The sequence below is a fragment of the Streptomyces griseoaurantiacus genome, from assembly GCF_036189845.1.
Lineage (GTDB): Bacteria > Actinomycetota > Actinomycetes > Streptomycetales > Streptomycetaceae > Streptomyces > Streptomyces griseoaurantiacus.
Genome location: NZ_CP108326.1, coordinates 6614040 through 6726976 on the forward strand (window position 1 = coordinate 6614040; position 112937 = coordinate 6726976).

General features: G+C 71.9%; 102 protein-coding genes and 4 pseudogenes (2 of these 106 cut by a window edge). 66 read left to right on the plus strand and 40 right to left on the minus strand.

Annotated elements, in window-relative coordinates:
* A protein-coding gene (locus OHB09_RS29180; RefSeq protein WP_191851663.1) for a hypothetical protein crosses the window boundary here: on the minus strand, positions 1–557 show its 5' portion. The gene continues 28 nt to the left of window position 1, outside the view; the window shows 557 of its 585 coding nt (coding positions 1–557); the start codon lies at positions 555–557; its stop codon lies beyond the left edge, outside the window.
* Between the two features lie 212 nt (positions 558–769).
* Between OHB09_RS29180 and OHB09_RS29185 the strand changes: the two genes are divergently transcribed.
* The 4 genes from OHB09_RS29185 to OHB09_RS29200 all read left to right on the plus strand — a co-directional run bounded on the left by OHB09_RS29185 (position 770) and on the right by OHB09_RS29200 (position 4537).
* Positions 770–1411 carry a DoxX family membrane protein gene (locus tag OHB09_RS29185; protein WP_234524912.1) on the plus strand — a complete coding sequence of 214 codons (642 nt, stop codon included), beginning with the start codon at positions 770–772 and terminating at the stop codon, positions 1409–1411.
* 236 nt (positions 1412–1647) lie between these two features.
* On the plus strand, positions 1648–2553 hold the full coding sequence (locus tag OHB09_RS29190) for a universal stress protein (RefSeq protein ID WP_319118703.1): 906 nt from the start codon (positions 1648–1650) through the stop codon (positions 2551–2553).
* A gap of 89 nt (positions 2554–2642) precedes the next feature.
* Positions 2643–3665, plus strand: a complete 1023-nt coding sequence (locus tag OHB09_RS29195; RefSeq protein WP_328727940.1) for a zinc-dependent alcohol dehydrogenase — start codon at positions 2643–2645, stop codon at positions 3663–3665.
* A 5-nt stretch (positions 3666–3670) separates the two neighbouring features.
* A complete protein-coding gene (locus tag OHB09_RS29200; protein WP_328922791.1) occupies positions 3671–4537 on the plus strand; it encodes a universal stress protein in 867 nt (288 codons plus the stop codon).
* Positions 4538–4946: 409 nt separating this feature from the next.
* Here the strand turns inward: OHB09_RS29200 and adhE are convergent, their stop codons facing one another.
* From adhE to ppdK, 4 genes are all read right to left on the minus strand, one after another.
* The gene (gene adhE, locus OHB09_RS29205) at positions 4947–7604 is read right to left on the minus strand and encodes a bifunctional acetaldehyde-CoA/alcohol dehydrogenase (protein ID WP_328922792.1); all 2658 of its coding nucleotides are present in this window, start codon (positions 7602–7604) and stop codon (positions 4947–4949) included.
* A gap of 94 nt (positions 7605–7698) precedes the next feature.
* Positions 7699–8460, minus strand: coding sequence for a CBS domain-containing protein (locus OHB09_RS29210; protein ID WP_191890021.1), 762 nt, complete (start codon positions 8458–8460; stop codon positions 7699–7701).
* An 81-nt stretch (positions 8461–8541) separates the two neighbouring features.
* A complete protein-coding gene (locus OHB09_RS29215) occupies positions 8542–8925 on the minus strand; it encodes a hypothetical protein (RefSeq protein ID WP_191890022.1) in 384 nt (127 codons plus the stop codon).
* A gap of 101 nt (positions 8926–9026) precedes the next feature.
* Positions 9027–11723 (minus strand): pyruvate, phosphate dikinase, encoded by a 2697-nt coding sequence (gene ppdK / locus OHB09_RS29220; protein WP_328922793.1) that lies wholly within the window; start codon positions 11721–11723, stop codon positions 9027–9029.
* Positions 11724–11983: 260 nt separating this feature from the next.
* Between ppdK and OHB09_RS29225 the strand changes: the two genes are divergently transcribed.
* The 8 genes and pseudogenes from OHB09_RS29225 to OHB09_RS29260 all read left to right on the plus strand — a co-directional run bounded on the left by OHB09_RS29225 (position 11984) and on the right by OHB09_RS29260 (position 21755).
* A complete protein-coding gene (locus OHB09_RS29225; protein WP_328922794.1) occupies positions 11984–12952 on the plus strand; it encodes a universal stress protein in 969 nt (322 codons plus the stop codon).
* 210 nt (positions 12953–13162) lie between these two features.
* Positions 13163–15421 carry a formate C-acetyltransferase gene (pflB, locus tag OHB09_RS29230; protein WP_328922795.1) on the plus strand — a complete coding sequence of 753 codons (2259 nt, stop codon included), beginning with the start codon at positions 13163–13165 and terminating at the stop codon, positions 15419–15421.
* Positions 15418–16167 carry a pyruvate formate-lyase-activating protein gene (gene pflA, locus OHB09_RS29235; RefSeq protein ID WP_328922796.1) on the plus strand — a complete coding sequence of 250 codons (750 nt, stop codon included), beginning with the start codon at positions 15418–15420 and terminating at the stop codon, positions 16165–16167. The genes pflB and pflA overlap by 4 nt, the downstream gene beginning before the upstream one ends.
* A 70-nt stretch (positions 16168–16237) precedes the next feature.
* A pseudogene (locus OHB09_RS29240) lies at positions 16238–16609 on the plus strand (amino acid permease); the annotation flags it as partial.
* A gap of 251 nt (positions 16610–16860) precedes the next feature.
* Entirely contained in the window at positions 16861–19563 is a 2703-nt protein-coding gene (locus OHB09_RS29245; RefSeq protein ID WP_328922797.1) for a bifunctional acetate--CoA ligase family protein/GNAT family N-acetyltransferase, read from the plus strand.
* 12 nt (positions 19564–19575) lie between these two features.
* The gene (locus OHB09_RS29250) at positions 19576–20307 is read left to right on the plus strand and encodes a CBS domain-containing protein (RefSeq protein WP_328922798.1); all 732 of its coding nucleotides are present in this window, start codon (positions 19576–19578) and stop codon (positions 20305–20307) included.
* A 15-nt stretch (positions 20308–20322) separates the two neighbouring features.
* Positions 20323–20829 carry a flavodoxin domain-containing protein gene (locus OHB09_RS29255; RefSeq protein ID WP_006141247.1) on the plus strand — a complete coding sequence of 169 codons (507 nt, stop codon included), beginning with the start codon at positions 20323–20325 and terminating at the stop codon, positions 20827–20829.
* Positions 20830–20915: 86 nt separating this feature from the next.
* Complete coding sequence (locus tag OHB09_RS29260; RefSeq protein ID WP_328727930.1) at positions 20916–21755, plus strand: universal stress protein; 840 nt, start codon at positions 20916–20918, stop codon at positions 21753–21755.
* 129 nt (positions 21756–21884) lie between these two features.
* Here OHB09_RS29260 and OHB09_RS29265 read toward each other — a convergent pair whose 3' ends face one another.
* The gene (locus OHB09_RS29265) at positions 21885–22355 is read right to left on the minus strand and encodes a nuclear transport factor 2 family protein (protein ID WP_006141249.1); all 471 of its coding nucleotides are present in this window, start codon (positions 22353–22355) and stop codon (positions 21885–21887) included.
* Between the two features lie 164 nt (positions 22356–22519).
* On the opposite strand from OHB09_RS29265, the gene OHB09_RS29270 reads away from it, so the two are divergent.
* On the plus strand, positions 22520–22963 hold the full coding sequence (locus OHB09_RS29270; protein ID WP_191851648.1) for an Rrf2 family transcriptional regulator: 444 nt from the start codon (positions 22520–22522) through the stop codon (positions 22961–22963).
* Positions 22964–23488: 525 nt separating this feature from the next.
* Here OHB09_RS29270 and OHB09_RS29275 read toward each other — a convergent pair.
* Complete coding sequence (locus OHB09_RS29275) at positions 23489–24148, minus strand: CBS domain-containing protein (RefSeq protein ID WP_191851647.1); 660 nt, start codon at positions 24146–24148, stop codon at positions 23489–23491.
* A gap of 139 nt (positions 24149–24287) precedes the next feature.
* Positions 24288–24743 (minus strand): cyclic nucleotide-binding domain-containing protein, encoded by a 456-nt coding sequence (locus OHB09_RS29280; protein ID WP_006141252.1) that lies wholly within the window; start codon positions 24741–24743, stop codon positions 24288–24290.
* Between the two features lie 359 nt (positions 24744–25102).
* On the opposite strand from OHB09_RS29280, the gene OHB09_RS29285 reads away from it, so the two are divergent.
* A complete protein-coding gene (locus tag OHB09_RS29285; RefSeq protein WP_191851646.1) occupies positions 25103–25978 on the plus strand; it encodes a universal stress protein in 876 nt (291 codons plus the stop codon).
* 53 nt (positions 25979–26031) lie between these two features.
* Here OHB09_RS29285 and OHB09_RS29290 read toward each other — a convergent pair whose 3' ends face one another.
* The gene (locus OHB09_RS29290; RefSeq protein WP_191851645.1) at positions 26032–27540 is read right to left on the minus strand and encodes a sensor histidine kinase; all 1509 of its coding nucleotides are present in this window, start codon (positions 27538–27540) and stop codon (positions 26032–26034) included.
* Positions 27537–28268, minus strand: a complete 732-nt coding sequence (locus OHB09_RS29295) for a response regulator transcription factor (RefSeq protein ID WP_234524794.1) — start codon at positions 28266–28268, stop codon at positions 27537–27539. Before OHB09_RS29295 ends, OHB09_RS29290 begins: the two co-directional genes overlap by 4 nt.
* A gap of 153 nt (positions 28269–28421) precedes the next feature.
* On the opposite strand from OHB09_RS29295, the gene OHB09_RS29300 reads away from it, so the two are divergent.
* From OHB09_RS29300 to OHB09_RS29315, 4 genes are all read left to right on the plus strand, one after another.
* Positions 28422–29792 (plus strand): ferredoxin reductase family protein, encoded by a 1371-nt coding sequence (locus OHB09_RS29300; RefSeq protein WP_328922799.1) that lies wholly within the window; start codon positions 28422–28424, stop codon positions 29790–29792.
* Between the two features lie 8 nt (positions 29793–29800).
* Positions 29801–30238: an FMN-binding protein gene (locus OHB09_RS29305; RefSeq protein ID WP_328727926.1), complete on the plus strand. Its 438-nt coding sequence runs from the start codon at positions 29801–29803 to the stop codon at positions 30236–30238.
* An 863-nt stretch (positions 30239–31101) separates the two neighbouring features.
* Positions 31102–31440 carry an STAS domain-containing protein gene (locus tag OHB09_RS29310; protein ID WP_328922800.1) on the plus strand — a complete coding sequence of 113 codons (339 nt, stop codon included), beginning with the start codon at positions 31102–31104 and terminating at the stop codon, positions 31438–31440.
* A gap of 363 nt (positions 31441–31803) precedes the next feature.
* Positions 31804–32166 carry an STAS domain-containing protein gene (locus tag OHB09_RS29315; RefSeq protein ID WP_213087782.1) on the plus strand — a complete coding sequence of 121 codons (363 nt, stop codon included), beginning with the start codon at positions 31804–31806 and terminating at the stop codon, positions 32164–32166.
* Positions 32167–32394: 228 nt separating this feature from the next.
* On the opposite strand, the gene OHB09_RS29320 is transcribed toward OHB09_RS29315, so the two are convergent.
* Positions 32395–33342 carry a LysR substrate-binding domain-containing protein gene (locus tag OHB09_RS29320; RefSeq protein ID WP_391033755.1) on the minus strand — a complete coding sequence of 316 codons (948 nt, stop codon included), beginning with the start codon at positions 33340–33342 and terminating at the stop codon, positions 32395–32397.
* 232 nt (positions 33343–33574) lie between these two features.
* Here OHB09_RS29320 and OHB09_RS29325 point away from each other — a divergent pair, with 232 nt between their 5' ends.
* The 4 genes from OHB09_RS29325 to OHB09_RS29340 all read left to right on the plus strand — a co-directional run bounded on the left by OHB09_RS29325 (position 33575) and on the right by OHB09_RS29340 (position 37802).
* Positions 33575–33940 carry a darcynin family protein gene (locus OHB09_RS29325; RefSeq protein WP_006141262.1) on the plus strand — a complete coding sequence of 122 codons (366 nt, stop codon included), beginning with the start codon at positions 33575–33577 and terminating at the stop codon, positions 33938–33940.
* 621 nt (positions 33941–34561) lie between these two features.
* Positions 34562–35158 carry a GNAT family N-acetyltransferase gene (locus OHB09_RS29330; RefSeq protein WP_328922801.1) on the plus strand — a complete coding sequence of 199 codons (597 nt, stop codon included), beginning with the start codon at positions 34562–34564 and terminating at the stop codon, positions 35156–35158.
* Positions 35159–35445: 287 nt separating this feature from the next.
* A complete protein-coding gene (locus tag OHB09_RS29335; protein WP_328922802.1) occupies positions 35446–36453 on the plus strand; it encodes a glycosyltransferase family protein in 1008 nt (335 codons plus the stop codon).
* Entirely contained in the window at positions 36450–37802 is a 1353-nt protein-coding gene (locus tag OHB09_RS29340; RefSeq protein ID WP_328727920.1) for an MFS transporter, read from the plus strand. The genes OHB09_RS29335 and OHB09_RS29340 overlap by 4 nt, the downstream gene beginning before the upstream one ends.
* A gap of 4 nt (positions 37803–37806) precedes the next feature.
* Here the strand turns inward: OHB09_RS29340 and OHB09_RS29345 are convergent.
* Positions 37807–38045: pseudogene (locus OHB09_RS29345) on the minus strand (IS5/IS1182 family transposase); the annotation flags it as partial.
* Between the two features lie 1441 nt (positions 38046–39486).
* On the opposite strand from OHB09_RS29345, the gene OHB09_RS29350 reads away from it, so the two are divergent.
* A complete protein-coding gene (locus tag OHB09_RS29350; RefSeq protein ID WP_328922803.1) occupies positions 39487–40539 on the plus strand; it encodes a DUF4241 domain-containing protein in 1053 nt (350 codons plus the stop codon).
* A gap of 553 nt (positions 40540–41092) precedes the next feature.
* Here OHB09_RS29350 and OHB09_RS29355 read toward each other — a convergent pair.
* The gene (locus OHB09_RS29355; protein WP_328922804.1) at positions 41093–41569 is read right to left on the minus strand and encodes an ATP-binding protein; all 477 of its coding nucleotides are present in this window, start codon (positions 41567–41569) and stop codon (positions 41093–41095) included.
* Positions 41570–42160: 591 nt separating this feature from the next.
* A pseudogene (locus OHB09_RS33380) lies at positions 42161–42347 on the minus strand (tyrosine-type recombinase/integrase); the annotation flags it as partial.
* A 366-nt stretch (positions 42348–42713) separates the two neighbouring features.
* Between OHB09_RS33380 and OHB09_RS29360 the strand changes: the two are divergent.
* Positions 42714–43415 carry an MIP/aquaporin family protein gene (locus OHB09_RS29360; protein ID WP_006137981.1) on the plus strand — a complete coding sequence of 234 codons (702 nt, stop codon included), beginning with the start codon at positions 42714–42716 and terminating at the stop codon, positions 43413–43415.
* A 213-nt stretch (positions 43416–43628) separates the two neighbouring features.
* Here the strand turns inward: OHB09_RS29360 and OHB09_RS29365 are convergent, their stop codons facing one another.
* Both OHB09_RS29365 and OHB09_RS29370 read right to left on the minus strand, forming a co-directional pair.
* On the minus strand, positions 43629–44354 hold the full coding sequence (locus OHB09_RS29365) for a siderophore-interacting protein (protein ID WP_234551731.1): 726 nt from the start codon (positions 44352–44354) through the stop codon (positions 43629–43631).
* Between the two features lie 5 nt (positions 44355–44359).
* Positions 44360–44640, minus strand: a pseudogene (locus tag OHB09_RS29370) (MMPL family transporter); the annotation flags it as partial.
* 108 nt (positions 44641–44748) lie between these two features.
* On the opposite strand from OHB09_RS29370, the gene OHB09_RS29375 reads away from it, so the two are divergent.
* On the plus strand, positions 44749–45540 hold the full coding sequence (locus OHB09_RS29375; RefSeq protein ID WP_328922805.1) for a helix-turn-helix transcriptional regulator: 792 nt from the start codon (positions 44749–44751) through the stop codon (positions 45538–45540).
* Positions 45541–45619: 79 nt separating this feature from the next.
* Here OHB09_RS29375 and OHB09_RS29380 read toward each other — a convergent pair whose 3' ends face one another.
* Complete coding sequence (locus tag OHB09_RS29380) at positions 45620–46360, minus strand: TetR/AcrR family transcriptional regulator (protein ID WP_006137978.1); 741 nt, start codon at positions 46358–46360, stop codon at positions 45620–45622.
* Positions 46361–46614: 254 nt separating this feature from the next.
* On the opposite strand from OHB09_RS29380, the gene OHB09_RS29385 reads away from it, so the two are divergent.
* Both OHB09_RS29385 and OHB09_RS29390 read left to right on the plus strand, forming a co-directional pair.
* Complete coding sequence (locus OHB09_RS29385; RefSeq protein WP_328922806.1) at positions 46615–48855, plus strand: MMPL family transporter; 2241 nt, start codon at positions 46615–46617, stop codon at positions 48853–48855.
* 152 nt (positions 48856–49007) lie between these two features.
* Positions 49008–49571 carry a TIGR03086 family metal-binding protein gene (locus OHB09_RS29390; protein WP_328922807.1) on the plus strand — a complete coding sequence of 188 codons (564 nt, stop codon included), beginning with the start codon at positions 49008–49010 and terminating at the stop codon, positions 49569–49571.
* Positions 49572–49611: 40 nt separating this feature from the next.
* Here the strand turns inward: OHB09_RS29390 and OHB09_RS29395 are convergent, their stop codons facing one another.
* Together OHB09_RS29395 and OHB09_RS29400 are read right to left on the minus strand one after the other, a co-directional pair.
* Positions 49612–50034 carry an ACT domain-containing protein gene (locus tag OHB09_RS29395; protein WP_093599806.1) on the minus strand — a complete coding sequence of 141 codons (423 nt, stop codon included), beginning with the start codon at positions 50032–50034 and terminating at the stop codon, positions 49612–49614.
* Between the two features lie 271 nt (positions 50035–50305).
* Positions 50306–50524, minus strand: coding sequence for a hypothetical protein (locus OHB09_RS29400; protein WP_040893809.1), 219 nt, complete (start codon positions 50522–50524; stop codon positions 50306–50308).
* A 220-nt stretch (positions 50525–50744) separates the two neighbouring features.
* On the opposite strand from OHB09_RS29400, the gene OHB09_RS29405 reads away from it, so the two are divergent.
* Positions 50745–51371, plus strand: a complete 627-nt coding sequence (locus OHB09_RS29405; RefSeq protein ID WP_191851632.1) for a TetR/AcrR family transcriptional regulator — start codon at positions 50745–50747, stop codon at positions 51369–51371.
* A 180-nt stretch (positions 51372–51551) separates the two neighbouring features.
* Positions 51552–52313, plus strand: a complete 762-nt coding sequence (locus OHB09_RS29410; RefSeq protein ID WP_040893807.1) for a 3-hydroxybutyrate dehydrogenase — start codon at positions 51552–51554, stop codon at positions 52311–52313.
* Between the two features lie 100 nt (positions 52314–52413).
* On the opposite strand, the gene OHB09_RS29415 is transcribed toward OHB09_RS29410, so the two are convergent.
* Together OHB09_RS29415 and OHB09_RS29420 are read right to left on the minus strand one after the other, a co-directional pair.
* A complete protein-coding gene (locus OHB09_RS29415; RefSeq protein ID WP_006137971.1) occupies positions 52414–53028 on the minus strand; it encodes a TetR/AcrR family transcriptional regulator in 615 nt (204 codons plus the stop codon).
* Positions 53028–53876 carry an oxidoreductase gene (locus tag OHB09_RS29420; RefSeq protein ID WP_006137970.1) on the minus strand — a complete coding sequence of 283 codons (849 nt, stop codon included), beginning with the start codon at positions 53874–53876 and terminating at the stop codon, positions 53028–53030. The genes OHB09_RS29415 and OHB09_RS29420 overlap by 1 nt, the downstream gene beginning before the upstream one ends.
* 312 nt (positions 53877–54188) lie before the next feature.
* On the opposite strand from OHB09_RS29420, the gene OHB09_RS29425 reads away from it, so the two are divergent.
* From OHB09_RS29425 to OHB09_RS29435, 3 genes are all read left to right on the plus strand, one after another.
* Positions 54189–54848, plus strand: coding sequence for a TetR/AcrR family transcriptional regulator (locus OHB09_RS29425; protein ID WP_006137969.1), 660 nt, complete (start codon positions 54189–54191; stop codon positions 54846–54848).
* A 136-nt stretch (positions 54849–54984) separates the two neighbouring features.
* Positions 54985–55818: an alpha/beta fold hydrolase gene (locus OHB09_RS29430; RefSeq protein WP_191851631.1), complete on the plus strand. Its 834-nt coding sequence runs from the start codon at positions 54985–54987 to the stop codon at positions 55816–55818.
* 29 nt (positions 55819–55847) lie between these two features.
* Positions 55848–56510, plus strand: a complete 663-nt coding sequence (locus OHB09_RS29435; protein WP_328922808.1) for a chorismate mutase — start codon at positions 55848–55850, stop codon at positions 56508–56510.
* Between the two features lie 79 nt (positions 56511–56589).
* Here the strand turns inward: OHB09_RS29435 and dmpG are convergent, their stop codons facing one another.
* The 3 genes from dmpG to mhpD are packed head-to-tail and all read right to left on the minus strand — an operon-like array spanning position 56590 to position 59419.
* Positions 56590–57627: a 4-hydroxy-2-oxovalerate aldolase gene (gene dmpG / locus OHB09_RS29440; RefSeq protein ID WP_191851630.1), complete on the minus strand. Its 1038-nt coding sequence runs from the start codon at positions 57625–57627 to the stop codon at positions 56590–56592.
* Positions 57624–58577, minus strand: coding sequence for an acetaldehyde dehydrogenase (acetylating) (locus OHB09_RS29445; protein ID WP_328922809.1), 954 nt, complete (start codon positions 58575–58577; stop codon positions 57624–57626). The genes dmpG and OHB09_RS29445 overlap by 4 nt, the downstream gene beginning before the upstream one ends.
* Complete coding sequence (gene mhpD / locus OHB09_RS29450; RefSeq protein WP_328922810.1) at positions 58574–59419, minus strand: 2-keto-4-pentenoate hydratase; 846 nt, start codon at positions 59417–59419, stop codon at positions 58574–58576. The genes OHB09_RS29445 and mhpD overlap by 4 nt, the downstream gene beginning before the upstream one ends.
* A gap of 102 nt (positions 59420–59521) precedes the next feature.
* On the opposite strand from mhpD, the gene OHB09_RS29455 reads away from it, so the two are divergent.
* Positions 59522–60274 carry an IclR family transcriptional regulator gene (locus tag OHB09_RS29455; RefSeq protein WP_234524568.1) on the plus strand — a complete coding sequence of 251 codons (753 nt, stop codon included), beginning with the start codon at positions 59522–59524 and terminating at the stop codon, positions 60272–60274.
* Between the two features lie 18 nt (positions 60275–60292).
* Here OHB09_RS29455 and OHB09_RS29460 read toward each other — a convergent pair whose 3' ends face one another.
* A complete protein-coding gene (locus OHB09_RS29460) occupies positions 60293–60892 on the minus strand; it encodes a TetR/AcrR family transcriptional regulator (RefSeq protein ID WP_328922811.1) in 600 nt (199 codons plus the stop codon).
* A 275-nt stretch (positions 60893–61167) separates the two neighbouring features.
* Here OHB09_RS29460 and OHB09_RS29465 point away from each other — a divergent pair, with 275 nt between their 5' ends.
* The 7 genes from OHB09_RS29465 (at position 61168) to OHB09_RS29495 (ending at position 68432) form a co-directional block, all read left to right on the plus strand.
* Positions 61168–61731 (plus strand): hypothetical protein, encoded by a 564-nt coding sequence (locus OHB09_RS29465; protein ID WP_093599781.1) that lies wholly within the window; start codon positions 61168–61170, stop codon positions 61729–61731.
* A 1-nt stretch (position 61732) separates the two neighbouring features.
* The gene (locus tag OHB09_RS29470) at positions 61733–63211 is read left to right on the plus strand and encodes a dihydrolipoyl dehydrogenase family protein (protein ID WP_191851626.1); all 1479 of its coding nucleotides are present in this window, start codon (positions 61733–61735) and stop codon (positions 63209–63211) included.
* Between the two features lie 56 nt (positions 63212–63267).
* Entirely contained in the window at positions 63268–63489 is a 222-nt protein-coding gene (locus OHB09_RS29475) for a hypothetical protein (RefSeq protein WP_093599775.1), read from the plus strand.
* A 126-nt stretch (positions 63490–63615) separates the two neighbouring features.
* On the plus strand, positions 63616–64416 hold the full coding sequence (locus OHB09_RS29480) for an alpha/beta fold hydrolase (protein WP_006137947.1): 801 nt from the start codon (positions 63616–63618) through the stop codon (positions 64414–64416).
* A 114-nt stretch (positions 64417–64530) separates the two neighbouring features.
* Positions 64531–65913 carry an FAD-binding oxidoreductase gene (locus OHB09_RS29485; RefSeq protein ID WP_328922812.1) on the plus strand — a complete coding sequence of 461 codons (1383 nt, stop codon included), beginning with the start codon at positions 64531–64533 and terminating at the stop codon, positions 65911–65913.
* A gap of 225 nt (positions 65914–66138) precedes the next feature.
* On the plus strand, positions 66139–67302 hold the full coding sequence (locus OHB09_RS29490) for an alpha/beta fold hydrolase (protein ID WP_328922813.1): 1164 nt from the start codon (positions 66139–66141) through the stop codon (positions 67300–67302).
* A complete protein-coding gene (locus OHB09_RS29495) occupies positions 67206–68432 on the plus strand; it encodes a cytochrome P450 (RefSeq protein WP_093599754.1) in 1227 nt (408 codons plus the stop codon). Before OHB09_RS29490 ends, OHB09_RS29495 begins: the two co-directional genes overlap by 97 nt.
* Positions 68433–68486: 54 nt before the next feature.
* Here the strand turns inward: OHB09_RS29495 and OHB09_RS29500 are convergent, their stop codons facing one another.
* The 5 genes from OHB09_RS29500 to OHB09_RS29520 form a co-directional block, all read right to left on the minus strand.
* Entirely contained in the window at positions 68487–69752 is a 1266-nt protein-coding gene (locus OHB09_RS29500; protein ID WP_093599751.1) for a cytochrome P450, read from the minus strand.
* Positions 69749–70363, minus strand: a complete 615-nt coding sequence (locus tag OHB09_RS29505; RefSeq protein WP_006137938.1) for a GTP-binding protein — start codon at positions 70361–70363, stop codon at positions 69749–69751. Before OHB09_RS29505 ends, OHB09_RS29500 begins: the two co-directional genes overlap by 4 nt.
* The gene (locus OHB09_RS29510; protein WP_040893799.1) at positions 70344–70700 is read right to left on the minus strand and encodes a DUF742 domain-containing protein; all 357 of its coding nucleotides are present in this window, start codon (positions 70698–70700) and stop codon (positions 70344–70346) included. Before OHB09_RS29510 ends, OHB09_RS29505 begins: the two co-directional genes overlap by 20 nt.
* Positions 70697–71116: a roadblock/LC7 domain-containing protein gene (locus tag OHB09_RS29515; RefSeq protein ID WP_176945221.1), complete on the minus strand. Its 420-nt coding sequence runs from the start codon at positions 71114–71116 to the stop codon at positions 70697–70699. Before OHB09_RS29515 ends, OHB09_RS29510 begins: the two co-directional genes overlap by 4 nt.
* Before the next feature lie 119 nt (positions 71117–71235).
* Positions 71236–73017: a sensor histidine kinase gene (locus tag OHB09_RS29520; protein ID WP_328922814.1), complete on the minus strand. Its 1782-nt coding sequence runs from the start codon at positions 73015–73017 to the stop codon at positions 71236–71238.
* A gap of 815 nt (positions 73018–73832) precedes the next feature.
* On the opposite strand from OHB09_RS29520, the gene OHB09_RS29525 reads away from it, so the two are divergent.
* Positions 73833–74234: a PaaI family thioesterase gene (locus tag OHB09_RS29525; protein WP_006137934.1), complete on the plus strand. Its 402-nt coding sequence runs from the start codon at positions 73833–73835 to the stop codon at positions 74232–74234.
* Positions 74231–74866 (plus strand): TetR/AcrR family transcriptional regulator, encoded by a 636-nt coding sequence (locus tag OHB09_RS29530; RefSeq protein WP_328922815.1) that lies wholly within the window; start codon positions 74231–74233, stop codon positions 74864–74866. Before OHB09_RS29525 ends, OHB09_RS29530 begins: the two co-directional genes overlap by 4 nt.
* An 83-nt stretch (positions 74867–74949) precedes the next feature.
* Here the strand turns inward: OHB09_RS29530 and OHB09_RS29535 are convergent, their stop codons facing one another.
* Positions 74950–75711 carry a TetR/AcrR family transcriptional regulator gene (locus tag OHB09_RS29535; RefSeq protein ID WP_407077354.1) on the minus strand — a complete coding sequence of 254 codons (762 nt, stop codon included), beginning with the start codon at positions 75709–75711 and terminating at the stop codon, positions 74950–74952.
* 93 nt (positions 75712–75804) lie between these two features.
* On the opposite strand from OHB09_RS29535, the gene OHB09_RS29540 reads away from it, so the two are divergent.
* A complete protein-coding gene (locus tag OHB09_RS29540) occupies positions 75805–76611 on the plus strand; it encodes an SDR family NAD(P)-dependent oxidoreductase (protein ID WP_191851616.1) in 807 nt (268 codons plus the stop codon).
* A gap of 111 nt (positions 76612–76722) precedes the next feature.
* On the opposite strand, the gene OHB09_RS29545 is transcribed toward OHB09_RS29540, so the two are convergent.
* Both OHB09_RS29545 and OHB09_RS29550 read right to left on the minus strand, forming a co-directional pair.
* On the minus strand, positions 76723–77499 hold the full coding sequence (locus OHB09_RS29545) for a polysaccharide deacetylase family protein (RefSeq protein ID WP_319118307.1): 777 nt from the start codon (positions 77497–77499) through the stop codon (positions 76723–76725).
* A 124-nt stretch (positions 77500–77623) separates the two neighbouring features.
* On the minus strand, positions 77624–78001 hold the full coding sequence (locus OHB09_RS29550) for a winged helix-turn-helix transcriptional regulator (protein WP_191851615.1): 378 nt from the start codon (positions 77999–78001) through the stop codon (positions 77624–77626).
* Between the two features lie 206 nt (positions 78002–78207).
* On the opposite strand from OHB09_RS29550, the gene OHB09_RS29555 reads away from it, so the two are divergent.
* Together OHB09_RS29555 and OHB09_RS29560 are read left to right on the plus strand one after the other, a co-directional pair.
* On the plus strand, positions 78208–79197 hold the full coding sequence (locus OHB09_RS29555) for a zinc-dependent alcohol dehydrogenase family protein (RefSeq protein ID WP_093600144.1): 990 nt from the start codon (positions 78208–78210) through the stop codon (positions 79195–79197).
* 647 nt (positions 79198–79844) lie between these two features.
* Positions 79845–80255, plus strand: a complete 411-nt coding sequence (locus OHB09_RS29560; RefSeq protein WP_328922816.1) for a TetR/AcrR family transcriptional regulator C-terminal domain-containing protein — start codon at positions 79845–79847, stop codon at positions 80253–80255.
* Between the two features lie 29 nt (positions 80256–80284).
* On the opposite strand, the gene OHB09_RS29565 is transcribed toward OHB09_RS29560, so the two are convergent.
* A complete protein-coding gene (locus OHB09_RS29565; protein WP_328727888.1) occupies positions 80285–80872 on the minus strand; it encodes an NAD(P)H-dependent oxidoreductase in 588 nt (195 codons plus the stop codon).
* Positions 80873–81095: 223 nt separating this feature from the next.
* Here OHB09_RS29565 and OHB09_RS29570 point away from each other — a divergent pair, with 223 nt between their 5' ends.
* Positions 81096–81683 (plus strand): TetR/AcrR family transcriptional regulator, encoded by a 588-nt coding sequence (locus OHB09_RS29570; RefSeq protein ID WP_328922817.1) that lies wholly within the window; start codon positions 81096–81098, stop codon positions 81681–81683.
* Between the two features lie 44 nt (positions 81684–81727).
* On the plus strand, positions 81728–82324 hold the full coding sequence (locus OHB09_RS29575; protein WP_191890068.1) for a DinB family protein: 597 nt from the start codon (positions 81728–81730) through the stop codon (positions 82322–82324).
* A 176-nt stretch (positions 82325–82500) separates the two neighbouring features.
* Here the strand turns inward: OHB09_RS29575 and OHB09_RS29580 are convergent, their stop codons facing one another.
* Positions 82501–83442: a LysR family transcriptional regulator gene (locus OHB09_RS29580; RefSeq protein WP_191890069.1), complete on the minus strand. Its 942-nt coding sequence runs from the start codon at positions 83440–83442 to the stop codon at positions 82501–82503.
* 144 nt (positions 83443–83586) lie between these two features.
* Here OHB09_RS29580 and OHB09_RS29585 point away from each other — a divergent pair, with 144 nt between their 5' ends.
* The 6 genes from OHB09_RS29585 to OHB09_RS29610 all read left to right on the plus strand — a co-directional run bounded on the left by OHB09_RS29585 (position 83587) and on the right by OHB09_RS29610 (position 90608).
* Entirely contained in the window at positions 83587–84669 is a 1083-nt protein-coding gene (locus OHB09_RS29585) for a tartrate dehydrogenase (RefSeq protein ID WP_191890070.1), read from the plus strand.
* A gap of 5 nt (positions 84670–84674) precedes the next feature.
* Positions 84675–86000: an MFS transporter gene (locus OHB09_RS29590; protein ID WP_319350557.1), complete on the plus strand. Its 1326-nt coding sequence runs from the start codon at positions 84675–84677 to the stop codon at positions 85998–86000.
* Between the two features lie 64 nt (positions 86001–86064).
* Positions 86065–87030 carry an NAD(P)-dependent oxidoreductase gene (locus OHB09_RS29595; RefSeq protein WP_328922818.1) on the plus strand — a complete coding sequence of 322 codons (966 nt, stop codon included), beginning with the start codon at positions 86065–86067 and terminating at the stop codon, positions 87028–87030.
* Positions 87031–87161: 131 nt separating this feature from the next.
* Entirely contained in the window at positions 87162–88547 is a 1386-nt protein-coding gene (locus OHB09_RS29600) for an acyclic terpene utilization AtuA family protein (RefSeq protein ID WP_191890071.1), read from the plus strand.
* Positions 88540–88869 carry a DUF4387 domain-containing protein gene (locus tag OHB09_RS29605; protein ID WP_006137917.1) on the plus strand — a complete coding sequence of 110 codons (330 nt, stop codon included), beginning with the start codon at positions 88540–88542 and terminating at the stop codon, positions 88867–88869. Before OHB09_RS29600 ends, OHB09_RS29605 begins: the two co-directional genes overlap by 8 nt.
* A 65-nt stretch (positions 88870–88934) precedes the next feature.
* Positions 88935–90608, plus strand: coding sequence for an FAD-binding dehydrogenase (locus OHB09_RS29610; protein ID WP_191890072.1), 1674 nt, complete (start codon positions 88935–88937; stop codon positions 90606–90608).
* Between the two features lie 52 nt (positions 90609–90660).
* Here the strand turns inward: OHB09_RS29610 and OHB09_RS29615 are convergent, their stop codons facing one another.
* Entirely contained in the window at positions 90661–91287 is a 627-nt protein-coding gene (locus tag OHB09_RS29615) for a TetR/AcrR family transcriptional regulator (RefSeq protein ID WP_191890073.1), read from the minus strand.
* Between the two features lie 100 nt (positions 91288–91387).
* On the opposite strand from OHB09_RS29615, the gene OHB09_RS29620 reads away from it, so the two are divergent.
* From OHB09_RS29620 to OHB09_RS29660, 9 genes are all read left to right on the plus strand, one after another.
* A complete protein-coding gene (locus tag OHB09_RS29620) occupies positions 91388–92419 on the plus strand; it encodes a zinc-binding dehydrogenase (RefSeq protein WP_328922819.1) in 1032 nt (343 codons plus the stop codon).
* Positions 92419–93021: an NADPH-dependent F420 reductase gene (locus OHB09_RS29625; RefSeq protein ID WP_006137913.1), complete on the plus strand. Its 603-nt coding sequence runs from the start codon at positions 92419–92421 to the stop codon at positions 93019–93021. Before OHB09_RS29620 ends, OHB09_RS29625 begins: the two co-directional genes overlap by 1 nt.
* Before the next feature lie 69 nt (positions 93022–93090).
* The gene (locus tag OHB09_RS29630) at positions 93091–94212 is read left to right on the plus strand and encodes an alkene reductase (protein WP_328922820.1); all 1122 of its coding nucleotides are present in this window, start codon (positions 93091–93093) and stop codon (positions 94210–94212) included.
* A 533-nt stretch (positions 94213–94745) separates the two neighbouring features.
* Positions 94746–95735, plus strand: coding sequence for a serine/threonine dehydratase (locus OHB09_RS29635; RefSeq protein ID WP_328922821.1), 990 nt, complete (start codon positions 94746–94748; stop codon positions 95733–95735).
* A 257-nt stretch (positions 95736–95992) separates the two neighbouring features.
* A complete protein-coding gene (locus OHB09_RS29640; RefSeq protein WP_040893819.1) occupies positions 95993–97024 on the plus strand; it encodes a LacI family DNA-binding transcriptional regulator in 1032 nt (343 codons plus the stop codon).
* Between the two features lie 699 nt (positions 97025–97723).
* Positions 97724–98818, plus strand: coding sequence for an ABC transporter substrate-binding protein (locus OHB09_RS29645; protein WP_040893792.1), 1095 nt, complete (start codon positions 97724–97726; stop codon positions 98816–98818).
* A 151-nt stretch (positions 98819–98969) separates the two neighbouring features.
* Positions 98970–100529, plus strand: a complete 1560-nt coding sequence (locus OHB09_RS29650; protein ID WP_006137907.1) for a sugar ABC transporter ATP-binding protein — start codon at positions 98970–98972, stop codon at positions 100527–100529.
* Entirely contained in the window at positions 100522–101487 is a 966-nt protein-coding gene (locus OHB09_RS29655) for an ABC transporter permease (protein ID WP_006137906.1), read from the plus strand. Before OHB09_RS29650 ends, OHB09_RS29655 begins: the two co-directional genes overlap by 8 nt.
* Positions 101484–102521 (plus strand): ABC transporter permease, encoded by a 1038-nt coding sequence (locus OHB09_RS29660; RefSeq protein WP_006137905.1) that lies wholly within the window; start codon positions 101484–101486, stop codon positions 102519–102521. The genes OHB09_RS29655 and OHB09_RS29660 overlap by 4 nt, the downstream gene beginning before the upstream one ends.
* A 111-nt stretch (positions 102522–102632) precedes the next feature.
* Here OHB09_RS29660 and sigJ read toward each other — a convergent pair whose 3' ends face one another.
* From sigJ to OHB09_RS29675, 3 genes are all read right to left on the minus strand, one after another.
* Positions 102633–103565 carry an RNA polymerase sigma factor SigJ gene (gene sigJ / locus OHB09_RS29665; protein ID WP_328727877.1) on the minus strand — a complete coding sequence of 311 codons (933 nt, stop codon included), beginning with the start codon at positions 103563–103565 and terminating at the stop codon, positions 102633–102635.
* Positions 103566–103584: 19 nt separating this feature from the next.
* Positions 103585–104319: an SDR family oxidoreductase gene (locus OHB09_RS29670; protein WP_319350571.1), complete on the minus strand. Its 735-nt coding sequence runs from the start codon at positions 104317–104319 to the stop codon at positions 103585–103587.
* Positions 104320–104456: 137 nt separating this feature from the next.
* Positions 104457–107735 carry a LamG-like jellyroll fold domain-containing protein gene (locus OHB09_RS29675; protein WP_328922822.1) on the minus strand — a complete coding sequence of 1093 codons (3279 nt, stop codon included), beginning with the start codon at positions 107733–107735 and terminating at the stop codon, positions 104457–104459.
* Between the two features lie 375 nt (positions 107736–108110).
* Here OHB09_RS29675 and OHB09_RS29680 point away from each other — a divergent pair, with 375 nt between their 5' ends.
* The 4 genes from OHB09_RS29680 to OHB09_RS29695 all read left to right on the plus strand — a co-directional run bounded on the left by OHB09_RS29680 (position 108111) and on the right by OHB09_RS29695 (position 112075).
* Positions 108111–108803, plus strand: coding sequence for a helix-turn-helix transcriptional regulator (locus OHB09_RS29680; RefSeq protein ID WP_328922823.1), 693 nt, complete (start codon positions 108111–108113; stop codon positions 108801–108803).
* Positions 108800–110020: an alanine racemase gene (locus OHB09_RS29685; protein WP_093600195.1), complete on the plus strand. Its 1221-nt coding sequence runs from the start codon at positions 108800–108802 to the stop codon at positions 110018–110020. The genes OHB09_RS29680 and OHB09_RS29685 overlap by 4 nt, the downstream gene beginning before the upstream one ends.
* 53 nt (positions 110021–110073) lie before the next feature.
* Positions 110074–111042, plus strand: a complete 969-nt coding sequence (locus OHB09_RS29690) for a threo-3-hydroxy-L-aspartate ammonia-lyase (RefSeq protein ID WP_006137899.1) — start codon at positions 110074–110076, stop codon at positions 111040–111042.
* Positions 111043–111142: 100 nt separating this feature from the next.
* The gene (locus OHB09_RS29695; RefSeq protein ID WP_319118268.1) at positions 111143–112075 is read left to right on the plus strand and encodes a glycoside hydrolase family 16 protein; all 933 of its coding nucleotides are present in this window, start codon (positions 111143–111145) and stop codon (positions 112073–112075) included.
* 83 nt (positions 112076–112158) lie between these two features.
* On the opposite strand, the gene OHB09_RS29700 is transcribed toward OHB09_RS29695, so the two are convergent.
* Positions 112159–112937, minus strand: partial view of an RICIN domain-containing protein gene (locus OHB09_RS29700; RefSeq protein WP_328922824.1) — the 3' portion only. 337 nt of this gene lie beyond the right edge of the window; the window shows 779 of its 1116 coding nt (coding positions 338–1116); the start codon falls outside the window, past its right edge; its stop codon occupies positions 112159–112161.

The following is a 112937-nucleotide window of genomic DNA, read 5'->3' on the forward strand; positions in this document are numbered from 1 at the left end:
GCGCCGCGGCGCGGAGAGACGGGTCCCTCGGGGCCGTATCCGAGGCGGATCACCATCTGTGTATGTCCCCGGTAGCCCCCGTCGCACCCGGTCGAGGTCTCCGCGCAGGTCCGTCCACTCCAGCGCCTGGTGCAGCAGCGACGCGCGCACCCCGCCCGCGGTCGCCACCAGCAGCACCCGCTCCAGCGCCTGCCCGGCAGCAGCCAGTCCGCACGCCGGTCGTGCGCGGTGCGGAGCAGCACGAGCGCCGGACGCGTTTCGTAGGGGAGCGCGGACAGTGCCGACGGCCGCCGGTGCGCACCGAAGTCCCGCACGGGCAGCCGGTCCAGGGCGTCCTGCGGCCCCGCCGCCGGACCCGGGCCGAAGCCCGGCGACGAACGCGGGCCGTCCGCCCACCGGCGGCTCTCGGCCGCTCTTCCGCTGCCCGAGCGGTTCCGGGACTCGGCCTCCCACGTGCTGCGCAGCACCCGGTCGGTCGCCCGCTGATCCGGCAGGTGCAGCCGGGCGCCTTCGGCCTGGGCGGCCTCGGCCAGCTCCGCGAGCAGGGCCGCGGGCAACGGCCGTTCGGAGAACGGGAAGAGGAGGGGAGGGACCGGTCGGCCCCGCTCCGCTCCGGAGAGGCCCTGGCGGCCGGCAACGCCGAACGACCCGCTCGCGTAGGGACGTTCGGCTCCTCCCCGCGGACCATCGGCACCCTGCGTGGTCCGGCGGGCGCCGGGAGAGTGAGTGGTGTCAGAAACGAACGGAACGTCCTCAGGGAGTGACCACCATGGCCGTCCATCAGCACATGAACCCGAAGGCCGGCTCGCACCTGCCGTTCCTGCGCAGGAACCGGACCTCCTCCGCCCCCGAGTCCGCCGCCTCGGTCCACACGGGGACGCATACGGGCACGCGCACCGTCCGGGCCTACGCGTTCGCCTCGGCCCGCGTGCTGATGGGCTTCGTGTTCCTGTGGGCCTTTCTCGACAAGACCTTCGGCCTGGGCTACGCCACCCCGTCCGGCAAGGGCTGGATCGACGGTGGCTCGCCCACCGAGGGCTTCCTCGGCTCGGTGGCCGTGGGACCGATGGAGTCCGCCTTCCATGCCTGGGCCGGGGCCGGCTGGGCGGACTGGTTGTTCATGCTCGGCCTGCTCGGTATCGGTCTCGCTCTGATCGCCGGGGTGGCTCTGCGCCTGACGGCGCTGGCGGGCACGGTGATGATGGCGTTGATGTGGATGGCCGAGTGGCCACCCGCCCAGCATCTGTCGGACGGCACGCCGAGCATGTCGACGAACCCCTTCGCCGACTATCACCTGGTCTACGCGGTGGTCCTCATCGTCCTCGCGGCGGTCTCCGCCGGCGACACCCTGGGTCTGGGACGGCTGTGGGCGGGGCTCCCCATCGTCCGCGACCACGCGTGGCTGCGCTGAACCCCCGTCGATGCGGTGGGCCCGCCGAACGGGCCCACCGCATCGCTCCGTTCAGAGGCCCACGGGCCTGTGCCGGGGCCCGGGCCCACCGGGTCCCCGGCCGGGACCATCGGCCCCTGCCCGGGAGGGCCGCCGCCCGAAATGCTGGAGGAGTAGCGAAGGACAGCGAACCGTGGCGAACAGAGACGAAGCGCGTGCCGCGGACCACAGACGACAGTACGCAGGAGGTGGGCTCGATGCCCAGGACGATCGCCGTGGGTCTCGACGGATCGCCCGAGAGCCGTGCCGCGGCCCGGTGGGCCGCCCGTGAGGCGGCGTTGCGGGGGGCGGTGGTGAAGCTGGTCCATGTGTGGCAGCCGGTGCCGGAGCCGATGGCGCAGGCGCCTCTCCTGGGCGCCGAGACGCAGCAGCACTGGACCGAGCGGATCCCCCGTGAGGCCGCCGAGGGGCTGGCGCTGTCGCATCCCGGTGTCGAGGTGAGCACCGAGCAGCGCGGGGGCCGTCCGGCGGAGGTCCTCGCGGAGGTGGCCGAGGAGGCGGAGCTGCTCGTGCTCGGCTCCCGGGCGCTGAGCGGCATCGGCGGCTACCTGGTGGGGTCCGTGGGCCAGGCAGTGGTCGCCCGTACCGAGGTGCCCGTGGTGGTCGTCCGGGCCGGTGAGCAGGCGGTCGACGAGCATCTGAAGGACCCGGTCGGTATCCCGTCCGCGGCCACCGCCTTCCGGCCCGTCGTGCTGGGCCTGGACACCGGCAGTCCCGCCGGGGAGGTGCTCGCCTTCGCCTTCGAGGAGGCACAGCGGCGTGCGGCCAGGCTGACCGTCGTGCAGGGCTGGAACCTGCCGGCCTCCTACGCGTACACCATGGCCGGCGGCTACGACCCCCGCGAGGACCTGGCCCGCGCGCAGGCGGGCGCGCTCACCGAGGTGCTGCTGCCCTGGCGGAAGAAGTACCCGGACGTCGAGGTGGACGAGCTGTCCCGCCTCGGCAGTCCCGCGAGCCACCTGATCGACGCCTCCCACGACGCCTCGCTCGTCGTCGTCGGCCGCCGCGTCCGCCGCACCCTGTTCGGCGTGCACATCGGGGCCGTCACCCACGCGGTCATGCACCACGCCACCGCCCCCGTCGCCGTCGTCGCCCACCACTGAACCGGGCGCCCCGGCAGCCCGATCGGCCCTGTCCGGCCCCCTCCGGCCCGGACGGGCCGGAGGGGGCCGGACAAGAAGGAGAAAGAACCATGAAGGCAGCGGTCGTGAAGGAATTCGGGGCACCTCTGGTCATCGAGGAGCGCCCCGACCCCGAGCCCGGTCCGGGACAGGTCCGCGTCCGCCTCGAGGCCTCGGGGCTGTGCCACACCGACATCCACGCCGCGCACGGAGACTGGCCGGTCAAGCCGACACCGCCGTTCGTGCCCGGCCACGAGGGCGTCGGCCTGGTGGAGAAGCTCGGCGAGGGCGTCACCCACCTGTCGGTGGGACAGCGCGTCGCCGTGCCGTGGCTGGGCAGCGCCTGCGGGCGCTGCGAGCACTGCCTCTCCGGCTGGGAGACGCTGTGCGAGAGCCAGGTCAACACCGGCTACGGCTGCGACGGCGGGTACGCCGAGAAGATGCTCGCCCGCGCCGACTTCGCCCAGCTCGTGCCCGAGGGCGTCAGCGCCCTCGACGCCGCCCCGCTGACCTGCGCGGGCGTCACCACGTACAAGGCGCTCAAGGTCGCGGGCGTCGGCCCCGCGCAGCTCGTCGCCATCTCCGGGGTGGGCGGACTCGGCCACCTGGCGGTGCAGTACGCGAAGATCGCCGGTGCCACCGTGGCCGCCGTCGACGTCACCGACGACAAGCTCGAACTCGCCCGGGAACTGGGCGCGGACCTCGTCATCGACGCCCGCACACAGGACGTCGGCGCCGAACTGAAGCGGCACGGCGGCGCGCACGCCGCGCTCGCCCTGGCGGTGAACCCCGCCGCCTTCTCCGCCGTCAACGCCGGTCTCCGACGCGGCGGCAAGCTCGTCATGGTGGCCCTGCCCGCGCACGGCACCCTTGAGATACCGATCTTCGACACCGTGCTGAACGGCACCTCGGTGATCGGTTCCATCGTCGGCACCCGGCAGGACCTCGCCGAGGTCTTCCGGCTGCACGCCGCCGGCCGTACGCGGGTCATCCGCGAGACCCGCCCGCTCACCGCGGTCAACGAGTCCATCGACGAGGTCCTGCGCGGTCAGGTCAAGGCCCGCATCGTCTTCGACCTCGACACGGAAGGCTGAGACCGGTGCCCCCGCCCCTGGTGGTCGGCGTCGACGGCTCCGGGCCCGGCCTGCGAGCCGTCGACTGGGCGGCCGAGGAGGCGGCCCTGCGGGGAATCCCGCTACGCCTGGTGTACGCCTCCCTGTGGGAACGGTACGAAGGCCCCGCACTCGCCCCCGAGATCGGCGGCCCGGACGGGAAGGCGAGCGGTGAGGACATCCTCCGCGGTGCCGCGCTGCGGGCCCGGCACCACCAGCCCGGGCTCCCCGTCACCACCGCGCTCGTGCCGGAGGAACCCGAATACACCCTGATCCACGAGAGCCGCGGTGCCGCGGCCGTCGTCGTCGGCACCCGCGGCCGGGGCGCGCTCACCGAAGCGCTCCTCGGCTCCGTCGGCATGACCGTGGCCACACACGCCGACTGCGCGGTCGTCGTGGTGCGCGACGGCGGCGACCGCACGCCCGGGGACGACCCGCCGCGCACCGGCATCGTCGTCGGCACGGCCGACACACCGACGCCCGCGATGCGCTTCGCCTACGAGGCGGCGCGCCGACGGCGGGCCCCGCTCACCGCGGTGCGCGCCTGGCGGTGCCCCTCGCACGACACGGCCGACCAGCCGCTGCTCGCGGGTGAGCCCGAACGGCTGCGCGAGGAACGGGCGGCACGCCAACTGGAGGCCGCCCTCGCCGACACCCCGCCGGACGTGGAGCTGCGCCGCCGCACGATCGAGGGACCGGCCGGACGAGTGCTTCCCGAGGTCTCCCGGGGTGCCGCCCTGCTGGTGATCGGCCGCCGGCGCCCGGGACACGGAGGGCCGCGCCTGGGACGGGTGGCACACCGGGTCCTGCACCACTGCGACTGCCCCGTCGCGATCGTGCCCGACGACTCCTGAGCCGGATGCACGCACGGGCGCGACGCCCGGCACGGGCCGGCCACCGCACGAGCGGTGGCCGGCCCGTCCGCGTGGGCCACGACCGCCTCCGGCCCGAACGGCCGCCGCCGACTCCCCGCGCTGCGGGCGGTGCCGTTCGGCTACGACCCGAAACCGTGACGCTCCAGCCTCCGGCCGGCCGGGGCGCTCGCTGAGGAGGACCGGAACCGCACCGTCGCTCTCCGGCCGAACGGCCACCGCGGTCCCGGTGTCGCGGGTCCCTCCGTGAGGGCCGGGTGCCGCGGACTCGGGGGCGCTACCGCCCCGGGTGGGCACGACTCCGCCCCGGACCCTGACGGTCCGGGGCGGAGCGGGCGGGGACGTGTGCCGGTCGGTCCGGCCGGTGCCCCTCGGCCTCCGGGCCCGGTCCTCAGCCGCCGTAGTAGGCGGCGCGCATCAGCTCCTGCATGTCGTCCAGCATCGGCATACGCGGGTTGGCCGGCGCGCACTGGTCCTCGTAGGCGTTGAGGGCCTGCTGGGGGAGGGCGTCCAGGAACGTCCGTTCCTCGATGCCGAGGGCCTGGAAGGTCGGCTCGATGCCCACCGCGCCGCGCAGGCGCTCCACCGCGCGGGCCAGCGACTCCACCCCCTCGGCGGGGGTGGCGGCGGGCAGGCCGAGAGCGTGGGCCATCTCCTGGAAGCGCTCGGGCGCCCGGTACGTCTCGTACTTGGGCCAGGCGGTCAGCTTCGTGGGGACGGTCCCGTTGTACCGGATGACGTGCGGCAGCAGCACCGCGTTGGTACGGCCGTGCGCGAGGTGGAAGGTCGCGCCGAGGGTGTGGGACATGGCGTGGACGATGCCGAGGAAGGCGTTGCCGAAGGCCATGCCGGCGAGGGTTCCCGCGTTGTGCATCTTCTCCCGTGCCTCGGCCGCTCCGCCACGGTCGTTCACCGCTGCCTCGAGGTGGCCGAAGACCAGCCGTATCGCGTGCAGGGCGAGACCGTCGGTGAAGTCGTTGGCGTAGACGGAGACATACGCCTCGATGGCATGGGTGAGGGCGTCGAAGCCGCTGTCGGCGGCGAGCGACGGGGGCAGGGCGGCGGTGAGCAGTGGGTCGACGATCGCCACGCTGGGGGTGAGGGCGTAGTCGGCCAGCGGGTACTTCTTCCCGGTGGCCGGATCGGAGATGACGGCGAACGGCGTGACCTCCGCGCCGGTGCCGGAGGTGGTCGGCACGCAGACCAGGCGGGCGCGCGCGCCCGGGGAGGGGAAGCGGAAGGCGCGTTTGCGGATGTCGGAGAACTTCTGCCGCATGTCGGCGAAGTCGATCTCGTGACCGGCGGCGTGCTGCTCGTACAGCAGCCACATCACCTTGGCGGCGTCCATGGGGGAGCCGCCACCGAGCGCGATGATCGTGTCGGGCCGGAAGTCCCGCATGAGACGGGCGCCGTCCTGCACGGAGTCGATGCTGGGCTCGGGCCGGACGTTGTCGATGATCTGGAGGGTGACCGGCTCACGGCGCCGTTGCAGCACCTGGCTGATCCGGTCCACGAACCCGAGTCGGGTCATGGTCGTGTCGGTGACGACGGTGACGCGGTGGACGTCCGGCATGGAGGTCAGGTAGCGGATGGCCTGCGGCTCGAAGTAGATCTTCGGCGGGACCTTGAACCACTGCAGGTTGTTGCGGCGGGTCCCGACCCGCTTGATGTTGAGCAGCTGGGCGGCGGAGACGTTGTTCGAGACCGACGTGCTTCCCCACGAGCCGCAGCCCAGCGTGAGCGAGGGCAGCAGGCCGTTGTAGATGCCGCCGATGGCACCCTGCGAGGAGGGGGCGTTGACGAGGATCCGCACGGTCTTCATGTGTGCGCCGTACGCCTCCGCCAGGGACCGGTCCTCGGTGTGGATGACGGCGCTGTGCCCCTGTCCGTGGAAGGCGACCATGTCGGCGGCCAGGTCGAAGGCGTGGGTCTCGTCCCCGGCCCGCAGCACGGCCAGCACCGGGCACAGCTTCTCCCGCGTCAACGGCTCCTCCGCGCCGACGCTTTCGACCTCGGCCAGGATGATCGAGGTGTCGGCGGGAACCGTGAAACCGGCCTGCCGGGCGATCCAGGCCGGGCTCTGCCCGACGGCGTCGGCGTTCACCTTGGGCTCGCACCCGGCCCCCGAGCCGCCGGCCGGAGGGAACAGGAACGCCTCCAGCTTCGCCTTCTCCTGAGGGGTGGCGCGGTGGGCGTGCAGGGCGCGGAACTCGGCGAGCGCACTGTCGTAGATGTCCGTGTCCAGGATGACCGCCTGCTCGGACGCGCAGATCATGCCGTTGTCGAACGACTTGGACAGCACGAGGTCGTTGACGGCCCGCCGGAGCTTCGCCTCCTTGTGGACGTAGGCCGGTACGTTGCCGGCCCCCACCCCGAGGGCGGGTTTGCCGGCCGAGTAGGCGGCCTTGACCATGGCGTTGCCGCCGGTGGCGAGGATCAGCGAGACGCCGGGGTGCCGCATCAGCGCATGGGTGGCCTCGACCGACGGCTGCTCGATCCACTGCACGCAGTCCCGCGGCGCTCCCGCGGAGACGGCCGCGTCCCGCACGACGCGTGCGGCTTCGGCACTGCACCGCTGGGCGGACGGGTGGAAGGCGAACACGACCGGGTTGCGGGTCTTCAGAGCCATCAGCGCCTTGAAGATCGTCGTCGAGGTGGGGTTGGTGACGGGCGTGACCGCGCAGACCACCCCCACCGGTTCGGCGATCTCGACCATGTCCTCGATGTCGTCGCGTGCGACCACTCCGACGGTCTTCATCCTTCCCATGCTGTGTGTGACGTGCTCGCACGCGAACATGTTCTTCGCGGCCTTGTCCTCGAAGACCCCGCGCCCCGTCTCCTCGACCGCCAGGCGGGCCAGGGCGGTGTGCTGGTCCAGGGCCGCGACCGACGCCTTCTTGACGATGTGGTCGACCTGTTCCTGCGTCAGGGCCTCGTAGTCGGCGAGGGCCTTCAGTCCGGCCGCGACCAGACGGTCCACGGCGACCGCGGTGTCCGAGGGGGCCTCGCCGCCGGTCGTGGCCCCGGTCCGCGCGTCCTGTCGGGTCATGGTGGTCCGCCTTCGTCGTCAGGGGCCGCCGTGCTGTCACGGTGGCGCCGGGCGGGAGCGGCTCCACGGGCGGACCCTGCTTCCCCGTCCACTCTCACGCGGATTCCGGGGCCGCCGCAGACACCGAAGGGCCCCTCCCGGGCCCATCCGGCCCGGGTCCGGCAGGGACCCCCGGCCCTCCGTCCCGGCCGCCGGCGTCCCGAGCCGCGTCGGGCGCGGAACGGGTACCGGTCGCCGCCGGGGGTGCGCAGTCGTCGACATCGAAGGTCAGACCGTTCACCACCCCGACCACCCCCTCCAGCCGCCACACCGCGTGGACGGCCTCCGGGACACGGCTCCGCAGATCCACCCGGCCGTGGAGGGCGACCACCCCGTCGTGGACGGAGACGGACACGTCCGTGCCCCTCAGTCCCAGGCGGCCGACCAGGATCTCCTCGGTCACCTGGCGCCCGATGTCGTCGTCCGTGCGCAGGAAGACCCGCAACAGGTCCCGGCGGGTCGCGATGCCGATGAGACGGTCCTCCTCGTCGATCACGGGGAGGCGCTCGACACCACGGCGTTCCATCAGCCTCGCCGCGTCCGGGACGCTCTGCTCGGGATGCACGGTGACGGCCGGCGTCGACATCAGGTCCTGCGCGGTGACGGCACCGGCCGGGGCCCGACCCGACCGGCCCGCCTGGGCGCGCACCAGGTCGGTGCCCGAGAGCACACCGACCACCTTGTCGTCCTCGTCGACCACGGGAAGTCCGCCGATGCGGTGGCGGTCGAGCAGCCGCACGAGCTCCTTGAAGGGCGTCGTCCGACGGGCCTGGACGACGTCACCGGTCATCACCTGACCGACGGTGTGCGATGTCATGACGGGCATTCCTTCCTCTGCACGAGCCGGGACGGCGGGAGGGCGGCGGGCACCGCGTCCCGCCGGGCCGAAGCGTCCTCCCTACTGCTCGGGGCCGCCGCGCCACGGCGGGGGCGTGGCGGCCCTGTGGTCCTCCTGGGAGCGGTGCGCGAGGCGTTGAGCGCGGTCCCGCAGGCGGTCGTGGAGCCGGTCGGCGAGTTCCCGGGCGCTCGCCTCGCGCACGTGGACGACGAGAAGGTCGCCACCCACCCGGATGTCGGTGCCGGCCGACCACGGCAGCTCCACGTGGTGCGCCGCGGCCCTGACGATCCGCACCTCACCGCTCACGGGCGGCAGCCCGGGCCGGTCCAGCGCGGTGCCGACCTTCTCGCGGAGGTACGCCAGTTCCTCCTCGCCCACTTCGCCGTCGGCCCGTACCCGCACGGTGCCCGCGCCGTCGCGGATGCCGATGTCCTTGGCAGTCATGTGCCCCACTCCTCGTACTCGTTCCGTGTCACCGCAAGCCTCGCCGTCGGGGCGGCACCGGGCGCGGGCCGGACGGCCCCCGGCCGGTGCCGGAGGTCCCCTCACCTGGTGTCGCCGCCGTCGGTCCCTTCCAGGGCGGCCCGTCCGGCCTCGAGGCGGGCGACCGGCACCCGGAACGGCGAGCAGGAGACGTAGTCCAGCCCGGCGGCGTGGAAGAAGTGCACGGAGTCGGGATCGCCGCCGTGCTCGCCACAGACACCGATCTTCAGGCCGGGACGCGCGGCACGGCCCTCCTCGACCGCGATCCGCACCAACCGCCCCACACCGTCCCGGTCGAGGGTCTCGAACGGCGACGTGGCGAAGATCCCCTTGTCGAGGTAGGCGGAGAAGAACGCCGCCTCGACGTCGTCGCGGGAAAAGCCCCAGGTGGTCTGGGTGAGGTCGTTGGTGCCGAAGGAGAAGAACTCCGCCTCCGCGGCGACCCGCCCGGCCGTCAGGGCCGCCCGCGGCAGCTCGATCATGGTGCCGACCGGGCAGTGCACGGGAACGCCGGACTCCCGGGAGACCTCGGCGAGGACGCGTTCCACCTCCTCGCGCTCGATGCGCAGCTCCTCCACGGCACCGACCAGTGGCACCATGATCTCCGCTCGGGGGGAGCCGCCGGCCCTCGTGCGCTCCACGACGGCTTCGGCGATCGCCCGTACCTGCATGGCGACCAGACCCGGCACGACCAGACCGAGGCGGACACCGCGCAGGCCGAGCATCGGGTTCTCCTCGTGCATGCGGTTGACCGCGTCCAGGAGTTCGGTGTCGTGCGGGCCGGGTTCGACGCCCCGGGCCTCGGCGGCCGCGAGGCGTACGGCGAGCTCGGTGCGGTCGGGCAGGAACTCGTGCAGCGGCGGGTCGATGAGCCGGATGGTGACCGGCAGCCCGTCCATCGCCTCGAGGATGCCGGTGAAGTCCCGCCGCTGGAGCGGCAGCAGCGCGGCCAGCGCCCGTTCACGCGCGGACTCGTCCGGAGCCAGGATCATCGCCTCGACCAGCTTGCGGCGCTCCCCGAGGAACATGTGCTCGGTACGGCACAGCCCGATGCCCTGGGCGCCGAACCGCCGGGCCCGCGCGGCGTCCTCGGGGGTGTCCGCGTTGGCACGCACCTCCAGGCGCCGCACCGCGTCGGCGCGGCCCAGGGCGCGAGCCACCGCGGCGACCACGCCCTCGCCGTCCTCGTCCGCGGAGCCGTCCGCGAGGAAACGGATGACCGCCGAGTCCGTCAACGGCACCGCACCCGCGTACACCACACCTGCGGAACCGTCCACGGAGACGACGGTGCCCTCCTCGACGACCGTGCCGTCCGGGGTGGTGCACCGCCTCGCGGAGGTGTCCACGGCCAGTTCCTCGGCGCCGCACACGCAGACCTTTCCCATGCCGCGGGCCACCACGGCCGCGTGGCTCGTCTTGCCACCGCGGCTGGTGACGACGGCCTGGGCGGCGATCATGCCCGGAAGGTCGTCGGGGGTGGTCTCCTGGCGCACCAGCACCACCTTCTCCCCGGTCGCCGCCCGGCGCACGGCCTCGGCGGAGTCGAAGACGACGGCGCCGACCGCCGCACCGGGCGAGGCGGGGAGGCCGCGGGCGAGCGGAGCACCGGTGCCGGAGGTGTCGAACCGGGGGAACATCAGCCGGGCGAGCTGCTCCCCGGCGACCCGTGAGAGCGCCTCGTCCTCGGTGACGAGCCCCTCGTCCGCGAGCGCGGAGGCGATCGCGAAGGCGGCCTCGGCGGTGCGCTTGCCGACCCGCGTCTGGAGCATCCACAGAGTGCCGCGCTCGATGGTGAACTCGATGTCGCACAGATCGCGGTAATGCCGCTCCAGGGTCTCCATGTGCGCGCGCAGCCGGGCGTAGGAGCCGGGATCCAGACGCTCCAGTTCGGTGAGCGGGACCGTGTTGCGGATGCCCGCGACGACGTCCTCGCCCTGCGCGTCGGGCAGGTAGTCGCCGTACAGGCCGGGGCGTCCCGTGGCCGGGTCGCGGGTGAAGGCGACCCCGCTGCCGGAGTCGGACCCGAGGTTGCCGAAGACCATGCGCTGCACGTTCACGGCCGTCCCCAGGTCGTCCGCGATGTGCTCGCGCCGCCGGTAGAGCCGGGCGCGCGCCCCGTTCCAGGACGTGAAGACGGCCAGCACCGCGCGGTGCAGTTGTTCGGCGGGGGACTGCGGGAAGTGCTCGCCGGTCTCCCGGTGGATCAGCTCCTTGAACGTCCCGACCAGCTCGGCGAGGTCGTCGGCGGACAGGTGCACGTCGTCCGTCACGCCGCGTGCCGTCTTGAGCGCGGCGAGGGAGTCCTCGAAGCGGGCGGAGTCGACCCCCATCACCGTGCTGCCGAACATCTGAACGAGACGACGGTAGGAGTCCCACGCGAAGCGCGCGTTGCCCGAGACCTTGGCGAGACCGAGCACGGACTCGTCGTTCAGGCCGATGTCGAGAACGGTCTCCATCATGCCCGGCATGGAGAACCGGGCGCCGGAGCGGACGGACAGCAGCAGCGGATCCTCCGGCTGCCCCAGAGCCCGGCCCGTGGCGGTCTCGATCGCCGTCAGACGCTCGGCGATCTCCCCCCACATGCCCGCAGGCGCGCCACCGGTGTCCAGGAAGGCCCGGCAGGCCTCGGTGGTGACGGTGAACCCCGGCGGGACGGGCAGGCCCAGCCGGGTCATCTCGGCGAGGTTCGATCCCTTGCCTCCGAGCAGGCCGGCCATGTCCCGGCTCCCCTCGGTGAAGTCGTACACGTAACGGACCATGACGCGCTCCTCGGCCTCTGGCTTGGTCCTTCCAGCCTCGGACCGTCCGGCACCGCGCGCGAGACGCCGGCGGTCCCGGGCGGGGAGGCCGACCGGCCCTGTCCCGACCCCTCCGGCAGGCGCCAGCCGGTGCCGCGACGGGGCCGGACGAACCCCCCGTCGGGGCCGAACAGCCCCGTACCCGCCGCTGTCCCGGGGAGGAGGCTCCAAGTCGTCGGGGAATTCCTCGACACGGAATGCGACACGGGAGGGGACGCGTCATGCCGCACGACATCACCGTGGGGGTCGACGGCTCACCCGCCGGCCTGGCCGCCGCGCACTGGGCGGCCGAGGAGGCCGGGCGGCGGGGGACCGGTCTCGGCGTGGTGCACGCCTGGAACAGCCACCCCCGCCCCGCGCCCTACGTCCCCATGGACCGCACCGAGCACGACTGGGCCGCGGAGATACTCCACGAGGCCGTGCGAAGCATCGAGGCGGCACACCCCGACCTGCGCGTCACCGAGCGGCTGGTGCGCGACTCCACGGTCGCCGCCCTGGTCGCAGCGGCCGCGGACAGCGAGATGCTGGTCCTCGGCTCGCGCGGCCTGGGGGCCTTCTCCGGATTCGTGACCGGAGCAGTCTCCCAGCGCGTCGTGGCACGCTCCCCACGCCCCGTGGTGCTGGTCCGGGCCGGCCGGACGGCCGCCCAGGAGCATCTGCCCGCCGCCGACGGGGTCGCGCCGGAGGAGATCCCGCGCACGCCGTACCGGGAGGTCGTCCTCGGCCTCGACACCGCCCGTCCCTGCGACGAGGTCATCGCCTTCGCCTTCGAGGCCGCCAGGCGGCGCGACACCGGTCTGCGGGTGGTCCATGCCTTCCGTACGCCCCTCCGGCCCGCCTCCGACGCCTCGCTGGTCACCGCCCCGCCCACCGCCGTCCACCCGGTGCCGGACACACGGGCGCCAGGACAGGCGCGGGCGGACGCCGAACGATCGGTGACCGCGGTGCTCCGCGCCTGGCGGGAGAAGTACCCGGACGTCCCGGTCACCGAGTCGGTCACCGAGGAACGCGCGGCGGCCGCCCTGGTGCGCACCGCACGGGACGCGGGTCTCCTGGTGGTGGGCCGCCGCGGGAGCGGCCACGGCGCCGGGGGCCGCACCGGCCCGGTCGCGCACGCCGCCCTGCACCACGCCGGCTGCCCCGTGGCGGTGGTTCCGCACGAATGGTCGCCGCGCGAGGGCGCCAAATAGCGCTTTCACCCCGGGGGGGAGAGGGCCGTCACGACCCCACGGGCCGTGGCGGCCCTCCCGCACGATCCGCTCCCGTCTCGGAGGGGGGCCGAACGTCCCGGCCGGCCGGGACCACAGGGTCCGGGGGATGCCCTGTCCGGCACTGCTCCCCTCCCGTGCGCGGGACGAGTATCGAAACAGAAGGGCAAGACCCCCACGAGAGGACCTGTGATGACCGCGACGGTGACAGCCGGCCCCCGTACGGCCGACGCATGGCGGCGGTTCGGCGGCAAGGGGTGGCGCGAGCGCGTGGACGTGCGCGACTTCGTCCAGGCCAACTACACCCCCTACGAGGGCGACGCCTCCTTCCTCACCGGTCCCACGGACCGCACCCGCGCGGTCTGGGAGAAGGTGAGCGCGCTCTTCCCCGAGGAACGGCGCCGGGGCGTCCTCGACGTGGACGCCGCCACGCCCTCCACGATCACCTCGCACGCCCCCGGATACATCGACCGGGACCGCGAACTGATCGTCGGCCTCCAGACCGACGCCCCGCTCAAGCGGGCGATCATGCCCAACGGCGGCATCCGCATGGTGGAGAACAGCCTGAAGGCGTACGGCTACACGCCCGACCCGTTCGTCACGCGGGTCTTCGGCACCTACCGCAAGACCCACAACGACGGCGTGTTCGACGCCTACACGCCCGCGATGCGCGCCGCCCGCAAGGTCGGCCTCATCACCGGGCTGCCCGACGCCTACGGCCGAGGCCGGATCATCGGCGACTACCGGCGCGTCGCCCTCTACGGCACCGACCGCCTCGTGGCGGCCAAGCGCGCCGAACGCGCCCGCCTGGACACCCTGCCCTCGACCGCGGACGTCATCCGCGACCGCGAGGAACTCGCCGAGCAGATCAAGGCCTTGGGCGAACTGACGGAGATGGCCGCCGGCTACGGCTGCGATGTCGCCCGCCCCGCCGCGACCGCCCACGAAGCCGTGCAGTGGCTCTACCTCGGCTACCTGGCCGCCGTGAAGGAGCAGAACGGCGCCGCCATGTCCCTCGGCCGCACCTCCACCTTCCTCGACGTCTACCTCCAACGGGACCTGGCGGAAGGGCTCCTCGACGAGAGCCGCGCCCAGGAGCTGATCGACGACTTCGTGATCAAGCTGCGCATCGTGCGCTTCCTGCGCACCCCCGAGTACGACGCGCTGTTCTCCGGCGACCCCACCTGGGTGACCGAGTCCCTCGGCGGCATCGGCCTCGACGGCCGCCCCCTGGTCACCCGCACCACCTTCCGCTTCCTGCAGACCCTGTACAACCTCGGACCGGCCCCCGAGCCCAACCTGACCGTGCTCTGGTCGCCCCGGCTGCCGGGCGGCTTCAAGGAGTTCTGCGCACAGGTCTCCATCGACACCAGTGCCGTCCAGTACGAGTCCGACGACCTGATGCGCCCGCGCACCGGCGACGACACCGCGATCGCCTGCTGCGTCTCGGCCATGGCCGTGGGCAGGCAGATGCAGTTCTTCGGCGCCCGCGTCAACCTCGCCAAGGCCCTCCTGTACGCCGTCAACGGCGGACGGGACGAGATGACGGGGGAACAGGTCACTCCCGAGATGCCGCCGCTGACCGGCGAGTACCTCGACCACGAGGAGCTGAGGACCGCCTACGACCGCGTCCTCGACTGGCTGGCCGAGACCTACGTCGACGCGCTCAACGTCATCCACTACATGCACGACAAGTACGCCTACGAGCGCATCGAGATGGCGCTGCACGACCACCCCGTGCACCGCTTCATGGCCTGCGGCATCGCCGGCCTGTCCGTCGCCACCGACAGCCTGTCCGCCGTGAAGCACGCGCGCGTGAAGGTGATCCGCGACGCGACCGGGCTCGCCGTGGACTTCACGACCGAGGGCACGTTCCCGGCGTACGGCAACAACGACGACCGGGCCGACTCCCTCGCCGTCGGCCTGGTGGAGTCGTTCATGGCCAAGGTCCGCCGGCACCCCACCTACCGCGAGGCCGAGCACACCCAGTCCGTGCTGACCATCACCTCCAACGTGGTCTACGGCAAGCACACCGGCAACACCCCCGACGGCCGCCGTGCCGGACAGCCCTTCGCGCCCGGCGCCAACCCGATGAACGGCCGCGACCGGCACGGCGTCGTCGCCTCCGCCCTGTCGGTGGCCAAACTGCCCTACGAGGCGGCCCGCGACGGGATCTCGCTCACGACGACGATCACCCCCGAGGGTCTCGGACACGCCCCCCAGGAACGGGCCGGCCATCTGGTCGGCATCCTCGACGGCTACATGTCCGCGGGCGGCTTCCACATGAACGTCAACGTCCTGGACCGCGCCACCCTGGAGGACGCCATGGAGCACCCGGAGAAGTACCCGGAGCTCACCATCAGGGTCTCCGGATACGCCGTCAACTTCGTCCGCCTGACCCGCGAGCAGCAGCTCGACGTGATCAGCCGTACCTTCCACGGAACGCTGTGAGCACCGTGGCCGCGCCACCGGTCACCGGCCGCGTCCACTCCTGGGACCTGTCCACCGGCGTGGACGGTCCCGGGACCCGCTTCGTCCTCTTCCTCAGCGGCTGCCCGCTGCGCTGCCTGTACTGCGCCAACCCCGACACCTGGCACATGCGTGACGGACGCACGGCCACCGTCGACGAGATCATGGCCGAGATCGAGAAGTACCGGCCCTTCCTCACCGCCTCCGGCGGCGGAGTGACCCTCACCGGCGGGGAGGCACTGCTCCAGCCCGCCTTCACCGGCGCCCTGCTCCGCCGTTGCAAGGAGGCCGGCCTGCACACCGCCCTCGACACCTCCGGCTTCCTCGGCGCCCGCGCGAGCGACGCGCTCCTCGCGGACACCGACCTGGTCCTGCTGGACATCAAGTCCTTCGACATCGGCACCTACCGAAGGCTGACCGGAGGCGACCTCGCCCCGACCCTGGCCTTCGCCACCCGCCTGAACCGGCTCGGTGTGCCCCTGTGGATCCGGTACGTGCTGGTGCCCGGCTGGACCGACGACCTCACGGCCGTGGACGGCCTCGCCGAGTTCGTCGCCGGCCTGGACACGGTCGACCGCGTGGACGTCCTGCCGTTCCACAAGCTCGGCGCGCCCAAGTACGAGGTCCTCGGCATCCCGTTCCCCCTCAAGGACACGCCCACCCCCGACCCCGCCCTCACGGAGCGGGTCCGCGCCCGCTTCCGCGCCCACGGAACGGCGGCCTACTGACCGCGCGGCGCCGCCCCCCAGACCTCCCGGCGTGGTCCGGCGACGGGGTGTACTCCTGCTGCGTACGCGGCGGCCGGGACCGCATGCGGACGCTGCTGGACGCGGTGGTGGCGATCGGCAGCGACCTGGAACTGGAGGTCCGCACCGCGCCGAACTCGCCGTCGGGACCGTCGTCGCCGTCATCGCGGCCACCGCCGACGTGCGCGGAGCGATCGGCTTCTCCTCCTTCGGGGTCCTCGTCTACTACGCCGTCGCCAACGCCTCCGCCTGGACCCTCACACGTGAGGAGGGCCGCCCGCCGAGGATCGTCCCCGTGCTCGGCACGGCCGGCTGTCTCGTCCTGGCCTTCGCACTGCCGAGCGCCTCGGTGCTGTGGGGTGCGGCGGCGCTCGCGATCGGCGCCGCCGCCTACGGTGCTCGCCGGGTGCTCGCCCGCGGCTGAGCGGCCCTCAGGAACGGGGCCCGCCCTTTGCACGTCGAAGGCGGCGCTGCGCCTCAAGGCCACCCGCCGCGAAAACCTGCTCCGTGCGTGGAGGCGCACGAACCGGTCACGCGCTCCGCCACCGCTCCCGCACCAGCGGGACGGGGCCGATCGGCCCCCGTACTGCCCCCCGGTCGGCCCCTGGGCGCGAAGGGGGCCGGGCCGGATGCTCGAAGTGCAGGAAGGACGCCAACGTCTCGGAGGAGACCGCCATGAAGGACGTCATGCCGCCCCGCCCTTTGGTGCACGCGCTGCTCGCGGACGGCACCACCGTCGGCATCCGCGCCGTGGAACCGGGGGACCACGAGCAACTGGCCGGTCTCTACCAGGAGATGTCGCCGGAGAACCGGCGCCGCCGCTTCTTCTGCACCGGTGACCGCTCAGGCCGGCGCGCGGCCGAGGAGGCGTGCACGCCGTCCCGGAAGGGCCACCGTGCCCTGCTGGCCGAGCGGGCGGGACAGGTCGTCGGCCTGGCCGAGTACCACGCCGACGACACGGGGGAGCGGGCCGATCTCGCGGTCGTGGTCGCCGAAGGGTTGCACCACCGGGGCGTGGGCACCCTGCTCGTCGAGCACCTGGTCTCGCAGGCCCGCGCCGAGCGCATCACCGCCTTCACGGCCGACATGCTCAGCGACAACCAGGAGATCCTCCGGCTCTTCACCGACCTCGGTCTCCGCGTGACCCGCCGTTTCGAGGGCCCCGAGGTGCGCTGCGTCGTCGCGCTGGACGAGGACGAGACCTACCTCGCCGCGACCGAGGCCCGGGGCCGGACGGCCGACATCGCCAGCCTGGAATTCCTGCTGAAGCCCCGGACCATCGCCGTGGCCGGGGCGGGACGGCATCCCGGCTCGGTGGGACGGGCGCTGCTGCACCACCTGCGTGAGGACGGCTTCACCGGCCGCCTGTTCGCCGTCAACCCCGGCGCCGAGGCCATCCTGGGCGTGCCGTCCTACCCCACGGTCGGCGCCCTGCCCGTCGCCCCGGACCTCGTGGTCGTCGCCGTTCCGGCGGACGCCGTGCCCGCTCTCGCGGAGGAGTGCGGCAAGGCGGGAGTACGGTCCCTCGTCGTCGTGAGCGCCGGACTGGACGCCGCCCAGGCCGCGGCGCTGCTCACCGCCTGCCGGAGCCACGGCATGCGCATGGTCGGCCCCAACTGCCTCGGCATCGCCAACACCGACCCTTCCTGCCGCGTGGACGCCACCTTCGCCGCCACGCACCCCCGGGCCGGCACGGCAGGGGTCGCCGTGCAGTCCGGAGGCGTGGGCATCGCCCTGCTCGAAGGGCTGTCGCGACTCGGCATCGGCGTCTCGACCTTCGCCTCCCTCGGCGACAAGTACGACGTCAGCGGCAACGACATGCTGCAGTGGTGGGAGAGCGACGGCCGCACCGACCTCGCCCTGTTGCACCTGGAGTCCTTCGGAAACCCCGCCGCGTTCTCCCGCACCGCCAGGCGGGTCACCCGGCGGCTGCCCGTCCTCACCGTCGACGCGGGCCGCACCGACGCCGGCCGACGGGCCGCCGCCTCGCACACCGCCGCCGCGGCCACCGGCACGATGACCCGGCGGGCCCTGTTCACCCAGGCGGGCATCACCGCGACCCGGTCCGTCGGTGAGCTGCTGGAGGCCGCTGCCCTGCTCCACGCGCAGCCCCTCCCCAAGGGCACCCGCGTCCTCATCCTCACCAACGCCGGCGGTGCCGGTGTCCTGGCCGCCGACGCCTGCGCCGAGGCCGGCCTCACACTCTCCCCTCCCGGCCGTGAACTCGCCGAGGACCTGCTGACCCTGCTGCCCGAGGGCGCCTCAGCCGGCAATCCGGTGGACGCCACCGCCGCCGTGACCGAGGACCAGCTCCGCGAGTGTGTGGACCGGGTCGTGGCTCAGCCCGCCGTGGACGCAGTCCTCGTCGCCCTCGTGCCCACCGCCGTCGCCGCCGCGACCGGCGACGACCTCGTGCGGGCCGTCACCGCGGGTCCCGGCCGACGCGCCAAGCCCGTCACGGTCGTACGCCTCGAACAGGACGTACCCGTCACGCTGCTGCCCGCGCCCGACGGTGAAGCGGTCCCCTCGTACGCCGAGGCCCGGGCAGCGGCCGGCGCCCTGGCCCACGCGGCCCGCCGGGCCGCCTGGCTCGCCCGCCCCGCGGGCACCGTGCCGGACATCGAGGGCATCGATCGGGTACGTGCTCAGACGGTGGTCGAGAACTTCCTGGCCGGCCACCCGGACGGCGGCTGGCTCGATCCGCGCGCCTGCGCGGACCTCCTGGCCTGCTACGGCATCCCCCAGCAGCCCTGGGAATGGGCCGAGTCCGAGGACGAGGCCGTGCTCGCCGCCGAACGGCTGCGCGGCACCGACGGCACCGACGGCGCCGTCGTCCTCAAGGCCCACTGGCCGGGACTGGTGCACAAGAGCCTGCAGCACGCCGTCCACCTCGACCTGCGCGACGAGGCCCAGGTGCGTGCGGCTCACCAGGACCTGCGGGCCCGTTTCGAGGGCCTCATGACGGGCGTGGTCGTCCAGCCGCTCGCGACACGCGGCACCGAGCTGTTCACCGGAGTCGTCCAGGACGGCGTCTTCGGCCCGCTCGTCGTCTTCGGACTCGGCGGCACCGCCACCGAGGTACTCGCCGACCACGCGGCCCGTCTCGCCCCGCTCACCGACCACGACGTGCACGATCTGATCACCGCCCCGCGCTGCGCGCCGCTGCTCTTCGGCGCGCTCGGCGGCGGCCCCGTCGACCTGCGGGCCCTGGAACAGGTACTGCACCGGGCCTCCCGCATGGCGACGGACCTGCCCCAGCTCGCCGAGGCCGACTTCAACCCGGTCCTCGCCCGGCCCGGCGGCGTGACCGTGCTCGACGCACGGATACGCCTGCTGCCGCGCCCGCAGCAGGACCCCTATCTGCGCCGACTGCGCTGAGGAGGAACAGACATGAGGCAGCTCAAGGTCGGCTCCGTGATGACCACCGACGTGGTGCACACCGAGCACGACGCCTCCTTCAAGGAGATCGCCGGGACACTCGCCGAACACCGGGTCGGCGGACTGCCCGTGGTGGACGAGGACGGGCACGTCGTCGGTGTCGTCTCCGAGACGGACCTGACGATCCACCAGGCGGAGACCCGCCTCGTCCACGAGCCGCCCCGCGGCCGCCGGTTCGCGTGGCTCACACCCCGCGCCCGCCGCCGGACCGCAAAGGCCCACGCCCGTACCGCCGGCGAGCTCATGACCACTCCCGCGATCACGGTGCACGCCCAGGACACCGTCGTCGAGGCCGCCCGCACCATGGTCCGGCACCAGGTGCACCGGCTGCCGGTGCTGGACGAGGAGGGCCGACTGGTCGGCATCGTCAGCCGGCACGATCTCGTGCGGACCTTCCTGCGCACGGACGAGGAGATCCGGGAGGAAGTGATCCACGAGGTGCTGGAGCGGGGGCTCTGGCTCGGCCCGCACAGCATCGACGTCACCGTCACCCAGGGCGTCGTCACCCTGCGGGGCCGGATGGAACGCAGGAGCGAGGCGGCCATCGCCGTGGCCATGACCCTCAGGACCGACGGGGTCGTCGACGTCGTCGACGAACTCACCCACCGCTTCGACGACTCCCGGCCGCAGACCGGCACCCCCGCCGTGCGCGGGATCGCCGACGACTGGCTGCGGCACCTGTGAAAGGAGGCGGACGCCATGACGAAGCGGGTGCTGGTCGCCTACGGGTCGGCCAACGGATCGACGGAAGGCATCGCCGAGACCGTGGCCCGAGTGCTGAGGCAGGAGGGCCTCCTGGCCGAGGCGCGTCCGGCCCGCGCGGTGACCGGCCTCAACCCCTACGACGCCGTGATCGTCGGCGGCGCCCTGTACACAGGGCGCTGGCACCGGGACACCCGCCGCTTCGTCCGGCGGTACCGCGAGGACCTGGCGGTACGGCCGGTGTGGTTCTTCAGCAGCGGTCCCCTCGACGACACGGCCTCACGGCGGGACATCCCGCCCGTGCCCGGCGTCGGGAAGGCGATGAGGAGGCTGGACGTGCGCGAGCACGTCACCTTCGGCGGTCGCCTCACCGAGGGAGCCGAAGGCTGGATGGCTCGGATGCTGCTGCGCGACGGAAAGGGCGGTGATTTCCGCGACGTCGCGGCCACGGAGTCCTGGGCGGCGCGCATCGCCGGGGAGCTGAAGCGGACACCGCACGGATGACCGGGGCGACGGCCCGTCCCCGGACGTGTTGTCGCGGGGCCGGGCCGTGAGCACGACCGAGTGAGCACGACGACCGAGGAGGAGTCATGCGGGAACGTCATGTGGCCGTCGGAGTGGACGGCTCGCCGGTGTCCACCCGGGCACTGGACCGGGCGGCCGACGAGGCGACCCGCCGGAACTGCGCGCTGCGCGTCGTGTACGCGGTGTCCGACCGGGACGAGGCGCCGCCGATCCTCCACTACGCGGAGCGGCGCGTCACCGAACGGCATCCGGGCCTGCGCGTGGAGACGGAAGCCGTGGAGGGCGGCGTCGTACGGGCTCTGACCGAGGCCGGAGAGAGTGCCACCCTCGTCGTGGTGGGCCACCGGGACCTCGGCGGCCTCGCCGGCCTGGTGCTGGGCTCGGTGAGTCTGCGGCTGGCGGCGAAGACGCGGGTACCCCTCCTCGTCGTGCGCGGTGACCACGCGGCCGAGGAGGGCGGTGACGTGCTGCTCGGGCTGCGGGACACGCCCGACCGGGGCGCGGCCGTCCACGCGTTCCGGGAGGCGGAACACCGTGCCACCCGGCTGAGGGTCCTGCGGCGGGCCGGCCCCCGCCGCGAAGACGTCCCGTCCGTACCGCTCCCCGACGGCCCGCACGTGGGTCCCGCACCCCGAGGCCCCGTCCTGCGGGAGCGCGCGGAGACGGACCCGGACCCGTCCTCCTCCGACGTCGCCCTGGCGCGGGAGCTGTACCCGGCGGTCGAGGTGGACACCCGAACCGCGCGGGCACCGCTCCTCCGCGTGCTTCCGCGCGCCACGGAGGGGGCGTCCGTCGTGGTCATCGGGACCCGCCCCCGTACCGGGCCGGGTCCTCGGCCGGGCAGACTCGTGCACACGCTGCTGCGCCACTCCCACTGCCCCGTGCTCCTCGTCCCGGACAACTGACGGGCGGAGCGGAGGACGTGCGGTGGGCGGCGCGCCCGCACCGTGACCGGTGAACACCTTCGAGAAGCGCCGGGTATGCGGTCCGAAGAAGGGAGTGTCTCGTCGCACACCCGGCGCTGACCGGCAGGGTCACGTCGTCGTGGCTGCAGCCCCGGTGGCTTCGACTGCGGAGGTGAAATCGGGGTGGACCCCGATCTGATCGAGCCACACGCTCATCAAATTGTAGCAGTTGAACCTTTCGATCTTTCCGTCACGGAGATACCAGAGGTCCGCCGCCGGCACGTCGATCCGGTTCCCGGTCGGTGGGATCTCGCCGGCCGGAGTCGGAAACCCTCCGAGATGCGTGCCCTGGATGCGCAACTCGACGGCGACGACATCGCCGAACGCGTGTACCTCGAGCAGCTCACGGTGTACGTCGGGGAACGAGCGGCCGAGGCCCGCGATCACCTGAGGAATCTGCTCTCCACGGAAACTCTGCGAGGTCGACATGTCGTTGAACGACCCGTCCTCGGTGAACAAGGCCAGGAAGCCTTCACCGTCGAGGACGTTCCCCTCCGCGAGCCGGTAGGCCTCGCGAACCGTCTTTTCGTTGCTTTCCATCGTGCTGTTCTCCTTCGAGTCCGCGACACGCTCACGATCCGCGTTCGTCCTTGATCGCTCCCCTGTCGACTGTCGTAACGGTAATGGTTACGGCAGACTGTCGCAACTTTCACTGTTACGACTAGACTGTCGTAACGTGGGGTGTTGCGACCGGAGAGGGGATCATGAGCGCCAACAGCAGGCTGACCATCGCCGCCCATGCGCTGGCCTGGATCGGTCTCTACCAGCGCCAGGGTCACGAGGTCGCCACCTCCGAGCAGATCGCAACCAGCGCGAACACCAACCCCGTGGTGATCAGGCGGCTGCTCGGCGAGCTGCGCAGGGCCGGGCTCGTGGAGTCCCGGCGGGGCGCGGGCGCGGGCTGGTCGCTGGCGCGCGAGCTGGGATCGATCACCCTGCTCGACGTGTACGAGGCAGTGGAACCCGGCCCGCTGTTCGCGATGCACCGCACCACCCCGGACCCGGGATGCGTGGTCGGTCACGGCATCCAGCCGGCGATGCGGGGCATCTACCAGGACATCGAGGAAACCCTGAGACACGAACTCGCCCGCATCACGCTCGAGAAGGTACTCGAGGACGTACTCGCGGCACCTCGCCTGCCTCTCTGATCAGCCGGGCGACCCCGTGCGAACCGCAGGGGCCGGCGTGGGTTCCGCCCACCGGGGCGGAGCGACGTGAGCGTGGAGACGGAACCCCGAGCCGAACGCGTCGATCCGCCGCCGGGAACGGGGCCGCCGGGAAGAGCGCCTTCTGCACGCGCCGCGTTCGGGATCCGGCGCGGATCGCATGACGGCGCACAGGTTCCACAGCCGGTCGCGCGCGCCGCTCATCCCTTCCTCGACGTCCACTGAGGCCCGACGCGCTCCCATTCCGCGCCCCATCGGTCGAGCCGACGCCGATCGAGCCACCAGCGGGCCGACGAGGCGGCCGTGGAAGCGGCGCCTGAGAAGGCCGCCGCAGCCAGAAGACCGAGCGAGCCCGCCTCGATGGCGGCCTCCGTGCGCCCGGTGGACTCTGTGGTCTGCGCCGACGGCGGCACCGCCCCGCGGCAGCTGAAGGAGAGGTGGGCAAGGGAAGCGGTGGGTGCTCGGGCCGGGAGGCGCTGGATGGGGCCGCGCACCGGCCGGGACGCCTCAGACGCCGACCGCGGTGGTCTCGTCCGCGAGGTTCCATTCGACGTCGACCACGCCCTCGACGGTTCGCGCCATGCGTGTGGCGAGGGGTACGACCGAGGTGTTCACGACCCGGCCGGTGAGAGTGACGACGCCGTTCGAGACCCGTACCCCGACCTTCCCCCGGAACGCCGGGAGGAGCGGCTCGACGACGTCCCGGCGTACCTCCTCGGCCAGTTCCTCGTCCGTGCGCAGGAAGACCTTCAGCAGATCCGCCCGGCTGACCACGCCCTCGAGGAGTCCTTCCGCGTTGACGACGGGCAGCCGCTTGACCCTCCGCCGGGCCATGATGCGCGCGGCCTCACCGAGGGTGGCTCCCGGGTGGACGGTGACGGCCGGGGCGGTCATCACGTCGGCGGCGGTCAGCGCGCCGGCCTTCGCCAGGTCGGGCAGGCGGCGCAACTGTGTGAGCCGGTCCGGATCGCTGTCACGGAACTCCTCCTTGAGCAGGAGGTCGGCCTCGGAGACGACGCCGACGACGCGGCCCTCGCCCTCCAGGACGGGCAGGGCGCTGACCTTCCACTCCTGCATGAGCGTGACGATGTCCTTGAACGGGGCGTCCCGGCCCACGGCTACGGCGGTGTGGGTCATGACGTCGCTCACGGTGTGCGGGCCTCGCATGGTTCCCTCCTCGAAATCACTGCCCGGTGCCGGTTCGCCGCGAGTCCGCGAGACGGACCGGGCGGCGTGGGGCAGGGCGGGGGAGGGCCGAACACCCCTCCGCGCCCCGCCACCGCACTGGGCACGCGGAGCCCCCGCCTCAGACGGGAGTTCCACTGCCGTGCGGCGCGTACAGGTCCAGCAGACGGATGCGGGAGATCTGCAGTCGGTGCGCCACCACCTGGCCGACCCAGGTGGCGACCGCCCGGCCGAACTCGGGGTCCCGCGCGCACGCGGCCCGTACCGTGTCCGCGTCGAATTGCCAGGCGCGTACGGGGCTGAGCGCCTCGGCGCCCAGGTGCCACCGGTACGGGGGGAAGTGCCAGGACCAGCCGAGCAGTTCACCGTGCCCCAACGAGTCGACGTCGGCGGCGCCACGGCCGGGCACGCGCAGGTCCAGGACGACGGTTCCGGTACGGATGATCCAGAACCGGTCGGCGGGCTGCCCTTCCTCGAACAGTCGCGCACCCGAGGGGAACGCCACTTCGTGGGCGATCCGCAGCAGCCGCTCCCGGTGCTCCTTCGTCATCGCTCTGGAAAGGGGGATGTCGGTCATCGTCCCGTCTCCTTCCCTCCGTCACGGACGGTGGGCCGTGGGCTCGGGCACTGGCCGCCGGGTTCTCGGCGTCTCCGCCGATGTCCTTCGCCGATGCCGGCCCACCGCCGGGCGAGCGGCGGAAAGGACGCCCGCTTCTCGCGGACCCCGATTGCGCGGTGCGTGACCTCCGGCCACTTCTCCGCGTCTGGTTTCGTCCTTCCCGCCACTACCAGCACACCACGCGATCGCCCCGGAGGGCAGGGCCGAAGGTCCCGGACGAGGGGCCGTACCGCCTTTGCCGCCAGGGCTCACCGGTGCGACTGTGAAAGTGGATCCCTCCTGCACGTCATACAGCGAGAGAGAAGGCGGTGGGAACCATGACACTTCCCCTGGTCGTGGGAGTCGACGGATCGGACGGCAGCCTGGCGGCGGTCGACTGGGCGGTGGACGAGGCCGCGCGGCACCACCTGGAACTGCGTCTGCTCTACGCCTCCCTGTGGGAGCGGTACGAGGGGTCGCTGCCGGCCACGAGTCGTGAGCGTCCCTCGGAGCAGGTGATGGCGGAGCACATCGTGGAGTCCGCCGCGGAACGGGTCAGGCGGCGCGACCCGACGGTGAAGGTCTTCACGGAGACGGTCGCGGCGGAGGCGGTGTCCGCGCTCCTGGACGCGGGCACGGACGCCGGCGCCGTGATCACCGGATCGCGCGGCCGAGGGGGCTTCAAGGGCACTCTGCTGGGGTCGGTGAGTCTGGCCGTCGCGGCCCGCGCCCACTGCCCGGTCGTCGTGGTCCGGGGCGACGACACGGCCCTGTCCGGGGCGCACGGCAGGGTGATCCTCGGTGCCGGGGATCCCGCCAACGGCCACGAGGCGGTCGGCTTCGCCTTCCGGGAGGCCCGGGCGCGCGGATGCGAACTCGAGGTCGTGCGGGCCTGGCGCTGCCCCTCGCCCGAGACCGTCGACAACCCGGTGCTGCCCACGGACCCGGCACGCCAACATCGAGAACGTGCGGCGGCGCTGCTCGACGTACTGGTCGGCGGGGCGGCGGCGGAACACCCGGAGGTGCGGCTGCGCAGGACGACGGTCGAGGGGCCGGCCCGCAAGGTGCTGGTGGACCGCTCGGCCGCCGCCGACCTCCTCGTCGTCGGAGCACGGCGACGGTCCGGGCGCTTCGGGCTCCAGCTCGGCCGGGTCGGCCACACACTGCTGCACCACGCCGCCTGCCCGGTGGCCGTCGTCCCGCAACCCGCGTGACACGCCGCACGGGCGGCGACACCGCTCCCCCGAGCCTCTGACGGACGGGCCCCTCACCCGTCCGCCGCCCCGCCCCCATCCGGCGTCGCCCGCGGCCCGGTCGGCGGGTTCCGCGGCAGACGCACGGTGAACTCCGTGGCTCCGGGTTCGCTGGTGACGGTCGCCGAACCGCCGTGCGCGGCGGCCACGGCGGCGACGATGGACAGGCCGAGCCCTGTTCCGCCACCCTCGGCGCCGCGGGGACCGTCCCCGTGCACGAACCGTTCGAAGAGATGGGCGCGCAGCGGGGAGGGAACGCCGGGACCGTCGTCCGCGACCGTGACACGTGCCGCGCCGCCGTCCTCCCGCGTCACCGCCACGGTCACGGTGGTCCCGGGAGGTGTGTGCAGGCGGGCGTTGGCCGTGAGATTGGCGAGGAGCTGGTGCAGGCGGTGGCGGTCACCGCTCACGACGACCGGCTCCTGCGGCAGATCGAGGACCCAACGATGCTCCGGGCCGGCCGCACGCGCGTCGGTGACCACGTCCAGCACGAGGCGGGTCAGGTCGACCGACCGCAGGTCCAGGGGACGGCCCGCGTCCAGCCGTGCGAGCAGGAGCAGGTCGTCCACCATGACCCCCATCCGCGCGGACTCCGCGGTGATCCGCTCCAGAGCACGGCGCACCTCGGGGGGCAACGGGCCGGGATGCAGCAGGGCCAGCTCGGCGTGACCGCGCACCGAGGCCACCGGGGTGCGCAGTTCGTGGCTCGCGTCCGCGGAGAAGCTGCGCAGGCGCTCCTCGCTGCGCTGACGCCGGGTCAGTGCCCGCTCCACATGACCCAGCATCCTGTTGAACGCCCCGGTGACCTGCTCCACCTCCTCACTGCGGGGGCGGGCGTCAGGGACACGCGCGGGCAGCGCCACCGTCCCGTCCGCCAGGGGCAGGCCACTGACCTGCGTCGCGGTGTCGGCGATATGGCTGAGGGGCCGCAGGGACCACCGCACCCACAGGGCACCGGCGACCCCCGCGCCGGCGAGCGCCAGCCCGAAGACGCCGCCCGCGACGATCTCGAGCCGGTGCACGGCCGCCTCGACGGGCTCGAGCGGGAGCCCGGTGATCAGAGTGTCGCCGTCCCGCCCGGGCCAGGCCATCACCCGGTAGTCACCGAGACCGGACAGATCGACGCCGTGCCCGTGCCCGTCCCTGGGGACGGCCGCCAGAGCCCGGGCGTCACCGCCGTCCACCCGGACGCCGACCACGCCGCCCACCGACCCGCCCGGCCGGACCACGGCGGCATTGGTCACCTCGCCACCCACGATCCGGGCCCCCAGCGTTCCCGATGCCTGCCGGCGGGTGTCACCCCGCTCGTCCCCGTCGTGGTCGTCCCGAGCACCGCCCGGGTGTTCCAGACTCGCCGGGAACGCGTTGCCGGCGTCCGCCAGCTGTTGGTCGAGGCGGTCGGTCAGGAAGCCGTTCAGTTCCCATACGGCCGCACCGCCCACCGCGGCGCACCCGACGGCGAGCAGTACCAGCAGTCCCGCGGTCAGGCGGGCGCGCAGCGTGTGGAACCGCGGCCACCTCACTGATGCACCGGCCGCAGCACGTAGCCTGCACCCCGCACGGTGTGGATCATGGGATCACGGCCCGAGTCGATCTTCTTGCGAAGGTAGGAGATGTACAGCTCGACGACGTGCGCCTGCCCCCCGAAATCGTAGGACCAGACCAGATCGAGCAGTTGGGTCTTGCTCAGCACCTGACGAGGATGCCGCATCAGACAGCGCAGCAACTGGAACTCGGTCGGTGACAGGTCGACCGGGTCTCCGCCTCGGGTGACCTCGTGGGCGTCCTCGTCCAGTTCCAGATCCCCGACGACGAGCAACGAGTCGGCGGCCCGCTCACGTGTCATCCCCGCGCGGCGCAGCAACCCGCGCAGACGCGCGACGAGTTCGCCGAGGCTGAACGGTTTGGTCACGTAGTCGTCGCCGCCCGCGGTGATCCCGGTGATGCGGTCCTCCACGGTGTCGCGCGCCGTGAGGAAGAGCACGCACACATGGGGCTGCCCGGCGCGAAGATCCCGCAGGACGGACAGACCGTCGCGGTCCGGCAGCATGATGTCGAGCACCACCGCGTCGGGCCGGAAGGCGCGGGCCTCACGGAGAGCGGCGCTCGCCGAGGCCGCACTGCGCACCTCCCAGCCCTCGTAGCGCAGGGCGCCGGTGACGACCTCCGCGAGGTCGGGCTCGTCGTCCACGACGAGGACGCGCACGGGGGTGCCGTCGGGACGGGTCAGAGCCGCGGTACGTGTCTTCATGGTCCTCCCAGCATCCTCCGTGACCCTCTGGATTTCCTCTGAGAAGACCTGCGACTCCCACTCGCACACTCCGGCCGGGTGGCACTCAGAGCCGCCTCAGAGGTTGCGGAGCCACAGTGGACAGCCCTCGCCCCCCTTGAGGAGGAGATGCTCATGGCCACCGTGACCGACCGACCACCACCGGCGCGCCATCGCCTGCCGGGCACGCCGTGGAGGCGGTCACCGGCCCCGTTGTTCCTGGCCGCCGCCTGGGCTGGAGGCGTCGGCGTGCTCGCTCTGTGGTGGCGGGACACGGGCACGGTCGTCGGCACGGCCGACTGGCTCACCGGCGCCGGCCGCATCACCGGACTCCTGTGCGGCTACATGTGCGCACTGTTGGTCGGCCTGATGGCACGGGTGCCATGGCTGGAGAGCCGGGTGGGCACCGACCGCGCCACGCGATGGCACGCCTCGGCCGGACGGTGGACCATCGCCCTGCTCCTGGCGCACATCGTGCTGATCGTTCTCGGCTACGCGGCCCAGGCGCACACAGGGGTGCTGAGGCAACTCGGCACGGTCGTGCTCGACCTGCCGGAAATGCTGAAGGCCACGGCCGGCGCCGTGATCCTGCTCGCCGTGGGTGTCACCTCGGCGCGCGCGGCGCGTCGTCGGATGCGCTACGAGACCTGGTACCACCTGCACCTGCTCACCTACGCGGCCGTCTTCCTGGCCTTCGCGCACCAGCTGGCACTCGGCGCCGACTTCGTGTCAGCACCACCCGCCCGCGCCGCCTGGTACACGCTCTACCTCTGCGTGGCCTGCCTGGTCCTGTACTACCGCGTCCTGACGCCCGCACGCCTCAACCTGCGGCACCGCATACGCGTCGAGGCCGTCGTGCCCGAGGCACCCGGCGTGTACTCCGTCTGGCTGCGGGGCCGCCGACTCGACCGGCTCGGCGCCCACCCCGGTCAGTTCCTCCGCTGGCGCTTCCTGACCTCCGGCATGTGGAACGCCGCCCACCCCTACTCACTGTCGGCCGTGCCGCGCGACGATCTGATGCGCATCACCGTCAAGGGGCTCGGCGACCACAGTGCGGCAGTCGCGGCACTGCGCCCCGGAACCCGGGTCTGGGCGGAGGGCCCGTACGGCGCCCTCACCGCGGCACGACGCAGCCGCCGGAAAGTACTGATGATCGCCGGCGGCACCGGGATCACCCCCCTGCGCACCCTGTTCGAGACACTGCCCGCCGCGCCCGGCGACCTGACGCTCCTCTACCGGGCACGCACACCGGAGGAACTGGCCCTGCGCGGCGAACTCGAGGCCATCGCGGCGCGGCGCGGTGCCCGCCTCGTGTACGTCCTGAACGGCCGGGACGGCACCCGCGCGCGCATCACCGCGGACCGGCTCAGGGCCGTGCTGCCGGACATCGACCGGCACGACGTCTATCTGTGCGGACCAAGAGGTCTGTCCCTGGCCGCGTACGACGCCCTGCGGGACGCCGGGGTGCCCACGTCCCGCATCCACCACGAGTCCTTCGAACTGTGAGCCCCGCCATGCGCGCCCACCCCGTCCGCCGCACCGTACTGACCTGCGTCGCCACCGTCACGGTCACCGTCCTCGCCCTGTCCCTCAAGCCCCACCACCCGCCGTCGGCCGCCGCCCCACCTCCCACGACACAGACGCCGGGGGCCACGTCCGGGGGATCGACCTCCGGCACCCGCACCGTCACCGGACCCACCGTCCAGACCCGCTACGGCCCCGTCCAGGTGGAACTCACGCTCGACGGTTCGCGGATCACCGCCGCACACGCCGTACGGTCCCCCAACGGGGACTCCCACAGCAGGGAGATCAACGCCTCGGCCGTCCCCGTGCTCGACCGGGAGACCCTGAACGCGCAGAGCGCCCACATCGACACCGTCTCCGGGGCGACCTACACCAGCGAGGGCTACGTCGGCTCCCTGCAGGCCGCGCTGGATCAGTCCCGCACGTGAGAGAACACGCCACCCTGGCCCCGGCACCGCCACGGAGCGCCAGGGCCTCGCGGAGATGGCGGTCACCTCATCGGCAACGGCGTCAGTTGGGCGGGCGTTGTCCTCCGAGTTCCCGTCCTGACCGGGGGAGTAGGCCCTCGTCACCCGCCGGCGGAACGCGGCGCTCGTGGACGAGCCGTACGGTGCCGTCCGCGATGCCGAAGCGACCGCTGCTGGCCGCCCCCGGACGCCGGTCCGCGGACGTCGGCTCCAGACGATCTCCAGACGGTGGCGAGCGTCGGCCGCATACGTGCGGCATCTGCCCGCGCCACCGCCGCAATCACACCCGTGGCACCCCGGGCGAGGCCCGTACAGCGGGCGGGATCAGTCACGTACGGGCAGCACAGTCGCCCTCATGGCGCGACTTTCGGAGGTGTTATGCCAGCGCACGGCCGTGGTCTGTGTGCTCTTCGCCGTGCAGTCGGTGGGCGACGCCGTGAGCGGTCTCCCCGCGTGAAGGCGTGCATTCTCGGACTGCGTGCCCCTTATCCTGTCGCCGTTCACCGGGCCGCGACGACGTTCGTGACATCCGCCACCGGAACTTCACATCCGTTTTCCCCGCTGGTCAACGGCCCCGGCGACGTCGATCGGGCCGTCGAACCCGTCGTCGGGCCGAAAGTCCGGGCCCCCGACACGGCCTCCCTACGATCGGACGTGTCAGCATGGAGGCACACGAGACGGATCGGCGCTCCGGCAGTGTGGCACCGGTCCTTGGGTCGCTGGAGAGTGCCTCCACCCCAGGCTTCCAGTTCCCGCCACCGTCAGCCCGCCTTCTCCCGGGGTTCGCCGCTGGTCTCACGACCCCCGAAGGGGGTACGACCCGTATGTACGCCAGCACTGTCGTCGAGGGGACCACCGTTCGGATCGCCCCGGTCGGGCCCATCGACTACGACACACTGCCCGCACTGCGGGAAGCAGTGAGGTCCCTGCCGCCGGATGTGGACACAGTGATCTGGGACCTCCGGTCCGCCACCTTCATGGACGTCGCCGGACTGCATCTCCTGTTCGGTCGAGCCCCGGAGGACGGGCCGTTCCACCGCACCGTCGGGGTGGAGAGACTGCGGCCCCAGCACCGTCGTCTCCTGCTCCTGGCCGCGCGCGTCCTCCCGGGGCTCGACGTCGCGGGGATCATCCGCGACGGCTCCCTCGAGCGGGCCGCCTGAGGATTTCATGCTCGTCGGTGGGCCGGCGCCCGGAGAATCTCGCTCAGGCGAGGGCGACGACGGCGACGACGCGTTTCCCCGTCGCGGCTGTCTCGACGCTGACGCTGACGCTGCGGGCGAGTGCCGTCACCATCTCGAGACCGTGCTGTCGACCTGCCCGGTACAGCCATCCATGTCGGCATGGGGTCCCCCTGGTGCCGCCCTCATACTGCATTCACGCGTTCCTGCGTACCCGCAGTCTGGTACACATGCCTGGGCCGTGCGGTCCGGTGCCGACACCTGTGTGGATCGATACAGGCACATGGGGCAGACTCGTCCCCGCAGGCCCACAACCGGGCGCGCCTAGGGACAGCCGAGGATACGTTGAGCGACAACGACACAGTGGACCGGCCGGAGCTTCTCGTCGAAGAACGCCTCGTCGACGGGGTCCGCGTGGTGAGCGTGCGGGGCGAGATCGACAACGACGGCAAGGACGTCCTGCGCCAGGCCCTGCTGCCCGCCGACGGTATGGAGCCTGCGCGACTGGTGGTCGACCTCAGCGGGGTTTCCTTCATGGACTCCAGCGGCATCAACGTCTTCGTCGCCGCTCACCAGGCCGTGACCGGAACTGAGGGCTGGGTACGGATCGCCGCCGCACAGGAGTCCGTCCTGCGTGTCCTTCGGCTGGTCGGCGTCGACGCCATCATCACTTGCCACCCGACCCTCGAAGAAGCCCTGCACCCCTGAAAGGGGCTCTACCGGACGGGCCCCGGGGGGCTTTCCCGGAGCCCGCGCTGTGCGGCCACGTCCAGTTCCAGGCCCACCGGCTCTGGCAGCGGCTCGCGTCACAAGCCCAGGTGATCATCCATTCCGTGACCTCAAGCAGGAGTACCGGCCCCGGTACCGGTCCATGCTGCGAGGCTCGTCGTCCCACCGCTGGCTTCTGTCAGCCGATGCCGCACCTCTGAGATCACGTCAGGTGGTCCCGGGGGCGTGGAGTGCGCGGCGAACGGCGTTGCGGAGCCAGCGGTGGGCTCCGTCGGCCGTGTGGCGGGGGTGCCAGGCCATGCCGATGTTCAGGGGCGGCAGCGGCACGGGTATGTCGAGGAGGCGCAGGCCGAGGGCCGTGGCGGTGTGGGTGAGTGGTGATCCGGGTTCGCCGGGGAGTGCGGCGGGGACGAGGCAGACGACGTCGCTGCGGGCCGCGAGGGCCATCGCCGCCAAGTGGCTGGGGAGGACTGCGGTGACCCGCCGGTGGAGGTTGTGTTCGGCCAGGGCGCTGTCGAGAGGGCCGGTGAACCGGCCTTTTCGGCTGACCACGACGTGTTCGGCGGCAGCCAGCCGCGGCGGGTCCAGGGCCTTCTCGGCGAGGGGGTGCCCCGGGCGGACGGCCGCCACCATCCGGAGCATGACCAGTTTTTCGACGCGGGTCTCCGGGTCGACGTGGTCGATGGATCCGATTTCCAGATCGATCCGACCCTCGCGGAGGGCCGGGCCGGCCTCCAACTCCTCGGTGCAGAACCGGAAGGAGACGCCTGGCGCTTCCTGCCGGGCCAGGTGCAGCAGTCCGGGGGTGAGCGCCGCACCGACCAGGTCGGCGGTCTGGAGGGTGAAGGTGCTGTGCAGGGTGGCGGGGTCGGCGCCTTCGCCAGGGCTGAGCAGCGCTCCCAGACGGCGCACCACCGCAGCGGCTTCCTCGCGCAGAGCCAGGGCGCGAGGGGTGGGGACCATGGCCTGTCCGGCTCGTACCAGGAGCGGGTCCTGGAGGGTACGGCGCAGGCGGCCGAGGGTGCGGCTCATGGCAGCGGGAGAGGTGTGCAGGCGAGCGGCGGCGCGGGTGACGCTCTGCTCGGTCAGCAGGGCGTCCAGGGCGACCGCGAGGTTGGCGTCAAGGGTCGAATGTCTGCTGTTCACCGGCGTGATTCCATTTCAGGCAATACCTTCTTGCCGTAGTTCCCATTGTGGCATCACCGTGGCGGTCCCCAGGATGGGACGTACCACCGAGGCCGTCGACGCCGATCGCAAGGCGCCCCTCGTCGACCGACGGTGCGCCTGAACCCTCCGGACCGCCGTCCTCTCTCGAGTCACCAGCCCCTTCGCCGTCAGGCAGAGCGCCAACTGCGCCAAACCAGCCGCCACTTCACGGAGAACCATCATGCCTGCTGAGGTAACCGAATCGCCGGTCACCGCGTTCCTACTCGTCAAGACCACGCCCGAGTGGCTCGCACTGACCGTCCCGGAACGGATCGACGCCTTCACCACCCAGGTCGTCCCCACGATCGAATCGAAAACCACCGGAGTCCGGTCACGCTTCTACGACACCGAGTTCTACTCCGCGCGCGTCACCGACGTCTGGGTCTGGGAAGCAGACGACCACCACTCCTACCAGCTCCTTATCGACGCACTGCGCGAAACCCCCTTCTGGGATCGCTACTTCGAGGTCGTCGACATCCTCGTCGGTACCGAGAACGGCTATGCCCGCAACTACCACGTCGACCCCGCCGCCACCCTCAGCACCTGACCAACAGCGGAGGGGAGGCCCCTGACTGCCCTGCGAGGGACAGGGGAGCCGTTGATCAACTGACCGGCTACTGAACATGAGTGTGGGACGTCGTGAGGGTGGCCGGCACCGAGGGCCGGTGACGGTGCGGCAGCCGTCGAGGACGTCGGGACGTTACTGTACTGGTGCCGGCGTGGGACGCGCCGGACGGCGGCGATGAGGTCGTCGGGTCGACGATGCAACGGCGCATGCCGGCCGTCATCCGAGTGTTCGGCCCGGGCCCCTTCTGCGGCCAGGTCGCCTCCTCGACTTCTCGCGGAATGGCCGCACCACGCTGTGAAGGTCAGTAACCGATGGAACCATCGCTACCCGGCGGGCATCTTGGTGGGAGAGAACCCGCGGACCCCGGTTCTCGGCGTCAGGCCTCCAGCACCCTGCAGACGGCCTGCTGACCTGGCGGCATTCGGGTAGCCTCTCCTCCCGACCTGCTCTCCAGCACCCCAACCTCGTTACTCCACCGAGGATTCGCGACATTCGAGCGCCATCCTTCTCGCCATACGTGTCCGCGCCACGCGATCCTGTGCCGGCCGGTGCGGCCACTGCGCGGTGTTTCTACGATCGATAACAAACTCAGGTGAATTCATGCCATCTTCCGACAACCCCGAAGTCATCGACGACATACGCCGTCGCTTCTTTCCCGTGCGGTTACCGGGCTCGGGCAGTGGAGTCGGCCGCTGCGTCGACGAAGCGACGTTCCGGGAGGCGGTCGGACAGATTTACGCGTCCGTCTTCCCCGATCGGGACGCATACCCCTACCGTCCCAAATCGAAAGAACTGGTAGCGGAATACCGGGCTCTCCACCAGGAGCGCATCCTCATCGAGGACGGCGACGGAAAGCTGGTGGGGTGGCTGAAGGGCCGGATGGCGGATCCCGACACGTTCTACCTGGGCACGAGCGGAATGCTGCCCGAATACCGCGCGCAGCGTGTCGCCGCCCTTTGCTATGTCAAGCTGCTGGAGTACCTGCAAGCGGTCGGATACGAGCGCATAACATCCGAACACCACCCGAGCAACCGCGCTGCGATGATCTTCCAGCTCAAACACGGATTCAGCATCGAGGGCATGAGCCTGGACGAGCGCTGGGGGCCGATGGTCAAGATGGTGCGCTTCTTCGACAAAGACCGCCAGGCCGAGTTCGATCGGCGCTTCGGATTTGAGCAGTACCCGAAGGGCTCCTGACTGCGTCCTCGGCAAACTCGCCGGCGAGTTCGGCACCCTTCTGGTGATCGGCACCCAGTCCGCCTCCATTGGCGCCCTGCCGCTGACCGTCGGCCGCGACACGGGCGGCAGGGGTATTTTCCACGAACGCCGAACACCACGCCTCGCTCGACCTGGAGGCTCCCACGCATTCGGCGCACACCGCGGCCGATGCCTGATCCCTCCAGTGGGCCCGTCACCACTTCCCGTGAACGGGCGGCAGGTTCCGCTCGGGGTCCTGCCGCCACTCAGCGATCCGATGAGGATGCGTGCACATCACCTACCTGCTTGCCACCGGCAGCAACGCGGTCTACGACGGCAAATACAGCCACAGTGGGCGCTACCACACCTACGGCCAGCAAAGCTTCGTTCTCGACCTGATCAGGACCATGAGCAGAGCAGGCCACACCGTGCGGCTCAACGTCGACACTCTCTCCAGCCTCGCTCTGGCCTCGACCTTCCGCGACACGGACTCCGTCACCGTGACGGAGGAGATCGATCCGTCGGGCAAGACTGATCTGATTCTGGTCGACGAGGTGCCCGACGAGATGCTGATGCAATTCGATGAGCACGTACCGGCGTTCAGGATCGTCCACCACGCGGGTCGTCGCTCGTCCGACTACCTCGTCTCGCGCTGCTCCCGCTTCCTGTGCATGACGGAGAACGCGCTGTCACTGCAGCGGAGACACCTTCCCGCGGACCGGGCAGTTCTCGTTCACCAAGGCGTCGACCTGGAGCGCTTCCCCGCAGTTCTCGCCAAAAGCGGCCGTCGGCGACCTCGGGTCCTGCTCTACTGCCGGCTGGACTCCGGGCGCGAGGCCTTACTCGGCCAAATCATCGAGAACATCGACCGCGACGAAGTACTCGTGTACGTGGTGGGCGAAGGCCCGGGGTTCTGGGACATGAGCGACCGCTTCGGCAGCGAGATCATTCTCATCAACCACATTCCCTGCCAGTCGATACCCAACCTGCTCGGGGAGATGGACGTCGTGATCTCGCTCGGGCGCGGTGCCATGGAGGCCATGGCGACGGGTATACCGACCCTCTGCGCCGGCCACCACTACGCCGGCCCCATTACGGCGGACAACATGGCCTCCCTCATGCGCTACAACCTCACCGGAGCCGTCAGCGACCGCGATCCGTCCCTCGTCATGACGGACATCCGCGAGGCGCTGAACAGAGACCGGCGGGAGGTGCGGGCACTGGCGGAGGAACGGCTGTCCGCCGACGCCTTCTTGGAAGGCGTGTCCGACCTGTACGCACACATTGCCGCATGACGGAGAGGGAAAAGGGCGGGACACCAGACCGTGTGGGCGATGCGGCACCGGGCGTACACGCGCCGAAGCTCCTCGTATCCCGCAATCAACGGCTCTACTACGCCGGGTTGATCGTCTCCCAGACCGGTACCAACACACAGCTCGTGGCACTGGGCTGGTACACGTACCAACGCAGCCACGACGCGTTCGTCCTCGGGTTCGTCACCGCTGCACCGATCTTCACCATGGTGCTGTTCAGCCAGGTGGGCGGCCTGGCCGCCGACCGCTTCCCGCCACGCCGGGTGTTGCTGTGCACCCATTCCCTGCTCGCACTGGTAGCCCTGTTGCTCGGCCTGTTGTCGTGCAGTGGCTCGCTCGAGGTGTGGCACCTCGTGGCCAGCTCGCTCTGCGTCGGCAGTATCAACGCGATCGGTCTGCCGGCGGAGCAGGTGTTCGTCTCGGAAGTCGCGGGCGACTCTCTGCTGACGCGGGCGGTCACGCTCAATAACGTCATCCTCAACCTGTCACTGGTCGTCGGCTCTTCCTTGGCGGGCCCCCTCATAGGAGCGGTGGGCCTGGGGGGAGTGGTCCTGTTGAACGGGCTCTCCTACCTGGCGATGTTCACTGCGCTCCTGCTCATCCGCCCTGCACAACTCCACGTTCGCCCCCGACGGGCAGGCGCGCGCCCCCGGGTGCGCAGCGCCTGGGGGTACGTGTGGCGCAGCCCCAGCCTCACTCTGCTGCTGCTCGTCATCGGCACTGTCGGCCTCTTCGGTGCCAGTCTCCCCTCACTGTTGCTATTGCTGACCGCTGGTGAACTCACGGAAGAGGCCGGGGCGTACGGCATCCTGCTCGCCGTCATCTCCGTAGGCTCCCTCATCGGAGGATGGCTGACATGGCGCACCGACGTCAGCCTGGGCACCGTGCTGATGAGCAGTCTTCTGCTCGGGTTTCTCGAACTCGGCACTGCGGCCATGCCGTCTCTCCTTGCTCTGGGCTTGGTGCTGCTCCCGGTCGGAGCGGTATCCCTCGTCCTGCGGGCAGGCATACTCAGCCTGGCGCAGCTCCAGACACTGGCGGAGTTCCGTGGCCGGGTGGTGGCGATCTTCCAGCTCGTATACCGAGCGTGCTGGTTCCTAGGCACCCTTGTCGCGACTTGGGCGGCGCAGACGTGGGGCCCTCGTATGGCGATCGCGGTGGGTGGAGCGGCGGTGACATCGGTGGTCGCGGCGATCATTCTGGTGATGACGGTGTTTCGTGCGATGTCGGTGTCGCTGGTCGTACGGCGCCTTCCTCGCGTCAGCCTCGCCCTCACTCCCGACCCCGCGGGCCGCCACCGGCGTCCCCCTCACATGGCCGCAGATTCATGAGAGGCCGCCGGGAGGGTGGACGTGTGGCGTGGACCGGCGGTACAAGCGGTTCCAGGCCCAGGTCGCCGTGCGTGGCCGCGCCGGCAATACCCGGGGACAGCGGCAGTCTGTTCCTTTCGTAGGTGAGATGGACTTTGACCCCGAATTGCCTCGGTCGGTCGGATTCGGTCCCGTCAGTGGCCCTCCTTTTTGTGGTCCGCGGACTGGCAAGTCGATCGCGCAGCGCGACCAGTCCAGCTCACCCAACCGGTGGCGCCATCCGTCGGAACAGTCCTCACAATTCGTCCGGCACGCTCGACGGGAGCCGTCGTGCACGGACCGACGAACGACCACTTCATAAGAAACGACGCCTTACTCGTGCAGTTGTTCTATGCTTCCCTTGAGCGCCTCACCGCCCCCCGGATACACGTGACTTGACGGGAAAGAGCAGTCGAGGCCGAGCGCTGGGGGGTTCCCCGTGTGCCCCCCGCATCCAATTCTCCCAGCAGAACGGTTCTTGTAATGGTGACAGCGAAGAGCGGTGTTCGAATCGCCGGCTTGATGGGCGGCTTAGCACTGGCTGCGACCGCGTCCCTCACGGCCTACTCGAGCGATGCGGCGTCCTCTACGGGCAATCTCTCGATGGACGGTCCAGTGACTCGGGTAGAGGCTTCCGAAGTCTCGTACCCGGGCGACTCGGATTCGGTTCCGGTCTATCCCGGTGAGTCGGTCCCTGAGTACCCGGTTGGTTCGAATTCCGACCCGGTCTATCCTGTCGGGCAGGGTCCTGAGTACCCGGTTGGTTCGAATTCCGACCCGGTCTATCCTGTCGGGCAGGGTCCTGAGTACCCGGTTGGTTCGAATTCCGACCCGGTCTATCCTGTCGGGCAGGGTCCTGAGTACCCGGTTGGTTCGAATTCCGACCCGGTCTACCCTGTTGGGCAGGGTCCTGAGTACCCGGGCGACTCGGATTCGGTTCCGGTCTATCCCGGTGAGTCGGTCCCTGAGTACCCGGTTGGTTCGAATTCCGACCCGGTCTACCCCGTTGGGCCGGGTCCCGAGTACCCCGTCTGACCTGCAAACTTCGCCTCGTAGGTTACGGCGAATGGTCTGAGTAAGCTTTTGCGCCGGTGTATTTCAGAGCTGACCTAGGTCCCGGCGCGAGAGCCTGCTGTGACAGTGCTGGTGGCCACAGCCACTTGTTGACGGCTGTGACCATCAGCACTGCTCGGAGTGGACGGCGAGTCTGCCGCACGGAATGGCACATGAACGCGGTGGTGAGCGAGTCCTGTTGATCCCTCGAAATGATTCGCCGCGCGCGGTATGCAGCTTCACGGGTTGGCTCCCAGCACCGCGCGAGACCGCCCGTCTGCAGGACCTACCTGTCTCGGCCAGGCCGCACCGGCTGCGGAGGTGACCGTGCACCACGCGAGCACAGGTGCGGTAGGCGGAGGGCGAAGAAGCGGCCTCGTACCCGGACGTGAAGGGGCCCGCTGGGCTGCCCAGGCTCACCTGTGTCCCGCGCGACCGCATCTCTTCGACCGGCCGAACGGCGACCACGCTGTACGTTCACGGTGATCGACCACATCGGCTGACCCACACCGCAGGAGATCATATGCCCCTCCCTCCTCCTGACTTCGCACGGATATTCGTACCTGGATCGAGCCGCCTCTTACCTGATGACGGTGGCAGTCTGGTGGTGAGGGTGCTGACCGGCGTCCCGCTGTCGCTGCCGTCCGGCCATGTCATCGCCATGGAACCGCTTGGCTGCGGCATCGGCGATCCCTCCGAAACGGCGTTCACCCAGCACGTCCCGCCGGGCATTTATCCGGTCGTTCTGGTCGCCGTGGACCTGATCGACATGGAGGGCGGAGTCCAGGACAGTCGCGTGGCCGCAGCCCGGCTGGAGATACGGGGCGAGCCCGTCGCCACCTGGGAGTTGGCCCTCCAGCCCGGTCAGGACGCAGATCAACTCGACGACGATGAACTCTTCGGATATCCCGTCGACGGTGGCGCCGGATGCTTCGTCGACGCCCAGACCTTCCAGGCCGCGGGTGAAGAAGAAGACTTCGCCGGCCGGGTCATGGACTCCCTGTGGGGCAAGCCTCAACCTCCTGTCGGTTCGGTCCCTGACTGCGCCCCGGTCACCATGCCGGTCGGCGGCAACGAACATGCCTTGGTCATGTTCGGCACAGGCAGCGGCGATGGCACTTACCCGACTTGGATCGGCCGCAATGCCAACGGTGACATCACCTGCTTCCTCACCGACTTCCAGATCCTGACGGACGAGGACCACCAGGAAGTAAATGGTGATGCATGGAGGAACCGAATTCCTGCCCCGCCGGACACCGCCACTCAGTACCACACCTTGAAGGACCGGCTGCAAGGCAGGCCCCTCCTGACCGAACTGCTGCCGGGCGGCACCCTCCGGCTGGGGTCGCTCTCCTCCGCATCCGGAGCGTTCCTTCTCCTGAATCAGGACGATGGTGATGTAGTGATCTACCGTGACCAGGACGGCACGCCGGTGTGGAGGACCGGAACGCAACTCGAAGACGAACTCACCGGCCTGTACTCGAACCGCCTGGTACTGCACAGCAGCGGTGACCTCGTTCTGTTCGCGCCCACCGGCACACAGCTTTGGAACAGCGGAACGCGGGGCCGTGACGTTCAGCGTGCGGTGCTCACCGACGAAGGCAGGCTCACGCTTGTCGGCCCAGACGGTGGCGAAGTCTGGTCGTCCGAGCTGTCGTCGGCTTAGGAGGACTGAACCAGGGACCGTTGCCCTCCCGCACGCCCAGTCGAAAGCCCTGGAGGATCTGTGACGAGATTGATCGGGGTGAGGCGGTAGGCCGCGGCCTGTACGCGTTGGTCCATGCGCTGTCCGACAGCGCCGTCAACGTGCCGCGTGGACACCGGCGCGCCTCGGGGGCAACGGTGTCGTGCGGGAGATGCGCGGGTGCCGTGCGTGCTCCTGTTCCTGTTCCTGCGGAGCGTCGGCCTGCGACACCTGTATCGCTGCGATGCCTCCGAGGCGGCCGGCACCGACGCCGTCACGTAGGGCAGACGCGCGAGACCGAAGCGAAGTGGAGGTAGTTGCCCGGTCGACAGCGACGGCAGCTCCTGCTGTGCATGTCCGACCCGCATGGACGGCCGCCCAGAGGCAGCCGTCGAACTCGCTCACACTGCCACACCGCGAGTGTTCAGCCCCTCGCAGCAACAACCGGCCGACCCGAAGCACCTCCCCGTTTCGATGCTTCCGTCATCTCCTCCGGTGGAGGCGGCTCCGGGAGGGGCACTGTCATTGCCTGTTCTCACACGACCCCACGGTCAGCGGCATCCCCTTCGAGGTCATCGGTAAGGGCGAGCGTCACGGTGATCTGTTTGCCCCCCCGTTCCTCGCGAACGCGGAAGCTCTGGGATACCGCCATGACGATCTCCAGGCCGTGCTGGCCCACGCGTTCCGGGTTGGCCGCCAGTACCGACGGCTGCACATCGCTCCTGTCCCATACGCTGATCTGGACGGCATCTTCCCTGAGCTCCAGCCTCAGTAGGCATGGGCCGGGGGCGTACTTGCGGGCATTGGTCACCAGCTCGCTGACCACGAGCTGCGCCACGTCCATCGCACGAGCCGACACCGGTATCCCGTGGTCGGTCCGAACAGTGGTGAGGAAGCCGTGGGCCATGGCCCGGGCCTCAGCGATACGGGTACTGCCCTTCAACGTGGCAGAGACGGCGACTGGGCCTCTGCCGATCGGCTCCTGTCCCTCGTCCCGGGCAGCAGCATCCATGGACTCGCCTCACTTCCGAAGCGTTCAGCACTACGCAACCCGACTGCCCTGAAAACCTCGCAGCACCTCACTCGGCGGGGCCCGCGGCCGGGAGTCGATCACGGCTCTCCCCGTCCGGGCAGAGCGCAAGGAACCTTACAGAGGCACGCGAGCAGAGCAGGAAACGGGCCCCTTTTGTCGGATCGTGCCCCTGCTGCGTGTCGTCGCGTGCGGCGGTTATGCGTCCTGAAACCTCTGCCACTCACAGCTCATCGACTACTCACGCCGGCTTCGCAGCGTCATAGCACTTTCCGGCGGCAGGACCAAGTCGAGCGCGTGTTCGACATTCTCTTCGCGGTGCGATTATGGGAGCTGTGATGCTCACGCAGTTCATGGGCGAGAGTCGGGCCGCCGAGTACTTGAATGTGTCACTCACGTGGGTCTATCGGGACGCCCCCCGTTCGGGGCTCGTACCTCACAAATTATGGCGGGGGGCGTGACGCCAAACCGCAGTTCAAGATCAGCGAGGTGCAGGCCTGGGCTCGTCAGCGACGGCTCGGCTGATGTTTTGGGTGTTCAGCCACCGACTCGGCGGCTGAACACCCACTTCGTTCACTTGCCCAGAGCCAGGTCGAGCATCTTCGCGGCGGTCCGGATCGATCCTGGCGTTAGGGGCGATAGATCTTGAAGGTGACGTCCAGGCTCTGTGGCCCATCCATTCGGCGAAGTCCGTGATGGGAATGCCCTTGCGCAGGCAGTTCGAGGCGAAGAAGTGACGGAGGCTGCAGAGCGCCATGCCCTCCGAGATCTCGATCGCGCCTGACCTCCGCCCGACGCCGACTCCCTTGACGGCCCGTCAGTTCTGACTTCGGCGATGCGTCATGCCTTGCTTCCACGCCGGGTGTCCTGGCCGCCCGACGCGCTGTCGTCATTCTGCGCGTACCTTCCGATACGGAGTCATTCCGAACGGGCGCTCCCGCACGTCAGTGTTCCGTAAGGGCCCGGCCGGTGGGCGTTCCCTCCGCCGGATCCTAGGGTGGCGGCTGCGCCCCACGCCCGGCCGACGAAGTTCTCCCCGCGTCCCCGCCACCTCGCCCCTTGTGACTGCCGGGCGTCAGCACGCTCATTTACCTCGATCACTCCCATGAATGCCGCAAGGAGAGAGATGAAGAAGTGGATCGCCGAGTTCATCGGCACGATGTTCCTCGTTCTCACGATCACGACGGCGGTGCTTTCCAAGGCCGCCATGGCCCCGCTGGCGATAGGCGCGGTCCTCATGGTGATGGTGTACGCGGGAGGGCATGTGTCGGGAGCCCATTTCAACCCGGCCGTCACGCTCGCGGTCCTCTTACGGCGGCGTCTCACGGTGGTCGACGCCGTGGCTTACCTCGTGGCGCAGTTGGCGGGCGGACTGACGGGAGCGGTGATCGGGCGCTGGGCCGTGGACCCGGCCGAGGTGACGGCCGTCTCCTTCTCGGGCCGTCACCTCGTGGCGGCGCTCGCGGTGGAGGGCCTCTTCACCTTCGCACTGGCCTATGTGGTGCTCAACGTCGCCACCAGCAGTGACCATGAGGCGAACTCCTTCTACGGGCTGGCGATCGGTTTCACCGTCCTCGCGGGCGCGGTGTCCGTGGGCGGTGTCTCGGGAGGAGCCTTCAACCCCGCCGTGGCCGTCGCGGGCTCCGTGGCCGGGCTGTTCTCCTGGTCCTCGCTGTGGGTCTACCTCCTCGCCCAGACGGTCGGTGGCGCTCTTGCGGCGCTCGCCTTTCTCGGGCTCAACCCTCATGACCGTGGTCCTGTCCGGAGTGCGCCGGAAGCGGTGTCCGGCGTCGAGGCCGCGGACCCGGGGGCTCGGCACTCGGTCTGAGCGCGCGGCGGGCCTGTCCGTTCCGTCGACGACAGGACCGCCGCCACCGCAGGGTCGGCCACGGACGCGGCGATGACGGTGTTCGTGGAGATGGACCCCGCCGGCGGCGGGGAACCGAGCACTGTGATGCGGTGGCCTTTCGCCCGGCCGTCGGTCACCGCCGCGAACTGTCGCACGAGAGCGTGCCGCACCGGCTCGACGACACCGGCCTCCTCAGTCCATTCCCCGCTTCCCGGGTGTCCAGAAGGGTTTGGTGGAAATGGCGCGGCGGTTCCAGCCGCGGTCGTTGACGAGGTGGGTGCGGATCATCTGGATGGTGCGGGCCTCGCCGGCGAGGTAGGCGGCGCCTGGGGTGTCGGGCAGGTCGAGGGCGGCGACGGCGTCGACGAGTTGCCGGGAGGAGGCCGCCGGTGTTCCGTGGCGTGCGATCCGGGTCAGGGGCCGGGGCAGATCGATGTGATCGGCCTCGGTGTCGGCCTGGTGGACGCCGAAGACGGGAACGTGGGCGGGCACGGCGCGCAGCAGTGCACCGAAACCGGCCGCGGCGGACTCTTCGCCGGCGAAGAGGTGCCAGGGAGCGTCTCCTGTGAGACGGACGGCCCGGGGGTCGCGCACGAACGTCACATACTGTCCGGTGCGGGCGTTCTCGGCCCACTGGAGACCGATGCTGTCAGGGGTGCCGTGGTCGAACAGGACGAGGTCGATCCACCCCTGTGCGGAGTCGAAGTCCCAGACGCTGTAGGTACGCAGTGTGAGCATGCTTCCGATGCGCACCCGGATGTGGTCGCCGGGCCGCCAGTTCAGGCCGGCCAGCTTGGGCCCTGCCAGCCGCATCCGTCTGGAGGTGGGCGTGAGTTCCTCGATCTCCTGGATGTGGCCGCCGGGCAGCAGTCGCCGGCTGAGGTCGAATCGGCCGTTGTCGGGTGAGGAATCGTTCACGGGGTTCATCGTTCGCCTGCCTTGGTCAGTTGCCGGTCATCGGCGTCGGTGTGGGGGTTCGCCGGGTGTGGACGGTGCAGGTTGTCTCCCTCGATGTCGACATCGGGCAGGACGCGGTCGAGCCGCTTGGGCGGCCACCAGGCCTTGTCATCAGGAGATACAGAAGTGCGGGGATGAGGCACATCCGCACGACGAAGGCGTCGAAGACGACCGCCACCGCCAGGCCGAAGCCCATCGACTTGACCATCGTGTCCGACATGAGGACGACCCCGGAGAACACGGCGATCGACCAGGGCGATCAGCCACCCGGTGAGGAAAACGGGCCAGCGACGGTACGCGGTTGTACCGAGACGGTAGAGAAGGGTTGCCATGTCCCGACCGTAGGGTGGCGTTCATGCGCATGGCGGCCAACCAGTACCTCACAACGGCCAACCCGGGAGACGCGGACGCTCCCGTGTCACCGATCCTGAGCATCGACCGCGGAAGCACCGACCAGTTCGAGCAGACCATCGAGGCGCATGCCCACCCCGAACCCAAGCTGATCTGGTCCGTGAGCGCGACGGCCACGGTCACCGCCGCCGCGCGCCACTGGCTCATCCCGCCCGGATACGGCCTGTGGATCCCCGGTGGCGTCGAACACGGCGGGGCGGTACTGCGGGCCGGTGAGGGATCCGCCGTCGCCTTCTCCCCGGACCACTGCCCGATCACCTGGCCCCGGCCGACAGGTGTCGCGGTCGGACCCCTGCTGCGCCAACTCATCGCGCACCTGCACCGGGTGAGCCACCACGACCCGAGCCGACCGCACGCCGAAGCCCTCATGTTCGCTCTGCTGGTGCCACTGCCCACCCATGACATTCACGTGACGATGCCGACCGACCCGCGAGCGCGAGCCATCGCCGAACGGCTCGTCGCGGACCCGGCGGACGAGCGTGAACTCGCCGCCTGGGCCGATCACGTCCACTCCAGCGTCAGAACCCTGGCACGGCTCTTCACCATGGAGACCGGGCTCAGTTTCGCCCGCTGGCGTACGCGGGTCCGCATCCGGACAGCGGTCCAACTGCTCGCCGACGGGGCCTCGGTCACCACCACGGCCCGGGCCGTCGGCTACCGCAAACCCAGCGCCTTCATCAGTGCCTTCAGCCGTGTCACCGGCCACACGCCCGGCACCTACCTCCACACCGACTGACCGCTGTCGCCGAGGACCGCCGCCGACTCGTCGGCGGATTCGGGGGGTCAGCGGGCAGAAGCCCTGGAGGGGCCGGTGGTCATCGCGGGGGTCGGGCGGGGATGCGCCTGTGGAGGTCCTCCAGAAGGTCGCGCATGGCCATGCGGAAGATCTCCGCCTGGTGGTCGCCGACGAAGGAGGTGTGCCCGAAGGCCTCCAGGACGACCATGCCGTGCATGTGCCCCCAGGCGCCCAGGAGGAGGGCCGTCGCGGGAGGCGGCAGGGTCTCCGGGCCGTGGGGGACCAGCCGTTCCAGGTGCGTCGCCGCGGCCGGCGAGAGCGCCCGGGTGTCGGCCGCGGCGAGTTGTGCCGTGGTGAACCCGTCGAACAGCTCTCGCTGGAAAAGAGTGCTCAGCCGGCGCATCGCCTGGGTGGTCGGCCCCTCGGCAGGTGCTTCGTAGTGGCGCAGCGGTGCGCCGTAGAGGAGTTGGAAGCGTTCGACGTGGGTGACGGCCCAGTGGCGGTAGCCCTCGGTGGCGGCCAGGAAGCGCCGAGCGGCGGGTTCCCCGGCCGCCGCGTCGACGGCCGCCGTCACGGCGTCGGTCAGGTCGTCGTACGCCTTGGTCACCAACGCCGTCACGAGGGCGTCCCGGTTGGGGAAGTAGTGGTAGAGCCCCTGCACGGTCATGCCGAGCTCGCGGGCGACCGCCCGCAGGGACAGGGCGTGCGGCCCGTGCTCGGTGATGTGGCGCTCGGCGGCGTCCACGATCTCCCGAGTGGCGGCGGCCCGGCGTCGCTGGCGCAGTGACGGCAGGACCGTCGCGGAGTTGTCGGCGAACATGCGGCGATCCTATGGCGGTTGACGGGGCGAAACGCCGGGGATCTGCCGCCGTACGGAAAACCTCACAGTGTCAGGTAAATCTCCTGCTGCTCAAAAAGCCGCTGCCTGACTAGCGTCGTTCCCGGCGGGACGAGCGCGGCATCGCGCACGGTCCGCCGGGCGAAGAGTGCTCTGCGACGCGTTGCGTCGGCGCCTCGCCCGGCCGCCCGCCCGCCCCTCGTCCTTCCCCGAAGAACCCTGAAGGAGATCCACTCGTGTTCGAACGTTTGGCCGAATTGGCGATCCGCCGGTCCCGGCCGGTGCTGCTCCTGGCCGCCCTGGCGGTGGCCCTGATGGGTGTGGTGGGCGCCGGCGCCTTCGACAAGCTCAAGGGGGGCGGCTTCGACGATCCCGCCTCACCCTCCACCCGGGCGGCGCACGTCATCGCCGACAAGTTCGGCGGCGAGGCCAATCTCGTCCTGCTGGTCCGTTCCTCCGCAGGCCGCGTCGACACCCCTGCCGCCAGGAGGGACGGCGAGGACCTGGTGGCCGAGCTCGAGAAGGACGAGCGGCTCGGCAACGTCGTCTCCTTCTGGGAGACGAACAGCCCGGACCTGCGCTCCGGGGACGGTCGTGAGGCCATGGTGCTCGCCCATGTGAAAGGAGACGCCACCGAGCAGCGGAAGAGCGCCCTCGCGATCCTGGACACCTACAGCGGCTCCTACGAGGACACCCTCACCGTCCGGGCCGGAGGAGGCGCCGCGGTGGGGGCCGAGCTGTCGAACCAGGTGGTCGACGACCTGATCCTCGCCGAGGCGATCGCCATACCGCTCACCCTCGTGCTGCTCCTGGTCGTCTTCGGCAGCGTCGTCGCCGCGCTGCTGCCGCTCGTCATCGCCCTCATCGCCATCACCGGCTCGTTCGCCCAGCTCTTCCTGCTCGGCAGCGTCACCGACGTCGCCGACACCGCGACCAACCTCATCACGGCCCTGGGGCTCGGACTCGGCATCGACTACGCCCTGTTGATGGTCAACCGCTTCCGCGAGCAGATCGCGGCCGGTGCGAGTGTGGACGACGCCGTCCGGCGGACGGTGCACACCGCGGGCCGCACCGTCGCGTTCTCCGCGGCCACCGTCGCCGCGGCCCTGGCGGCCCTCATGGTGTTCCCGCAGTACTTCCTGCGCTCGTTCGGCTTCGCCGGCGTCGGAGTCGTCGCCATCGCCGCCCTGAGCACCCTCTTCGTGATGCCGGCCCTGCTGAAGGTGCTGGGGCACCGGGTCAACGGCGGCCGGATGCCGTGGGCGAAGGCGCGACGCTCCGAGGCGCGGGCATCCGTGTGGGGACGGCTGGCGCGCACCGTCATGCGGCGGCCCCTGCTCACGGCGGTGCCCGCACTCGCCGTGCTGCTGCTGGCCGCCAGCCCGCTGCTGGACATCACCTTCGGGACGACGGACGAACGCGTACTGCCCAAGGACGCCGAGAGCCGCCAGGTCTCGCAGATCGTGCGGGAGGAGTTCGGCGGCAGCGAGGAATCGGCCCTCTTCATCGCCCTCGACACCTCCGTGCCCCGAGCCCCGCTGGCCTCGTACGCCGGGCGACTGGCCGCCCTCAAGGGGGTCGAGCGGGTCGATACCAGCGCGGGCACCTACAGCGGGGGACGACCCGCCACGACCGGCCCGGCCGACTCCGCCCTCGGCCGGCCCGACGCGCAGCGGATCAACGTGGTCAGCAGCCTGACGCCCAAGTCGGAGGCGGCCGAGGGCCTCGTCAAGCAGGTGCGCGCGGTGACTCCGCCCCCGGGGACGAACCCCCTGGTCGGCGGGAACGACGCCGTACTGGTCGACGCCAAGCAGTCCATCGCCGACCGACTTCCCTCAGCCGTGGGCCTGGTCGTCCTCAGCACCTTCCTGCTGCTGTTCCTGTTCACCGGCAGCATCGTGCACCCGCTGCGCGCGCTGGTCCTCAATCTGATCAGCCTGGGCGCCACCCTCGGCGTGATGACCTGGATCTTCCAGGACGGCCATCTCTCCTCACCGCTCGGCTTCACCGCCCAGCCGATGGAGCTGTCGATGACCGTGCTGATGTTCTGCATCGGCTTCGGCCTCTCGATGGACTACGAGGTCTTCGTCACCAGCCGGATCAAGGAACTCCACGATCAGGGAGTGGACAACGAGACCTCCGTGGTCGACGGCCTCGGCCACACCGGTCGCATCGTCAGCGCGGCCGCCTTCCTGCTCGCGGTGAGCTTCTTCGCCTTCGGCACCGCCGAACTCAGCTTCATCCAGATGTTCGGCCTCGGCAGCGGACTGGCCATCCTCATCGACGCCCTCGCCGTCCGAGGCGTGCTCGTCCCCGCCGCGATGCGCCTGCTGGGGAACTCGGCCTGGTACGCACCCCGCTTCCTGCGCTCCTTCCACGCGCGGTACGGCCTCAGCGAGGGCGGCCCCGAGCCGACGGCCGCCCCCGGAGCGGCGTCGGCCGGGCGGGCGGACACGAAGGAGCCGACCGCGGTCTGACCGGCCCGGCCCCGCTCGGGGCGGGACCCGCCAGGAGGGCCGCAGGGTCCCTTCCGCGACGTGGCCGGGCGAGGCGTGGGCCCCCTCGCCCCGGCCGCGGCCCGCCCCGCCCCCGGCCGGGCGCGACGAAGATCGTCGCGTAGCGTACGCCCATGACGCATCCCTCCCTGCGGTTGATTCCCGAGGCCGTGGCCCGGTTCGGCGACCGCGTGCACGCGGTCGGGGACGACCGGTGGAACGACGCCACGCCCTGCACCGAGTGGACGGTCCGGGACCTGGTCAACCATCTCGTCGCCGAACACCTGTGGGTGCCGCACCTGCTCGCCGGGGAGACCCTGGCGCAGGTGGGCGACCGCTACGACGGCGATGTCCTCGGCGCGGATCCCGTGCGTGCCTGGGACGAGGCCGCCGGAGGTTCCCTCGCCGCATGGCAGGACGCCGACCTCTCCGGCACCGCCCGGTTCTCCTTCGGTGAGGCCCCGCTGACCGTGTACGCGGACCAGATCCTCGTCGACCTGACCGTCCACGAGTGGGATCTGGCGCGCGGCAGCGGCCAGGACGAGGCGCTCGACCCGGCCGCGGTCGACCGCAGCCTGGCCTACGCGCGCGCCAACGTGACGCGCATGGCCGGCCTGGGCATCCTCGCCCCTCCGGTGGCCACCACCAGTACCGACCCGACCGTCCAGCTCCTGTCCCTGCTGGGGCGCGTCGTCTGACGGTCCCGCAGCGCGCGAGCCGTTCGCCGAGCTGCCCGTGTCAGTCCCGCGGAGAGGAGAGGCCGGGCTCCGGCCCGACCAGTGTGTGTCCCGCCGCGCGCAGGACGGCGGCGGCGTCGGCGAACCGCTCCCGTGGCACGAGCACGAGATCGGAGTGGAAGGTCGAGACGACGAACACGGGGACCTCCGCCGAGCCGAGCGGCGCCACGACGGCGGCCAGCATGCCGGGCAGGTCGAGATCGTGCGGATCGTCACCGTAGAGCCCGATCCAATGCTCACCCTCCGCCGTGGCCTCCCCTCCTTCCGGGGCGGCACGGGTGGGTGCCTCGCGGATGACGGTCAGCCCCTCCGGGGCCCGTACGGCCGCGTACCAGGAGTCCTCCGCGGGCAGCGACCGGTCGGGGAAGTGGTCGATGACGAAGAGGCGCGGCAGCGTCAGGAGCCGTCGTGGCGGTGGAGTCATGGCGGGAGCGTACGGGGCGCCTGGGGCCTCCCGTTCGGATCATCCCGGCGTTCGCGGGGTCCGGCACGCACACCGACACTGCCTTGAACGGGCGCGGGGGCACCACCCAGCGGCGTTGTCGTCGGATGCCGGGCCTCCACCTCCAGGCGGCCGGGGCTCCGCCCTGACGCCCTCCTCCGCCGTGCAGCCGCGCGCACCGAACCCCGCTCGGGCCGTCCGAAGTCGAAACACGCCATGGCCGGCCTGATCCGGACGAAAGGCCCTGGGCGGCCTACGCCGCGGTGCCCGGCCCGGCTTCCCGCGGGTCTCCGTGCGGCCTGGTCAGGCCCTCCTCGAGGACGAGGCGCCGGGCGGGTTCGGTCTGGTCCAGCTCCCAGTGGTGGCGGCACTCCTCGCACCGCACCCCGTCCACCAGCACGTCGGTCTCCCCGTTCGGGCAGTCCGTTCCGTCCCCGCGCCCCGCGCACGCCCGCACCTGCGCATCCGTCATGCGTCGACCGTGGGACAGGGGCCGGGCCGCGCGGTAGGGGGACGCGGGGGCGCACGGTCGCTCGGCCAGGGCAAACGGCCCCAGTTCTCCACCCACGCCCCACCGGACGTTCGATATGCGTGGCGGCGGCTCGGGTGACGTGATCGGGGACGGGAGGAACCCCTGGTACAAATGCCCCACGTCGAGACGGAACGTTCTACCTTTTGTTAGCATGGGCGGCATGAGTCGGAGCACTGAAGGCGGCACCGTTTCCGAGGCGCGGACGCGGCTGCTCAACACCGCAAGCCGGATCTTCTACGCCGAGGGGATCCATTCGGTCGGCATCGACCGGATCGTCGCGGAGGCGCGGGTGACCCGGGCCACGTTGTACCGGCACTTCCCGAGCAAGGAAGACCTCGTCGTGGCCTACCTCTCGGGAGCCGATCAGGCCATCCGGGGGCAGGTCGCCGCCGCCCGGGCGAGCACCGCGTCACCGAACGACCAGGTCCGGGCGGTGGCCAAGTCCATCACCGACGGCATCCGGTCCGAGGGATTCCGCGGCTGCGCCTTCCTCAACGCGGCGGCCGAGTACTCCGATCCCGCCCACCCGATCCATCGGACCGTCCTCGCCCACCGGCGGTGGTTCCTCGACACCGTCACCGATCTGCTGGCGCAGACCAGCGAGTCGACCGCCGAGGCGGCGGGCCGCCACTTCGTCATGCTCCGCGACGGAGCCATGGCCGCCGGCTGCCTCTTCGACCCGGAGCTGATCTCCGACACCTTCCTCCACGGAGTCGAAGGGCTTCTCAAGGCCCGCACCATCCCGGAGCTCAACGCGGACGCCACCGACTCCGCGGCGCGGTCCTGACCGCCGGCGCCTCGGCGCCTCGGGCGAGGGTCTTGCCGTGGACCCTCACGCGCCTATAGTGATCGTTACATACAGATCGCCGGGTGGGTGGAGGGTGAGGACAGTGACCAGCACAGTGGATGCGGGGAACACCGCCGTGGACCTCCGGGGCCGGGGCGGTACCGTCCTGTCGGTGTCGCGATGAGTGCGCCGGCGGGCCCGGACCTCGGCGGGCGGCGTGCGCTGGTCACCGGCGCGGCGAGCGGCATCGGCGCGGCGGTGGCGACGCGGCTCGCCGCACTGGGAGCGCATGTCGTGGTGTGCGACGTCGAGGCGGACGGAGCGGCGCGGACGGCCGAGCGGATCGGCGGCGAGGTGCTGGTGCTCGACCTGAGCCGGACCGCCGACCTCGCCGATCTGCACCTCGAGGCGGACATCCTCGTCAACAACGCCGGGATCCAGGACGTGGCGCCGGTCGACCGGTTCAGTCCCGAGAGGTTCTCCTTCATGCTGCGGTTGATGCTGGAGGCCCCCTTCCTGCTCAGCCGGGCGGTACTCCCGCGCATGTACGAGCGGGGCTGGGGGCGGATCGTGCACATCTCCAGCGTCCACGGTCTGCGCGCCAGCCCGTACAAGGCCGCCTACGTCAGTGCCAAGCACGGCCTCCAGGGCCTGTCCAAGGTCATCGCCCTGGAAGGAGCGGCCAAGGGCGTCACCAGCAACTGCGTGGCCCCCGGCTATGTGCGCACCCCACTGGTGGAGAACCAGCTGGCCGACCAGGCGGAGGCGCACGGGCTGAGCGTCGAGGAGGTGACGACGGAGGTCCTGCTGGCGCGGTCGGCGATGAAGCGCCTGATCGACCCGGACGAGGTGGCCGGGGCGGTCGCCTTCCTGTGCTCACCGGAAGCCATGTCCATCACCGGCACCCAACTGACCGTCGACGGCGGGTGGACCGCCTCCTGAAGCCCCCGATGCCCTGGGGGCCGGCGTGTGGGGAGATCGGCGACGGGGGCCGGCGCCCGCGGGTCGGCCCCGATGTGTCACCCTCCGGTCCAGCGGGCCGTCAGGAGGTCAGGCCCGCGCTGGTCAGCCAGATGTGCTCACAGGTGGCCGATGCCCTGCTCAGCCGCTCGGGCGACTCCTGCGAGGCGTGGTAGAAGCTGCGCTCGATCATCCAGCACAGGGCCCGGCCCATCGACGAGGCCTGGTCCGGTTCCTCGCCGGGCGGGACGCCGGCCCGTTCCAGCACGGCCGTGATGGCCGTGATGAACAGGTCGGCGGTGCGGTCCCACAGGGCACCGATCTCCGGCACGGTCAGCGACAGGTCGATGGCCGTGCGCATGACCAGGCCGTGAGCGTTCCACAGCTCGACCGTGCGCCGCATGGCCGCCGCGACGGCCCGACGCGGGTCCTCGGACCGCGCGGTGGTCAGCGACCTCTCCCACAGGTGTTCCACGGTCCGGGCCACGAGGGCCGTCACGACCTCCTGCTTGGAGCCGAAGTAGAAGTACAGCGCTCCCCGCGTGATGCCGGCGCCCTGCGCGAGGTCGCCGACGGTCATGGCCTCGTAGCCCTTCTCCGCCAGCAGCGCCTCGCACGTGTCGAGGATCGCCCGCTCCCGCAGGTCACCCTTGCGTTCGGTGGCGCGTCGGCCGCGCGCGGCGTGATGGCCGGACATCAGAGCTGGGCACCCTCGGGGAAGTCGGTCGTACGGGCGAGATCCTCCCATGCGCGGATCTCCTCGTCCACGGCGGTCCGCGCCTCGCCGATCAGGCGGAGCGCGTCCGAACCGAGCACGAGATGGGCCGGCGGGCGCTCCTCGGAGGCGATGCGGACCACCGCCTCCCCGGCCTTGACCGGGTCGCCGAGCTGGTTCCCGCTGGCCTTCAGCCGCCGCTCGCGGAGGGGCTCGAACAGCTCGTCGTAGTCGTCGACGGTCCGCTCCGCGCGGGTCATGGAACGCCCGGCCCAGTCGGTGCGGAACGAGCCGGGCTCGATCGCCGTGACGTGGATGCCGAACTGCGCGACCTCCTTGCCGAGCGAGTCGAGGACGCCTTCCAGGGCGTGCTTGCTGCCGCAGTAGGCGGACATGCCGGGCACCGTCATGAGCCCGGCCATGGACGTGACGGCCATCAGGTGGCCGCGGCGGCGTGCCCGCATGCGGGGGAGGGCGGCGCGGAGGGTGGCCATCGCCCCGAACACGTTGACCTCGAACTGCCGCCGGACCTCGTCCATGGTGGTCTCCTCGAAGGTGCCCTCCAGGCCGTAGCCGGCGTTGGCGAGCACGACGTCGAGCGGGCCGACGGTCCCCTCGGCCTCCTCCACCACCCGGGCCACGGCGTCGTGGTCGGTGACGTCCAGGAGACGGCCGTGGGCCCGCTCGGGCGCGAGCGCCTCGTGGGCCCGTCGGGCCTCCTCGGTGCGGACCGTGCCGACGACGGTGTGCCCGGCCGCCAGGGCGGCCTGCGCGAAAGCACGCCCCAGACCGGTGCTGACGCCGGTGATGAGCCAGTTCTGCGTGCGCATTGCTCCTCCATCAGGAAGGGATCGGGGGGAGCCGGACGGCTCCCTCACCGGAAAGTCTACACAGTGTCGAGTTTTCTCGTCTCGCCGTAGATTTCAGGGCATGCGCGCGGGGGACGAGTCCGGGGCGTCGCACGGGGCATCGCCGTGACTTCGTCCGTGGGGGGGCCGGGGGTGGGCCGTGAGGCGGCCGTCGAGGGGAGGCGCCCGGCCGGGTCGGCGAGATCGTCCTGGGACGACCGGGGCGGGGCGCGTGCGCGGTGGCCCGTCAGGAGCGGGGGCCGAACGCGCGAACGCCGGTCCTATCATGGGCGCATGACCAAGGGAAGCGCCTCCGCAGCGTCCGACGCCGGCCCGAACAGCCGTGATCTCATCCTGGACGCGGCGCGGTCCCTGGTCACCAGCCAGGGGTACGACGGCATGTCCGTCTCGGACCTGTGTGCGCGCTCGGGCCTGCCGGCCAGCTCGATCTACTACCACTTCGGCAACAAGCTGGGCGTGCTGGCGGCCCTGCTCGATCGCACCTTCCAGGAGTTGCACGCCCAGTTCCCGAACCCGGCCTCGTTCCGCGAGGGGGACCCCCTGGACCGGTTCGAGGCGTGGGTCACGACGGCGTGCGCGTCCCTGGACCGCAGGCCCGACTACCTGCGGCTGCTGCTGGCCGTGAGTGTGGGCCGGCACAAGGACACCGAGATGGTGCGCAGCACCGTGCGCCGCATCCGCGACTACGCGCACACCTCCTGGGTGGAGGCCCTCACCCCCGTGTTCGCCCCGGACGGCGGCACGGAGAACGAGGAACTGGTGGACCGGCTGGCGGTCCTCGGCCGGGCCATGACCGACGGCCTCGCCGTGACCAACAGCTTCGACGGCTTGAGCTACAGCGCCCACGTCGCCCCGTTCGTCGCCATGGTCCGCGCCCTCGCGGCCGAGACGGACCGAGCGGTGCCGGTGACGTCCGACGCGGCCGGCGCCTGACCGCCGGACCTCGGGCACCCGCACCGGACACGCACACGACAGCAGTCCTGCTGCCTCCCCTCGCCGGGGCGGCGGTTGCACCGTCCGCGCCCCGGCGTATAGTGAGCGTTACATACACACGGATGGGGGTGCGCCCATGACGCGCACGGTGGACGTCGGTGACGGTCGGCTCGCGTACGTGGAGTCCGGCGAGGGCGGCCCGGTCGTCTGGCTGCACGGCTCCGGGCCGGGCGCCACGGGGATGAGCAACTTCGGGGCGAACCTCCCGGCCTTCGCCGACCACCGCAACCTCGTGGTGGACCTGCCCGGCTGGGGCGGCTCGCCGCGTCCCGACACGGACGAACCGCTCATCCACCACGCGGCCGAGCGTGTCCGCCGCGCCCTGGCGGCCCTCGGTGTCGAACGGGCCCACCTGATCGGCAACTCCTACGGCGGCGGCGTGGCGATGCGCATCGCCGTGACCCACCCCGAACTCGTCGACCGCCTCGTCCTCATGGCACCCGGCGGCGTCCTGCCCGAGGACGCGCCGCCGTGGCCGGTGGGACTGGAGCGGCTCTTCGCCTACATGGCCTCCGAGAAGCCCTCGCGCGAGGAGATGGCGCGCTTCGTGCGCCTCATGGTGTTCGACGAGAGCCTCGCCACCGACGCCCTCATCGACGAGCGGTACGAGGCGAGCCTGCGGGCCCACCCCGAACTGCCCGTGCCCCCCGATTTCGGTGACATGACGCCCGACCTGGCGCGCATCACCGCTCCCACACTGCTCGTGTGGGGACGCGAGGACCAGACCGTCCCACTGACCTGGGCGTCGACGATCCTCCACGGCATCCCCGACGCGGAACTCCGCGTCCTGCCGCGCTGCCGGCACTGGGTGCAGTACGAACGCGCACCCGAGTTCAACCACCTCGTCCGTGAGTTCCTGCACGGCGGCGCCACCGCCGCGGCACCGGGGGAGCGGCGCGCCGCCTCGTGAGCCCACGGCACCCCACGGAAAGAGAGGAAATGAGACAGATGGTGCGTCTGCGCCACACGGTGCACCGGACTACCACGGTCGCCGCCTTACTGGTGGGCACGACCCTCGTGGCCGTTCCCCAGGCCCTGGCCGCGGCCGCCCCCGCGTCCGCGGAGGCGCCGGGGGGCCACACCGCGACGGCCGAGCCGCTCGGCAGGCTCGGCCCGCTGACGGGTCTGGTCATCGAGCGGCTGCGCGTCGGGGACGACGTCGCGGCGTCCAAGTTCGGCACCGATTCGCCCATCGAGGACCCGGTGCGCGAGCAGCAGGTGCTGGAACAGGTACGGACGAAGGCCGCCGCCCTCGGACTCGACCCCGAGGACGCCGCGGCGTTCTTCCAGGACCAGATCACGGCCGGCAAGACCGTCCAGAAGGGGCTGTTCGCCCGCTGGACCGCCCACCCCGAGGAGGCGCCCACCACACGCCCCGACCTCGCCGAGATCCGCGAGCGCCTCGACCGGCTGACCACGGACCTCCTGGACGAGCTGAAGGCCACCGAGGCACTGCGCGCCAAGCCGGTCGCGTGCACGGTGCAACTCGCCCTGGCGGGTGGATCGGCGACGGCGCGGGAACGGCTGGACACCCTCCACCGCCAGGCGCTCGGCACGGCGACCCACCACGTGTGCGTCACCGGCCGCGCGACGGTCTCCTGACCAAGGCAGGCTCTCCCGGGAACCCCGGCGCCCCACAAGGGCGCCGGGGTTCTTCGTACGCGGTCCGGCCGCGCAGGACTCAGGACGCCGTCCCCGCCTGCCGGGCGAGGAGGTCGAGCGCGACGTCGGTGATCATGTCCTCCTGCCCGCCGACCATCCCGCGACGGCCCACCTCCACCAGAATGCCGCGGGTGTCCAGCCCGTACCGGAGGGCCGCGGCCTCGGCGTGCCGCAGGAAACTGGAGTACACGCCCGCGTAACCGAGGCTGAGGGTCTCCCGGTCGACGCGGACCGCCCGGTCCTGCAGCGGGCGCACCAGGTCCTCGGCCGCGTCCATGAGCGGGAACAGCTCGCAGCCGTGCCTCCAGCCCAGCAGGTCGGCGACGGCGACGAACGCCTCCAGCGGGCAGTTGCCCGCGCCGGCCCCCTGCCCGGCCAGGGAGGCGTCGACGCGCGTGACGCCCTCCTCCACCGCGACGACCGTGTTGGCCACGCCCAGGGCGAGGTTGTGATGGGCGTGGACGCCCAGCTCCGTGTCCGGGTCGAGCACGTCCCGGTAGGCGCGGAAGCGGTCGCGGACCCCGTCCATGGTGAGCCGGCCGCCGGAGTCGGTGACGTACACGCAGTGGGCGCCGTAGGACTCCATCAGCTTGGCCTGCCGGGCCAGTTCGGCGGGCTCCGCCATGTGGGACATCATCAGGAAACCGGCGACGTCCATGCCGAGTTCCCGCGCGGCCGCGATGTGCTGGGCGGCGATGTCGGCCTCGGTGCAGTGGGTGGCCACGCGCACCGAGCGGATGCCGAGCGCATGCGCCTGCCTGAGGTCACGGAGGGTGCCGATGCCGGGCAGCAGCAGCGTGGTAGGCACCGCGGTGCGCGTGGCGTCCACCACCGCCTCGATCCACTCCCAGTCGGTGTGCGCGCCCACGCCGTAGTTGACGCTCGACCCGGCGAGACCGTCGCCGTGGGCGATCTCGACGGCCGAGACGTGGGCGGCGTCAAGGGCGGCGGCGATGCTCCGGGCCTGGTCCACGGTGTAGCGATGGCGCACGGCGTGCATGCCGTCCCGCAGGGTCACGTCCTGCACGTAGAGGCGCGGCGGCTCGGTGACGGTCATCGCGCGGCTCCTTCCGCCGGCCGGTGCGCGGCCATGCGCTCCGCGGTGCGCAGCGCGGCCGAGGTCATGATGTCGAGGTTCCCCGCGTACGCCGGGAGGTAGTGGGCCGCGCCCTCGACCTCCAGGAACACGGACACCTTCAGCGCTTCCCCGGTGCCCTCCGGAGTGAGGGAGTGCAGTGGCTCGCCCGGCCGCACCGGGTCGAACTGCACCTTCTGCTTGAGGCGGTAGCCGGGGACGTACGCCCGGACGTTCTCGGCCATCTTCTCGACGGAGGCGGTGACCGCCCCCTCCTCGCACGTGGAGACCAGGCAGTGCACCGTGTCCCTCATGATCAGCGGAGGGTCCGCCGGGTTCAGCACGATGATCGCCTTGCCGCGGGCCGCGCCGCCCACCTCCTCGACGGCCGAGGAGGTGGTCTCGGTGAACTCGTCGATGTTGGCCCGGGTGCCCGGACCCGCGGAACGGGAGGAGATCGAGGCGACGATCTCCCCGTAGTGGACGGGGGTGACCGCGCCGATCGCGGCCACGACGGGGATGGTCGCCTGCCCGCCGCAGGTGACCATGTTGACGTTCGGGACGTCGAGATGGCGGTCGCCGTTGACCGGCGGGACGACGTAGGGGCCGAGGGCCGCCGGTGTCAGGTCGATCAGGGTACGGCCCAGGGGACGCAGCACCTCGTCGTGGTGGCGGTGGGCGCCGGCCGAGGTGGCGTCGAACACGTACCGCACGTCGGCGAACTCGTCCATCCGCACGAGCCCTTCGACGCCCTCGTGGGTGGTCGCCACCTTCAGGCGGCGGGCCCGGGCCAGCCCGTCTGAGTCCGGGTCGATGCCTGCCATCGCGGCGATCTCCAGGGTGTCGGAGAGCCGCAGGATCTTGATCATGAGGTCGGTGCCGATGTTGCCGGACCCGATGACGGCCACCTTCGTCCGTGCGCCGCCGGTCACTTGGCGTCCCCCGTCGACGGGGCCGCCGCGAAGCCGGCCTGGACGGTGCCGAGACCCGAGACCTCCGCCTCGAAGGTGTCACCCGGTGAGGCGGGCACCATCGGGCCGAGCGCGCCCGTCAGCACGACGTCGCCGGCGCGCAGCGGATCGCCGAGTCCGGCCAGCGTCCGGGCCAGCCACACGGTGGCGTTGAGCGGGCTGCCGAGGCAGGCGGCCCCGGTGCCCTCGGACACCACCTCGCCGTCGCGGGTCATCGACATCCGCACCTCGCGCAGGTCCAGGCCGGCCAGGGGGACGGGGCCGCCGCCGAGCACGTACAGGCCGCTCGAGGCGTTGTCCGCGACGGTGTCGACGAGGGAGATGTCCCAGCCGGCGATCCGGCTGTCCACGATCTCCAGGGCCGGCAGCGCGAAGTCGACCGCGCGCAGCACGTCGACGGCCGTGCTGTCGGCGTGCGGCAGGTCGCGGGCGAGCACGAGCGCGACCTCCGCCTCCACCCTCGGCTGCAACAGCGCGCCGTGGGGCACCTCGTCGCCCCGCGCCACCTCCATGTCGGCGAACAGTGCGCCGAAGTCCGGCCTGCTCACGCCGAGTTGCCGCTGCACCACGGGGGAGGTCAGTCCGATCTTGCGGCCGATGATCCGCCGCCCCGCGGCCCGGCCGCGCTCGACGTTCAGCCGCTGGACGGAGTAGGCGCTCTCGACGCCGGTGCCGGTGTCGGTGGCGTCGAGGATCGAGCGGACCGGTGGGCAGGCGACCCGGGTGCGGGCGGCCTCGGCCAGGATGTCCGCGGCCTTGACGACGGCGGCCGGGACGTCCTCGTCCGGCGAGTGAGAGGTCACGGGTTCCCTCCAGGGGACGGGGAAGGGCACGGTCTCGCGCCTTCGGCTGCTGGTGATGGCCCAGGTATAGACACGGGGCGTGAGGACGACAATGTTTGTTCCATGACACGGAACAGTTCCGGGGGCAACATGCTGGAGAAGTCCGCTTTCCTCCTGGACGTCTTCACGCCGGACGGTGGCGCGTACCGTCTCACGGAACTCGTCGCGGCGACCGGGTTGTCCAAGCCGACGGTCCACCGGCTCACCGCGGACCTCGTCCGCCTCGGGTGGCTGGAACGCGAGGGCGCCCGCTACCGGCTCGGACCGAAACTCTTCGAACTGGGGTCGCTGGTGCCGAGGCGCCGCGATCTGCGCGAGACCGCTCTGCCGTTCCTCCAGGACCTGTTCGAGGCCACGCGCGAGATCGTCCACCTCGGCGTGCGCGAGGACCTCGAAGTGGTCTACCTCGAACGCATCCACGGTCACGAGGCCGTGTGGCTGCCCTCCCGCATCGGCGGCCGTCTGCCGCTGACGTGCACCGGTCTGGGCAAGGCCATGCTCGCCTTCTCCGACGCCGAGCTGACCGAGCGGGTGCTCGCCGGGCCGCTGCCCGGGCTCACCCCGTTCTCGGTCACCGATCCGGAGCGACTGTCCCTCTCGCTGGAGAAGACCCAGGTCTCCGGGCTCGCGTACGAGGAGCAGGAAGCCGCGGAGGGAGTCGGTTGCGTCGCCGCCCCCGTCTTCGAGGGCGGGTCGGCGGTCGCCGCCGTGTCGGTGGCCGTCCCGGTGGCCCGCTTCCGCCCGGCCCGGCTGGCTCCCGCGGTGCGCACGGCGGCACTGGGGGTCTCCCGGGCCCTGCGCGGTGGGGCCGGCTGACCGGCGTGGACCCGACGGTCACTGGGCGGAGCCCGTCTCGGCGTGGGCCTTGAGCAGCTCCTCGACGCCGTGCAGGAAGGTCTCGCCGACCAGCACCGGGTCGTAGAGGCAGCCGGCGGCCATCGCGCCGTCACGCAGCATCACGAAGTGCCGGGCGGCGTGTTCGGCCGGCTCCTCCCGGATCAGGGCGAGGAGCCCGGTGGTGGTGCCGAGGAGCCAGTCGCGGTGGGCGAGGACCGCGCGGTGGACCGGGTGTGCGGGGTCGGGGTATTCGGCGGCGGCGTTGAGGAAGGCGCATCCGCGGAAGCCGGGGGACCGTATGCCCCGGGCGATGGTGTCGCTCAGGGCGCGGAGGGTGTCGGCGGCCGGGAGTCCGGCGGAGACGGCGGCGTCCGCCTCGGCGCGCATGGAGCGGTCGGCCTCGTTCAGATAGGCGACGACCAGGTTCTCCTTGCCGCGGAAGTGGCGGTAGAAGGTGGCCCGGGTGACCCGGGCCTCCTCCACGATGCGGTCGACGCCGACGGTGTGGATGCCTTCCGCGTAGAACACGCGTCCGGCGGTGGCGAGCAGCCGTGACCGTGCTTCGGACGGCCGGCCTTCGTTTGCGTGGGGCTCCATGCGCACCATGCTAAGCGCTATAGAGGTAGAACGTTCTGTCTTGACAATTCTCCGCGCTGTTGTCAGAGTCATCCATGACAGAACGTTCGGTGTCGCGGACGTCGAGGTCGGTCGGACGGCTCCCGCCGCCCGCCCGGCCCGGCGTCCCCGGCACTCGGTTCCGGTCGGCGCCCCTCGGTCACGTCGGGCCGGCGAGGCCCGCGTTCCGTCGGACGGGCCGATCCGCTGGACGCTTCGGGCCCGCCTCCACCCTTCCCTTCCTCGAAAGGACCGCCATGAGCACCACGCTCGCCGCACCGTCCGGCATCTCCGGTACCGCCTCCGCCCTGCGGAAGCTCTACTTCGTCCGGTTCGCCTTCGCCCTCGTCTGGGCCGGAGTGATGCTGACGATGGCCGACGAGATCACCCCGGCCGGAGGTGTCCTCCTGGTGCTGTACCCGCTGTTCGACGTCGGCGCCGCCGTCTACGACGCCAGGGTCTCCCGCTCGACCGGCTCGCCCCGGCTGCTCTACGTGAACATGGCGGTCAGCACGCTCACCGCCATCGGGCTCGCCGTCGCGGCGACGTCCGGCATCCCGGCCGTCCTGCGGGTGTGGGGTGCCTGGGCCGTCGTGGCCGGTGCGGTGCAGCTGATCGTCGCCGTTCCGCGGCGTGCGATGGGCGGCCAGTGGCCGATGATCCTCAGCGGTGGCATCTCCGTCCTCGCCGGTGCGTCCTTCATCGCCATGGCCGGCGGCGACAAGCCCGAGCTCAGCAGCGCCGTCAGCTACGCCATCCCCGGCGCCGTCTTCTTCCTCCTCTCGGCCCTCCGCCTGGGCCGCTCCGCCAAGGACAAGTGACATGGCCACCCAGACATCCCAGACAGCCCAGGCACCCCGGACGGCCCGGACGTACGACGTCGTCGTCATCGGAGCCGGCCCCGTCGGCGAGAACGTCGCCGACCGCGTGGTGCGGGGCGGCCTGACCGCCGCGGTCGTCGAGCGGGAGCTGGTGGGCGGCGAGTGCTCCTACTGGGCCTGCATGCCCACCAAGGCACTGCTGCGCGGTACGGCCGCGCTCCGGGCCGCCCGGCAGGTGCCGGGAGCGCGCGAGGCGGTCACCGGTGACCTGGACGTGCGGGCGGTCCTGCGCCGCCGCGACTCCTTCGCCTCCGACTGGAAGGACGAGGGCCAGGTGTCCTGGCTGGAGTCCGCGGGCATCGACCTGTACCGGGGCCAGGGCCGCGTCACGGCCGACCGGGGCGTCACCGTGACCGCCGGGGACGGCACCGTCACCTCGCTGACCGCGCGTCACGCCGTCGTCCTCGCCACGGGCACCTCCGCGCTGCTGCCGGACATCCCCGGGCTGGCCGCGTCGGCTCCGTGGAGCAGCCGTGAGGCGGCCTCCGCGAAGGCGGTCCCGGGCCGGCTCGCCGTCATCGGCGGCGGTGTGGTGGCCTCCGAGATGGCGACGGCGTACGCCGCGCTGGGTTCGACGGTCACCGTGCTGGCCCGTGACGGCGTGCTGCCGCTCGCCGAGCCCTTCGCCGGCGAGCTGGTCACCGAGTCGCTGCGGGCGGCCGGGGCCTCGGTCCGCCTCGGCGTCGAGGCCGTGTCCGTGAGACGCGAGGCCGACGGCACCGTGCACGTCACGCTCGACGACGGCGAGCGGGTCGAGGCCGACGAGGTGCTCGTCGCCGTCGGCCGCACGCCGAACACCCAGGATCTCGGCCTCGACGCCCTCGGTCTGGAGCCGGGCGGCTGGCTCCCCGTGGACGACACCCTGCGGGTCCTCGGGAAGGACGGGACGACGCCGGCGGCCGACGGATGGCTGTACGCCGCCGGTGACGTCAACCGGCGCGTGCTGCTGACCCACCAGGGCAAGTACCAGGCCCGCGCCGTGGGCGACGTCATCGTGGCCCGTGCCAAGGGCGAGAAGGTCGAGGACGGCCTCTGGGGTCGGCACGTGGCCACGGCCGACGAACGCGCGGTCCCCCAGGTCGTGTTCACCGAGCCGGAGCTGGCCTCGGTCGGCCTGACCGCCGCCGCGGCCGAGGCCGCCGGGCTGCGCGTCCGCGTCCTCGACCACGACCTGGCCGCCCTCGCGGGCTCCTCCCTGCACGCCGAGGGCTACCGGGGCCACGCCCGGATGGTCGTGGACGAGGACCGCGGGGTGATCGTCGGCTTCACGCTCGTCGGCCCGGACGTGGCGGAACTGCTGCACGCCGCGACGATCGCGATCGTCGGCGAGGTGCCGCTGGACCGGCTGTGGCACGCGGTCCCCGCGTTCCCCACGGTCAGCGAGGTCTGGCTGCGGCTGCTCGAGGCGTACGGGCGCTGAACCGCCCGCCGGTGTCCCAAGACCGAACCTCTCCCTCCCTCCGGGGCGTACTCCTCATGACCATCCGATCCGAACTGGCCCTCGCGGGTGCGGCCCTGGCCCTCCTGGCCGCTGCCGCGACGGCCCTGCCGGCGGTCGCCCACCGGCACGACGCGGCCCCCGCGGCCGTCGCCCGGGTGCACAGGCCGGCCGGTGACGTGCCGGTCGTGAGGGTGGTCCCGGGCCTCCGGCCCGGCCCGCTCCTGAACGGCACCGTCGAAGGAGCGCCTCGCGACTGAGCCGTCGCGGACGCCCCACCGGCCGCCGTCACGGCGTCCGGACCCTTCCTCACCACTCCACCCGGAACCGGGCGCACCGGCGGACCCCGCCGGCCCGGATCCGCCACTCCATGAAAAGGACATCCCATGCGCATCCGCATCTCCCGCCGCATCGCCCTCGCCGCCGGCGCCCTCGCCCTGCTGGGCGCCGCCACCGCCCCGGGCGTGGCGACGGCGAGCGCCGAGCGGCCCGCCGCGGCCCCCAAGCCCACCGTCGTCCTCGTGCACGGGGCCTGGGCCGACTCCTCCAGCTGGTCGCCCGTCATGGAGCGGCTGCGCAAGGACGGTTACAAGGTCCGCGCCCTCGCCGACCCGCTCCAGGGACTCACGGGCGACACGGCATACGTCTCCAGCTACCTGGCCACCATCGACGGGCCCGTGGTGCTCGTCGGCCACTCCTACGGCGGCGCCGTGATCACCAACGCGGCCGCCTCCGACCCCGACGTCAAGGCGCTCGTCTACATCGCCGGTTTCATCCCCGTGAAGGGTGAGACGGTGGGCGACCTGGCGGCGAAGTCCACGCCGCCCGTCCCGCTCGTGTACACCCAGGTCCCGGACGGCACGGACGTCTCCATCGACCCCGCGAAGTTCCGCGAGACCTTCGCCGGCGACCTGGACCGGACCACGGCCGAGGACCTGGCGGCGACGCAGCGGCCCGCCAACAGCAAGGCCGTCACCGAGCCCGGCACCGCCGAGGCGTTCCGCACCATTCCGTCCTACAGCCTGGTCACCACCCGGGACCACGCGATCAACCCGGACCTCCAGCGCTTCATGTCCCAGCGGGCCGGCGCGCACATCGACGAGGTCGCGGCCTCCCACGCGGTGATGCTCAGCCGCCCCGGGAAGGTCACCGACGTGATCGAGAAGGCCGCCCGCGCCACCCGGTGACCCACGGGCCCGGTGGCGTGCGAGGGCGCGCCGCCGGGCCGAGGTGACCGTCCGACCGTTCCCCTCCCCGCTCACGAGCGGGCCCCGTTGCTCCCGACCCACCGGAGAGATGCCATGACCTCGCAGACACACCAACCGTCGGACCGCCTCGCCGCACTCCTTCGCGGGCAGCTCCACACCGGCCGGGTGGCCACCTCGGGACCCCTCTACGAGGCCGGCCGCAGCCTGTGGAACGGCGCCGTCACCGCACGTCCCGGCGCCGTCGTCCGGTGCGCGGACACCGAGGAGGTCGCCGCCGCGGTACGGGCCGCGCGGGAGTGCGGGGTGCCTCTGTCGGTGCGCGGCGGCGGTCACGACTGGGCCGGGCGTGCCGTCGCCCAGGACGGTCTGACCATCGACCTGTCGGGCCTGCGCACGGTGACCGTGGACCCGGTCGCCGAGGTCGCCCTCGTGCAGGGCGGCGCCACGGCCGGCGACGTGGCCCGGGCCGCCCAGCCCCACGGACTGACCGCCGTGACCGGCACCGCGGGCTCGGTGGGCATGGCGGGCCTGACCCTCGGCGGCGGCTACGGGCCGCTCGGCGGGCGGTTCGGGCTCGCCCTGGACAATCTGCTGTCCGCCGAGGTGGTGCTGGCCGACGGCGGCGTCGTCACCGCGGACGCCGAGCACGAACCCGACCTCTTCTGGGCGCTGCGGGGCGGCGGCGGCAACTTCGGCGTCGTCACCTCGATGCGCATCCGGCTGCACCGCCTGCGCACCCTCCTCTCCGGCCTCGTGATGTATCCCTGGGACCAGGCCCCCGCCGTCCTCACCGCGCTGGCCGAGGAGCTGCCCGAGGCCCCCGACGAACTGACCGCGCAGTTCGGCGTCCTGACCGGGCCCGCGGACGAGCCCGTGGTGTTCGTGGCACCCACCTGGAGCGGAGACGACGCCGCGGCGGGGGAGCGCGCACTGGCCCGCTGCGCCGCCCTGGGCACCCCGCTCGCCCCGCATACGGGCCCCGTGACCATGCCGGACCAACTGGCGGCCATCGACGCGCAGTTCCCCTACGGCCGGCACGTCGAGATCCGCCCGCGGTCGGTGCCGGCGCTCACCCCCGGGGTGCGCGAGGCGCTGCTCGCCGCGGGCTCCGCACCGACCTCGCCGCTCTCGGCGGTGTCGGTGCACAGCCTGCACGGCGCCGCGGCGCGCGTGCCCGTGGCGGAGACGGCGTTCGGCAACCGCGACCCGCATCTGATGATCGAGATCCTCGCCCTGTGGGAGCCGGACGACCCGGAGCCGGCGCGGCACCGCGCGTGGGCCGCCGGCCTGGCGAAGGCCCTGGAGCCGGAGGCGCTGCCGGGCACCTACCCCAACCTCCTCGGCCCGGACGAGACCGCGCACATCGCGCACTCCTTCGGCCCCCACGCCCAACGGCTGCTCGCGGTGAAGCGGAGGACCGACCCGGACGGTGTCTTCCGGGCGCTCCCGCTGCCGGCCGGACCCGGCGGCGCGTGAGACGTCCGAGGCCCTCCGCCCGCCGTACGACGTCCGAGGCCCTCCGCCCGCCGTACGAAGGGCCCGCTCGCCTCTGGTCACCGCGCACCCCGCCCTGTAGAGTGAGCGTTACATACAGAGTTGCTCGGTGGCGGAGGCACGCACCGACCCACGGCTCACGCCGACGGCTCCCGCGGTCACCGGACATCCGCACACACACGTCGAAGCACCTCTGGAGGAGGTCGCGTGACGGCCACGAAGACGAACGGCCCCCCGCCCGGCCGGGCCGACGAGCAGGCCCCCGTACTCGTCCTGCTGCACGGCGGCGGACCGGGGGTCGACGCCCTCGGCAACTGGGCCACGGTCCGCCCCGCGCTCTCGGCCTCGTTCCGCTGCCTCGCCCCCGACCTGCTCGGATTCGGCACGCAGGTCACCACCGGCGAGGCGGACGGGGGCACCCCGCTCGGCCCGCGGGCCTGGGCGCGGGCCCGGGCACGGCAGATCCTGTCGCTGCTCGACCGCCAGGGCCTGCGGCGGGTCCACCTGCTCGGCAACTCGGCCGCCGGCGGGGCCGCCGCGCTGGCACTGATGGCCGAGGCCCCGGAGCGGGTCGACCGGGCGGTCCTGATGGGCGGCGCGGGCACCGGCCCACCGCCCGCCCGGGTCCCCTTCTACGAGGAGCCCACGGCGGAGTCGATGCGTGCGACGCTGGCCCGCCTGGTGGCGGACGAGACCCCGCACCGCGACCTCCTCGACGAACTCGCGCCCCGCCGACGACCGGGCCAAGGCCAACGGCGCGCCGATCTCGATCAGTCTGGGCCGGCACATGAACGACAAGGCGCTCTCCTTCTACGTGCGCAACCCCAGCGGGTTCCACCTGGAGATCGGCTGCGGGGGCATCGAGGTCGGCGAGGACTGGGTGCCGCACGACTTCGGCGTCTCGGACGTGTGGGGCCACCACCACGCCGAGGCCAACCCCTTCGCCTCACCCGCCTCCTGACGGCGACGGCCGGCGCCACGAGGGCCGGAAAGGGCGCTGAAAGGCCTTTACAAGCCCCGTCGGCCACGCTCCGACCCCCGCACCCCTCGCATCACGCCTCCGACGGCCGTCCCTCCGCACGGGCCCTCCGCCCCGCGCGGGGGGACCGCCGCGTGTCCGGCCGTCACCGGCCACGGCGGACCCATGACGTGCAAGAACTCCTTTTCGGCCAAGGGCGGTCCACCGGCCGACCGACGGAGGGTACCCCCTGTCTTGTGCGACAGTTGGTCAATAACCTTGTGCGGTACACCCGTTGTCGATTCCTGGGAGTCCCATGTCCACCGCGCAGCAGGTCCCCGACATCCTCTCGTCCGAGTTCGCCGCGAACCCCTACCCGGCCTACCGCGTCATGCGGGAGAGCGCCCCCCTGATCTGGCACGAGGCGACCCGGAGCTACATCGTCTCGCGCTACGAGGACGTCGAGCGGGTGTTCAAGGACAAGGCGGGACAGTTCACCACCGACAACTACGACTGGCAGATCGAGCCGGTGCACGGCAAGACGATCCTCCAGCTCAGCGGCCGCGAGCACGCCGTGCGGCGGGCGCTCGTCGCCCCCGCCTTCCGCGGCAGCGACCTCCAGGAGAAGTTCCTGCCCGTCATCGAGCGCAACTCCCGCGAACTCATCGACACCTTCCGGCACACCGGCTCCGCCGACCTGGTCACCGACTACGCGACCCGCTTCCCCGTCAACGTGATCGCGGACATGCTCGGCCTCGACAAGGCCGACCACCCTCGCTTCCACCAGTGGTACACCTCCGTCATCGCCTTCCTCGGCAACCTCTCGGGAGACCCCCAGGTGGCCGCCGACGGGGAGCGCACCCGGCACGAGTTCGCCGAGTACATGCTGCCGATCATCCGCCGGCGCCGGAACGAACTCGGCGAGGACCTGCTGTCCACGCTGTGCGCCGCCGAGGTCGACGGCGTCAGGATGAGCGACGAGGACATCAAGGCCTTCTGCAGCCTGCTGCTCGCCGCGGGCGGCGAGACCACCGACAAGGCCATCGCCAGCATCTTCGCGAACCTGCTGATGCACCCCGACCAGCTCGCCGCCGTCCGCGAGGACCGGTCGCTGATACCCCGGGCCTTCGCCGAGACGCTGCGCTACACCCCGCCGGTCCACATGATCATGCGCCAGTCGGCGACGGAGGTGGAGCTGTCCGGCGGCACCATACCCGCCGGCGTCACCGTCACCTGCCTGATCGGCGCGGCCAACCGGGACGGCGAGAGGTACGCCGACCCGGACCGGTTCGACCTCTTCCGGGAGGACCTCACCACCACCACCGCCTTCTCGGCCGCCGCCGACCACCTGGCCTTCGCCCTCGGCCGGCACTTCTGCGTGGGCGCCCTGCTCGCCAAGGCGGAGGTCGAGACCGGCATGAACCAGCTCCTCGACGCGATGCCCGACGTCCGGCTCGCCGAGGGCTTCGACCCGGTGGAGCAGGGGGTCTTCACCCGGGGCCCGCAGACCCTGCCGGTCCGCTTCACCCCTGTCGCCGGCTGAGGCGCGCCGACCACGGACTCGGGACCCGCGTGCGGGGCCCGTCCGTGCCCGGCGTCACTGCACGACCGGAGTGAACTCCACGGGCAGCGCCGTCAGACCGCGCATCCAGACGGACGGACGCCACTCCAGCTCCCCCGGGTCCACCGCCAGCACCAGGTCCGGCAGCCGCTCCAGCAGCGTCTCGACGGCCGTGCGGGCCATGACGTCCGCCAGCAGGGGCGCCGGGTACGGGCAGCGGTGCTCGCCGTTGCTGAACGACAGGTGCGCGGCGTTCTCGGCACCGACGTGCGCATCGGGCCAGATCTGCGGGTCGGTGTTGGCCGCCGCGAGCCCCAGGACCAGGCAGTCGCCGGCCCGGATCTGCCGCCCGCCGAGCTGGGTGTCCCGCACCGCCCAGCGGCCGATGAAGTTCTGCGTCGGCGTGTCCAGCCACAGCACCTCGTTGAGCGCCTCCCCCACGCTGAGCCGCCCGCCCGACACGTTGATCGCGAACCGCTCGTCGGTCAGCAGCAGACGCAGCGTGTTGCAGATCCAGTTCGCCGTCGGCTGCTGGGCCGCCGCGATCACCGAGATCAGGTCCTGGACGATCTCCTCGTCCGTCAGCCCCGCCGGATGCTGGATCATCCGCGAGGTGACGTCGGCACCCGGCCGCTCCCGCTTCTCCTTCACCAGCTGCGCCAGCCGCGCGCCCACCCTGCCGTACGCGGCGACCGGGTCGTCGCCCTCCGCCGCGTCAAGGGAGATCCGCAGGTCGTCCACGAGCTGCTGGGTGTCCGCGCCGCCCAGCGGCATGCCGCAGATCTGCACCACCGCACGCGCCGGCAGGGTGTGCACGTAGGCCGCCATCAGCTCGGTCCGGCCACTGCCCGAGAAGGCCGCGATGAGCTCGTCCGCGATGACCTGGCAGTCACGGGCCAGCTCGAACTGGTCGACGCCCTCCAGCGCCTCGCTGATCACCCCGGCGCGCCGCTGGTGCTCCTCGCCCTCGGTGAACAGCACGGAGGGCTGGTAGCCGACGAAGGGCAGCAGCGGCCAGTCCTCCGGGATGTTCGGCCACTGGTTCCAGCGCCGGGAGTCCCGCGCGAACAGCTCGTCGTGCGCGGTGACGTAGCCGACCTCGGAGTAGCCGAGCACCAGCCAGGCCGGGATGCCGCCGTCCAGCAGCACGGGGGCGACCGGGCCGTGCTCCCGGCGCAGCGACCGGTACAGCTGCGAGGGGGTCTGCTGGTAGGCGAGACCGCCGAGCGGCACCGCACCCTCGGCGTGCGCGGGGCAGCCCGGGGGAGGGACGTGGGCGGCGGGGTTCCCGGTGTCGGTCATGTCGTCTCCTGGGCCGTGGCCAGAGCGTAGAGGTGGTCCACGAGGGTGATCAGGACGTCCTTGCCGGACTGCCGCACCCGCGCGTCGCAGTCGATGAGCGGCACGTGCTCCGGCAGCGCCAGGGACTGCCGTATCTCGTCCAGGGAGTACCGGGTGGTTTCGTCGTCGAACCGGTTGACCGCCACCACGAAGGGCAGCTTGTGGTGTTCCAGCCGGTCGATCGCGTACCAGGACTCGTCCATGCGCCGCGTGTCGACGAGGACGACCGCGCCCAGCGTGCCGGAGAACAGCCGGTCCCACAGGAACCAGAAGCGCTCCTGGCCGGGCGCGCCGAACAGGTAGAGCACCATGCGCTCGTTGAGGCTGATCCGCCCGAAGTCGAAGGCCACCGTGGTGGTCGTCTTCCCCGCGACCTCCGAGGTGTCGTCGACGCCCACCCCGGCCTGCGTCATCACCTCCTCGGTGTTGAGCGGCCTGATCTCGCTGACCGAGCGGACCAGCGTGGTCTTCCCGACCCCGAAACCGCCCACTATGACGATCTTCAGGCCGGTCTCTGCGGCATCGGCCAGGGGTGTGCGCTGGGAGGGCAGCTCAGAGGTTGCGGAGCCCATGGAGCACCTCCTTGAGAAGGGCGGAATCGGGGAGGGAGGCGACGGACTGGGCCGCGCGGGGGTGTCGGGCGGTGATGCGGCCCATGGCGAGCAGATCGCCGAGCAGGATCCGCACCACCGTGATCGGCAGCTTCAGTTCCGCCGAGATCTCGACGACGGCCGTGGGGTGACGGCACATCTCGAGGATCCGGACGTGCTCCGACTGCATCCCGGCGGTCGGCTCGCACTCGCTGACGACGAGGGTGACCAGGTCGAACGCGTCGTCGGCGCGGCTGCGTCCCCCCGTGACCATGTAGAGCCGGTCCGGGTCACCGGTGTCCACGGGCCGACGCGTCACGAGCCGGCACTCCCGTGCACCGGCTGGCGGGGCTCCGCCCTGAGGTGGTCGCCGATCTGCTCCACCAGCTCGGTCATCTGGTGGCCCACCACACCGGGATCGGCGTTCTCCTCGGCGATGACCGCGAGGTGCGCGCCCTCACCCGCCTCGACGATGAAGAGCAGGCCGCCGTGGAACTCCGTCATGGAGTGCCGGACGCCCCCGGTGCCGTCGCCGAACTCGACGGAGGCACCCTGCGCAAGGGCCTGGATGCCCGAGCAGATCGCGGCCAGCTGATCGGCCTGGTCCTGTGTGAGGTGTTCGGTCCAGCAGAGCTTCAGGCCGTCCCGGGACAGGACGAGCGCGTGCCGGGTGCCCGGGGTGCGCTCCAGCAGGTTCTGGAGAAGCCAGGTGAGGCTGTTGTCGGTGGTCTGCATGGTGAGTGATGGGACGGTGGTGCCCGGCTGGCCGGTCACCGGCCCGTTCCTCCAATCTGACGAGCTCAAGCGGGGAAGTGGGCGCCGGAACCCCGGGCGCCGTACGGGGGGAACGGTCTTTACGGGACGGCGGGCGGCTCCGGCTCCGTCCCGGAGCGGCCCGTGTCCTCGGGGGAGGGGCCGCCGGAGCGGCGCCCGCGGTGGAAGGCGCCGAAACTGGAGCCCGCGTCGCGCGCGGTGCGCTCCGGTGCCCGTGTCGCCGGTGCGGTGGTGTCCTTGCGCTGCCCTCGCTCACGGTCGGCCTCGGCCATGGTGTGGCCGGGGGTGCGCACGGGAAGCCCGTTCGGGGTCGCGTCGCGCGGGCGCCGGCGCTCGGGAAGCCGCTCCGGCATCTCCGCCCCGGTGGCGGGTCCGTCTGCGGGGGAGGGCTCCGGGACCCTCACGGTCGCCGCGGGCGCGGCCGGTGCGGGTGCGGGTGCGGGTTCGGCCGGGGCCGGCCCGGGGGTCGGAACCGCGGCGGCCGGGCGGCGCGGCGCCTGCGCGGGCGCGGGGTCGCGCTGCTGCGCGAGGAGTTGCGGCGGGACGAGGACGACCACGCCGGTGCCGCCGCGGGATGAGGGGCGGTAGTTGACGCTGATGCCGTACTTGACCGCGAGGCGTCCGACGACCGCGACGCCGAGCCGGGTGCCCTGGAGCGAGGCGAGGTCGGTCATGCGCCCGGCCACCGCCTGCTCGGCGCGCCGCATGGCGGCGGGCGCCATCTTCAGGCCGCTGTCCTCGATGGTGACGACGAGCCCGGCACTGCGCTCCTCGACGTAGACGTGCACCTCGTCGATGGGAGGGGAGAAGTTCGCGGCGTTGTCCATCAGTTCCGCAAGCAGGTGCATGACACCCTCCGCGGCGAAACCGGAGATCGCGGCGGTCGTGGAGCAGTGCAGCCGCACCCGCTGGTAGGCGGCGATCCGGCCCACCGCGCCGCGCAGGATGCTCTCCATCACGATCGGTTTGTTCCAGGCGCGGCTGGAGCGGCCGCCCATCAGCAGGGCGAGCCGGTCGGTCATGAGGCCGAGCTGCGAGGTGGCGTGGTCGAGTTTGAGCAGGTCGCCGAAGACCTCCTCGCCGTGTCGTTCCTGCATCTCGCGCAGGTCGGCGAGCATGCTCACGGCCTTGGCCTGCACGCGGCTCAGCGCCTTCGCGGAGGCGGCCTGCGCGGCGGCCGCGCGCCGCTCGCTGAGGGCGAGTTCGCGGACGAACGATTCGGCGGTCCGGTGCAGCAGCGGGGTGCGCGGCCATTCCAGCGAGGCGAGGACGGTGTCGGCGGACTGCCCGTCCCGGAGCCGGCCGACCGCGGCGGGCAGGGTCTCGGAGGTCAGCCGCTCGGCCTCGGCGGTGGCACGGTCGACCTCCTCCCTGTAGCGGAGGCGTTCGGCCTCGGCGGTGGCCGCCTGCCGTACCCCCTCCTCCAGGGAAGCGGCGAAGGTGTGCATGACCTGGCGCAATTGAGGGTCCGACGGGGGCTGCACGGTCGTCAGCGCGTCAGCCGCGCTCGCGCCGTCACGCAGCCGCTTGGTGAGCCCGGGCAGGGTGATGTTCACCAGGTGCGCGGTCTCCGCCGAGACCTGCGCCGACCGGGCCTGGTGCGTGCCGGACTCGGCGAGGTGCTGGGCGGCCGAGCGGTGCGCGCGGCGGACCAGCAGAGTGCCGGTGAGGACGGCGAGGGCCAGGCAGACCCAGCCGCCGGCGACCGCGCCGAGCGTCCAGGAGCGGGCGCCGGCGGGCGCGGCCGCCGCCACGCCGCCCGCGAGGGCGGCACTCACCACCAGCACGGCCAGAGGTACGGCCGACGACGCCTTCGAGGGCTTCGCCGGCCGGTGTTGACTGGGCGGTGCAGGCACTGACATTCCGCGGTCCCTCGGTGGTTGAGAGCAGAAGATACGGATCGACCGACATACGGACGGGTCGCAGGTCAACGGCGGCAACACGCAACACCAGAAGGGGGACGCGGTGCTTCCGGACCCGGTACGCGCCCATGCTAGTCATCGTGCCGGTCGCCGTGATCGGACCGGTGGCACTGTCCGCCACGGAGGCGACATCGTCGTGAAGTAGTCGTCACAAGTGACAGCGGTGGTATAGGCGTGACACCGAAGTGGGCCCGCTCCCAGGGGTGTTCGGGTACCACTGGGCGGGTATTTCGCTCACCTGTCCACGACTTGCCGTTCTTCCTCGGGGTCAAGATCACGCATGGGTGACCTGATTTCGGCCAACTGCGTGGCGTCGACCGGCTCGCTCGCGGCCCCTTGCCGTCGGCCGACCGGTTCATGTGCCCCCAATTGACCGCAGTTGCAGGTGTGTGTCGCACCTCCTCCGGGCGTCCGCGCCCCCCGAGGGCCTCGCGATCCCGGGCCCCCCTCCGTCGTTCCACGGCCGGCGCGCAACCGTTCGTGAGACCCGTGTGAAGGAAGTTCGACACCGCGCCTGCGAGGGTTTCACGCACTCCACACCATCGGAAACCCGCAGGGCCACCCCGACGAGTGACGGAAGACGCCTGTCTGCACACTCCTTCGGGTTGGTTCGCGGGGGCGGGCGGCGCGGACCCGTGGACGGCATGACTTGACTGCGTTAACTTGACGCTGACAAGTCAGAGCCCTGGAGACCTCACGGCCCTGGAGACTTCATGGCTTTCGAGACCTCAGAGCCTCAGAGACAGGAGACACCCGTGGCCTTCACCGCGGAGGACGTCTACCGCATGGCGCCGTACGCCCGCACGCTCGGTGTCCGCATCGACGGGATGGACCCCGCCGAGGTCGCCATGCGCCTCGAATGGAGCGAGGAACTCTCCACCGTGGGCGGGTCCTTGCACGGCGGGGCACTCATGGGCCTCGCCGATGTCGCGGGCGCGGTCTGCGCCGGCCTCAACGGCCCCGCGGGCGCGCTGCCCGCGACCATGCAGTCCAGCACCCACTTCCTCCGCCCCGTGGCCGGCAAGGGCGCCTTCGCGACCTGCCGGCCCCTGCGGGCGGGGAAGTCGAACGTCAACGTGGAGATCGACATACGCGACGAGACGGGCCGGCTGTGCGTCCGCGTGGTCCAGCTCGTCGCGCTGAGGAGCGCGGCGTGACGGAACCGGACGCCCCCTCCGCCACCGGTGTGCGCCGCCGCCGCGCGAAACGGGGCGAGGGCGCGCGCCTGCGGGAGGAACTGCTCGCCGCCGCCCGGCAACTCCTCGACGAACGGGGCGAGTCGGCGGTGACCGTCCGCGCGGTGTCCCAGCGCGTGGGCGTCAGCACTCCCGCCGTCTACCTGCACTTCGCGAGCCGCACGGAACTCCTGCACGGCGTGTGCCGGGGGGTGTGGGACCGGCTGGACGCGTACATGGCCGAGGCGGCCGCCGCGGCGGAGGACCCCTTCGAGGAACTGCGGCGCCGGTGCGCCGCGTACATCCGCTTCGGCCTCGACCACCCGCTGCACTACGGCCTGGTCGCCGCGGGCCCCGCGACGGAGGCCACCGCCCAGGTCGCCGACGCCTGCTTCCGCGAGCTCCACGGCGCCGTCCGGCGCTGCCTCGACGCCTCACTGCTCGAGGGGGACGGCATCGCCCTGACCCGCGCCGTCTGCGCCTGCCTGCACGGAGCGGTGTCACTGCTGCTCCTGCAGTCACCCGCCGTCTGGCCCCGCGACCTCGAACGCTACGCGGAGGACGTGGCAGCCGTCGCGTGCGCGGGGGTCCGGCACCACGCCGACCTTCACTGAACCGCCCCCGCCGTCCTCCAAGCCCTGCGCTCCCACGCCCCGCCGTGACCCGGCCGGGAGCCTCCCCGCCGGGTGCTCCCGCCTCACCCCCCGAGCCCGGAGGAGGGCCCCTCGTCCATCGGGTCGAGGGCCCCGAACCCCGCCGGGTCCACCGGCGGCGCCGGCGGGAGGGGGCCGGGCCGGGCCGGAGGGCGGGCCTGGAAGGACTGGAAGAGATAGGTGAGCAGACGGCGCGCGGCGGGCACGGCCACCTCGCGGGGACGCCCGGCCAGCCCGCTGACGGCGACCAGGAGGAGCGTGATGTCGGAGGGCTCGAAGTCCTCGCGGAGCCGGCCGGTCTCGCGGGCGCGGCGGACCAGGACGGACAGGGCCTCCTGCGCCCGGGTCCGTTCCCGGCGGCGGTCCAGTGCCTCGGGGAAGCCGGTCATGAACACCGTGTCGAATCCGCGGTCGGTGACCAGCGTGACGCACGCCGTCTCCAGCAGGTGGTAGAGGCCGTGCCCGGCGTCGGGATCGGCCAGGGCCTCGTCGAGTGCCGTGGCGCAGGCGGAGAGTTGGCCGTCGTAGGCGGCGGTCACCAGCGCGGAGCGGGTCGGGAAGCGGCGGTACAGGGTGGCCATGCCGACGCCCGCCCGGCGGGCGACCGCACCGAGGGGCGCGTCGACGCCCTGCGCCGCGAACACCTCGCGGGCGGCCTCCACAAGGCGTTCGCGATTACGGAGCGCGTCCGTGCGCAGCTCGTGGTGGGCGTCCGTGCGTGGACCCCCGGCCGACGCCCCGGTGGCTGCCCCGTGCGCTTGCTCTCCGTTCCGGCCTGCGGTCTTGTGAGAGGGGTGAGCGGGCATCGTGTCTCACTTCCGGCCACGAGGGGCGGTGGCCATCGGTCCCGGACCTAGCGTGAACGAACCGGCTTCGTACGCAATGGCCCTAGGAGAATCATGCACGACCTGTCCCGGTTGTCCGGCACCACGGCGCTGATCACGGGAGCGTCCGGCGGCATCGGCGAGGCATTCGCCCGCGAACTCGCCCGGCGGGGCGCGGACCTCGTGCTCGTCGCACGGTCCGGCGACAGACTGGAGGAACTCGCCTCCTCCCTGCGCTCCGCGCACGGAGTGCGGGCGCTGACGCAGAAACTCGACCTGTCGGAGGCGGGAGCGGCACGGGCGATGCACGAGTGGACCGTGGAGGAGGGGCTGGAGGTCGGCTTCCTCGTGAACAACGCCGGCGGCGGGGTCGGCGGCGCCGCGGTGCGGGCCGACCCCGAGGCCGTGGCCGCGATGGTGCGGCTGAACGGGAACACCGTCGTGGACAGCACGCTCCGCTTCCTTCCGGGCATGGTGTCCCGGGGCAGGGGAGCGATCGTGAACGTCGGGAGTGCCTCCGCGTTCCAGCCCACGCCGTACCTGGCCGCGTACGGGGGGAGCAAGGCGATGGTGCAGTCCTTCACCCAGGCGGTGAGCGGAGAGCTGGCCGGCTCGGGGGTCCGGGTGCTGGCGGTGCACCCCGGGGTCACCCTCTCGGGCCAGCGGTCCGAGGAGGTCCTGCCGGCGATGGCGCGGATGGGCGGGGAGCGCCGGCCGGAGCAGGTCGTCGCCACCGCCTTCCGCGCCCTGGGCTCCGGACGGACCTCGGTGGTCGACGGGCGCCGCTACGCGGCGTTCACCACGCTCACCCAGCGCCTGCCGAACCGCGCGGCCGTCGCGCTGGCGCGGAAGATGACGCAGAAGGTCCTCTCCGGCCTGTGAGCACACCCCGCGGGGGCCGCTCGCGGTGGACCGGTGATCGGGCCGCGTGAGCGAACAGGCCGCCGATGGCGGCCTGACCGGGGACACCGTCGGCGCGCCCCCGTCGGCCGGTCACTTGTAGATCTTGCCGGGTTCGGCCCTGGACGGAGCGAGGAGCTGGGAGACGGTCACGAAGGTGTAGCCCTGTTCGTCGAGCGCCTTCAGGATGGACGGCATGGCGGGGAGGGTGCCCTTGTGGAGCGGGTGGAGCAGGATGATGCCGTCGCGGTCGGCGCCCTTCAGCACGCGATCGGTGATCAGCGCGGTGTCGTCCGTCGCGTAGTCCTTCGCGGTCACCGTCCACAGCACCTGCGCCATCCCCAGCTCCTCGCAGAGCCTGGAGACGCGGTCGTCGGTGCGGCCCTGGGGCGGGCGCATCAGGGTGGGCGTGCGGCCGGTGAGGCGGGAGATGGCGCGTGCCGTGCGGCGCAGTTCCTCGCGGACCCGGGCGTCGGAGGCGTCGGTCAGCACCGGGTGCGTCCAGGTGTGGTCGCCTATCTCGTGGCCGTCCTCGGCGATGCGCCGTACGACGTCGGGGAACTGGTGGATGCGCCGGCCCTCGAGGAAGAACGTCGAGGGTGCCTTGTACTTCTTCAGGAGGTCCATCAGGCGGTCGGTGGGTTCGCCCGGGTTGCCGTCGAAGGTGAGCGCGATGCACTTGGCCCTCCGGCAGTCCACCTGTCCCTGGGGTGTGCGTGCCGCCGGCGCCGCCCGGTCGCGCTGTTCCCGGGGGGAGACGGTCTCCATCCTGTTGGCCCGGATGACGAGGACGACGGTCGCTGTCACGACCACCGCCACGGCCAGGGTCAGGAGTATGAGCAGGCGGGGCCGTCTTTTCAGGAATGTCACCCTGGGAAGAAGCGGCCGACGCGGGACGGGTTGCCCGGCGGCCCCCGTGAGTGACACGTATCACGTGTGCATGTCACGTTGTGCGCGGGGCGCGGTGTCACCGACGTGTCGCCGCGGCCGCCCCTCAGTTGCGGGAAGCGGACGACTTCGCCGCCGCCTGCGCCTCCTGGAAGTCGACGACGGCCTCGCCGTGGTCCCTCGCCCAGTTCGTCAGGCCCTCGATGGGCTCGACGAGGGTCCGGCCGAGGTCGGTGAGGGCGTACTCGATCCGTCGTGGCTCCGCGGTACGGCGCTCGACCAGACCGTACTCCTGGAGCCGGCGCAGGGTCTGGGTGAGCACCTTCCGCGAGACGCCGCCGATCAGGTCGACCAGTTCGCCGTGCCTGAGCGGCTTCCGGCTGAGCCCGAAGAGCACGAGCACGGCCCACTTGTCGGAGATGATCTCGACCGCCAGGCGCGTGGGGCAGTCGGCGAGGAAGACTGATCCGGCCGCGTTCCGCATGCGGTCGACGGTACGTGATCGACGGCGCGGGGGCGAGAACGGGCGGTCGACAGCACGCGGTCGCACGCGCGCGGTCGGAGGTTGTGCCGTCGGCATCGGGCGCCGACGGGGCGCGGTCGAAGGAACCTGGAGGTAACGCGGGGCTCCGTAGCGTCGTGGGCGAGCCGTGAGAACAGCGGCGCGGCACCGTATGCGGAGGAGTAGCCATGTCACGAGTCGTCGTGTTCGACGAGTTCGGCGAGCCGGATGTCCTGCACGTCGTCGAGGAGCCGGTGGCCGAGCCGGCACCCGGCGAGGTGCGGGTCAGGATCGAGGCGTTCGCCGTCAACCCGCTCGACCTGATGGTGCGGTCCGGTGTCTCGTTCGCACCGGTTCCGCTGCCGCACGCCCGCCTCGGCATCGAGGGAACCGGCGTCGTCGACGCGCTGGGACCCGGGACCACCGGGCTGCGGATCGGTGAGCCGGTCCTCCTCGCGGCGATCCCCGACGCCCACCTCAGGGGCAGCTACGCCGAGCACACCACGCTCCCCGCGAGCCAGGTCGTCGCCCGGCCGGCCGGGCTCGGGGTCACGGAGGCGGCGGCGATCTGGGTCGGGTACTCCACCGCCTACGGCGCGCTCGTCGAGACGGCGGGCATGCGGCCCGGCGACCACGTGCTCGTCACCGCCGCGTCCGGCGCCGTCGGCCGGGCGGCGATGCAGCTCGCCCGGTACCTCGGCGCCGTCCCCCTCGCCGTCACCCGGCACACCGCGAAGAAGGACGAGCTGCTCGCCGCCGGTGCCGCCGGGGTCGTCGCCACCGACCACGAGGATCTCCTCGGAGCCGTGCGCGAACTGACGGGCGGGACCGGCGCCGACCTCGTCCTCGACCTGGTCGGGGGCCCCGGGCAGCAGGAACTGCGGAAGGCGGCCCGCCCCGACGGGACCCTGGTCGCCGCGGGCTTCCTGGACCCCCGGCCCGCCCCCTCCCCGGGGAGCGGGGCACTCACGACCATCGGCTACCGCGGCTTCGACCACATCCTCGACGCCACCGTGGTGGCACGCATGGCGGCCTTCCTGAACGCCGGTGTGCGCCACGGCGCGCTGCGGCCCGCCGTGGACAGGGTGTTCGCCCTGGACGACGTCGCCGAGGCGCACCGTCACGTCGAGAAGGGACTCCACGCCGGGAAGGTCGTCGTCACGGCGCACGCGCGCTGAGGGACACGGCTCGGCCGTACCGAGGAGTGAGGCCCGCGCACGCCGGGGTCGCGGGCCGGGCCGCCCGAAGGCGCCGGCCGGCGCCGCGTCCTCCGGGAGGCGGCGTGGGGAGCAGGTCGACGCGGTCGTCGCCGGGAACCCGCGGGCCCGGCGGCCGTCACGTGCCGACCGTCTCCCAGAAGCCGCACCGGTGTTCCTCGGCGAGATCGGCCGGCGCCGGCCTCCCCGGCCGCAGTGACTGGGCGCGCAGACCGGGTCCGAAGCGGGGCCGGGCCGCCGGCACGGCGCCGAGTTGCGGTACCTCTTCGCCGACGAGCAGCTTCCCGGCCCCGCCACCCCGCCCAGCACCGCCTCGCGGACACGATGGTGCGGTACCGGGCCCGTTTCGCCCGCACGGGCGACCCGAACGGCCCCGGCAGAGGCCATTGTCGCGGAGGCTGTCGCGCCGGCCGACGAGAAGGGCTTCGAGGCTCTCTCCATGCCGAACATCGCCAAACGGCTCGGGCTGACCGCCAACGCGGTCTACCGGTACGTCAGTTCGCGCGAGGAGCTGCTCGTCCTCCTCGCCGACACGGCGTGGGGACCGGCGCCGGCCCTGGACACCGGCACGGGTCGATGGCGGGCCGCGCGCCGCATGGACCAGGGCGATGATCGGACGATGCGAGGCGCACCCGTGGCTCCCCGACCTGCCCCTCCGCGGGGCACCCGCGACCCCGAACCTGCTGCGCTGGACGGAAGTCCTGCTGGGGGCACTCACCGGCGCCGGGCTGAGCACCGCCGAATCACTGGGGTGCGCGCTGCTCCTCGACGGTTACGCTCGACGCACCGCCAGTGCCCGCGGCGACGTGCGGGAGAGCAGCGCGGCGCCCACCCGGTCGGCCACGGTGACGCGGTTCCTCCAGCCGCTCCTGCACGAGCACGGCTGTCCCATCCTGGCGTCGATGATGTCGCGGGACGCCTACGACGACGAAGTCGGCGAGGACGACGTGGACTTCGGCCTCAAGCGGATCCTTGACGGCATCGAGGTCCTGGTCGCCCGCCGCGCGGACGACCGCTGAGCGCGCCGCCGCCACCGCCGGCGCCTCGCTCACTGCCTTGCCCTGGACGCGTGCGAGTCCAGCAGTGCGCGGTAACGCTCGGCGTGGGCGGTGAGGGCCTCCTCCGAGACGGTGCGGGTGCCGTGCAGGACCAGTGGTTCGGCGAGGCGCATGCCGAGCAGACGGGCGGTGGCGTCGAGAGGGGCGAGGAACTGGGCCATCGTGTAGCGGGAGGTGGGCGCGGGGTCGGCGTACGACTCCTTCGGGCCGCCCGTGGAGGTGACCAGCTGGAGCGTTTTGCCGCGCAGGGCGGTGCCGGTGCCGCCGTAGGCGAACCCGTGGGTGAGGACCTGGTCGATCCAGGCCTTGAGCACGGCGGGGACGGAGTACCAGTACCAGGGGAACTGCAGCACGATCCGGTCGTGCTCGCGCAGGAGCCGCTGCTCGTGGGCGACGTCGAAGCGGCCGTCGCGGTGGGCCGGGTGGAGTTCGTGGACGGTGACGTGCGCCAGGTCCCGCACCGCTTCGGCCAGACGTGCGGTGACGCGGGAGGAGGCCAGATCCGGGTGGGCGACCACGACCAGGGTGCGGGGGGAGGGGTCGGTCGAGGTCGCGGGGAGGACGTCGGGAGGGGACATCGGGGGATCCTCGTTCGGGTGCGTGGGTGCGTGGGTGCGTGGGTGCGTGGGTGCGTGGGTGCGTGGGTGTGACGCGCTTGGACCGGCAGGGCGCGTGTCCGCGCGTCGAATCGTTGTGACGGATCGTTCCGTTCCGTCGTCGCCCGAGAGTTTGTGACGGAACGATCCGTCTGTCAAGCTGCTACCGTCACCGCATCGCGGAGCGAGGGGAAAGGAGCGCGTCATGGCACGCAGGACAGCGGAGGAGAACCGGCGCCACGTCCTGGCCGTGGCGAGCCGTCTGTACTACCAGCGCGGCGTCCGTGCCGTGGGGATGGACCTGGTGGTCAAGGAGAGCGGGGTCGGCAACGCCACCGTCTACCGGCAGTTCCCCAACAAGGAGGCCCTCGCCACCGCTTATACGCAGGAGCGCGCCGACGCCTGGTTCGCGCGGATGCGGCAGGCCTGCGACCGGGTCGACGACCCGCGCGAGAAGCTGCTCACGATCTTCACGACCGTCATCGAGGAGACCGAGGCGCCCACCTTCCGCGGCTGCCCCATGCTCAACACGCACACCGAGTTCCCCGACCCGGAGCACTCCGCGAACCGTGTGGCGGTCACCCATGAACAGAGGGTCCGTGAATGGATGCGTGACCTCGCGGCCGACGCCGGCGCCCCCGACCCCGAGCAGCTCGCCGACGAACTGATCCTCGTCCTCAACGGGATCTACGTCACCGCCACCGTCCTCGGGCCCCAGGGCCCCGCCCAGCGCGCCGGTGAGCTCGCCCGCCGGCTCGTTCGGGCGGCGTGCGAGGAGTCCGGCCGCCCCTGAAGGCGCCGGCCCGGATTGTCAGTGGGGCGGGGCAGACTGGCCGCATGACGGCACCTCACCCCAGAACCGATCTCCACTTCTACCTGCAGTCCGCGCGGGACGCCCTGCTGTGGAAACTCGAAGGGCTCTCCGAGTACGACATCCGCCGCCCGGCGACGCCCACCGGCACGAACCTCCTCGGCCTGGTGAAGCACGCGGCCGGTGTGGAGCTTGGCTATCTCGGCGAGACCTTCGGGCGTCCCTCCGGCGAATCGCTGCCGTGGCTCGAGGACGGGGCGGAGGCCAACGCGGACATGTGGGTCACCGCGGGGGAGTCGCGGGAGGAGATCGTGAGCCTCTACCGCCGGGCATGGGCCCACGCGGACGCCACGATCGAGGCCCTGCCGCTCGACACGGTCGGCAGGGTGCCCTGGTGGCCCAGTGGCAGGGACGAGGTGACCCTGCACCATGCCGTGGTGCGCGTGATCGCGGACACGCACCGGCACGCCGGTCACGCCGACATCGTCCGCGAACTCACGGACGGCGCCGTGGGGATGAACGACGGGAACAGCAGTATGGCGCCGGGCGACGCGGCATGGTGGGAGAGCCATCGGGAGCGGTTGGAGCGGGCGGCGCGGGAGGCGGAGGCCCCCGGAACCTGAAGCCGGAGAGCCTGAGGCTTCGGGAACCTGAAGCCCGGGAACCTGAGGCCCCGAGAGGCTGAGTGCCGGGGAGCCTCGGGGCGGCGGGTCCCTCGGTGTCCGGGTCCCCCTGCCCTCCGCGTGCGGCCGCCCCCCGCCGACCCGGCTCGTGCCGGCGCCCCGCTCCACCGCCGTGCTCAGCCCGCGCCGCGCAGTCGTGCGGGCAGCCGCCGGGCGAGGTGGTCGATCAGGGCTTCCACCCGGCGCGGGACGTGGCCCTCGCCCTCCAGCAGGGCGTGGATGTCGGCGGCCGGCGTCGGCACGTGCGGCAGGACGTGCACGAGTTCGCCCCGGTCGAGGTGCGGCCGCACCTGCCACTGCGAGCGCATGATCACGCCCCGGCCCTCCAGGGCCCACCCGGTCACCACGTCACCGTCGTTGCTGGACAGGTTGCCGTGGACCCGCACGTGCCGGGGGCCGTCCTCGTCGCCGAACCGCCAGAGCGCGAAGTCGCTCTCCTTCTCGCGCAGTACCAGGCAGTTGTGCGTGGCGAGATCCTCGATGCGCTCCGGCGCACCGTGTGCGGCGAGGTAGGACGGGGCCGCGCAGGGCACCCGCCGGTTCCGGGCGAGGCGCCGCATGCGCAACGTCGAGTCGGGCGGGGCGCCCACGTGCACGGCCACGTCGAAGTCCCGCCGCCGCAGCGGGAGCGCGGAACTCTGCATCCGGACGTGTACGCCGGGATGGGCGGCGGCGAACTCGCCGAGAAGCGGCGCGATGTGCGCACGGCCGAGGCCGAGGGTGGCCTCCACGACGACCGTGCCGCGCAGTTCTCCCGTGCGGTCGGAGACGGTGTCCTCCAGCGCGCGCACCTGGTCCAGGATGTCCGTCACGCGCGCGGCGTACAGCGCGCCCTCGGAGGTGAGCGTGAGGCGCCGGGCGCCGCGCTGGACGAGCCGGACGCCCAGGCGGCGCTCCAGCGCGCCGAGACGTTTGCTGACGACGGGCAGCGAGCAGCCGAGCTCGCGGGAGGCGGCCGTCAGAGTCTCGCTCGACGCGACCACGGAGAAGAAGTGCAGGTCGGCCTCCGGCGCGAAGGCGGCGACCGGGCCACGGGCGGGCCGGGGATGGCTTTCCACAGGGGAAAGCCTACGTTGCCCGCAACACCCTTGTAACGTCCCGGCGCACTCGCCAGGGTGGACCCACGCCACGCGGAGGAACGCCCCGGAGGGGGTCCGCGACGCGGGCGGAGCCACCCATCACCCAGGCCGAGGAGTCGACCCGTGCCGAATACCTACCGCATCGCCGTGATCCCGGGAGACGGAATCGGCCGAGAGGTCGTCCCCGAAGGGCTGCGGAGTCTGAGAGCCGCCGCCGCGGCGCACGGATTCGCACTCGACACCGTCGAGTTCGACTTCGCCAGCGCCGACTACTGGCTCGCACACGGCACGATGCTCCCCGAGAACTGGCGGGAGGTGCTCGGAGGCTTCGACGCCCTGTACTTCGGGGCGGTCGGCCGGCCCGACGTCGTCCCCGACCACGTCTCGCTCTGGGGCAGCCTGCTGCAACTGCGTCGGGGCTTCGACCAGTACGTCAATCTGCGCCCGGTCCGGCTGCTGCGCGGGGTGCGCGGCCCGCTGCGCGACCAGGGGCCCGGCGACATCGACTTCTACGTGGTGCGGGAGAACACCGAGGGCGAGTACTCCAGCATCGGCGGCCGCATCTTCGAGGGCACCGACCGGGAGACGGTCGTGCAGGAGACGGTGATGACCAGGACCGGCGTCGACCGGGTGCTGCGCTACGCCTTCGAACTGGCCGCCACTCGCCCCCGCAAGCGGCTGACCTGGGCGACGAAGAGCAACGGGATCTCCATCTCGATGCCCTACTGGGACGAGCGCGCCGCCAGGATGGCGGCCGCGTACCCGGAGGTGACCGCGGACAAGGACCACATCGACATCCTGGCCGCGAAGTTCGTCCTCCGACCCCAGGAGTACGACGTGGTGGTGGCCAGCAACCTCTTCGGCGACATCCTCTCCGACCTGGGTCCCGCCTGCACCGGCACCATCGGGATCGCCCCGAGCGCCAACATCAATCCCGACCGGGCCTTCCCCAGCCTGTTCGAGCCGGTCCACGGCTCGGCCCCGGACATCGCGGGCCGGGGCATCGCCAATCCCGTGGGCCAGATCTGGAGCGGCGCGATGATGCTCGACCACCTCGGTGAACACGCGGCGGCGGACCGCATCGTGCGGGCGATCGAGAGCGTCCTGTACGAGCAGCCCGACGTCGTGACTCCCGACCTCGGCGGCACCGGTACCACCGCGGTACTGGGCAAGGCCGTCGCGGACCGTGTCGCGGTCGTGGGGTGATCCCCGTGTTCCCCGGGAAGCGCGGGAAGGACGCGACCCCCCTGACGACGGCTGCGGCGGGTGCGGAGTACCACGAGCCGCACCACCGGATGCGGCGCGTCACCTTCCTGGTCGCCCTCGCGGTCTTCGCGCAGGAGTCGACCTGGAACTTCTACGAGTCACAGGTGCCTCCCCTGCTGCGGGAACACCTCACCAGCGCGGCCGCGGTGGGACTGCTGATGGGCATGGACAACCTGCTGGGGATCTTCGTCCAGCCGTGGATCGGCGCCCGGTCGGACCGCACCAGGACCTCGTGGGGGCGGCGCATGCCCTACCTGGTCGTCGGAATGCCGCTCGCCGCCGTACTGTTCGGCCTCATCCCGCACGCCGCCTCGTCCCTGCCGCTCCTGATCTGCGTGATGTTCTTCTACGCGCTGGTGGCCAATACCTTCAAGCCCATCGCCGAGGCACTGGTACCGGACTTCGTCGCCCCCGAACGCCGCAGCCGGGCCAACGCGGCCGTCAAGATCGCCTCCAGCATCACCACCATCGTCGCGGCACTCCTCAGCCTGCTGCTGGTCGACGACCATCCGATGATCGCGTTCGCGGTCCCCTCGCTCATCATGCTGGTCTCCATCGGTGTGCTCGGGGTGACCGTGCGGGACAGCCGCTCCCGTGCCTACCGGTCCCTGTCGCAGAAGAGCACGGACACCGAGGACCCGGACCCGGCCCCGCCACGGGTGCGCGACACCTTCGTCGACATCCTCACGGACCGCGACCGCAGCCGGCTCCTGCTGCTCGCCGCGATCTTCCTGTTCGGCAGCGCCTGGGCGTCGTCCCGGTCGCTGCTCACCCCCTACGGTATGGAGGCACTCGACCTCTCGCGGGGCGACGCCGGCAGCCTCGGCCTGCCCAGCGGTGTCGCGTTCATCCTGGCGGCCTACCCGGCGGCCGTGTACGCCGAGCGCTTCGGGCGGCTGCGGGTGATGACCGTCGGCATGACGACCTTCGCCGCCGCCATGCTGCTGGGGACCGTCGCGCAGAACGCCGTCGGCACCATGGCGGCCCTGTGCGTCGGGGCGGCAGGAGGGGCCTGCTTCCTGGTCAACGCCGTCGTCGTGCTGTGGAACCTCGCCCCCTCCCCCCACGTCTTCGCGGCCTACGGCGGCCTGTACACCGTGAGCTGGACCGGAGGAGGCTTCCTCGGTCCCGCGCTCGTCGGCGCGATGGTGGACGTCACCGGCTGGCCGCTGATGCTTCTCGACATCGGCCTGGTCGTCGCCCTGTCGATCGTCGTCGTCACCCGCATCGGGAAACCGGCCCGGCGCGCCGAATCGACCCTCGTCGAGTGAGCCCCCCGCCCCCGGTCCGAGCCCTCACCGTCCAGCGACCGGCAATGCCGGAGAGGAGGAACACATGTCCCGGATCCTGATCACCACGGACTACCTGCGGCCCGGCGACGAGGCCGACCGCCACCTGCGCGGTCACGGCTACACGACGGTCCACGCGCCGATGACAGGCCGCAGGGACTCCGAGGCGCTCGTGGCGGCCCTCGCGGGGGTCGACGCGGCGCTGGTCGCGCACGAACCGCTGACCGCCGAGGTCCTGGCCCGCGCACCCGGTCTGCGGGCCGTCGTGCGGACCGGCGTGGGCTACGACTCGATCGACATCGCCGCCGCGGGCGCACTCGGCATCACGGTCAGCAACCTGCCGGGGGTGAACGCCAACGCCGTGGCCGAGTACACCCTCGGCCTGCTGCTCGTCGAGGCACGAGGGCTGGTGCGCAGTGCGAGAGGGGTCGCGGCCGGCTCCTGGCCGAGGGAGGACGGCCACGAACTGCGCGGTGCCACGCTCGGTCTCATCGGGTACGGGGCGGCGGCCCGGGCCGTCGTGCCGCTGGCCCGGGCGTTCGGCATGGACGTCCTCTGCACCACCGGCGTGCCCGGGACCGAGCGCACCGATCCGGCCGTGCGTTTCCTGCCGCTCCCCGAACTCCTTGCCGCCGCCGACTACGTGTCGGTCCACACCGCGCTCACCGACCGCACCCGCGGTCTGCTCGGCGCCTCGGCGTTCGCACGGATGAAACCGACGGCGGTGCTGATCAACACCGCGCGGGGCGCGATCGTCGACGAGCCGGCCCTCGCCGAGGCCGTCCGCACGGGGCGGATCGCGGGCGCGGCACTCGACGTGGTGTGCGAGGAACCGCTTCCCGCCGACAGCCCCTTGCGGGACGTCGAGGGCGTTCTCGTGTACTCCCACCTCGCGGGACAGACCGCCGAGGCCCGCAGGGCCGCCGGTGTCGCGGCGGCGGAGGAGGCGGTCGCCGCGCTGGAGGGCCGGCCCCGCTTCCCGGTCAACACCCGCTTCCTCCGCAACCGCTGACCTCGAACCACCTGCACCTGCGGGCCCACGCCCCACAGGTGCCCCAAGCCGTACAGGCCGCACGAGCCCCCGCAGGCCGTGGGCGCCTCAAGCGCCTCACGCGCCTCAGGAAAGAAGAGAGAAACGCAACGATGGACAACACAGCGGTCGCATCCGTGCGGGTACTGGCACCAGCGGGCATGCTCGGCGCCGGTTTCCCCGACCTCACGATCGAACGCGGCCTGGAACTGGGCGCCGACGTCATCTCCGTGGACGGGGGCAGCACCGACTCCGGCCCCCACTACCTGGGCTCCTCGCAGCCCAAGACCACGCGTGCCGCGGTCGCCCGGGACCTGCGCGTCCTGCTGAAGGCGGCGGCCCGCGCGGACATCCCGCTGATCGTGGGCTCCTGCGGCACCAGTGGTACCGACAACGGGGTGGACTGGGTCGCGGGCATCGTCGCCGACCTCCTCGCCGAGGAGGGACTGGACCTGCGGGTCGCGCGCATCTACAGCGAACAGGACGCCGGCCGCCTCAAGGAGCGGCTGGCCGCCGGCCACATCCGCCCGCTGCCCCCGATGGGGGAGCTGCGGCCCGAGACGCTCGACGACTGCACGCACATCGTCGGCATGATGGGGCACGAGCCGATCGTCGCCGCCCTGGAGGCCGGCGCCCAGGTGGTGCTCGCGGGCCGTGCCACCGACACCGCGGTCGCGGCCGCCTACCCGCTCATGAAGGGCATGCCGGCCGGACCCACCTGGCACGCGTCCAAGATCGTCGAATGCGGCGGGCAGTGCACCAGCAACCCGCGCGAGGGCGGCGTGCTCGCCACCATCGACGCCGGCGGGTTCACCATCGAACCGCTCCACCCGGAGGTGTCCTGCACCCCCATCTCGGTCGCCGCGCACATGCTCTACGAGACCGTGAACCCCTTCCGGATGCGCGAGCCCGACGGCACCCTCGACGTGGCCGAGGCCACCTACACCGCCCTCGACGACCGCCGGGTGCGGGTGGAGGGCTCCCGCTTCCACGTCGCCGAGCAGCACACCGTCAAGCTGGAGGGCGCCCGCATCACCGGCTACCAGACGATGTCCTTCAGCGCCGTCCGCGACCCGCACATCCTCGCGCACATCGAGGACTGGGCGGCCCTGCTGCGCGAGGTGCTGACCGAGCGCGTCGAGCAGACGCTCGGCCTCGGCGCGGACTCGTACGCCTTCGACGTGCGTCTCTACGGGCACAACGCCGTCCTCGGCGAGAACGACCCCGCGCAGGGGCCGCCGCGCGAGGTCGGCGTCATGCTTCTGGTCAACGCGCCGGACCAGGCCACCGCCACCGCCGTGGCCAAGATCGCCAATCCGCTGATGCTGCATCTGCCGACCCGCGACATGGATCACCTGCCCAGCCTCGCCTTCGCCACCTCGCCCGCGGAGACCGAGCGCGGACCCGCCTACGAGTTCGTGCTGCACCACGCCGTCGACAGCATCACCCCCACCGACATGTTCCGCATCGAGATCGAGGAGTCCGCGCACCATGGCTGAGAAGGGCCCCACCACCCTGGCCGACCTGTCCCTCGAGGTCCGCTCCAAGAACGCCGGACCCTTCTGGGTCACCATGGAACTCTTCCTGCGCGATGCGGAGGCCTACCGCATCGCCGCCGACGAGGCGTTCCTCGACGAGCGCACGATCGCCCGCCTTTACGGCGTGGACCCGGACGGCGTCCAGATCTTCCGCATCCCTGCGCTGAACGTCGTCAAGATCTCCTTCCCCCGCCCCGTCAGCCAGGCCTCCCTCAGGGACCGGGACGTCCACTCCGGACAGCACCACGTGCCGCTGGCCGCGCTGCCGGTCCCCTCCGTCTGACCCGTCCCCCGTGCCGCCGGCCCGTCGTGGCGGCGGCAGTACTCACGAGCAAAAAGGAGAAGGCCATGGACGCCGACGTCATCGTCGTCGGAGCGGGCCTCGCGGGCCTCGTCGCCGCGCACGAACTCACCAGCCGAGGCAGGAGGGTTGCCCTGGTGGAGCAGGAGAACGCCGCCAACCTCGGAGGCCAGGCCTTCTGGTCCTTCGGCGGCCTGTTCCTCGTCGACTCGCCCGAACAGCGGCGTCTGGGCGTCAAGGACTCCCTCGACCTCGCCTGGAACGACTGGCGGGGCAGCGCCCGCTTCGACCGTACGGAGGACGAGGACTCCTGGGCGGTGCGCTGGGCACGTGCCTACGTCGAGTTCGCCGCGGGGGAGAAGCGGTCCTGGCTGGCCGGACACGGCATCACCTTCCTGCCCGCCGTCGGCTGGGCCGAGCGCGGCGACCTGACCGCCCACGGCCACGGCAACTCCGTACCCCGCTTCCACATCGCCTGGGGCACCGGCACCGGTGTGGTGGGCCCCTTCGTGGAGTATGCGAAGCGGGCCGCCGAGGAGGGACTGCTCACCTTCCACCACCGGCATCGTGTCGACGAACTCCTCGTCCAGGACGGCACCGCCCGCGGGGTGCGCGGCACCCTGCTGGCCGAGGACCACTCCGCGCGCGGTGTCGCCTCCAGCCGCGAGCCCGTCGGCGAGTTCGAGCTGACCGCCCAGGCCGTCGTCCTCACCAGCGGCGGCATCGGGGGGAACCATGAACTCGTGCGCCGCCACTGGCCCGCCCGCCTCGGCTCCCCGCCCCGGGAGATGGTCACCGGTGTGCCCGCCCACGTCGACGGCCGGATGCTGGACATCAGCGAGAAGGCCGGAGTCCGCCTGGTCAACCGCGACCGCATGTGGCACTACACCGAGGGCCTCGGGAACTGGGACCCGATCTGGCCCGGTCACGGCATCCGCATCCTGCCCGGGCCGTCCGCCCTGTGGTTCGACGCACTCGGCCGCCGCCTGCCCGCACCCTGCCTGCCCGGCTACGACACCCTCGCCACCCTGCGGCACCTGCGCACCACCGAGGACCTGGCAGAGCACGACCACTCCTGGTTCCTGCTCACCCGGAAGATCATCGAGAAGGAGTTCGCGCTCTCGGGCTCGGAACAGAACCCCGACATCACCGCCAAGGACCGGGCCGCGTTCCTCAGGACACGGGTGTTCGGCAAGGGAATCCCCGGCCCCGTGGACGCCTTCGTCCGCGACGGCGCCGACTTCGTCACCGCTCCGGACCTGGAGCAACTGGTGGCGAGGATGAACGCGCTCACCGGTAGGGAACTCCTGGACCCGGCGGTGATACGGCACCAGGTCGAGGCGCGCGACCTCCAGATCGCCCACGCCTACAGCAAGGACGCCCAGGTGCAGGGCATCCGCAACGCCCGCCGCTACCTCGGGGACCGGCTGAGCCGGGTCGCCGCCCCGCACCGCATCCTCGACCCCGCCGCAGGCCCCCTCATCGGCGTCAGGCTGCGCATCCTCACCCGCAAATCCCTCGGCGGCATCCAGACCGACCTCGACTCCCGCGCGCTCGGCCCCGACGGCACGGTGGTGGACGGCCTGTACGCGGCCGGCGAGGTCGCCGGCTTCGGCGGCGGAGGCCTGCACGGTTACAGCGCCCTCGAGGGCTCCTTCCTCGGCGGTTGCCTCTTCTCCGGCCGCGTGGCGGGCCGGGCGGTGGCGCGGCAGCTTGGCTGAGGCCCGCCACGCCCCGGACTGAGCCCTCCGCCCGGGAAGGCGGCCGGGCGGGTCAGTCCAGGGCGTGGGCGCGGCAGGTCCGCAGGATCTCCTCCGACAGTTCGGGCCGGGTGTGCCGTACGGCGCGGGCGAGCGTCATCGCGCCGACCAACTGGCTGAGCAGCAGCACCGCCCGCTCCCGTGCCTCCTGCGGGGTGAGTTCCCCGTCCTGCTCCGGGTGCGCGGGATGCTCGCCGTGCTCACGCGCGAGCTCCGCGGCGAAGCCGGTGAGGTACCCCTCCACGCCGAGGGCGTACGCGCCCTGGACGGTGTCGCCGTGCCGTCCCGCGTCGATGACCAGGGACGCGGAGGGGCAGCCGCCGTCCGGGGCGTCGCGGTGGGCGGTGGAGAGGTAGTCGTCCACCACACGCCGCAGCGGTGTGCCCGCGGAATCCTCTCCCCGCTCCACTGCCGCGTCCAGGACGCCCAGCGACCTCTCGAAGGAGGCGCCGCACACTTCGACGGCCAGTTCCTCCTTGGACGCGAAGTGGTTGTAGAAGCCTCCGTGGGTCAGCCCCGCCTCCTTCATCAGGTCGGCGATCCCCACGGCGTCGATGCCCTTCGCCCGGAACAGGCGCCCGGCCGCGTCGACGATGTTCTGCCGGTTCCTGGCTTTTTCTTCCCTGCTGATCCGCGGCATGGCCGCCCTCCCGAGTCCGGCGTGTGTTTGACGTTTTCAATGTTACCCCTCATCATTGTTATTGATGACACTCGCCATCAATACTTGATGGGAGGCACCCATGCGTACCGTGACGCACACCGCGCCGGGCGAACCCGAGGACGTACTCACGCTGCGGGAGGACTCGAGCCCACCGCGCCCCGGCACGGGGCAGGTGCTGGTGCGCCTGCTGGTCCGGCCGGTTCACCCCGGAGACCTGGCCCTCGTGAGGCATGCGCCGACGCCGCCGGAACAGGGGCCGGAATCCCGGGTCCCCGGAGTGGAGGGAATGGGGATCGTGGAGAGCGTCGGACCGGAGGTGCGGCCCGATCTGCGCCCCGGCCGGCGCGTGGCCGTCTTCCCGGCGCCCGGCACCTGGAGCGACTTCGTCGTGGTCCCCGCCGACCTGGCCGTACCGGTGCCCGACGGGGTCGCCGACGAGACCGCGGCCCTCATGCTCGTCAACCCGCTCACCCTGCTCACCCTGTACCGCGCGCTGGAGGACGCCCTGCGCGGGCACAAGGGCCCCGTCCTCCAGACGGCCGCCGGATCCTCCGTCGGACGACTGCTCGGCGCCGCCGCGGTCCGGCACGGCCTGCGGCTGATCAACCTCGAGCGCAGCACCGCCGGCGCCGAGAGGACACGCAGGCGGTACCCCACGCAGCCCGTGGTCTCCACGAGCGAGGACGACTGGCGGGAGCAGGTGCGCCGCCACTGCGGCGGCGAGGGGGTCCGCGTCGTCCTCGACAGCGTCGGGGGCGCCATGACGCAGGACCTCGCGGCGCTGCTCGCCGACGGCGGGACCCTCATCTCCTACGGACAACTGGGCTCCGGGACGACACCGCTGGAGGCGCTGCCGCTCGTCGGCCGGGAACTGACCGTACGCGGCGTCTCGGTGCTGCGGTGGACCGACCGCACCCCTAAGGAGCGGGCTCAGGACGTCGCCTTCGCCCTCGACCTGGCGCGGACCACGCCGGACCTCCTGGAGGTCGCGGCCCGCTACGACCTCGCCGACTTCAAGGCCGCCGTCGAGCACGCCCGCCGGCCCTCCAAGAGCGGCACCGTCCTGCTCACCTCGCCGCCGGCGACCGACTCCGGGACGGGGGCCGTCTGATGCGCATCGGAACGATCGGAGCCGGCACCATCGCCCAGGCCCTCGCCCGGCACGCGATACGCCACGGACACGAGGTCGTCCTCAGCAACAGCCGTGGCCCCGCCTCGCTGTCCTCCCTGGTCGCCGACCTCGGCCCGCTCGCCACCGCCGGCACCCCCGCGCAGGCCGCCGCCGCGGACCTCGTCGTGCTCGCCGTCGGCTGGCCGCGGATCCCCGACGCCGTGGCCGGGCTGCCGCCGCTGGACGGGACCGTCGTCATCGACGCCACCAACCAGTTCGCCTCGCCTCCGCCGGAACCGAGGATCGCGGACCTGGGAGACCTCACCGGAAGCGAGTACGTGGCCTCCCTGCTCCCCGGCGCCCGTGTGGTCAAGGCCTTCAACGCCCTCTACGCCCAGTACATCGCACCCGACCCGCGCCACGAGGCGGGCCGGCAGGTGCTGTTCCTCGCCGGCGACGACGCCGGCGCCAAGGACACCGTGAAGAGGCTGACCTCGCAGTTCGGCTTCGCCCCCGTGGACCTCGGGCCGCTGCGCGAGGGAGGCCGGCTCATCCAGCTCGGCGGCCCCCTCTCCGCCCTCCACGTCCTCAAGCAGGACTGACGCGCCTGCCGCGCACCCCGTTCGTGCGCACCGCCTTGCTCGTTCCTCGCTCCCACGAAAGGGACACCCATGTCCGACCGGAACCCGACCGCCGACCCCCAGCCCCTCCTGCGCCCCGTCCGACTCGGCGCGCTCGAACTGCCCAACCGCGTCGTCATGGCGCCCATGACCCGCGCCAGGGCCGCCAACCCGGAGCTGGTCCCCACCGATCTGCACGCCACCTACTACACCCAGCGCGCCGGCGCCGGCCTGATCGTCACTGAAGGAACCTGGGTCAGCCCGGAGGCGATCGGCTACATCCACGTCCCCGGCATCTACACCGAGGCCCAGACCGCCGGCTGGACCAAGGTCACCGAGGCCGTGCACGCCGCCGGCGGACGGATCGTGTCGCAGATCGGGCACCTCGGCGCCGCCTCCCACCCGGACCACCAAGGCGGCCGTCTCCCCGCCGGTCCCTCCGCCGTCAACCCCCAGGAGATGTCCTTCACCCCCGAAGGGCCGAAGGAGACCGTCACACCGCGCGCCCTGACCGCGGCGGAGATCGCCACCACGATCGAGAACTACCGGCAGGCCGCCCGCAACGCCCGGCGCGCCGGATTCGACGGACTGGAGATCCACGCCCAGGGGAGCCACCTCGTCGCCCAGTTCCTCAACCCCCGCCTCAACCGGCGCACCGACGCCTACGGCGGCAGCACGGAGAGGCGGGCCCGCTTCCTCCTCGACCTCGTGGAAGCCGTCACCGACGAGTGGGACAGCGACCGCGTCGGCGTCAAGCTCTCCCCGTACTGGAACCGGGGCGTCGCCTACACCGCGGACGCCGAGGCGCTCGCCGACTACGACCAGCTCCTGAAGCGCCTGGGCGACAGCGACCTGGCCTACCTCCAGCTCGTCGGTCCGGAGCCCGGCACAGGCACCGAGGACACCCTCACCGCCTTCGCCCGTTTCCGGGCCCACTACCGGGGTTCCCTCGTCGCCAACCTCGGCTTCACCCGGGAGAGCGGCAACGACCTGCTCGCCCGGGGACTGGCCGACGCGGTCGCCTTCGGCGCCCCCTTCATCGCCAACCCCGACCTCGTCGACCGCTTCGCCCACGGCCACCCCCTCGCCGAGGGCGACCCGGCGACGTACTACGCGGGAGGCGCCGAGGGATACATCGACTACCCCGACCACCGCACCGCGAGCGCCTCGTAGGCCTCGCCCGCGCTCAGCGGCTCATGGCCCTCGGCCCGTCCGCCCTCCGCGCGCCGCCGCCCCCGGCCCCGGGGCCCGTCCGCCGGCCCCCGGACCGGGCGCCGACGCGTCCGCGCCGGGCGCCCGGAGTCAGGTCTCGCGATGGGCGAAGGCGCGACTCGGCGCCGTGCCGGTGCGGCCCCTCGCGGTGAGCGGCCTGCGGCCGGTCGTGGACCGTGTCTTCCCCCGGAGGAGGCCGCGGAGGCCTTCGCCCGCTTCGAGGAGGGACCGCGCTTCGGCAAGGTGGTGATCAGTCACTGATCCCGCGGGTCCCGGCGGTATGCGGCCCGGCCCCGGCGCCCCCGGTGCCCGCCGGGTCCACGAGGTGCCGGCGCATCGCCGGAGCGGACCGGGGCCGGCCGGCACGGGGCCCGGCCGGCCCGTGCGCGCGGCCGGGGCGCGGCGCACGGACCCGGCTCACCCGGAGGCGGTCACCGTCACCGCGGCCGACCCGTCACCATGGAGCGGTGTCCCACAGTGATCGGAGCGATGAGATGCCCCCACTCGCCCATGACGACATCAAGGCGGCGACCGACCGCATCGCGGGCCGGGTCCGGCCCGTGGCCGTCGTGCCGACCGGCCCCGGCGAGACCGCTGAGGGGCGGGTGCCGCCGGGGCGGCAGGTCTTCCTGGCCCTGGAGTTCATGCAGCACACCGGCAGCTTCAAGGCCCGGGGCGCGCAGAACTTCCTCCAGGCGCACCGGGAGGCCGGGACCCTCCCGGACGTCGGGGTGACCATCGCCTCCGGCGGCAACGCGGGGCTGGCCTGCGCCTGGGCCGCCCGGCAGCAGGGGGTGCCGGCCACCGTGTTCCTCCCGGCCAACGCCCCCGCCGTCAAGGTGGCCAGGCTCCGCTCGTACGGGGCCGAGGTGCGTCTTGTCGGCACCGAGTACGCCGAGGCGCAGGCCGCCTGCGCCGAGTTCGCTGCCGCCACCGGCGCGCTCGCCTCGCACGCCTACGACCACCCGCTGATCGCCGCGGGGGCGGGCACCCTGCTGGAGGAGATCCGCGCCCGGGTCCCCGGACTCGACACCGTGGTGGTCGCCGTCGGCGGGGGAGGGCTGTACGCCGGGGTCGCCACCGCCGCCCGGCACCACGGCATCCGCACGGTCCCGGTCGAGCCGCTGCACTGCCGCGCGCTGGGCGCCGCCGTCGAGGCGGGCCGTCCCGTGGACGTCACCGTGGACTCCGTCGCCGCCGACTCCCTCGGTGCCCGCCGTGCCACCGCCATGGCCCTGCACGCCGCCCGGCAGGACGGGGCGCGGCCCCTCACCGTGCCCGACGACGGGATCGTCCGGGCCCGGCAGGAACTGTGGGACCACCACCGGCTGGCGGTCGAGCACGCCGCCGCCACGGCGTACGCGGCGGTCCTGCCCTCGCCGGACACCGGTGAGTCCCTCGTCGAGGGGGAGCGGATCGCCGTGGTGCTGTGCGGGGCCAACACCGACCCGGGCGATCTGACCGGACAGTCCCGCACGAGCTGAGGCGGGTGATCGGCCCGGCGGGCGGCCACCTCCCGGGGTGGCCGCCCGCTTTTCCGGGCACGGGCGACCGCTCCCGGCCGTGCGCGCCCACGCCGTCCGGGGAGGAAATCGGGAGGGTCCGCCCCTCACCTTGTAGCGGAACGAAAACGAATGTATAACGTTGTAAAAATCAGGGGCCGGGCGGAACGCGGCGCATGGTGACGACACCGTGTCCGTGCCGCCGCCACCCCGGTCGGGTGGCTCAGGAAGGGATGGACGTGCGGGTCAGCCTCAAGGACGTCGCCGCGCACGCGGGGGTCTCCATCAAAACCGTGTCCAACGTGGTGAACAACTATCAGCACGTCACCCCGGCCATGCGTGAGCGCGTCCAGAGGTCCATCGACATACTCGGCTACCGGCCGAACCTGGCCGCCCGGCACCTGCGCAAGGGGCGCACGGGTGTCATCGCGCTCGCCCTGCCCGAGCTGGGCAACCCCTACTTCGCCGAACTCGCCGCCGCGGTGATAGACGCCGCCGTCGAGCACGACTACATCGTCCTGCTCGACCACACCGGGGGCCGTCGCGAGCAGGAGATCCTGGTCAGCCAGGGCTTCCGTGCACGTGTCATCGACGGCCTCATCCTCAGCCCCATCGAGCTGGAGGCGGAGGACCTGCGCGACCGGGAGAACGTGCCGCTCGTGCTGCTCGGTGAACGGGACTACGACCTGCCCTACGACCACATCGCCATCGACAACGTCGCCGCCGCCCGCGACGCCGTCCGTCACCTGATCTCCCTCGGCCGCCGCAACGTGGCGTTCATCGGGGCCCGGAACGGCCGGAGCGAGCCGGCCCAGCTCCGCGTGCGCGGCTGGCGCGAGGAACTGCGGGCGGCCGGACTCCCCGCCGACGAGGGCCTGGTCGCCGCCACGGACGGCTGGGGGCACGCGGACGGCGCGGCGGCCATGGCCCGCATCCTGGACTCCGGGCGGCAGCCGGACGCCGTGTTCGCCTACGACGACCCGATGGCCATCGGAGCCATGCGCGTGCTCCACGAGCGGGGGCTCCGGGTGCCCGAGGACGTCGCGGTCGTCGGGTTCGACGACGTGATCGAGGGGCGCTTCGGCGCGGTCACCCTGACCTCGATCTCCCCGGACAAGGAGGCCATCGGCCGGCTCGCGGTGGAGTCCGTCCTCGCCCGCCTCAACGGGGACACCCGCCCGCCCCTGAGGGTGTCGGCGGACTACCGCCTCGTCGAGCGGGAGAGCACGCTCGGACGCGAGGAGGCCGCCCGGCGGGCGACGGCCGGCTGAGCGGGCGGCGGCCCGTGGAGCGGGGCCCTGAGCGGGGCGCGGCGACAGCCGGCCGAGTGGAGCCGCGCACGCCGGGCGGCGGCGCCTCTCCCGCGCCCGCTGCCGGCGCGCACGCCTCACGCACCGTGGCCTCCCGCACCGTGGCCTCCCGGCACTCACCGCGACCTCCCGGCGGAGGAGCGGCACCGCTCCCGACCGGTCGGCCTCTTTGCCTGTGCGAGGGATGTCGCGGGCTCATGGCGCGGCAAGCGGCGGGACGGCGGGAACCGTCCCCTCCCGCGTGCCCGCCCGTCCTCCTGGGCGCCCGGCCGTCCTCGTGCGGGCACCTCCCCTGCTGCCCACACGTCTCCCGCGCACACCCGTCTTCCTCCCGCGATCGCCCGGCTTCGCCGCGACCGCCCGGCCCGACGATCCCGCCCGGCGGAGCCGCGGGCCGCCCGTCATGCCGGCGGTGGCCGGTTCCGAATGCCCGGCGCTTCCCGTGTGCGAAACCGGAACGCCCCCTTCGCCCCGCTTGGCAGTGATCACCGCGCCCGGTATGCGCGCCGTGCGCGGGGGGTTTACAAGCCCCTTCCAACGATGTAAAAACCTCATTGCGGCGGACCTGACAGCGTCCGGCGTGGGGGAGACGCACTGTTGGCGCCCGTTGTTCGACTCCCCAGTTCCCTTTTCAGCGTCGCCCGGATCGGGGTCACCCACATGCAGCGCAGCATTCACCGTCCTCACCTCCTCGCCCGTCCCGTGGTCGTGGCCCTGGCCGCGGCGGTGGCTCTGACCGCGAGTGCCTGCACGAAGTCGGAGGACGACGGGTCGGACAAGCAGAAGTCCAGTGCCTCCGCCGACACGGAGCAGAAGGTCGTCACGCCGAAGGCCGGCAGCAAGACCTGCACGATCGACGCCTACGGGGCGAAGAAGATAGACCTCAAGAACGCCACCGTCGGGTTCTCGCAGTCCGAGAAGGAAGCCAACCCCTTCCGCATCGCCGAGACCCAGTCGATGAAGGACGAGGCCAAGAAGCGCGGCGTCAAGCTGCTCACGGCCAACGCCCAGTCGCAGTTCTCCAAGCAGATCAGCGACGTCCAGGACCTGCTCGCCAAGGGCGCCGACCTGCTGGTCATCGCCCCGCTCAACTCCGACGGCTGGGAGCCGGTGTTCAAGGCCGCCGCCGCCAAGAAGGTCCCGATCGTCACGGTCGACCGCAAGATCAACGCGACCGCCTGCAAGGACTACGTCTCCTTCATCGCCTCGGACTTCGTCGAGCAGGGCCGGCGCGCGGCGGACCAGATGATCGAGGCGACCGGCGGCAAGGGCGAGGTGGCGATCCTGCTCGGCTCGGCCGGCAACAACGTCACCACCGAGCGCACCAAGGGCTTCAAGGAGCGCATCGCCGAGAAGGCCCCCGACCTGAAGGTCGTCTTCGAGCAGACCGGTGACTTCGCCCGCGAGAAGGGCCAGCAGGTCACCGAGCAGCTCGTCCAGTCCAAGCCCGGCATCAAGGGCATCTACGCCGAGAACGACGAGATGGGCCTCGGCGCGGTGGCCGCGCTCAAGGGCGCGGGCAAGAAGGCCGGTGCCGTCAAGATCGTCACGGTGGACGGCACCCGCAACGCCGTCAACGCCATCGTGGACGGCTGGATCAGCGGCGTCGTCGAGTCCAACCCGCGCTTCGGCCCGCTGGCCTTCCAGACCCTGGACAGCTTCACCCAGGGCAAGGAGGTCGCCGAGGACATCATCATCCAGGACAGCGCCTACACCTCCGACAACGCCAAGCAGGACGTCGGCAAGGCGTACTGAGGCACCCTCCCCGCCCGGAGCCGGACGACCGGCCCCGGGCGGGGCCCCGCGCGCCGGGGGTCCCCGGGCCTCCCGGCACGTCCCCGGTTCCGCGGCCCCCCGCGTCCCCCGCGCGATTCCCCCGTACTTCCCGCACTACCTGGAGGCACAGGTGGCACCACCCGCCGAGGTCCTCGCCATCCGCGGACTCAGCAAGACCTTCCCCGGAGTCCGGGCCCTGGACGGAGTGGATCTCGTCCTGCGCCCCGGTGAGGTACACGCCCTCATCGGAGAGAACGGCGCCGGCAAGTCCACCCTCATCAAGGTGCTCACCGGCGTGTACCGGCCGGACGCCGGCACGGTCGAGTTCCAGGGCCGGCAGGTCTCCTTCGCCACACCGCTGGAGGCCCAGAAGGCCGGCATCTCCACCATCTACCAAGAGGTCAACCTCATCCCGCTGCTGAGCGTGGCCCGCAACCTCTTCCTCGGGCGCGAACCCCGCACCCGGCTGGGGCTGCTGGACTTCGCCCGCATGAACCGCGAGGCCGAGGAGACCCTGCGCACCTACGGCGTCCGCGTGGACGTGCGCCAGCCGCTGCGCACCCTCGGCGTCGGCGCCCAGCAGATGGTGGCCCTCGCCCGCGCGGTCGCCACCGACGCGCGCGTCGTCATCATGGACGAGCCGACCTCCTCCCTCGAACCCCGCGAGGTCGAGACCCTCTTCTCGGTCATCCGCCGCCTGCGCGACGCCGGCATCGCCGTCGTCTACGTGAGCCACCGCCTCGACGAGCTGTACGCCGTCTGCGAGACGGTCACCGTGCTCCGCGACGGGCGCCGGGTCCACCACGGACGGCTCTCCGAACTCAGCCGGCTCGACCTGGTCTCCACCATGCTCGGCCGTGAGCTGGGCGAGGTGCGCGCGGAGGGCCTGACGAAGTTCAGCGGCGACCACCACGCCGCCGACGCCGAACCCGTCCTGGAGGCGGAGGGCCTCACCGTGCCGCACAAGCTGCACGGCGTCTCGGTCAGCATCCGGCCCGGAGAGGTGGTCGGGCTCGGCGGGCTGCTCGGCTCGGGCCGTACCGAGACCGCGAAGGCCATCTCCGGCGCCCTCCCGATCCGCTCCGGCAAGGTCGTGGTCGCCGGCACCTCGCTGCGCGGCGGCTCCACCCCCGGCGCCATCCGGGCCGGCATCAGCCTGCTGCCCGAGGACCGCAAGAGCGAGGGCATCGTGCCGGGCCTGTCGGTGCGCGAGAACATCGCGCTCGCCGCCCTGCCCCGCCTCTCCCGCTTCGGCATGGTCTCCGAGGCCCGCGTCGACAAGATCGTGAACACCTTCATCGAACGGCTGCGGATCAAGGCCTCCTCGCCGCACCAGAAGGTCGGCGAACTGTCCGGCGGCAACCAGCAGAAGGTGCTGCTGGCCCGCTGGCTGGCCATGAACCCCAAGGTGCTGCTCCTGGACGAGCCCACCCGGGGCATCGACGTCGGCGCCAAGGCCGAGGTGCAGAAGCTCGTGGACGAACTGGCCGAGGACGGCCTGGGAGTCCTGCTCATCTCCTCCGACCTGGAGGAACTGATCGAAGGGTCCGACCGCGTGGTCGTACTGAAGGACGGTGCGGTCGTCGGCGAACTGACCGGCGAGGACGTCACCGAGGACACGCTCATGCGCACCATCGCCGGGGACGCCCCCGCGACGGCCGCCACGAAGGAGGTGGCCACCGATGGCTGAGGCCACCGTGCGCACCGCCGCCCCGCTCGACAAGGCCCGCATCCTGCAATGGCTCCAGACCTACGGGGTCTACGCCGGCGTCGCGCTGCTTCTGATCGTCAACATCGTCATCACCCCGCACTTCCTGTCCGCCGAGAACTTCCGCACCCAGGCCGTCCAGGTCGCGCCGGTCATCATCGTCGCCCTGGGCATGGCACTGGTCATCGGCACCGAGGGCGTCGACCTCTCCGTCGGCGCGGTGATGGCCCTCGCGGCCTCCGTCCTCGCCCTCTACCTCGGCTACGGACTGCTGCCCGCCCTGCTCGCGGTGGCGCTGTTCGCCGCCGTCGCGGGACTGGCCAACGGGGCGCTGGTCGCCCTCCTCGGGGTGCAGCCCATCGTCGCCACGCTGGCGCTGATGGTCGGCGGCCGCGGCATCGCGCTGGTGATGCTGCCCCAGCTCGAGGACCTGCACAATCCCTCGCTCGCCTCCCTCGGCTCGGGGGACATCGTGGGCGTGCCCTACCTCATCCTGATCGCCGCCGCCCTGGCCGTGCTGATCGCCTTCGTCGTCCGGCGCACCACCTTCGGGCGGCAGCTCCTGGCCATCGGCGACAGCCGCCCCGCCGCACAGCTCGCCGGCCTGCCGGTGCGCCGCGTGCTCATGGTGGTCTACGTCGTGTCCGGGCTGCTCGCCGCCGTGGCGGGCGTGCTGGCCACGGCCCGCCTCCAGGCCAGCGACCCGACCTCGCTGGGCAACCTCATGGAGCTCTCGGCGATCACCGCCGTCGTCGTCGGCGGCACCCCGCTGACCGGCGGCCGCATCAGCATCGGCGGCACGGTGGCCGGCGCGGTCCTCATCCAGCTCCTCACCGCCACCCTCATCAAGCACGATCTGCCGCCCTCGTGGACGCAGATCGCCCAGGCTATAGTCATCGTGTGCGCGGTCTACGCGGCACGGGGACGGGGGAAGCGATGACCGTCACCAAAACGGACAACACACCAGTGACCACCGCGAGCACCACCTCGGCGGACGAGACGGAACCGGTGGGCTCCACGCGCGCGGAGCGCCTGAGCGCCCTGGTCCAGCAGCACGGCGCCCTCGCGGTGCTCGTGATCGTCTCCGTCATCGCCTCGTTCAGCTTCGACTCCTTCGCCACGAGCGACAACGTCACGAACATGGCGACCAGTTCGGCGTTCCTCGCGATCGTCGCGCTCGGCATGACCTTCGTCATCATCACCGGCGGCATCGACCTGTCCGTCGGCTCCCTGTTCGCGCTCGGCGGCGTGCTGGCGGCCTGGGGATCACGGCACGGCACGCTGGTGGCCCTGCTGCTGCCGCTCGGCGTCTGCGGTCTGATCGGCGTCGTCAACGGGCTGCTCGTCGCCCGCTCCCGCCTCGCGCCGTTCATCGTCACGCTGGCCGCCATGCTGGGCGCCCGCGGGCTGATGCTGTCGCTCACCGACGAGGGCGCCAACACCTACCTGATCGCCAAGGGGTCCTTCCTCGCCGAACTCGGCCAGGGCACCACCCTCGGCGTCGGCAACCCGGTGTGGCTCATGCTCGCGCTGTTCGTGGCGGGCGCCGTCGTCCTGCGCCGCACCCGCTTCGGACAGCACGTGTACGCGGTGGGCGGCAACGAGGACGCCGCCGCCCTCATGGGCGCCCCGGTGGCCCGCACCAAGATCCTCGTCTACACCCTGTCCGGGCTGCTCGCCGGCCTGGCCGGCGCCCTCAACGCGGCCTGGCTCGCCTCCGGCGTCACCATCCTCGGCAACGGCATGGAGCTGGAGGCCATCTCCGCCGTCGTCATCGGCGGCACGCTGCTCACCGGCGGCCTCGGCTACGTCAGCGGCTCGCTGGTCGGCGTCCTGCTGCTCAAGGTGATCCAGAACGTCATCAACCAGATCGGCTCCCTGGACTCCTCCTACCAGCAGGTCGTCAGCGGCGCCTTCCTGGCCCTCGTCGTCATCGCCCAGACCTATCTGGGCCGCCGACGGCAACTCGTCTGAACGCCCCCGTCCCCGTCCCCTCCCCGACACGGCAGCCGGTCACCCCGACCGGCTGCCGTGTCCGTCCGTTTCCGGTCCGGCCCGCACGGCCTCGTCCGCGCGGAACGCCCTTCACTCGTGCGACCACGCGCTCAGCTTCTCCGGGTTCAGCATCAGCCACACCCGCGTGACGCGCCCCTCCTCCACGCCGAAGGTGAGCATTCCGTACCGGTGCCTGTCGGCCCGCAGCATGTATCCGAGACCGTCGGCCGTGTCGCGTCGCTCGAAGCGGAGGGAGGGCTCCTTGCGCCTCACTCCCATGAGCCAGCGGGCCACGTGATCCGGCCCGCGGACGACCCGGGGCGCGGCGTTGACGAAGCCGCCGCCGTCCACGCGGAGTTCCACGTCCGGGGCCAGCACGCGGAGCAGGTCCTCCATCCGACCTCCGACGGCCGCCTCACGGAAGGCGCGAACCACCTCGTCATGCCGGCGGGCAGGAACCCGTGTGCGTCTCCCCTGCCGGACGTGGCGGCGTGCGGACGTCGCCAATTGCCGTGTCGCCGCCGCCGAACGCCCCACGACGCCGGCGATCTCACCGAAGGGAACACCGAACACGTCGTGCAGCACGAACGTCACCCGCTCCGCCGGGGTCATGGCCTCGAGGACCGTCAGCAACGCCATGCCGACCGCGTCGTCGAGGGTGACGCGGTCGAGCGGATCAGCGGCGGAACGGCCGGAGACCGGCGCGGTCGCCGCGCCCGCGAAGAGACCGGCCGGGACCGGCTCCGGCAGCCACTGCCCGACGTACGTCTCGCGACGTGCCCGCGCGGAGCCCAGCAGGTCGAGTGAGATCCGGCTCGCGACGCGCGTCAGCCACGCCGCGGGCACGGCGATCGCTTCGCGTTCCCCGGCTTCGAGGCGGTACCACCTGATGTACGTCTCCTGGACCACGTCCTCGGCATCGGCCAGGGTGCCCGTCATGCGGAAGGCCAGGGACAGCAGCCGGGGCCGCCCTGCCACGACCGCGTCCAGGTCCCGTGAGTCCTCATGTTCGGAGCGTTCCATCGTTCCCTCGATGTCGAGATCAGGCGAGGGGGATCCCGGCGATCGGGTACCTCACCGTGCCGGCCCGATACATGCCGCGCGGAACCATGGCCCCGGGCATCTCCTGTCCGCCCACGGTCACCACCTCGCGCTCGTCCCCCCGCTCGGCCAGGGTGGCACGGAAGAGATCGTCCAGGTAGAAACGCTCGGGGCCGGCGATCTCGACCACGCTCCCCGGTTCCAGCGTGGTGACGGCCTCGGAGAGGAGCTCGACGACCTCCTCCAGCTCGACGGGCTGGATGAACACCCTCGGTGCGCGCACCTTCCCGTCCACGGTGTGCTGATCGGCGAGGACCGGAATGTAGCTCTGGAACTGGGTGGACCGGATGATGGTGGCGGGGATCGAACCGGCTCGTACGGCCTTCTCCTGCGCCACCTTGCCCAGGTAGTACCCGATCTCGGACGCGTCCCCCTCTCCCACACCGACGATGGAGAGCACGACGTGCAGGCGCACCCCGGCCCGCTCGCCGGCCGCGGTGAGGTTCTCGACCGCTCCCTCGAAGAACGCGATCGCCCCCTCCGCGTCGAAGCGGGGGGTATTGAGGACGTTCACGATGGCGTCCACTCCGACGAGGGCCTCGGCGAGCCCCCTGCCCGAGAACACGTCGATCCCGTCCTCGAGCCCTCCCGGGACCACCTCGATGCCCTTGGCCTCCAGATTGTCGGCAAGAGGCGACCCCACACGGCCGCGCCCACCGGCGAGGAAGACCTTCATCTGCGTACTCCGTCCCGGGCACCGGTCGCTGCCCTCACCACCATGACGACGCAGGCCGGGAAAATGTGAGCGCACACGCGAACGGTCCCGGTGAGCCTCGCTCACCGGGACCGCGTCACGTCGTCCGTGCTCGCGGACTACGGCTTCTGCTTCGTGTAGAGGCTGCTCACCTCGTCACCGGTGAGCGCGTGGTCCCATGCCTGTACCTCGTCGACGGCGCCGTTCCAGAAGTCGGTGTTGTCGCCGTTCCACTTGGCGCGGCCGACCGCGAGGGGGCCCGAGCCGACGTAGTTGGGGCCGGAGGCGGTGGTCGCCGCCCGCTTGCCGTCCACGTAGAGGGAGATCTGGTTGGTCGCGGCGTCACGGACGCCGACGAGGTGGTACCAGCGGCCGATCTCCGGCGTGGTCACCATGCGGGCCCGCTTCTCGCCCGGGGTGCTGAAGGAGAAGGCGCCCTGGCCGTACTGCAGGTAGAACGGGCTCGCCTGGCGCTTGCCGTCCTGGCTGACGGCGGTGGCGTAGTTGCCGGGGAGGGCGTCGAGCCGGACCCAGGCGGAGACCGTGTAGCTGCCGGTGGTGTCGAGCACCGGCTCCTTCGTCTCGGCGTACTGGCTCTTGCCGTCGAACTTCAGCGCGCTGCCGCTGACCCCGGGCGTCCAGGTGGCGCCCTCGGAGAGGGTGAGGGGCTTCTTGTTGGGACCGGTGTCCGCGGCGGTGCTGCCGGTGTTCTCGTCGAGCGACCAGTGCGCGCCGCCCTTGATCGCCTTGCGGTCGCCGGCCGCGGCGCCCGCGGCGATGACCTTCCGGTTGATCTCGCGGACCCGGACCGGGTCGACCTTCAGCTCGCGGCGGTCGTAGGTGTAGAGGCCGTTGAGCTCGTTCTCCAGGTCGGTGATCTGGGTGTACACCGATCCGGACAGCTCCTCGGCGGCCTGGTCGAGGTAGTACTTCTCGGTGTTCTCGACGTACTTCTTGGTCAGCGCCTCCTTGTCGGCCACGCCGCTGTAGATCACGGTCGGGGCGCCCGGCCACATGTGGCCCGGGGTGCGCAGGGTGAAGCCGCCGTGCTCACCGTCCATCGCCGCCCGCTTCCCGTCGGGGAAGGCCGGGTCGGTGTTGTTGTAGTCGTGGTGGTCGATGATGTCGCCCGTGCCCGAGTCACCCTTGGAGTTGCAGCAGTTGACTCCGCTGTGGGTGTTGACCACGCGTGTGGGGTCGGCGGCCTTCACGGCCTCGGCGAGGCGTCCGCTCGCCTCCCGGTTCCACTCGCCCCAGCCCTCGTTGAAGACGATGTTGCCGATGACGGCCGGCGAGTCGTGGTGCTGGCGCATCGCCTCCATGCCCTGGTCGATGAAGGCCTGCTGTCCGGCCTCGTCGGTCAGGTCGCCGGAGGTGGCGGAGACGAAGTCCTGCCACACCAGCAGGCCCAGCTTGTCCGCGTGGTAGAACCAGCGGGCCGGCTCCACCTTGATGTGCTTGCGGACGGCGTTGAAGCCCATCTGCTTGTGCGCCTTGAGGTCGAAGGCGAGGGCCTCGTCGCTCGGCGCGGTGTACAGACCGTCGGGCCAGAAGCCCTGGTCGAGGGTGGCCAGTGAGAAGATCGGCTTGTCGTTGAGCACCAGCTTCGGGTAGCCGCCGACCTTCTTGATGCCTATCTTGCGCATCCCGAAGTAGCTCGAGACGTGGTCGCTCGACCTGCCGTCGGTGAGCGTGACGTCGAGGTCGTAGAGGTAGGGGTCGTCCGGGCTCCACAGGTGCTGCTTGGCGACGGGCAGCGTGAGCTTCTTGTTGGCCGGTCCGCTGACCCGGCCCACGACCTTGCCGTGCTTGTCGCGGGCGACGGCCTCCACGCGCGCCCGGGCGGAGGCGCCCTCGGACTTCGCGGTCAGCGCGAGGGTGCCGGTGTCGATGTCCGGCGTGGTGACGACGTCGTCGAGGGAGACCGGGGCGACGGGCTCCAGCCACACCGTCTGCCAGATGCCGGAGGACTGGGTGTACCAGATGCCGCCCGGGTTGGTGGACTGCTTGCCCTTGGGCTGGGTGTCGCTGCCGGTGTCGGTGACGCCGACCACGATCTCCTGCGGCCCCCTGCTCTTGAGGGCGTCGGTGATGTCGGCGGTGAACGCCGTGTATCCGCCGGTGTGTTCGGCGACCTTCTTGCCGTTGACCCAGACGGTGGCCTTGTTGTCCACCGCGCCGAAGTTCAGCTTGAGCCGGTCGCTCTTGGCGGAGGTGCCGACCTTCCAGTTCTTCGGCACGTCGACGAGCCTGCGGTAGAACATGTGGTCCTCGTGCCGCTCGATGCCGGAGAGCTGCGACTCCACCGGGAAGGGCACGATGATCTTCTCGTCGAGGTTCTTGCCGAAGGACGGCTGCTGGTCCTTCTTCGCCGCGGCGAACTGCCAGGGCCCGTTGAGGTTCTGCCACTTCGAGCGGGCCTGCTGCGGGCGCGGGTACTCGGGCAGCGGGTGCTTGGTGTTCAGCTTGTCGCCCCACTTGGTGGTGAGGCGGTGCGCGGAGTCGTTCTGCGCGTACCGGATGATCTGCGGCACGGCCTTGCCGTCCACGCTGAGCGCGGCCTTGCCGTCGTAGGAGAACCGGACCTGCTGGCCCTTCTGGATCGCCTCGCTGAGGGTGATCTCCAGGGTGTCGCGGCCCTTGGTCCTCACCGAACCGATCGGCATCGGCGTGGTGTCCGCCTCGACCTTGAGGTGGTCCGCGAGGGCCTTCAGGTCGCCGACCTTGCCCTCGAAGCGGGCGCGCACCGTCCTGCCGTCCTCGGCGACCACCGGCTCGACCGGGTAGACCTCGAAGTCGGCCGGCGGGGTGAAGGCCGACATCGGCACGACCTGCTTGGCCAGGGTCGGCGTGGACCAGCGCAGGAACATGTTGGCGCCGCCGGTGTCCTGGAACATCTCCAGCCGGAAGTCGTGCTTCTCACCGGCCTTCAGGTGGACGGCCGCGCTGGTCTGCTCCTTGTCCCAGTCGGGCTCCCAGTGGTCGATCACCGCCTTGCCGTCGATGAACAGCCGGAAGCCGTTGTCGCCGATCGCGTAGAACGTGTAGTCGCCGGTGGCCGGGGCCTCGATCTGTCCCGTCCAGCGGGCGGTGGTGTGCTCCGTCCGCCCGGTGAGCTCCTGGAAGGTGTCGGTCAGTCCGCTGAAGTTGACCTGCGGGTCGAGCAGGGTGCCGCCGAGGTGCGCGAAGTCCCGCGCGCCCGGCGCCGACATCTGGAAGTACTCGCCCTTCAGGCCGTGCACCGCGACGGCTTCCTGCCCGGACGAGTGCGCGGAGGCACCTGCCGGTGCCTCGGCGGCCGACGCGGTGGACACCAGGCCGGACATCGGCAGGACCAGCGCGGTTGCTGTCAGCAGCGCCCACGCTCTGGCGCGTGGACGGGCGTGTGGTCTTGTCATGGAACCTTTCCTCGACGATGTTCACGCGACCGGGACCGGGGCAGCGCCAAGGGCTGCGGGGAGGTGGTCCCGGCGAGGTGAGAGGGCGGGCGGCTGTGCGGTGTGAACGACTCTTCCAACGTTGGAAATTGATGTCAGCGGAATGACAGCACGTCGATCGGCAACTGTCCAGAGTTCGCGCACGGGTTGGGTGGAGGTCGCCTCCCGGTCGGCGGCCCGCTGCCGTCCGACGTGGGTGTCTGTACTCAAAATCCAGACCTGGACGAAATTCCCAGTTCCGGCTAGGGTCGGGACGGCGCTGAGCCCCCGCGGGGCCCCGGACGCAGGCCCCCGCGGTCCGGCCGCGGTGGCACCGACACGAGGAATCGAGAACCCATGAACGAGGACGCCGGACCGGAAGGACGCGGCGGCACGGCCGCCGTCACCGCCGTCACCGCCGCCGGGGCGGACGCCGAGGGACACCTCATCGGCGAGGTCGAGCGGATCGCCGTCGCGCTGGGCCGGATGTTCCCGGGCCTGTGCGAGGTGGTGCTGCACGATCTGCGCGATCCGCGCCACGCGATCCGGGTGATCGAGAACAACCTCTCCGGACGCCGGGTCGGCGACTCCGCGACCGAACTCGGCCTCGCCCGCATCGCCGACCCGCAGTACCCGAGCGTCATCCAGAACTACCCCAACCGCTTCCCCGACGGCCGGCCGGTCAAGAGCACGTCCATCGGCATCAGGAACGCCGCGGGGGAGTACGTCGCCGCGCTCTGCCTCAACCTCGACGTGTCCGTGCTCTCCCCGGTCACCCTCGCCCTGTCGAACCTCGTCGCCACCGAGGACGAACACCGCGAGCGGACGCTGGAGAGCCTGCGCGACCGCAACGCGCGCGAACTGCGCGAGGCCGTCGAGGCGCTCGCCGCCGAACGGGCGGGCACCCCGCGCTCGCTGAGCCGCCAGGACAAGAGGGAGCTGGTCCGGCAACTGCACCGGGACGGCTTCTTCGACTCCCGCGACGCCGCGCAGACCATCGCCGACCTGCTCGGCGTCTCCCGCGCGACCGTCTACAACTACACGAAATGAAGAGACCGGACATCCTCACCGTGAACACCACCGCCGCCACCCCCGGCCCCCACCCCGCAACCGCCCGCACCCTCACCCTCGCCGAACCCGACACCCCCTTCGCGGTCGTCGACGTGCACAGGGTGCTTCGCAATGCCGAACGCCTCGCCCGGCGCGCGGAACGGCTCGGCGTCGTCCTGCGCCCGCACGTCAAGACGGCCAAGAGCCTCGACGTCGCCGCCCTCCTGCGGGACCCGAGCGGGGCACCCTGCCCGGTCACCGTCTCCACCCTCGCCGAGGCCGAGGCCTTCGCCGACGGCGGCCACACCGACCTCACCTACGCCGTCGGCATCGCCCCGCACAAGCTCCCGCGCGTCCTCGCCCTCCTGCGGCGCGGCGTGCGCCTGCGCGTCCTGCTCGACAGCGGGGCGCAGGCCGAGGCCGTCGCCGAGGCCGCCCGCGGCGCCGGCCTCGCGATACCGGCGCAGATCGAGATCGACTGCGACGGTCACCGCGGCGGCCTGCGCCCCGAGGACCCCGCCCTGACCGACATCGGCCGCGTCCTGCACGAGGCCGGGTGCCTGGACGGCGTGCTGGCCCACGCGGGGGAGTCCTACTTCGCCACCACCCCCGAGGCGCGGCGCCGGGCGGCCGAGCAGGAACGCGACGCCGCCGTCACCGCCGCCGAACGGCTGCGCGCCGCCGGGCTGCCCGTGCCCGTCGTCAGCGTCGGCTCCACGCCCACCGCGCACGCCGCCGAGGACCTCGGCGGCGTCACCGAACTCCGGGCCGGCAACTACGTGTTCTTCGACCTGGTCATGGCCGGCCTGGGCGTCTGCCGGGTCGACGACCTCGCCCTCTCCGTCGTCGTCACCGTCATCGGCCACCGCCCCGAACTCGGCCGGATCCTCACCGACGGCGGCTGGATGGCCATGTCCCGCGACCGGGGCACCGCACGCCAGGCCCAGGACCAGGGCTACGGCCTCGTCACCGACCTCGACGGCCGCCTCCTGCCCGGCCTCGTCATGACCGACGCCAGCCAGGAACACGGCATCCTCACCGCGCGCGAGGGCACCGACCTGCCCGAGCTGCCCCTGGGAACCCGGCTGCGGATCCTGCCCAACCACGCCTGCGCGACCGCCGCCCAGCACCGCGGCTACCACGTCGTCGACAGCAGCCGTACGGGGACCGGTGCCCCCGAGGCTGTCGCGTACTGGCCGCGCGTCACCGGCTGGTGACCGCCGCCGACCGCCCCGTCCCCCCGAGTCCGCACTCCCGCGAGGTGCCCGCCATGTCCGACGCATCACCCGTCTCCTTCGACGACGTCCGTGCCGCCGCCGCGCGCCTCGACGGCGTCGCCCACCGCACCCCCGTCCTCACCTCCCGCACCCTCGACGCCCTGGTCGGCGCCGAGGTGTTCGTCAAGTGCGAGAACTTCCAGCGGATCGGCGCCTTCAAGTTCCGCGGCGCCTACAACGCGATCGCCCAACTGCCCGCCGAACAGCGCGCGAAGGGCGTCGCCGCCTACTCCTCCGGCAACCACGCCCAGGCCACCGCCCTGGCCGCCCGCGAGCTGGGGACCACCGCCGTCATCCTCATGCCCGAGGACGCCCCGCGCTCCAAGCGGGAGGCCACCGCCGGGTACGGTGCCGAGGTCGTCACCTACGACCGCTACACGCAGGACCGCACCGCCCTCGGCGAGGCCCTCGCCGCCGACCGCGGCCTCGCCCTCATCCCGCCCTACGACCACCCGCACGTCATCGCGGGACAGGGCACGGCCGCCCTGGAACTCCTGGAGGAGACCGGGGAGCTGGACGCGCTCGTCGTGCCCGTCGGCGGCGGTGGGCTCATCGCGGGCAGCGGCCTGACCGCCAGGGCCCTGCACCCGGACACCGCGGTCGTCGGCGTCGAACCCGAGGCGGGCGACGACACCAAGCGGTCCCTGGACCGGGGCGAACGCGTCACCGTCCCGGTGCCCCGCACCATCGCCGACGGGCAGGCGCTGAACACCCCGGGCGCCCTCACCTTCCCCCTCAACCAGCGCCTCGTCGACGCGATCGCACTCGTCAGCGACGAGGAAATCGTCCGCGCCATGCGCTTCGCCTTCGAACGGCTGAAGATCGTGCTGGAGCCGAGCGGTGCCACACCGCTGGCCGCCCTGATGGCCGGACGCCTTCAAGGGCTGCCCCGCCGCATCGGCATCATTGCCTCCGGGGGCAATATCGACACGCGGAGGTTCATCGAACTCGTGTCGCAGTGATGGCTGTTGCCGCTGTGGCAGGCTGGGTCCCGCACCGCCAGGGTCGTCCGCGATCCACGCCGTAGGAGCGAACGGTGCCCGATCCACCCGGAGTCCAGCCATGCACCGTACGCGCCGACCGACGCGTCGCCCCACGTCCCGCCGTCCCCGAACGGCCTCGCGGCCGGCCGCCTGGGCCGCCGCACTCGCCTTGCTCGCCGCCTGCGCGGCCTGCGGCGACGACGGTGACGGGGGGAGCGGTTCGGGGCCCCGGGCCAAAGGCGAGGACGGCCGGAACGGCTGGCACCTGACCTGGTCGGACGAGTTCAAGGGCGCCCGGGGCACACCGCCCGACCCGCACAAGTGGGTCCACGACACCGGCGGCGAGCCCCAGTGGGGCAACGAGGAATGGCAGTACTACACCGACCGGACCGCCAACGCGGCCCTGGACGGCAAGGGCCGCCTCGTCCTGACCGCCCGCCGCGACCAGCTCCCGGGCATGGCCGACTGCCGCTACGGCACGTGCGACATCACCTCGGGCCGCCTCACCACGAAGGGCAAATTCGCCCAGGCCTACGGGAAGTTCGAGGCGCGCATCCGGGTGCCCGAGGGGAAGGCCACCCTCCCGGCGTTCTGGATGATGGGCGACAACGACGAGGAGAAGTCCTGGCCCGGCAACGGGGAGATCGACGCCATGGAGGTCGCCGGCACCGAACCCGGCACGGTCTACGGCACCGTGCACGGCCCCGGCTACGCCGATGAGGGCATCGGCGGCAGCCACGAACTCCCCGAGGACGCCCGCTACTCCGAGGACTTCCACACCTACGGCGTCGAGTGGACGAAGGACCGGGTGACCTGGACCGTCGACGGCACGGTGTACCACCGCGACCTGCGCGCACGGCACGACGAGAAGCACCCCTGGGTCTTCGACCACCCCTTCTACCTGCTGCTCAACCTGGCCGTCGGCGGGGTGTGGACCGGATCCGTGACGTCGAGCACGCCCCTCCCGGCCCGGATGACGGTCGACTGGGTCCGGGTCTACGAGCGGTCCTGACCACCCCGGGCCGGCCCGCTCACCGGGCCGGCCCGCTCACCGGGCCGGCCGCCACCGTCGCCCCGGCACGGAACCCGGCGGGGTCAGCGCGTGCTCCACTTCTGGTTGTCCTGGCCGTTGCAGTCCCACAGCTGGAGCCGGGTGCCGTTGCCGGTCGCCTGGTCCTTGACGTCGACGCACTTGTTCGCCTGCGGATTGACGAGGTCGGCCGCGCCGCTGAGACGGAACTGCTGGGCCGGGTTGCCGCTGCACACCGCGAGCTGGATCACCGCGCCGTTGTCCCGCGAGCCCCAGGCCACGTCCATGCACAGGCCCATCGAACGGATCGTGCCGTCCGAACGGAAGTCCCACTTCTGCCAGTCCTTCTTGCCGCAGTCCCAGATCTGCAGCGGCGAACCGTCCGCGCCCCGGTGGCCCACCACCTCGACGCACCGGTTCGAGGCATGGCTGTAGAGGGTGGTGCCGGGCGCGCTGATCACCGTCCTGGTGGCGACCGCACCACCTCCCGACTTCTTCCCGCCCCCGCCCGAGGCCCCCTTCGCGGCGGCCTTCCCGGAGCTCTCCCCGGCCACCCCGGCCGCCGCCCCCGCCCTCGCGCCCTTCTTGCCGTCGCCCTTCCCGCCGTGCTCCTCACCCTTGTCGCCCTCGGCGTCCTCGCTGTCCGAGGGTGACGGGGACGCGGTCGGCGAGGCCGAACCGTAGGCGCCCGCGGCGCCGTCCGCCGGATCGGCCAGGACCGTACCGGCCTCGGCGGACCGGTCCGAGGCCGATCCGTCCGAACCCGACCGGTGGAGCATCCCGGAGACCAGGAACGGCACACCGACCAGCAGCGCTCCGGCGACCGCCGCGCCGGCGAGCAGAC

Excerpts from the sequence above, each read along its gene's own strand:
- OHB09_RS29185 (WP_234524912.1), top strand. The coding sequence starts at position 770 with ATGGCCGTCCATCAGCACATGAACCCGAAGGCCGGCTCGCACCTGCCG.
- OHB09_RS29190 (WP_319118703.1), top strand. The coding sequence starts at position 1,648 with ATGCCCAGGACGATCGCCGTGGGTCTCGACGGATCGCCCGAGAGCCGT.
- OHB09_RS29195 (WP_328727940.1), top strand. The coding sequence starts at position 2,643 with ATGAAGGCAGCGGTCGTGAAGGAATTCGGGGCACCTCTGGTCATCGAG.
- adhE (WP_328922792.1), bottom strand. The coding sequence starts at position 7,604 with ATGACCCGACAGGACGCGCGGACCGGGGCCACGACCGGCGGCGAGGCC.
- OHB09_RS29210 (WP_191890021.1), bottom strand. The coding sequence starts at position 8,460 with ATGACATCGCACACCGTCGGTCAGGTGATGACCGGTGACGTCGTCCAG.
- OHB09_RS29215 (WP_191890022.1), bottom strand. The coding sequence starts at position 8,925 with ATGACTGCCAAGGACATCGGCATCCGCGACGGCGCGGGCACCGTGCGG.
- ppdK (WP_328922793.1), bottom strand. The coding sequence starts at position 11,723 with ATGGTCCGTTACGTGTACGACTTCACCGAGGGGAGCCGGGACATGGCC.
- OHB09_RS29225 (WP_328922794.1), top strand. The coding sequence starts at position 11,984 with ATGCCGCACGACATCACCGTGGGGGTCGACGGCTCACCCGCCGGCCTG.
- pflB (WP_328922795.1), top strand. The coding sequence starts at position 13,163 with ATGACCGCGACGGTGACAGCCGGCCCCCGTACGGCCGACGCATGGCGG.
- OHB09_RS29245 (WP_328922797.1), top strand. The coding sequence starts at position 16,861 with ATGAAGGACGTCATGCCGCCCCGCCCTTTGGTGCACGCGCTGCTCGCG.
- OHB09_RS29250 (WP_328922798.1), top strand. The coding sequence starts at position 19,576 with ATGAGGCAGCTCAAGGTCGGCTCCGTGATGACCACCGACGTGGTGCAC.
- OHB09_RS29255 (WP_006141247.1), top strand. The coding sequence starts at position 20,323 with ATGACGAAGCGGGTGCTGGTCGCCTACGGGTCGGCCAACGGATCGACG.
- OHB09_RS29260 (WP_328727930.1), top strand. The coding sequence starts at position 20,916 with ATGCGGGAACGTCATGTGGCCGTCGGAGTGGACGGCTCGCCGGTGTCC.
- OHB09_RS29265 (WP_006141249.1), bottom strand. The coding sequence starts at position 22,355 with ATGGAAAGCAACGAAAAGACGGTTCGCGAGGCCTACCGGCTCGCGGAG.
- OHB09_RS29270 (WP_191851648.1), top strand. The coding sequence starts at position 22,520 with ATGAGCGCCAACAGCAGGCTGACCATCGCCGCCCATGCGCTGGCCTGG.
- OHB09_RS29275 (WP_191851647.1), bottom strand. The coding sequence starts at position 24,148 with ATGCGAGGCCCGCACACCGTGAGCGACGTCATGACCCACACCGCCGTA.
- OHB09_RS29280 (WP_006141252.1), bottom strand. The coding sequence starts at position 24,743 with ATGACCGACATCCCCCTTTCCAGAGCGATGACGAAGGAGCACCGGGAG.
- OHB09_RS29285 (WP_191851646.1), top strand. The coding sequence starts at position 25,103 with ATGACACTTCCCCTGGTCGTGGGAGTCGACGGATCGGACGGCAGCCTG.
- OHB09_RS29295 (WP_234524794.1), bottom strand. The coding sequence starts at position 28,268 with ATGAAGACACGTACCGCGGCTCTGACCCGTCCCGACGGCACCCCCGTG.
- OHB09_RS29300 (WP_328922799.1), top strand. The coding sequence starts at position 28,422 with ATGGCCACCGTGACCGACCGACCACCACCGGCGCGCCATCGCCTGCCG.
- OHB09_RS29305 (WP_328727926.1), top strand. The coding sequence starts at position 29,801 with ATGCGCGCCCACCCCGTCCGCCGCACCGTACTGACCTGCGTCGCCACC.
- OHB09_RS29310 (WP_328922800.1), top strand. The coding sequence starts at position 31,102 with ATGTACGCCAGCACTGTCGTCGAGGGGACCACCGTTCGGATCGCCCCG.
- OHB09_RS29325 (WP_006141262.1), top strand. The coding sequence starts at position 33,575 with ATGCCTGCTGAGGTAACCGAATCGCCGGTCACCGCGTTCCTACTCGTC.
- OHB09_RS29330 (WP_328922801.1), top strand. The coding sequence starts at position 34,562 with ATGCCATCTTCCGACAACCCCGAAGTCATCGACGACATACGCCGTCGC.
- OHB09_RS29340 (WP_328727920.1), top strand. The coding sequence starts at position 36,450 with ATGACGGAGAGGGAAAAGGGCGGGACACCAGACCGTGTGGGCGATGCG.
- OHB09_RS29355 (WP_328922804.1), bottom strand. The coding sequence starts at position 41,569 with ATGGATGCTGCTGCCCGGGACGAGGGACAGGAGCCGATCGGCAGAGGC.
- OHB09_RS29360 (WP_006137981.1), top strand. The coding sequence starts at position 42,714 with ATGAAGAAGTGGATCGCCGAGTTCATCGGCACGATGTTCCTCGTTCTC.
- OHB09_RS29375 (WP_328922805.1), top strand. The coding sequence starts at position 44,749 with ATGCGCATGGCGGCCAACCAGTACCTCACAACGGCCAACCCGGGAGAC.
- OHB09_RS29380 (WP_006137978.1), bottom strand. The coding sequence starts at position 46,360 with ATGTTCGCCGACAACTCCGCGACGGTCCTGCCGTCACTGCGCCAGCGA.
- OHB09_RS29390 (WP_328922807.1), top strand. The coding sequence starts at position 49,008 with ATGACGCATCCCTCCCTGCGGTTGATTCCCGAGGCCGTGGCCCGGTTC.
- OHB09_RS29395 (WP_093599806.1), bottom strand. The coding sequence starts at position 50,034 with ATGACTCCACCGCCACGACGGCTCCTGACGCTGCCGCGCCTCTTCGTC.
- OHB09_RS29400 (WP_040893809.1), bottom strand. The coding sequence starts at position 50,524 with ATGACGGATGCGCAGGTGCGGGCGTGCGCGGGGCGCGGGGACGGAACG.
- OHB09_RS29405 (WP_191851632.1), top strand. The coding sequence starts at position 50,745 with ATGAGTCGGAGCACTGAAGGCGGCACCGTTTCCGAGGCGCGGACGCGG.
- OHB09_RS29410 (WP_040893807.1), top strand. The coding sequence starts at position 51,552 with ATGAGTGCGCCGGCGGGCCCGGACCTCGGCGGGCGGCGTGCGCTGGTC.
- OHB09_RS29415 (WP_006137971.1), bottom strand. The coding sequence starts at position 53,028 with ATGTCCGGCCATCACGCCGCGCGCGGCCGACGCGCCACCGAACGCAAG.
- OHB09_RS29420 (WP_006137970.1), bottom strand. The coding sequence starts at position 53,876 with ATGCGCACGCAGAACTGGCTCATCACCGGCGTCAGCACCGGTCTGGGG.
- OHB09_RS29425 (WP_006137969.1), top strand. The coding sequence starts at position 54,189 with ATGACCAAGGGAAGCGCCTCCGCAGCGTCCGACGCCGGCCCGAACAGC.
- OHB09_RS29430 (WP_191851631.1), top strand. The coding sequence starts at position 54,985 with ATGACGCGCACGGTGGACGTCGGTGACGGTCGGCTCGCGTACGTGGAG.
- OHB09_RS29435 (WP_328922808.1), top strand. The coding sequence starts at position 55,848 with ATGAGACAGATGGTGCGTCTGCGCCACACGGTGCACCGGACTACCACG.
- dmpG (WP_191851630.1), bottom strand. The coding sequence starts at position 57,627 with ATGACCGTCACCGAGCCGCCGCGCCTCTACGTGCAGGACGTGACCCTG.
- OHB09_RS29455 (WP_234524568.1), top strand. The coding sequence starts at position 59,522 with ATGACACGGAACAGTTCCGGGGGCAACATGCTGGAGAAGTCCGCTTTC.
- OHB09_RS29460 (WP_328922811.1), bottom strand. The coding sequence starts at position 60,892 with ATGGAGCCCCACGCAAACGAAGGCCGGCCGTCCGAAGCACGGTCACGG.
- OHB09_RS29465 (WP_093599781.1), top strand. The coding sequence starts at position 61,168 with ATGAGCACCACGCTCGCCGCACCGTCCGGCATCTCCGGTACCGCCTCC.
- OHB09_RS29470 (WP_191851626.1), top strand. The coding sequence starts at position 61,733 with ATGGCCACCCAGACATCCCAGACAGCCCAGGCACCCCGGACGGCCCGG.
- OHB09_RS29475 (WP_093599775.1), top strand. The coding sequence starts at position 63,268 with ATGACCATCCGATCCGAACTGGCCCTCGCGGGTGCGGCCCTGGCCCTC.
- OHB09_RS29480 (WP_006137947.1), top strand. The coding sequence starts at position 63,616 with ATGCGCATCCGCATCTCCCGCCGCATCGCCCTCGCCGCCGGCGCCCTC.
- OHB09_RS29485 (WP_328922812.1), top strand. The coding sequence starts at position 64,531 with ATGACCTCGCAGACACACCAACCGTCGGACCGCCTCGCCGCACTCCTT.
- OHB09_RS29495 (WP_093599754.1), top strand. The coding sequence starts at position 67,206 with ATGTCCACCGCGCAGCAGGTCCCCGACATCCTCTCGTCCGAGTTCGCC.
- OHB09_RS29500 (WP_093599751.1), bottom strand. The coding sequence starts at position 69,752 with ATGACCGACACCGGGAACCCCGCCGCCCACGTCCCTCCCCCGGGCTGC.
- OHB09_RS29505 (WP_006137938.1), bottom strand. The coding sequence starts at position 70,363 with ATGGGCTCCGCAACCTCTGAGCTGCCCTCCCAGCGCACACCCCTGGCC.
- OHB09_RS29515 (WP_176945221.1), bottom strand. The coding sequence starts at position 71,116 with ATGCAGACCACCGACAACAGCCTCACCTGGCTTCTCCAGAACCTGCTG.
- OHB09_RS29520 (WP_328922814.1), bottom strand. The coding sequence starts at position 73,017 with ATGTCAGTGCCTGCACCGCCCAGTCAACACCGGCCGGCGAAGCCCTCG.
- OHB09_RS29535 (WP_407077354.1), bottom strand. The coding sequence starts at position 75,711 with ATGCCCGCTCACCCCTCTCACAAGACCGCAGGCCGGAACGGAGAGCAA.
- OHB09_RS29540 (WP_191851616.1), top strand. The coding sequence starts at position 75,805 with ATGCACGACCTGTCCCGGTTGTCCGGCACCACGGCGCTGATCACGGGA.
- OHB09_RS29550 (WP_191851615.1), bottom strand. The coding sequence starts at position 78,001 with ATGCGGAACGCGGCCGGATCAGTCTTCCTCGCCGACTGCCCCACGCGC.
- OHB09_RS29555 (WP_093600144.1), top strand. The coding sequence starts at position 78,208 with ATGTCACGAGTCGTCGTGTTCGACGAGTTCGGCGAGCCGGATGTCCTG.
- OHB09_RS29560 (WP_328922816.1), top strand. The coding sequence starts at position 79,845 with ATGATCGGACGATGCGAGGCGCACCCGTGGCTCCCCGACCTGCCCCTC.
- OHB09_RS29565 (WP_328727888.1), bottom strand. The coding sequence starts at position 80,872 with ATGTCCCCTCCCGACGTCCTCCCCGCGACCTCGACCGACCCCTCCCCC.
- OHB09_RS29570 (WP_328922817.1), top strand. The coding sequence starts at position 81,096 with ATGGCACGCAGGACAGCGGAGGAGAACCGGCGCCACGTCCTGGCCGTG.
- OHB09_RS29575 (WP_191890068.1), top strand. The coding sequence starts at position 81,728 with ATGACGGCACCTCACCCCAGAACCGATCTCCACTTCTACCTGCAGTCC.
- OHB09_RS29595 (WP_328922818.1), top strand. The coding sequence starts at position 86,065 with ATGTCCCGGATCCTGATCACCACGGACTACCTGCGGCCCGGCGACGAG.
- OHB09_RS29600 (WP_191890071.1), top strand. The coding sequence starts at position 87,162 with ATGGACAACACAGCGGTCGCATCCGTGCGGGTACTGGCACCAGCGGGC.
- OHB09_RS29605 (WP_006137917.1), top strand. The coding sequence starts at position 88,540 with ATGGCTGAGAAGGGCCCCACCACCCTGGCCGACCTGTCCCTCGAGGTC.
- OHB09_RS29610 (WP_191890072.1), top strand. The coding sequence starts at position 88,935 with ATGGACGCCGACGTCATCGTCGTCGGAGCGGGCCTCGCGGGCCTCGTC.
- OHB09_RS29615 (WP_191890073.1), bottom strand. The coding sequence starts at position 91,287 with ATGCCGCGGATCAGCAGGGAAGAAAAAGCCAGGAACCGGCAGAACATC.
- OHB09_RS29620 (WP_328922819.1), top strand. The coding sequence starts at position 91,388 with ATGCGTACCGTGACGCACACCGCGCCGGGCGAACCCGAGGACGTACTC.
- OHB09_RS29625 (WP_006137913.1), top strand. The coding sequence starts at position 92,419 with ATGCGCATCGGAACGATCGGAGCCGGCACCATCGCCCAGGCCCTCGCC.
- OHB09_RS29630 (WP_328922820.1), top strand. The coding sequence starts at position 93,091 with ATGTCCGACCGGAACCCGACCGCCGACCCCCAGCCCCTCCTGCGCCCC.
- OHB09_RS29635 (WP_328922821.1), top strand. The coding sequence starts at position 94,746 with ATGCCCCCACTCGCCCATGACGACATCAAGGCGGCGACCGACCGCATC.
- OHB09_RS29645 (WP_040893792.1), top strand. The coding sequence starts at position 97,724 with ATGCAGCGCAGCATTCACCGTCCTCACCTCCTCGCCCGTCCCGTGGTC.
- OHB09_RS29655 (WP_006137906.1), top strand. The coding sequence starts at position 100,522 with ATGGCTGAGGCCACCGTGCGCACCGCCGCCCCGCTCGACAAGGCCCGC.
- OHB09_RS29660 (WP_006137905.1), top strand. The coding sequence starts at position 101,484 with ATGACCGTCACCAAAACGGACAACACACCAGTGACCACCGCGAGCACC.
- sigJ (WP_328727877.1), bottom strand. The coding sequence starts at position 103,565 with ATGGAACGCTCCGAACATGAGGACTCACGGGACCTGGACGCGGTCGTG.
- OHB09_RS29670 (WP_319350571.1), bottom strand. The coding sequence starts at position 104,319 with ATGAAGGTCTTCCTCGCCGGTGGGCGCGGCCGTGTGGGGTCGCCTCTT.
- OHB09_RS29675 (WP_328922822.1), bottom strand. The coding sequence starts at position 107,735 with ATGACAAGACCACACGCCCGTCCACGCGCCAGAGCGTGGGCGCTGCTG.
- OHB09_RS29680 (WP_328922823.1), top strand. The coding sequence starts at position 108,111 with ATGAACGAGGACGCCGGACCGGAAGGACGCGGCGGCACGGCCGCCGTC.
- OHB09_RS29685 (WP_093600195.1), top strand. The coding sequence starts at position 108,800 with ATGAAGAGACCGGACATCCTCACCGTGAACACCACCGCCGCCACCCCC.
- OHB09_RS29690 (WP_006137899.1), top strand. The coding sequence starts at position 110,074 with ATGTCCGACGCATCACCCGTCTCCTTCGACGACGTCCGTGCCGCCGCC.
- OHB09_RS29695 (WP_319118268.1), top strand. The coding sequence starts at position 111,143 with ATGCACCGTACGCGCCGACCGACGCGTCGCCCCACGTCCCGCCGTCCC.